General features: G+C 65.7%; 92 protein-coding genes (1 of these 92 running past the window's edge). 53 read left to right on the top strand and 39 right to left on the bottom strand.

Translation table 11 applies throughout. The features are described 5' to 3' along the window. Window positions 1-165: 165 nt before the first annotated feature. Complete coding sequence (locus tag ACQR1L_RS12710) at window positions 166-378, bottom strand: hypothetical protein (protein ID WP_434858306.1); 213 nt, start codon at window positions 376-378, stop codon at window positions 166-168. Window positions 379-399: 21 nt separating this feature from the next. Then, on the bottom strand, window positions 400-1,062 hold the full coding sequence (gene otnC / locus ACQR1L_RS12715; protein WP_434858307.1) for a 3-oxo-tetronate 4-phosphate decarboxylase: 663 nt from the start codon (window positions 1,060-1,062) through the stop codon (window positions 400-402). A 121-nt stretch (window positions 1,063-1,183) separates the two neighbouring features. Between otnC and ltnD the strand changes: the two genes are divergently transcribed. From ltnD to ACQR1L_RS12785, 14 genes are all read left to right on the top strand, one after another. Next, a complete protein-coding gene (gene ltnD / locus ACQR1L_RS12720) occupies window positions 1,184-2,098 on the top strand; it encodes an L-threonate dehydrogenase (protein ID WP_434858308.1) in 915 nt (304 codons plus the stop codon). A gap of 31 nt (window positions 2,099-2,129) precedes the next feature. Further along, window positions 2,130-2,912, top strand: a complete 783-nt coding sequence (gene otnI / locus ACQR1L_RS12725; RefSeq protein ID WP_434858309.1) for a 2-oxo-tetronate isomerase — start codon at window positions 2,130-2,132, stop codon at window positions 2,910-2,912. Next, complete coding sequence (otnK, locus tag ACQR1L_RS12730) at window positions 2,909-4,183, top strand: 3-oxo-tetronate kinase (protein WP_434858310.1); 1,275 nt, start codon at window positions 2,909-2,911, stop codon at window positions 4,181-4,183. Before otnI ends, otnK begins: the two co-directional genes overlap by 4 nt. A 250-nt stretch (window positions 4,184-4,433) precedes the next feature. Next, on the top strand, window positions 4,434-6,461 hold the full coding sequence (locus ACQR1L_RS12735; protein WP_434858311.1) for a methyl-accepting chemotaxis protein: 2,028 nt from the start codon (window positions 4,434-4,436) through the stop codon (window positions 6,459-6,461). A gap of 273 nt (window positions 6,462-6,734) precedes the next feature. Continuing rightward, window positions 6,735-8,759 carry a methyl-accepting chemotaxis protein gene (locus ACQR1L_RS12740; protein ID WP_434858312.1) on the top strand — a complete coding sequence of 675 codons (2,025 nt, stop codon included), beginning with the start codon at window positions 6,735-6,737 and terminating at the stop codon, window positions 8,757-8,759. Window positions 8,760-9,017: 258 nt separating this feature from the next. Then, window positions 9,018-11,042: a methyl-accepting chemotaxis protein gene (locus ACQR1L_RS12745; protein WP_434858770.1), complete on the top strand. Its 2,025-nt coding sequence runs from the start codon at window positions 9,018-9,020 to the stop codon at window positions 11,040-11,042. A 272-nt stretch (window positions 11,043-11,314) separates the two neighbouring features. Beyond that, window positions 11,315-13,021, top strand: a complete 1,707-nt coding sequence (locus ACQR1L_RS12750; protein ID WP_434858313.1) for a methyl-accepting chemotaxis protein — start codon at window positions 11,315-11,317, stop codon at window positions 13,019-13,021. A 287-nt stretch (window positions 13,022-13,308) separates the two neighbouring features. Continuing rightward, window positions 13,309-15,015 (top strand): methyl-accepting chemotaxis protein, encoded by a 1,707-nt coding sequence (locus tag ACQR1L_RS12755; RefSeq protein ID WP_434858314.1) that lies wholly within the window; start codon window positions 13,309-13,311, stop codon window positions 15,013-15,015. A 237-nt stretch (window positions 15,016-15,252) separates the two neighbouring features. Next, complete coding sequence (locus tag ACQR1L_RS12760; protein ID WP_434858771.1) at window positions 15,253-16,929, top strand: methyl-accepting chemotaxis protein; 1,677 nt, start codon at window positions 15,253-15,255, stop codon at window positions 16,927-16,929. A gap of 229 nt (window positions 16,930-17,158) precedes the next feature. Continuing rightward, the gene (locus ACQR1L_RS12765) at window positions 17,159-18,835 is read left to right on the top strand and encodes a methyl-accepting chemotaxis protein (RefSeq protein WP_434858315.1); all 1,677 of its coding nucleotides are present in this window, start codon (window positions 17,159-17,161) and stop codon (window positions 18,833-18,835) included. A gap of 272 nt (window positions 18,836-19,107) precedes the next feature. After that, window positions 19,108-20,799: a methyl-accepting chemotaxis protein gene (locus ACQR1L_RS12770; protein ID WP_434858316.1), complete on the top strand. Its 1,692-nt coding sequence runs from the start codon at window positions 19,108-19,110 to the stop codon at window positions 20,797-20,799. 301 nt (window positions 20,800-21,100) lie between these two features. Next, a complete protein-coding gene (locus ACQR1L_RS12775; RefSeq protein WP_434858317.1) occupies window positions 21,101-22,066 on the top strand; it encodes an MBL fold metallo-hydrolase in 966 nt (321 codons plus the stop codon). Window positions 22,067-22,105: 39 nt separating this feature from the next. Beyond that, window positions 22,106-23,221 carry a tetratricopeptide repeat protein gene (locus ACQR1L_RS12780; protein ID WP_434858318.1) on the top strand — a complete coding sequence of 372 codons (1,116 nt, stop codon included), beginning with the start codon at window positions 22,106-22,108 and terminating at the stop codon, window positions 23,219-23,221. A gap of 106 nt (window positions 23,222-23,327) precedes the next feature. Then, window positions 23,328-23,666: a hypothetical protein gene (locus ACQR1L_RS12785; RefSeq protein WP_434858319.1), complete on the top strand. Its 339-nt coding sequence runs from the start codon at window positions 23,328-23,330 to the stop codon at window positions 23,664-23,666. A gap of 181 nt (window positions 23,667-23,847) precedes the next feature. Here ACQR1L_RS12785 and ACQR1L_RS12790 read toward each other — a convergent pair whose 3' ends face one another. Further along, window positions 23,848-25,359, bottom strand: a complete 1,512-nt coding sequence (locus tag ACQR1L_RS12790) for an acetyl-CoA acetyltransferase (RefSeq protein WP_434858320.1) — start codon at window positions 25,357-25,359, stop codon at window positions 23,848-23,850. Window positions 25,360-25,541: 182 nt separating this feature from the next. Here ACQR1L_RS12790 and yghU point away from each other — a divergent pair, with 182 nt between their 5' ends. The 3 genes from yghU (at window position 25,542) to ACQR1L_RS12805 (ending at window position 28,310) form a co-directional block, all read left to right on the top strand. After that, the gene (gene yghU / locus ACQR1L_RS12795; RefSeq protein ID WP_434858321.1) at window positions 25,542-26,417 is read left to right on the top strand and encodes a glutathione-dependent disulfide-bond oxidoreductase; all 876 of its coding nucleotides are present in this window, start codon (window positions 25,542-25,544) and stop codon (window positions 26,415-26,417) included. Between the two features lie 361 nt (window positions 26,418-26,778). Continuing rightward, the gene (locus ACQR1L_RS12800) at window positions 26,779-27,978 is read left to right on the top strand and encodes a molybdopterin-dependent oxidoreductase (protein WP_434858322.1); all 1,200 of its coding nucleotides are present in this window, start codon (window positions 26,779-26,781) and stop codon (window positions 27,976-27,978) included. Between the two features lie 11 nt (window positions 27,979-27,989). Continuing rightward, window positions 27,990-28,310, top strand: a complete 321-nt coding sequence (locus tag ACQR1L_RS12805) for a cytochrome c (protein ID WP_434858323.1) — start codon at window positions 27,990-27,992, stop codon at window positions 28,308-28,310. Window positions 28,311-28,334: 24 nt separating this feature from the next. Here ACQR1L_RS12805 and ACQR1L_RS12810 read toward each other — a convergent pair whose 3' ends face one another. Further along, a complete protein-coding gene (locus ACQR1L_RS12810; protein ID WP_434858324.1) occupies window positions 28,335-28,946 on the bottom strand; it encodes a flavin reductase family protein in 612 nt (203 codons plus the stop codon). Between the two features lie 185 nt (window positions 28,947-29,131). On the opposite strand from ACQR1L_RS12810, the gene ACQR1L_RS12815 reads away from it, so the two are divergent. Beyond that, entirely contained in the window at window positions 29,132-29,422 is a 291-nt protein-coding gene (locus tag ACQR1L_RS12815) for a hypothetical protein (RefSeq protein WP_434858325.1), read from the top strand. Window positions 29,423-29,509: 87 nt separating this feature from the next. Here the strand turns inward: ACQR1L_RS12815 and ACQR1L_RS12820 are convergent, their stop codons facing one another. Continuing rightward, on the bottom strand, window positions 29,510-30,343 hold the full coding sequence (locus ACQR1L_RS12820) for an alpha/beta hydrolase (protein ID WP_434858326.1): 834 nt from the start codon (window positions 30,341-30,343) through the stop codon (window positions 29,510-29,512). Between the two features lie 169 nt (window positions 30,344-30,512). Then, complete coding sequence (locus tag ACQR1L_RS12825; protein WP_434858327.1) at window positions 30,513-31,292, bottom strand: SDR family NAD(P)-dependent oxidoreductase; 780 nt, start codon at window positions 31,290-31,292, stop codon at window positions 30,513-30,515. A 167-nt stretch (window positions 31,293-31,459) separates the two neighbouring features. Between ACQR1L_RS12825 and ACQR1L_RS12830 the strand changes: the two genes are divergently transcribed. The 3 genes from ACQR1L_RS12830 to ACQR1L_RS12840 are packed head-to-tail and all read left to right on the top strand — an operon-like array spanning window position 31,460 to window position 33,626. Beyond that, the gene (locus ACQR1L_RS12830; protein ID WP_434858328.1) at window positions 31,460-32,254 is read left to right on the top strand and encodes an enoyl-CoA hydratase/isomerase; all 795 of its coding nucleotides are present in this window, start codon (window positions 31,460-31,462) and stop codon (window positions 32,252-32,254) included. Continuing rightward, window positions 32,251-33,240: a phosphotransferase family protein gene (locus ACQR1L_RS12835; protein WP_434858329.1), complete on the top strand. Its 990-nt coding sequence runs from the start codon at window positions 32,251-32,253 to the stop codon at window positions 33,238-33,240. The genes ACQR1L_RS12830 and ACQR1L_RS12835 overlap by 4 nt, the downstream gene beginning before the upstream one ends. Beyond that, window positions 33,240-33,626 (top strand): DUF6285 domain-containing protein, encoded by a 387-nt coding sequence (locus ACQR1L_RS12840; protein ID WP_434858330.1) that lies wholly within the window; start codon window positions 33,240-33,242, stop codon window positions 33,624-33,626. The genes ACQR1L_RS12835 and ACQR1L_RS12840 overlap by 1 nt, the downstream gene beginning before the upstream one ends. A 127-nt stretch (window positions 33,627-33,753) precedes the next feature. Here the strand turns inward: ACQR1L_RS12840 and ACQR1L_RS12845 are convergent, their stop codons facing one another. Beyond that, window positions 33,754-34,533: an enoyl-CoA hydratase-related protein gene (locus ACQR1L_RS12845; RefSeq protein WP_315782572.1), complete on the bottom strand. Its 780-nt coding sequence runs from the start codon at window positions 34,531-34,533 to the stop codon at window positions 33,754-33,756. A 166-nt stretch (window positions 34,534-34,699) separates the two neighbouring features. Between ACQR1L_RS12845 and ACQR1L_RS12850 the strand changes: the two genes are divergently transcribed. After that, window positions 34,700-35,974, top strand: a complete 1,275-nt coding sequence (locus ACQR1L_RS12850; protein WP_434858331.1) for an acyl-CoA dehydrogenase family protein — start codon at window positions 34,700-34,702, stop codon at window positions 35,972-35,974. A 321-nt stretch (window positions 35,975-36,295) separates the two neighbouring features. Here the strand turns inward: ACQR1L_RS12850 and ACQR1L_RS12855 are convergent, their stop codons facing one another. Together ACQR1L_RS12855 and ACQR1L_RS12860 are read right to left on the bottom strand one after the other, a co-directional pair. Then, on the bottom strand, window positions 36,296-37,876 hold the full coding sequence (locus ACQR1L_RS12855) for a fatty acid--CoA ligase (RefSeq protein ID WP_434858332.1): 1,581 nt from the start codon (window positions 37,874-37,876) through the stop codon (window positions 36,296-36,298). Between the two features lie 115 nt (window positions 37,877-37,991). Further along, window positions 37,992-38,867, bottom strand: a complete 876-nt coding sequence (locus tag ACQR1L_RS12860) for an SDR family oxidoreductase (RefSeq protein WP_434858333.1) — start codon at window positions 38,865-38,867, stop codon at window positions 37,992-37,994. A 103-nt stretch (window positions 38,868-38,970) separates the two neighbouring features. Here ACQR1L_RS12860 and ACQR1L_RS12865 point away from each other — a divergent pair, with 103 nt between their 5' ends. The 3 genes from ACQR1L_RS12865 (at window position 38,971) to ppc (ending at window position 44,397) form a co-directional block, all read left to right on the top strand. Next, window positions 38,971-39,780: a crotonase/enoyl-CoA hydratase family protein gene (locus ACQR1L_RS12865; protein ID WP_434858334.1), complete on the top strand. Its 810-nt coding sequence runs from the start codon at window positions 38,971-38,973 to the stop codon at window positions 39,778-39,780. A 156-nt stretch (window positions 39,781-39,936) separates the two neighbouring features. Further along, a complete protein-coding gene (locus ACQR1L_RS12870; protein ID WP_434858335.1) occupies window positions 39,937-41,481 on the top strand; it encodes an acyl-CoA synthetase in 1,545 nt (514 codons plus the stop codon). A 129-nt stretch (window positions 41,482-41,610) separates the two neighbouring features. Next, window positions 41,611-44,397, top strand: a complete 2,787-nt coding sequence (ppc, locus tag ACQR1L_RS12875) for a phosphoenolpyruvate carboxylase (protein ID WP_434858336.1) — start codon at window positions 41,611-41,613, stop codon at window positions 44,395-44,397. A 1,109-nt stretch (window positions 44,398-45,506) separates the two neighbouring features. Here the strand turns inward: ppc and ACQR1L_RS12880 are convergent. From ACQR1L_RS12880 to ACQR1L_RS12895, 4 genes are all read right to left on the bottom strand, one after another. After that, the gene (locus ACQR1L_RS12880) at window positions 45,507-46,622 is read right to left on the bottom strand and encodes an SMP-30/gluconolactonase/LRE family protein (protein WP_434858337.1); all 1,116 of its coding nucleotides are present in this window, start codon (window positions 46,620-46,622) and stop codon (window positions 45,507-45,509) included. Window positions 46,623-46,750: 128 nt separating this feature from the next. Further along, window positions 46,751-47,665 carry an SDR family oxidoreductase gene (locus tag ACQR1L_RS12885; protein WP_434858338.1) on the bottom strand — a complete coding sequence of 305 codons (915 nt, stop codon included), beginning with the start codon at window positions 47,663-47,665 and terminating at the stop codon, window positions 46,751-46,753. 276 nt (window positions 47,666-47,941) lie between these two features. Further along, complete coding sequence (locus ACQR1L_RS12890) at window positions 47,942-49,084, bottom strand: thiolase C-terminal domain-containing protein (RefSeq protein WP_434858339.1); 1,143 nt, start codon at window positions 49,082-49,084, stop codon at window positions 47,942-47,944. 4 nt (window positions 49,085-49,088) lie between these two features. Next, the gene (locus ACQR1L_RS12895; RefSeq protein ID WP_434858340.1) at window positions 49,089-49,502 is read right to left on the bottom strand and encodes a Zn-ribbon domain-containing OB-fold protein; all 414 of its coding nucleotides are present in this window, start codon (window positions 49,500-49,502) and stop codon (window positions 49,089-49,091) included. 192 nt (window positions 49,503-49,694) lie between these two features. Here ACQR1L_RS12895 and ACQR1L_RS12900 point away from each other — a divergent pair, with 192 nt between their 5' ends. Then, on the top strand, window positions 49,695-50,030 hold the full coding sequence (locus tag ACQR1L_RS12900; RefSeq protein WP_434858341.1) for an AtuA-related protein: 336 nt from the start codon (window positions 49,695-49,697) through the stop codon (window positions 50,028-50,030). Window positions 50,031-50,036: 6 nt separating this feature from the next. After that, a complete protein-coding gene (locus tag ACQR1L_RS12905) occupies window positions 50,037-51,389 on the top strand; it encodes an amidase (RefSeq protein WP_434858342.1) in 1,353 nt (450 codons plus the stop codon). A gap of 15 nt (window positions 51,390-51,404) precedes the next feature. Here ACQR1L_RS12905 and ACQR1L_RS12910 read toward each other — a convergent pair whose 3' ends face one another. After that, on the bottom strand, window positions 51,405-52,106 hold the full coding sequence (locus tag ACQR1L_RS12910; protein WP_434858343.1) for a transglycosylase domain-containing protein: 702 nt from the start codon (window positions 52,104-52,106) through the stop codon (window positions 51,405-51,407). Window positions 52,107-52,393: 287 nt separating this feature from the next. On the opposite strand from ACQR1L_RS12910, the gene ACQR1L_RS12915 reads away from it, so the two are divergent. The 3 genes from ACQR1L_RS12915 to ACQR1L_RS12925 all read left to right on the top strand — a co-directional run bounded on the left by ACQR1L_RS12915 (window position 52,394) and on the right by ACQR1L_RS12925 (window position 55,097). Further along, window positions 52,394-53,137 (top strand): 2OG-Fe(II) oxygenase, encoded by a 744-nt coding sequence (locus ACQR1L_RS12915; RefSeq protein ID WP_434858344.1) that lies wholly within the window; start codon window positions 52,394-52,396, stop codon window positions 53,135-53,137. A gap of 5 nt (window positions 53,138-53,142) precedes the next feature. Beyond that, window positions 53,143-53,796, top strand: coding sequence for a DNA oxidative demethylase AlkB (gene alkB, locus ACQR1L_RS12920; RefSeq protein ID WP_434858345.1), 654 nt, complete (start codon window positions 53,143-53,145; stop codon window positions 53,794-53,796). 74 nt (window positions 53,797-53,870) lie between these two features. Beyond that, entirely contained in the window at window positions 53,871-55,097 is a 1,227-nt protein-coding gene (locus ACQR1L_RS12925; protein WP_434858346.1) for an MFS transporter, read from the top strand. Window positions 55,098-55,112: 15 nt separating this feature from the next. Here ACQR1L_RS12925 and ACQR1L_RS12930 read toward each other — a convergent pair whose 3' ends face one another. From ACQR1L_RS12930 to hpaH, 5 genes are read right to left on the bottom strand one after another with little or no spacing between them, the layout of a single operon-like run. Further along, entirely contained in the window at window positions 55,113-56,738 is a 1,626-nt protein-coding gene (locus ACQR1L_RS12930; protein ID WP_434858347.1) for a thiamine pyrophosphate-dependent enzyme, read from the bottom strand. A gap of 18 nt (window positions 56,739-56,756) precedes the next feature. Further along, window positions 56,757-57,626, bottom strand: a complete 870-nt coding sequence (locus tag ACQR1L_RS12935; protein ID WP_434858348.1) for a fumarylacetoacetate hydrolase family protein — start codon at window positions 57,624-57,626, stop codon at window positions 56,757-56,759. 12 nt (window positions 57,627-57,638) lie between these two features. Then, entirely contained in the window at window positions 57,639-59,177 is a 1,539-nt protein-coding gene (gene hpaE, locus ACQR1L_RS12940; protein ID WP_434858349.1) for a 5-carboxymethyl-2-hydroxymuconate semialdehyde dehydrogenase, read from the bottom strand. Between the two features lie 15 nt (window positions 59,178-59,192). Then, window positions 59,193-59,585, bottom strand: coding sequence for a 5-carboxymethyl-2-hydroxymuconate Delta-isomerase (locus ACQR1L_RS12945; protein WP_434858350.1), 393 nt, complete (start codon window positions 59,583-59,585; stop codon window positions 59,193-59,195). A gap of 21 nt (window positions 59,586-59,606) precedes the next feature. Next, complete coding sequence (hpaH, locus tag ACQR1L_RS12950) at window positions 59,607-60,413, bottom strand: 2-oxo-hept-4-ene-1,7-dioate hydratase (RefSeq protein ID WP_434858351.1); 807 nt, start codon at window positions 60,411-60,413, stop codon at window positions 59,607-59,609. 130 nt (window positions 60,414-60,543) lie between these two features. Here hpaH and hpaR point away from each other — a divergent pair, with 130 nt between their 5' ends. From hpaR to ACQR1L_RS12970, 4 genes are all read left to right on the top strand, one after another. Continuing rightward, the gene (gene hpaR, locus ACQR1L_RS12955) at window positions 60,544-61,059 is read left to right on the top strand and encodes a homoprotocatechuate degradation operon regulator HpaR (RefSeq protein ID WP_434858352.1); all 516 of its coding nucleotides are present in this window, start codon (window positions 60,544-60,546) and stop codon (window positions 61,057-61,059) included. A 168-nt stretch (window positions 61,060-61,227) separates the two neighbouring features. After that, window positions 61,228-62,313 (top strand): malate/lactate/ureidoglycolate dehydrogenase, encoded by a 1,086-nt coding sequence (locus ACQR1L_RS12960; protein ID WP_434858353.1) that lies wholly within the window; start codon window positions 61,228-61,230, stop codon window positions 62,311-62,313. A gap of 130 nt (window positions 62,314-62,443) precedes the next feature. Next, window positions 62,444-63,223, top strand: coding sequence for an HpcH/HpaI aldolase family protein (locus ACQR1L_RS12965; RefSeq protein ID WP_434858354.1), 780 nt, complete (start codon window positions 62,444-62,446; stop codon window positions 63,221-63,223). Between the two features lie 103 nt (window positions 63,224-63,326). Then, window positions 63,327-64,850, top strand: coding sequence for a UxaA family hydrolase (locus tag ACQR1L_RS12970; protein ID WP_434858355.1), 1,524 nt, complete (start codon window positions 63,327-63,329; stop codon window positions 64,848-64,850). Between the two features lie 217 nt (window positions 64,851-65,067). Here the strand turns inward: ACQR1L_RS12970 and ACQR1L_RS12975 are convergent, their stop codons facing one another. Beyond that, entirely contained in the window at window positions 65,068-65,265 is a 198-nt protein-coding gene (locus ACQR1L_RS12975; RefSeq protein ID WP_006613836.1) for a hypothetical protein, read from the bottom strand. 435 nt (window positions 65,266-65,700) lie between these two features. Between ACQR1L_RS12975 and ACQR1L_RS12980 the strand changes: the two genes are divergently transcribed. The 5 genes from ACQR1L_RS12980 (at window position 65,701) to ACQR1L_RS13000 (ending at window position 74,481) form a co-directional block, all read left to right on the top strand. Next, window positions 65,701-69,015 (top strand): DUF2126 domain-containing protein, encoded by a 3,315-nt coding sequence (locus ACQR1L_RS12980; protein WP_434858356.1) that lies wholly within the window; start codon window positions 65,701-65,703, stop codon window positions 69,013-69,015. Window positions 69,016-69,046: 31 nt separating this feature from the next. Beyond that, entirely contained in the window at window positions 69,047-71,584 is a 2,538-nt protein-coding gene (locus ACQR1L_RS12985) for a circularly permuted type 2 ATP-grasp protein (RefSeq protein WP_434858357.1), read from the top strand. Continuing rightward, window positions 71,581-72,459, top strand: coding sequence for a transglutaminase family protein (locus ACQR1L_RS12990; protein ID WP_434858358.1), 879 nt, complete (start codon window positions 71,581-71,583; stop codon window positions 72,457-72,459). Before ACQR1L_RS12985 ends, ACQR1L_RS12990 begins: the two co-directional genes overlap by 4 nt. Before the next feature lie 102 nt (window positions 72,460-72,561). Further along, the gene (locus ACQR1L_RS12995) at window positions 72,562-72,942 is read left to right on the top strand and encodes a hypothetical protein (RefSeq protein WP_434858359.1); all 381 of its coding nucleotides are present in this window, start codon (window positions 72,562-72,564) and stop codon (window positions 72,940-72,942) included. Between the two features lie 996 nt (window positions 72,943-73,938). Beyond that, on the top strand, window positions 73,939-74,481 hold the full coding sequence (locus ACQR1L_RS13000) for a DUF2867 domain-containing protein (protein ID WP_434858360.1): 543 nt from the start codon (window positions 73,939-73,941) through the stop codon (window positions 74,479-74,481). 45 nt (window positions 74,482-74,526) lie between these two features. Here the strand turns inward: ACQR1L_RS13000 and ACQR1L_RS13005 are convergent, their stop codons facing one another. From ACQR1L_RS13005 to ACQR1L_RS13050, 10 genes are all read right to left on the bottom strand, one after another. Further along, a complete protein-coding gene (locus tag ACQR1L_RS13005; protein ID WP_434858772.1) occupies window positions 74,527-75,420 on the bottom strand; it encodes an SMP-30/gluconolactonase/LRE family protein in 894 nt (297 codons plus the stop codon). Window positions 75,421-75,718: 298 nt separating this feature from the next. Then, window positions 75,719-77,758, bottom strand: coding sequence for a PQQ-dependent sugar dehydrogenase (locus tag ACQR1L_RS13010; RefSeq protein WP_434858361.1), 2,040 nt, complete (start codon window positions 77,756-77,758; stop codon window positions 75,719-75,721). Between the two features lie 14 nt (window positions 77,759-77,772). Further along, window positions 77,773-79,056 (bottom strand): sodium:proton antiporter NhaD, encoded by a 1,284-nt coding sequence (nhaD, locus tag ACQR1L_RS13015; RefSeq protein WP_434858362.1) that lies wholly within the window; start codon window positions 79,054-79,056, stop codon window positions 77,773-77,775. A 108-nt stretch (window positions 79,057-79,164) separates the two neighbouring features. Continuing rightward, window positions 79,165-80,688 (bottom strand): cryptochrome/photolyase family protein, encoded by a 1,524-nt coding sequence (locus ACQR1L_RS13020; protein WP_434858363.1) that lies wholly within the window; start codon window positions 80,686-80,688, stop codon window positions 79,165-79,167. A 10-nt stretch (window positions 80,689-80,698) separates the two neighbouring features. Continuing rightward, window positions 80,699-81,289, bottom strand: a complete 591-nt coding sequence (locus ACQR1L_RS13025; RefSeq protein ID WP_434858364.1) for an RNA polymerase sigma factor — start codon at window positions 81,287-81,289, stop codon at window positions 80,699-80,701. Between the two features lie 175 nt (window positions 81,290-81,464). After that, entirely contained in the window at window positions 81,465-82,115 is a 651-nt protein-coding gene (locus tag ACQR1L_RS13030; protein WP_434858365.1) for a ChrR family anti-sigma-E factor, read from the bottom strand. After that, the gene (locus ACQR1L_RS13035; protein ID WP_434858366.1) at window positions 82,112-82,657 is read right to left on the bottom strand and encodes a sigma-70 family RNA polymerase sigma factor; all 546 of its coding nucleotides are present in this window, start codon (window positions 82,655-82,657) and stop codon (window positions 82,112-82,114) included. The genes ACQR1L_RS13030 and ACQR1L_RS13035 overlap by 4 nt, the downstream gene beginning before the upstream one ends. Before the next feature lie 217 nt (window positions 82,658-82,874). Further along, window positions 82,875-83,495, bottom strand: a complete 621-nt coding sequence (folE, locus tag ACQR1L_RS13040; protein ID WP_434858367.1) for a GTP cyclohydrolase I FolE — start codon at window positions 83,493-83,495, stop codon at window positions 82,875-82,877. 83 nt (window positions 83,496-83,578) lie between these two features. Continuing rightward, the gene (locus ACQR1L_RS13045) at window positions 83,579-84,919 is read right to left on the bottom strand and encodes an aspartate aminotransferase family protein (protein ID WP_434858368.1); all 1,341 of its coding nucleotides are present in this window, start codon (window positions 84,917-84,919) and stop codon (window positions 83,579-83,581) included. Between the two features lie 38 nt (window positions 84,920-84,957). Beyond that, the gene (locus ACQR1L_RS13050) at window positions 84,958-85,884 is read right to left on the bottom strand and encodes an FCD domain-containing protein (RefSeq protein WP_434858369.1); all 927 of its coding nucleotides are present in this window, start codon (window positions 85,882-85,884) and stop codon (window positions 84,958-84,960) included. A 70-nt stretch (window positions 85,885-85,954) separates the two neighbouring features. Between ACQR1L_RS13050 and ACQR1L_RS13055 the strand changes: the two genes are divergently transcribed. The 5 genes from ACQR1L_RS13055 to ACQR1L_RS13075 are packed head-to-tail and all read left to right on the top strand — an operon-like array spanning window position 85,955 to window position 92,039. Next, the gene (locus ACQR1L_RS13055; RefSeq protein WP_434858773.1) at window positions 85,955-87,103 is read left to right on the top strand and encodes a C45 family autoproteolytic acyltransferase/hydolase; all 1,149 of its coding nucleotides are present in this window, start codon (window positions 85,955-85,957) and stop codon (window positions 87,101-87,103) included. Beyond that, the gene (locus tag ACQR1L_RS13060; RefSeq protein ID WP_434858370.1) at window positions 87,100-88,668 is read left to right on the top strand and encodes an ABC transporter substrate-binding protein; all 1,569 of its coding nucleotides are present in this window, start codon (window positions 87,100-87,102) and stop codon (window positions 88,666-88,668) included. The genes ACQR1L_RS13055 and ACQR1L_RS13060 overlap by 4 nt, the downstream gene beginning before the upstream one ends. A gap of 19 nt (window positions 88,669-88,687) precedes the next feature. Beyond that, the gene (locus ACQR1L_RS13065) at window positions 88,688-89,632 is read left to right on the top strand and encodes an ABC transporter permease (RefSeq protein ID WP_434858371.1); all 945 of its coding nucleotides are present in this window, start codon (window positions 88,688-88,690) and stop codon (window positions 89,630-89,632) included. After that, entirely contained in the window at window positions 89,629-90,441 is an 813-nt protein-coding gene (locus ACQR1L_RS13070) for an ABC transporter permease (protein ID WP_434858372.1), read from the top strand. Before ACQR1L_RS13065 ends, ACQR1L_RS13070 begins: the two co-directional genes overlap by 4 nt. Beyond that, the gene (locus ACQR1L_RS13075) at window positions 90,438-92,039 is read left to right on the top strand and encodes an ABC transporter ATP-binding protein (RefSeq protein ID WP_434858373.1); all 1,602 of its coding nucleotides are present in this window, start codon (window positions 90,438-90,440) and stop codon (window positions 92,037-92,039) included. The genes ACQR1L_RS13070 and ACQR1L_RS13075 overlap by 4 nt, the downstream gene beginning before the upstream one ends. Before the next feature lie 27 nt (window positions 92,040-92,066). On the opposite strand, the gene ACQR1L_RS13080 is transcribed toward ACQR1L_RS13075, so the two are convergent. Beyond that, window positions 92,067-93,803, bottom strand: a complete 1,737-nt coding sequence (locus ACQR1L_RS13080; protein ID WP_434858374.1) for a methyl-accepting chemotaxis protein — start codon at window positions 93,801-93,803, stop codon at window positions 92,067-92,069. A gap of 505 nt (window positions 93,804-94,308) precedes the next feature. On the opposite strand from ACQR1L_RS13080, the gene ACQR1L_RS13085 reads away from it, so the two are divergent. Together ACQR1L_RS13085 and ACQR1L_RS13090 are read left to right on the top strand one after the other, a co-directional pair. Beyond that, entirely contained in the window at window positions 94,309-95,895 is a 1,587-nt protein-coding gene (locus ACQR1L_RS13085) for a B12-binding domain-containing radical SAM protein (protein WP_434858375.1), read from the top strand. Between the two features lie 367 nt (window positions 95,896-96,262). Then, window positions 96,263-98,620 (top strand): efflux RND transporter permease subunit, encoded by a 2,358-nt coding sequence (locus ACQR1L_RS13090; RefSeq protein ID WP_434858376.1) that lies wholly within the window; start codon window positions 96,263-96,265, stop codon window positions 98,618-98,620. Between the two features lie 277 nt (window positions 98,621-98,897). On the opposite strand, the gene ACQR1L_RS13095 is transcribed toward ACQR1L_RS13090, so the two are convergent. Then, window positions 98,898-99,392 (bottom strand): hypothetical protein, encoded by a 495-nt coding sequence (locus ACQR1L_RS13095; protein WP_434858377.1) that lies wholly within the window; start codon window positions 99,390-99,392, stop codon window positions 98,898-98,900. 473 nt (window positions 99,393-99,865) lie between these two features. Between ACQR1L_RS13095 and ACQR1L_RS13100 the strand changes: the two genes are divergently transcribed. The 5 genes from ACQR1L_RS13100 (at window position 99,866) to ACQR1L_RS13120 (ending at window position 104,638) form a co-directional block, all read left to right on the top strand. Continuing rightward, entirely contained in the window at window positions 99,866-100,099 is a 234-nt protein-coding gene (locus tag ACQR1L_RS13100; protein WP_434858378.1) for a hypothetical protein, read from the top strand. A 221-nt stretch (window positions 100,100-100,320) separates the two neighbouring features. Beyond that, complete coding sequence (hpnC, locus tag ACQR1L_RS13105) at window positions 100,321-101,196, top strand: squalene synthase HpnC (RefSeq protein WP_434858379.1); 876 nt, start codon at window positions 100,321-100,323, stop codon at window positions 101,194-101,196. After that, complete coding sequence (gene hpnD, locus ACQR1L_RS13110) at window positions 101,193-102,032, top strand: presqualene diphosphate synthase HpnD (RefSeq protein WP_434858380.1); 840 nt, start codon at window positions 101,193-101,195, stop codon at window positions 102,030-102,032. Before hpnC ends, hpnD begins: the two co-directional genes overlap by 4 nt. Next, the gene (gene hpnE, locus ACQR1L_RS13115) at window positions 102,032-103,273 is read left to right on the top strand and encodes a hydroxysqualene dehydroxylase HpnE (protein ID WP_434858381.1); all 1,242 of its coding nucleotides are present in this window, start codon (window positions 102,032-102,034) and stop codon (window positions 103,271-103,273) included. The genes hpnD and hpnE overlap by 1 nt, the downstream gene beginning before the upstream one ends. A gap of 600 nt (window positions 103,274-103,873) precedes the next feature. Next, window positions 103,874-104,638 carry a phosphorylase gene (locus tag ACQR1L_RS13120; protein WP_434858382.1) on the top strand — a complete coding sequence of 255 codons (765 nt, stop codon included), beginning with the start codon at window positions 103,874-103,876 and terminating at the stop codon, window positions 104,636-104,638. Window positions 104,639-104,904: 266 nt separating this feature from the next. Here the strand turns inward: ACQR1L_RS13120 and hpnH are convergent, their stop codons facing one another. Together hpnH and ispH are read right to left on the bottom strand one after the other, a co-directional pair. Then, on the bottom strand, window positions 104,905-106,053 hold the full coding sequence (gene hpnH / locus ACQR1L_RS13125; RefSeq protein ID WP_434858383.1) for an adenosyl-hopene transferase HpnH: 1,149 nt from the start codon (window positions 106,051-106,053) through the stop codon (window positions 104,905-104,907). 34 nt (window positions 106,054-106,087) lie between these two features. Further along, window positions 106,088-107,014 (bottom strand): 4-hydroxy-3-methylbut-2-enyl diphosphate reductase, encoded by a 927-nt coding sequence (gene ispH, locus ACQR1L_RS13130; protein ID WP_434858384.1) that lies wholly within the window; start codon window positions 107,012-107,014, stop codon window positions 106,088-106,090. A gap of 492 nt (window positions 107,015-107,506) precedes the next feature. Between ispH and ACQR1L_RS13135 the strand changes: the two genes are divergently transcribed. Further along, on the top strand, window positions 107,507-110,095 hold the full coding sequence (locus ACQR1L_RS13135; RefSeq protein ID WP_434858385.1) for an MMPL family transporter: 2,589 nt from the start codon (window positions 107,507-107,509) through the stop codon (window positions 110,093-110,095). 82 nt (window positions 110,096-110,177) lie between these two features. Here ACQR1L_RS13135 and ACQR1L_RS13140 read toward each other — a convergent pair whose 3' ends face one another. After that, a complete protein-coding gene (locus ACQR1L_RS13140; protein WP_434858386.1) occupies window positions 110,178-110,798 on the bottom strand; it encodes a DUF2147 domain-containing protein in 621 nt (206 codons plus the stop codon). Between the two features lie 101 nt (window positions 110,799-110,899). Here ACQR1L_RS13140 and hpnO point away from each other — a divergent pair, with 101 nt between their 5' ends. Next, entirely contained in the window at window positions 110,900-112,291 is a 1,392-nt protein-coding gene (gene hpnO / locus ACQR1L_RS13145) for an aminobacteriohopanetriol synthase HpnO (protein ID WP_434858387.1), read from the top strand. A 367-nt stretch (window positions 112,292-112,658) separates the two neighbouring features. Here the strand turns inward: hpnO and ACQR1L_RS13150 are convergent, their stop codons facing one another. The 4 genes from ACQR1L_RS13150 to ACQR1L_RS13165 form a co-directional block, all read right to left on the bottom strand. Further along, entirely contained in the window at window positions 112,659-113,441 is a 783-nt protein-coding gene (locus ACQR1L_RS13150) for an anti-sigma factor (protein ID WP_434858388.1), read from the bottom strand. Beyond that, entirely contained in the window at window positions 113,438-113,992 is a 555-nt protein-coding gene (locus ACQR1L_RS13155) for a sigma-70 family RNA polymerase sigma factor (RefSeq protein WP_434858389.1), read from the bottom strand. The genes ACQR1L_RS13150 and ACQR1L_RS13155 overlap by 4 nt, the downstream gene beginning before the upstream one ends. A gap of 97 nt (window positions 113,993-114,089) precedes the next feature. Then, window positions 114,090-114,416: a cupredoxin domain-containing protein gene (locus ACQR1L_RS13160; RefSeq protein ID WP_434858390.1), complete on the bottom strand. Its 327-nt coding sequence runs from the start codon at window positions 114,414-114,416 to the stop codon at window positions 114,090-114,092. Between the two features lie 10 nt (window positions 114,417-114,426). Beyond that, window positions 114,427-115,343 carry the 3' portion of a metallophosphoesterase family protein gene (locus tag ACQR1L_RS13165; RefSeq protein WP_434858391.1) on the bottom strand. The gene runs 28 nt beyond the window's last position, so the window shows 917 of its 945 coding nt (coding positions 29-945); the start codon falls outside the window, past its right edge; the stop codon is at window positions 114,427-114,429.

A 115,343-nucleotide genomic window follows, 5' to 3' on the forward strand; every position in this document is an offset into this window, starting at 1 on the left:
GCCTCCTTCCGCAAGAGACTGACAGGGAATCAGACGTTCTTCCCGTATTCAACATCGATGTGTGAATACGGTAGCCCTCCAGGGGAGGGTGACAGCGGGGCTGGCCTCCGCGCTGCCGCCGCAGAAGCGCAAACGCGCGACAGGCTGCTTGATGTGACGTTCCAGCTAGCGCAACCTTGTCCCCAGCTTGGCGTGCGCCGCCGCCATCAGCATGCGCTCGGCGATGCCGCGCAACTCGGCGATCCCGATGCGATCGGTTTCGGCAAAGACCTCGTAGGAATCGGTCACGATGGGAAACCAGCGATAGAAGCGCGCCTCCTCGAACAGCACGCGGGCGGCGGCTTCGATCTCGGCGGGCGAAGGTGCAGGGTACTGCATGCGCGTCGGCCGCCGGTTCGATCAGTGATGATCGGTGTGATCGGGCAGAGTGAGGCCGAACACCTTGATGAGGTCGTCGACCTGCTGCGGCGACAGGTGGCGGGGATTGAGCCCGCGCAGCAGCAGATAGAGCTTGGCCGTCTCCTCCAGCTCCTCCATCGCGAACACCGCGGCCTCGAGCGAGTCGCCGGAGACGACGGGGCCGTGATTGGCGAGCAGCACGGAGGCGTATTTTCCGGCGAGACCCTTGATCGCGTCGGCCACCGCAGGATCTCCCGGACGATGATAGGGCACCAAAGCGGTCTGGCCGCAGCGCATCAAATAATATGGTGTCAGCGGCGGGAGGGCGGCGCGCGGGTCGATCTCCGGCAGCATCGAGAGCGCGACCGAATGTGTGGAGTGCAGATGCACCACGGCGCGCGCGGCCTCGCGGGTCTGGTACAGCGCCGTGTGCAGCGGCACCTCCTTGGTCGGCGCATCGCCGGAGACTAGCCTGCCGTCAGCATCGAGCCGCGACAGCCTGGCCGGATCGAGAAAGCCGAGCGAGGCGTTGGTCGGCGTCACCAGCCAGCCGCCATCGTCGAGCCGCACGCTGATGTTGCCGGACGAGCCGGGCGTCAGCCCGCGCTCGAACAGCGAGCGGCCGAACCGGCAGATGGCCTCGCGAATCGCAGTGTCCGCCACGGAGTCTTCCTCGTTCCCTCGATGCCTTGTCTCACGCTTTGGCAGCGTGGCCAAGCCGTGATACCCAGGGACGAACCGGGCCAACCGGACCTGTCCAGGAAACGCTTCGAGGATCTGCCGCATGTCGTCGCCATCGCAATTGAACGTCGCCGTGATCGGGCTCGGCTCCATGGGCTATGGCATGGCGACCTCGCTCAAGCGCGCCGGCTTCGCGGTGACCGGATGCGATGTCTCGGCGGAGGCGGTGGCCCGCTTCGTGGCCGAGGGCGGCAAGGGCGCGAAGAGCCCGGCTGAGGCAGCCGCGGGCGCCGACATCGTCGTGAGCGTCGTCGTCAATGCGGCGCAGACCGAAGCCATCCTGTTCGGCCCCGGCGGCGCCGCAGAGACGATGCCGAAGGACGCCGTGTTCGTGTCCTCCGCGACCATGGACCCGGACGTCGCGCGCCGCCTCGCCAGGCAGCTCGAGGCGACCGGCCGGCATTATCTCGATGCGCCGATCTCCGGCGGCGCGCAGCGCGCCGCGCAGGGCGAACTGACCATCCTGGCCTCGGGCAGCGCGGCGGCGTTTGCCAAGGCGCGTCCGGCGCTGGATGCGATGGCGGCCAAGCTTTATGAGCTCGGCGATGAAGCGGGCCAGGGCGCCGCGTTCAAGATGATCAACCAGCTGCTTGCCGGCGTGCACATCGCCGCCGCCAGCGAGGCGATCGCGTTCGCCGCCAAGCAGGGGCTCGATATCAGGAAGGTCTATGAGGTCATCACCGCCTCGGCCGGCAATTCCTGGATGTTCGAGAACCGCATGCCGCATGTGCTCGACGGCGACTACACGCCGCGCAGCGCGGTCGAGATCTTCGTCAAGGACCTCGGCATTATCCAGGACATGGCGCGCACTCACCGCTTCCCGGTGCCGGTCTCGGCAGCGGCGCTGCAGATGTTCCTGATGACGGCGGCCGCCGGCATGGGCCGCGACGACGATGCCTCGGTGGCGCGGATGTACGCCCAGGTCACCGGCACCACGCTGCCGGGCTCTTCCAAGTAACTTTGCAAGTAACAGCACGAGTTGTCACGCCATGCCGCGCTTTGCCGCCAATCTCTCGATGATGTTCACCGAGCATCCGTTCCTCGACCGCTTCGCCGCCGCAGCCAAGGCCGGCTTCACCGCGGTCGAGTTCCTGTTTCCCTATGATCATCCCGTCGAGGAGGTCGGCAAGCGCCTGCATGGCAACGGCCTGACGCAGGCGCTGTTCAACCTGCCGCCCGGCAGTTGGGACGCCGGCGAGAAGGGCTTTGCGGCGCTGCCTCAGCGCTTCGACGATCTGAAAGCAAGCCTGGAGACGGCGCTGCCCTATGCCAAGGCGACCGGCGTGAAGCGGCTGCACATGATGGCCGGAATCGCCGACCGCCACGATGCGAAGGCGGTGGAGGCTTACTACAAATCGGTGGCCTGGGCGGCGGAGTTCTTTGCGCCGCATGGCCTCGACGTCGTGATCGAGCCGATCAATCCGCGCAACGTGCCGGGCTATTTTCTCAATGACTTCGGCTTTGCCCGCGATCTGATCCGCGAGCTGAAGATCCCCAATCTCAAGCTGCAGTTCGACATCTATCACTGCCAGATCATCCATGGCGACGTCACGATGCGGCTGCGCGAGATGATAGACATCACGGGCCATATCCAGATCGCGAGCATCCCCTCGCGCAACGAGCCCGATGGCGAGGAGCTGAACTATCCGTTCCTGTTCGGAGAACTCGACCGGCTCGGCTATGCCGGCTTCGTCGGCTGCGAATACAATCCGCGCGGCCGCACCGAGGACGGGCTCGGCTGGTTCGAAGCCTACAAGGGAGTGAAGCCGTGACCTTGAAGCTCGGCTGCATCGCCGACGACTACACCGGCGCCTCCGACCTCGCCAACACGCTGACTCGCGCCGGCCTGCGTACCGTGCAGACCATCGGCGTGCCCGCCGCCGACCTCGCCTTGCCCGAGGTCGATGCGGTCGTGGTCTCGTTGAAGAGCCGCTCGATCGAGGCGTCGCTCGCGGTGGCCCGCTCGCGCGAGGCCGACGCCTGGCTGCGCGCGCGTGGCGCTGACCATGTCTTGTTCAAGATCTGCTCGACCTTCGACTCCACCGACGCCGGCAATATCGGTCCGGTCATGGACGCGCTGGCGGGTGATGCCGGTGACGGCATCGTGCTCGTGACCCCTGCGTTCCCCGAGACCAAGCGTACCGTCTATCAGGGCAATCTGTTCGTCGCCGGCGTGCCGTTGAATGAGAGCCCGCTGAAGGATCATCCGCTCAACCCGATGCATGACGCCAATCTGGTGCGCGTGCTCGCAAGGCAGAGCCGCCGCAAGATCGGCCTGGTCGATCTCGCCGCGGTGGTGCACGGACCCGAAGCGATCAGCCACCGACTCGCCGAACTGGCGGGGCAGGGCATCGGCGCAGCCATCGTCGACGCCGTGTTCGACGCCGATCTGACCGCGATCGGCGCGGCGGCCTTGCAGCACAAGGTTTCGGTCGGTGCCTCCGGCATCGGGCTCGGGCTGGCGCGGGCGCTGGTCGAGGCCGGGCACGGGCCTGCGCATGGCCTCGGCCATCACCACGACGCGCCGGTCGGCGGCCTCGCGGCGTGCCTGGCCGGCAGCTGCTCGCAAGCCACTCTGCAGCAGATCGCGCAGGCCGAGACGATCATGCCGGTCTTGCATCTCGACGCCGCGGGCCTGGTCGCCGGCCCCGACGAGGCGCGGCGCGCGCTCGCCTGGGCGCGCGAGCGTATCGGCAAGGGCCCGGTGCTGATTGCCTCCAGCGCGACGCCGGATCAGGTCAGCGCACTGCAGGCGAGGCACGGCCGCGAGGCCGCGGGGCACGCTATCGAGCAGGCGATGGCCGATCTCGCGGAGGGACTGATCGAGGCCGGCGTGCGGCGGCTGATCGTCGCCGGCGGCGAGACGTCCGGCGCGGTCGTTGACCGGCTCAGGATTCCCGGATTCCTCGTCGGGCCGGAGATCGCCGCGGGCGTCCCCGTGCTGCGCGCGATCCGCGCTCAGGGTGAGATGCTGCTGGCGCTGAAGTCCGGCAATTTCGGCGGACCAACATTCTTTGCCGACGCGCTGGGGTTGATGCGCTAGCGGCCGCATCGATGCGTTCCGGATTTCGGAACGCCGCGCGGGATCGCAAGGCCATCTGCATCATCCGTGAGCCCTCGAACGGTGCGGTCACATGCCGTGCCTCGATAAGCATCGGAGCGCACACAGAAAATGCAGAAGAATCTCGCGTGTGGAGCGCAAAGACACCCGTAAATTAACGGAGTAGAGGGACCTCACCTCTATACCACCCCTATGGGACCGCGGCGTGATGGGTCCTTCTGTGGGTAGGGCAATGAAACTGAATCGGATCGGCTACAAACTCGGACTTGCCGGCGCCATCGGCGCCACTCTCGCGGTCGGCATGATCGCCAACCAGATGATGGCCGAGAGGGCGGTCAGCCAGGCCAACCAGCAGGCCGAGCGTGCGCGGCTCGTGGTCGAAAGCGTGTTGTCGGCCAGCATCAACATGCAGCAGACCCAGCTCGGCGGCCGTTCGGCGCGGCTGGCGCGGGCGCCGGCCGATGCCGAGAAGGCAGCCGCTGACATTCAGCAATTCTCGACTGCGATGGTCGCCGACATTGACGCGTCCCTCACCAACGTCTCCACCGCCGAGGAGCGAGCCCGGCTGATCCGGCTCAAGGAGCTGATGACGAACTATGCCGCCGGAGCGGTCGATCTCGCCGAGGCGCAGAAGAAGCTGCTAACGCAGATCGAGAAGCGCAGCGCGGTGTCCAACGACTGGAACACCAGCCTGAAGGCGCTGCTCGCCTCGCCGGCGCTGCCGAACCTCGCCTTTCGCGAGCGGGTCGAGCGTCAGCTTCACGCCGCCGACGCCAAACTGAACTACATGCGTTCGCAGGCGTGGCGCTTCGGCATGACCGGCGACGCCGCGACCATCGCGACCGTGAAGCAGACCGTGCCCGGGCTGAAGAGCTCGCTGACCGATGCGCGCATGCTGGCCGACGATCGCGAGGTCCAGGCCACGATCGTCAAGCTCAACGGACTCGCGTCCGACTTCGTCGCGGCGAATGACGAGGTGGTGAAGACCGAGGGGATCAAGGAAGCCGTGCTGCGCGACCGCACGCTGGTCTATCTCGGCGAGGCCGGCCAGCTGATGAATGCGGCGATCCAGGACGCCCGCGCGCGCAATGCCAAGGCCAGATCCGACGCCGACCAGGTCGCCGCGCAGGCCAGCCGTATCACGCTGATCGTCGGTCTCGCCGTTCTCTTGTCGGTGATCGCGTCGGTCGTGTTCTCGTTCCTCGGCATCGCGCGGCCGCTGACGCGGCTCAATGCGGCGCTGGGCGAAATGGCCCGCGGCCGTCTCGACATCGTCATTCCCGGCGCGACGCGCGGCGACGAGATCGGCGATCTCGCCAAGACCGTGACGGTGATCCAGAGCAATGCCGAGGAGAAGGCGCGCGCCGAGGCTGAGGAGAAGAACGCGCAGGACGCGATCGCCGCGCGCCAGCGCAAGGCCGACATGCAGCGGCTGGCCGAGCAGTTCGAGGCGGCGGTCGGCGAGATCGTGAACACGGTATCGTCGGCGTCGAGCCAGCTCGAACAGTCCGCGACGACCTTGACCCAGGCGGCGACGCGGTCGCAGGGCCTGACCACGGCTGTCGCCTCGGCGTCCGAGGAAGCCACCACCAACGTGCAGTCGGTGGCGTCCGCGACCGAGCAGATGGCCTCGTCGGTCACCGAGATCAGCCGTCAGGTGCAGGAATCCGCACGCATCGCCAATGATGCCGTCGGCCAGGCCCGCACCACCACCGGCCGTGTCAGCGAGCTGTCGAAAGCCGCGACGCGCATCGGCGACGTCGTCGAGCTCATCAACACCATCGCGGGCCAGACCAACCTGCTGGCGCTCAACGCCACCATCGAGGCGGCGCGCGCCGGTGATGCCGGCCGCGGCTTCGCGGTCGTCGCCTCCGAGGTCAAGGCGCTCGCCGAGCAGACCGCGAAGGCGACCGGCGAGATCGGCCAGCAGATCTCCAGCATCCAGGCGGCGACGCAGGAATCGGTGTCCGCGATCAAGGAGATCTCCTCGACCATCGAGAAGCTCTCCGAAATCTCGTCGACCATCGCGGCTGCGGTCGAAGAGCAGGGCGCGGCGACGCAGGAAATCTCGCGCAACGTGCAGCAGGCCGCGCACGGCACACAGCAGGTGTCGTCCAACATCGCCGATGTCGAACGCGGCGCGGCCGAGACCGGTTCGGCTTCGGCGCAGGTGCTCGCGGCGGCGCAGGCGCTGTCAGGCGACAGCAGCCGTCTCAAGCGGGAGGTCGCGAGCTTCCTCGGCTCGGTTCGGGCCGCGTAGTCCGGCGCACCGAAGCATTAAACCGAATGACAAAGGCCGGGGCACCACCCCGGCCTTTGCTTTGTCTGACGTGGCCCCGACGCCCGTAATTGTCCGAGCTTCGCGTCAATCTGCCGCAGCAGCCCGCGCGCTTTCCCGTAGATGTCCGGCCGGCGGCGTTAAGCATTTCCCTACAGGCGAGTTCCAATTTGCCTATGTTAAAATTTTGCACATTGGCGCGGCGTCCTCGCTTTCGACCAGGTTTCGGCAGCGCCTCAGCAGAAAAAGCGAACAATGAAGTTCAATCGCATCGGATACAAGCTGGGGCTCGCCGGTCTGGCCGGCATGTTGCTGGCCATCGCCGCCCTGGTCAATCAGCAGATGTCGCAGAGCGTGGTCGATGAGGCCACCCGAAATTCGGACCGTCAGCTCGCGATCCGCAAGCTCGCTTTGACCGCGGATGCCGACCTGCGCAGCCTGCAGCTCGCCAATCGTGGCGTGCGGCTGGCGCGCAGCACGGCCGAGGTCGATAAGCTCCTGGATGACGAACACAAGATCGAGACGCGTTTGAGGACGGGTCTCGAAACGGCGCAGACCACTGCGGTCCGCCCGGTCAGCAAGGAGCGCTTCGGCAAGGTCCTCGCGCTCACGGCCGACTACCAGAAGGGCGCCGAGGAGATTGTCCGTATGCAGAAGGAGCTCATCGCGACCAACGCGCTGCGCGACACGCAGGCGGCCGACTGGATCAAGCAGTTCGATCTGCTGATCAAGCTGCCCGCGCTGAAGGAAGCCGCCGACGCGATGGCGCTCGAGCGCGACCTGCATGAGCTCAACACCGCAGGCACCGCGATCCGCACCAATGCCTGGCGCTATCTGGCCACGGGCGACGTGAAGTCCAAGGACGGCATGATCGCCCGTGCCAAGGAGCTCGATCAGAGCTTCGTTCAGATCATCGCGAGGGTGCCGCCGGCGGTGAAGCCGGAAATCGAGAAGCTGCGCGTCGATCTCAAGGCCTACATTGAGTCGTCGACCAAGGCAGCCTCGCTCGAAGAAGCCAAGACGAAGCTGCTGACTGAGAAGATGTTCCCGGTTGCCGACGAGGCCGGCAAGCTGATGACCGAGGCCGTTCAGGCCGCCGACAAGTTCTCGAAGGAAGCGAAGGAGCAGGCGCAGGCGGCGGAGGAGAGCGCGTCGCGCATCAACCTCGCGCTCTCGGTGGTCCTCGTGCTCGTGCTCGTCGGCTCCGTGACGTTCGGCTTCCTCGGCATTTCCCGTCCGATCGTCGCGCTCAACGGCGCGCTCGGCCGCATGGCGTCCGGCGATCTCGACATCCAGATCCCCGGTGCCAGCCGTGGCGACGAGGTCGGCGACATGGCCAAGAACGTCGTGATCATCCGCGAGAATGCCGAGGCCAAGGCGCGGGCTGAGGCCGAGCAGAAGGCCCAGGCGGATGCGATCGCCGCGGAGCAGCGCAAGCGCGACATGCACAATCTGGCTGACTCGTTCGAACGTTCGGTCGGCCAGATCATCGAGACCGTCTCCTCGGCCTCGACCGAGCTGGAGGCCTCCGCGGGCTCGCTGACCCATACCGCCGAACGCTCGCAGCAGATGGCCGTGACCGTCGCGGCGGCCTCGGAGCAGGCGTCCACCAACGTCCAGTCCGTCGCCTCGGCGACCGAGGAGCTGTCGTCCTCGGTCAACGAGATCAGCCGCCAGGTGCAGGAATCAGCCCGCATGGCCACCGAGGCCGTCAGCCAGGCGCGTCAGACCAATGATCAGGTCAGCGAGCTGTCGAAGGCCGCTGCGCGGATCGGTGACGTCGTCGAGCTGATCAACACCATTGCCGGACAGACCAACCTGCTCGCGCTGAACGCGACCATCGAGGCGGCGCGGGCGGGCGAGGCCGGCAAGGGCTTCGCCGTCGTCGCCACCGAGGTGAAGGCGCTGGCCGAGCAGACCTCGAAGGCGACCGGCGAGATCGGCCAGCAGATCGCCAGCATCCAGGCCGCGACGCAGGAGTCGGTGAACGCGATCCGGACCATCTCGGGCACCATCGAGCGGCTGTCAGAGATCTCGTCGACGATCGCGGCCGCGGTCGAAGAGCAGGGCGCGGCGACGCAGGAGATCTCTCGCAACGTCCAGCAGGCCGCGCAGGGCACCCAGCAGGTCTCGTCCAACATCACCGAAGTGCAGCGTGGCGCCAGCGAGACCGGCACCGCCTCCTCGCAGGTGCTGTCGGCGGCGCAGACGCTGTCGACCGACAGCAACCGTCTGAAGCTCGAAGTCGGCCGCTTCCTGCAGACGGTGCGGGCCGCGTAAGCCAGCCGGCTTCGTCACGGCACTCGAGATCCAAGCGGCCGCAGGCGAAAGCCTGCGGCCGCCGTCGTTTGGCGGCGAGCGAGCTAGGGTCCTGGATGCCTTGCGCGCCGGTCGCTCGGGCTGTCCGCAATTCTACGGACCCCTTACTTAAGTCTTTCTAGAACTCTGAATTCGAAATTAGTTCCCGACGGGAACATTTTTTCTGCGGACGGAAACGGACGTTCCAGCCTCAGAGTTCAGAAGGCAGTTGACCACATGATGAAGCTCAATCGCATCGGCTATAAATTGGGGGCGGCCGGACTTGCCGGCGTTCTCCTGTCCATCGGCATGTTGTTCAATCAGCAATCGGGGCAGGGCGCGGTCGAAGCGGCGATCAAGGCGGCCGAGACGCAGAATACGATCCGCAAGAACGTGCTGATGACGGATGCGGATCTGCGCAATCTGCAGCTTGCGAACCGCGGCGTGCGCATGTCGAAGACCGCCGCCGAGGTCGACGGCTTTCTGAACGAGGAGCAGCAGGCCGTCGCCAAGATCGGCAAGAATCTCGACACAGCCATCGCGCTCGCGCAACGGCCGGAAAACAAGGAGAGGCTCGGCAAGATCAAGTCTCGTGTGCTGGACTACATGCAGGCCGCCGAGGACTTGGCCCGGTTGCAGAAGCTGATTCTCTCGATGCAGGAGACCCGCAACGTCGTCTCCGGCGATTGGCGCAAGCAGATCGATGCGCTGCTCGGATCTGCCGCGGTGAAGAACGCCGCGGAGGGGGCCGAGATCGAGAAACATGTCTATGCCGCCGACTCCGCGATGACCTCGGTGCGCGCCGCGGCGTGGCGCTTTGCAGCCACCGGCGAGCCCGCGCTCAAGGATGAGATCACCAAGCGTTTGAAGATGGCCGGCGACGAATTGGCGTCGGTGTCTCCGAAGCTGCCGGCATCGGCTCAGGCCGATATCGAAAGGCTGCGCGGTCTGCTCAAGAGCTATGGCGACTCGGTGGCGCAGACGATCGCCGCGGAGGAAAACAAGAACAAGAGCGTGCTGGAAAAGGCGCGCCCTGCTGCAGCCGAGGCCTCCAAGCTGATGGCCGAGGCCATCGCGTCGGCCGAGAAGCTCGCCGCCGAAGCCAAGTCCTCGGCCGATACGGAGCTCGAGAGCGCGGGCCGGCTGGCGCTGCTGCTGTCCGGCGTGATGCTGCTCGTGCTGGCAGGCTCGGTCGCCTTCGGCTTCCTGGGCGTGGCCCGCCCGATCACGCGCCTCGACGGCGCGCTCGGCCGGATGGCCTCGGGCGACATCAACATCAGCATTCCCGGCTCCAACCGCGGCGACGAGATCGGCGACATGGCCAAGAACGTTGTCGTGATCCGCGAGAATGCCGAAGCCAAGGCACGCGAGGAGGCCGAAGCCAAGGCCATCGCCGACCACAAGGCGGCCGAGCAGCGCAAGCGCGACATGTATCAGCTCGCCGATGCCTTCGAGGCGTCGGTCGGCCAGATCATCGGCACGGTGTCATCCGCCTCGAACGAGCTCGAAGCTTCGGCGAAGACGTTGACCTCGACAGCCGAGCGCTCGCAGCAGCTCGCCATCACCGTGGCCTCGGCGTCGGAGGAAGCGTCCACCAACGTGGCGTCGGTGGCGTCCGCGACCGAGGAGCTGTCGTCCTCCGTCACCGAGATCAGCCGCCAGGTGCAGGAATCCGCGCGCATGGCGGTCGGCGCCGTCGAGGAGGCGCGTCGCACCAACGAGCAGGTCAGCGAGCTGTCCAAGGCCGCCGCGCGCATCGGCGATGTCGTCGAGCTGATCAACACCATCGCCGGCCAGACCAACCTGCTGGCGCTGAACGCCACCATCGAGGCGGCGCGCGCGGGCGAAGCGGGCCGCGGCTTTGCGGTGGTCGCCACCGAGGTGAAGGCACTGGCGGAGCAGACCTCGAAGGCCACCGGCGAGATCGGTCAGCAGATCGCCGGCATCCAGGCCGCGACCCAGGAATCGGTCAACGCGATCCGGGCGATCTCCGGCACGATCGAGAAGCTGTCGGAAATCTCGTCGGCCATCGCGGCGGCGGTCGAGGAGCAGGGCGCGGCGACGCAGGAGATTGCGCGCAACGTGCAGCAGGCGGCAGCCGGCACCGAGCAGGTTTCGTCCAACATCACCGACGTGCAGCGCGGCGCGACCGAGACAGGATCAGCCTCCTCGCAGGTGCTGTCCGCGGCGCAGATGCTGTCCGGTGACAGCAACCGCCTCAAGACGGAAGTCGAGCGCTTCCTGGGGACGGTGCGGGCGGCTTGATCAAAGCGCGCCTGCGATGATGCGAAGGGCGTGGCCACTGGCCGCGCCCTTTTTATTTTGAGCCGAGCTCGTAGCGGACCGCTGCTCCGGCGCGACACGTGTGGCTCCTCTGGAGCTCCGTATTCTCCCGGAGGGAGTCCTACGGATCACAGTTAATACAATCGTCGTGGTGATCGAGAGACATTGGCCGGGTTCCGCCAATGATGCCGGTGAGCGCTTTTCTTGCGGCTAGACAGCCGTTGCAGCGACTCATGGCTCTGATGAGGTCTTCGATGTCGCTGTTGTCCCGCTTTCGCGTTCTCACCAAGATTCTTGCCATCGTCGTGTTGATGGCGGCCGTCGCCGGCATCATCAGCTGGTTCGCCATCAGCGCGCTGGAGAACGTTGCCGAAGGCGCTGCCGCAATGAAATCCGCGGCTAATCGCGCCCTGATGGCCGCGCGCGTCAACCAGAACGTGGTTGCATTGAATCGCGCTGAATTCCGCGCGGCGCTCGATCCCCGTTCGGAAAACCGCGAGGCGGCACTCAAGGCCGTAGAGGAGCAACGCAAGCTGTTCGTCGAGCGCCTCGATGAGGTCGCCAAGACCAATGACGATCAGGCGCGCGCGATGATCCCCGACGTCCGCGTACTGTACGACGAATACGTCAAGAGCATGGAGGAGACCTTCCGCGTCGTCACCGCAGCCAAGGACATGCAGCTCAACGAGCAGACCGAGAGAATGCGCGATGCCGCGATGAAGAGCCGCGCCAATTCCGAGAAGCTGCAGTTCAAGGTCGCCGAGGTCGCCAACCGGTTGAATGCGCGCGTCGAGAATCTCGCCAAGGCGGCCGAGGAGGAGTACGAGAAGACCGCGCGCATGCTGGTCACGGTGGCGCTCGTCGGCATCGTGCTCGGCCTGACGCTGGGCTTCGTCATCGGTCAATACGGCATTGCCAAGCCGATGCGGGCGCTGGTCGCCGTGCTGCAGCGCATGGCCAAAGGCGAAGAGGTTGCAATCTCCGGCGAGGGACGCGGCGACGAGATCGGTGAGACCGCCCAGGCTGTCAACGAGATCAAGATCATGCTGGCCGAGAAGGCGAAGCAGGAGGCCGAGGCCAAGGTCGCCATGGACAAGATGATGGCCGAGAAGCGCCGCGCCGAGATGCACCAGATGGCCAACGGCTTCGAGCAGGCCGTCGGCCAGATCGTCGACACCGTGTCGCATGCCTCGACCGAGCTCGAAGCGTCGGCGACCTCGCTGAGCTCGACGGCGTCGCGCTCGCAGACGCTGGCGACCACCGTCGCCGCCGCCTCCGAGGAAGCCTCGACCAATGTTCAGTCGGTTGCGTCCGCGACCGAGGAGATGTCATCCTCCGTCAGCGAAATCAGTCGCCAGGTGCAGGAATCCGCGCGCATCGCGAGCGATGCCGTCGATCAGGCGCGCCGCACCAATGAGCGGGTCGGCGAATTGTCGAAGGCGGCAACGCGCATCGGCGACGTCGTCGAGCTGATCAATACGATCGCCGGCCAGACCAATCTGCTGGCACTCAACGCCACCATCGAGGCGGCGCGCGCCGGCGAAGCCGGCCGCGGCTTCGCGGTTGTCGCTTCCGAAGTGAAGGCGCTCGCCGAACAGACGGCCAAGGCCACCGGCGAGATCGGCCAGCAGATCGGGAGCATCCAGGCGGCGACCCAGGAGTCTGTCGGTGCCATCAGGGAGATTTCCGGCACCATCGAGAAGCTGTCTGAAATCTCCTCGGCCATCGCCGCGGCGGTCGAGGAGCAGGGTGCTGCAACGCAGGAGATCTCGCGCAACATCCAGCAGGCCGCGATCGGCACGCAGCAGGTGTCGGCGAACATCGCCGAGGTCAGGCGCGGGGCCGGCGACACCGGCTCGGCCTCGTCGCAAGTGCTGTCGGCCGCGCAGATGCTGTCGAGCGACAGCAATCGTCTGAAGCTCGAGGTCGGCCGCTTCCTGGAGACGGTGCGCGCCGCCTGATCGCCAGGACGTCGGCATTCCTTCAACGAAGGGCGTGGCCACCGGCGACGCCCTTCGTTCTTCGAGCAGCTTGCGAGTACCGCCCAGGCGGACGCCATCGAGCGTCGTTCGCGCTCCCCGCGGTTTCCCGGACGGAATTCTACGGCGCGCAATTTTAATCAATTTACGGTGCGCGCGACATCAGACTGGCTCGGTTCCACATCCGCCGATGGTGCCGGATAGACGCGTGTTGGCACGGTTCGACCGTTCCTTGTCTGCCGCATCAGAGAGCTCCGACGAGGTCATCGATGTCGCTCCTGTCCCGCTTTCGCGTGCTCACCAAGATCCTCGCCATCGTCGTGCTGATGGCCGCCGTCGCCGGCACGATCAGCTGGTTCGCCATTGGCGCACTTGAATCGGTCGCAGAGGGCGCCCTTGCGATGAAGGCCGCGGCCAACCGTGCGCTGCTGGCCGCCCGCGCCAATCAGAACGTCATCGCACTCAACCGTGCCGAATTCCGTGCCGCGATCGACCCGCGCAATGAGAACCGCGAAGCCGCGCTGAAGGTCGTCGAGGAGCAGCGCAAGCTGTTCGCCGAGCGCCTCGACGAGGTCGCCAAGACCAAGGACGATCAGGCCCGCGCCATGATCCCCGATGTCCGCGCGCTCTACGAGGAGTACGTCAAGGGCATGGAGGAGACGTTCCGCGTCATCACCGCCGCCAAGGACATGCAGCTCAACGAGCAGACCGAAAAGATGCGCGACGCTGCGATGAAGAGCCGCGCCAATTCCGAGAAGCTGCAATTCAAGATCCGCGATGTGGCGGACCGCCTGAACGCACGCGTCGACAATCTCGCCAAGGCGGCTGACGAGCAGTATCAGCAGACCTCGCGCATGCTGATCATCGTCGCGGGTCTCGGCATCGTGATGGGCCTCGTGCTCGGCTTCGTCATCGGCCAGTACGGCATCGCCAGGCCGATGCGGGCGCTGGTCGCCGTGCTGCAGCGCATGGCCAAGGGCGAGGATGTCGCGATCTCCGGCGAGGGGCGCGGCGACGAGATCGGCGAGACCGCGCAGGCCGTGAACGCGATCAAGGTCATGTTGGCCGAGAAGGCGAAGCAGGAGGCCGAAGCCAAGATCGCGATGGACAAGATGATGGCCGAGAAGCGCCGCGCCGAGATGCACCAGATGGCCGATGGCTTCGAGCAGGCGGTCGGGCAGATCGTCGGCACCGTGTCGCATGCCTCGACTGAACTGGAAGCCTCGGCGACTTCACTGAGTTCGACCGCGGCGCGCTCGCAGACGCTGGCGACGACGGTCGCTGCCGCGTCGGAGGAAGCCTCGACCAACGTGCAATCGGTCGCGTCGGCCACGGAGGAGATGGCCTCTTCCGTCAGCGAGATCAGCCGGCAGGTACAGGAATCCGCACGCATGGCGAGCGATGCCGTCGAGCAGGCGCGCCGCACCAACGATCGCGTCGGAGAACTGTCGAAAGCGGCAAGCCGTATCGGCGACGTCGTCGAGCTGATCAACGCCATCGCCGGACAGACGAACCTCTTGGCGCTCAATGCCACCATCGAAGCGGCGCGCGCCGGCGAGGCGGGACGCGGCTTCGCGGTCGTCGCCTCGGAGGTCAAGGCGCTCGCCGAGCAGACTGCGAAAGCGACCGGCGAGATCGGCCAGCAGATCGGCAGCATCCAGTCGGCGACCCAGGAGTCCGTCGGCGCCATCCGGGAAATCTCCGGCACCATCGAAAGGCTGTCGGAGATTTCCTCGGCGATCGCCGCCGCCGTCGAAGAGCAGGGTGCCGCAACCCAGGAGATCTCGCGCAACATCCAGCAGGCGTCGATCGGCACCCAGCAGGTGTCGTCGAACATCGCCGAGGTGCAGCGCGGCGCCAGCGAGACCGGCACGGCCTCGTCACAGGTGCTCTCGGCCGCGCAGATGCTGTCCGGCGACAGCAACCGGCTGAAGGTCGAGGTCGATCGCTTCCTCGATACGGTACGCGCGGCCTGATCGCCGCGCGTCCTTGGTCCTGGCTCGGCGCGCGGCCGTGAGGTCGCGCGCGGCTCTGCACCTCCGTGGGCCTAAAGGCCGGTTAATTCGGTTCCATACCGGGCAACTACGATCCCGAATGTTAATGATCGTTTTAATGCCTTCTGGCCAATTGTTCGTAGTTCCCAGTCAACCGTCGCTGCCTGCGCACCGCAGGGGCTTCTACCGCCTCAGAGGACTCGTATGCTCTCGTTTCTGATGAACATGAAGACGTCGCGCAAGCTCGGCGCGGGCTTCCTCCTGACGATCATCGTCTCGGTTGTCGCCAGCTTCATCACCTGGCAGAACCTGAGCACGCTGGCGCAGAACAACGCCTGGACCGTTCACACCTATCAGGTCATCGACCAGACCAAGGCGCTGGTCTCCGCGATGGTCGACGCCGAAACCGGCGTGCGCGGCTTCCTGGTCGGCGGCACCGACAATTTCCTCGAGCCCTACAAGAACTCCGACGCCGCCTTCAAGAAGGCGCTGACCGAGGTAAAGCAACTGACCTCCGACAATCCGGCGCAAGGACGCCGTTTCGACGAGATCGCGAAGGCCGCCGCCGGCTGGCGCCAGGACGTGGCCGAGAAAGAAATCGCGCTGATGCGCAATCCGCAGACGGTGCAGGATGCGCGCAACCTCGAGGCCTCCGGCGCCGGCAAGAAGTACATGGACGGCCTGCGCGCCCTGGTAAAGGAGGTCATCGACGCCGAAGCCTCGCTGCTGCAGACGCGCGCCGACGCAGCCGACGCCGCTCTGGCCTCGTCGAAGACGGCGATCATGACCGGCGGCATCGTCATGGCTCTGATCGCGGTGCTCTCGCTGCTCGTGATGAATTCAGCCGTGACGCGCGGCATCACCAGCATGACCGCGGCGATGGGACGGCTGGCCAACAATGATCTCAGCGTCGAGATTCCCTATTCCGATCGCCGCGACGAAGTGGGCGAGATGGCCCGGGCCGTGCAGATCTTCAAGGACAACGCGATCCGTGTCCAGGCGCTCGAGGCCGAGCAGAAGGAGACCGAGCGTCGACAGGCCGAGAATCGCCGCCGCGACATGATGGATCTCGCCGGCCGCTTCGAGCAGACCGTCGGCGACATCGTCAATGCCGTGTCCACCGCGTCGGGCCGGCTGGAAGGCTCCGCCAACACGCTGCGCCGCTCCGCGGAGCGGTCTCAGGAGCTGGCCACCACGGTGAGCTCGGCCTCGGAGCTCGCGTCGAGCAACGTGCAGTCGGTCGCTTCCGCGACCGAGGAGCTGTCCTCGTCGGTCACTGAAATCAGCCGCCAGGTGCAGGAATCCGCACGCATGGCCAATGAAGCCGTGAGCCAGGCGCGGCGCACCAACGAGCAGGTCAGCGAACTGTCCAAGGCCGCCGCGCGGATCGGCGACGTGGTCGAGCTGATCAACACCATCGCCGGCCAGACCAACCTGCTGGCGCTCAACGCCACCATCGAGGCGGCGCGCGCCGGCGAGGCCGGCCGCGGCTTCGCGGTCGTCGCCACCGAGGTCAAGGCGCTGGCCGAGCAGACCTCCAAGGCGACCGGCGAGATCGGCCAGCAGATCTCCGGCATCCAGAGCGCCACTCAGGAGTCGGTCGGCGCCATCAAGGAAATCTCCGGCACCATCGAGCGGCTGTCGGAGATCGCCTCGACCATCGCCGCCGCGGTCGAGGAGCAGGGCGCCGCGACCCAGGAGATTTCGCGCAATGTCCAGCATGCCTCGCAGGGCACCAAGGACGTCTCGACCAACATCATCGAGGTGCAACGCGGCGCCAGCGACACCGGGTCGGCCTCGTCGGAGGTGCTGACCGCGGCGCAGGCGCTGTCGTCCGACAGCAACCGGCTGAAGTCCGAGGTGAGCCGCTTCCTCGACACCGTGCGCGCCGCCTAAGCTCAACTCCCAACTGTCGACAGCAGGGCGTGGCCGCAAGGCCGCGCCCTTTTGCTGTTTGCCGGCAGCTCGCCGGCCCCGACCCATGCGCTCATCGCAGAGGACCCGTGATTTAGCGGGCGTGCCGGGCGATCTTTAACCTACATTAATTCCAAATCGGAGAATGTTCGCACCGTTACAACTTTTTGTTCATCGATATGGAACCTATAACGTGCTCAGCAATCTTCGCATGGTTTTCAAGGTCGGTCTGATCGCTCTTTTGATGGGCGCGGCGATGATCGGCCTGGTCAGCTACATGTCCAGCCAGATGTCGGCCATCGACCTGGCCTATACTGACGTCGTGAAGCGCGTCGATGCTTCAACGGTGCTGCTGGTGCGCACCAGCCGCCGCGCCGAGACCTATCGCGCATCGGCCTTCGAGTTGCTCACGGAGACCACCCCGGCCGGCAATGCGCGCCTGCTCAAGGCGTCGCAGGAGACCGCGAAGCAGGTCGTGGATGCGCTGACGAAGCTGAAGACCGATCTGCCGGAGAAGGCGGCGGGGATCGGCAAGACGGCCGACCTGTTCAACAAGGCGTTCGCCGCATGCGGCCCGGGAATTCAGGCGGCGGCCGCCGCCGATACATTGGAGCTCAACGCCAAGGCCGCCGAGAAGCTGCGCGGCGAATGCAGCGCCGATCTGAAGATCGCCGTCGATCAGGTCCTCGAAGTCGCCCGCGAGGCGATCGAGTTCTCGGAAGCCAAGGCGCGCGAGCAGCATGACAGCGTCATCGCGGGCACGCGCACCACGCTGATCATGGCGGTCATCGCGACCATCCTGGCGATCGGCGCGGCGCTCGCAGCCGGCGTGTTCGGGATTGCCCGGCCGATGCAGGCGCTCGCCGAGGTGCTGCAGCAGATGGCGCGTGGCGAGTCGCCGGCGATGGTCGGCCTCGCGCGCAAGGATGAGATCGGCGACACCGCGCGCGCCGTCGAGGGCGTCGGCAAGATGCTCGCCGAAAAGGCCCGCCTGGAGGCCGAGGCCAAGGTCGAGCAGGATAAGAAGGCCGCGCAGCAGCGCCGGGCCGACATGCAGAGGCTGGCCGACAGCTTCGAGGCTGCCGTCGGCGAGATCATCGAGACGGTCTCGTCAGCATCGACCCAGCTTGAATCCTCCGCCACGTCGCTGTCGTCGAGCGCGGGCCGTTCCAGGCAACTGGCCACCACGGTCGCAGCCGCCTCCGAGGAAGCCTCCACCAACGTGCAGTCGGTGGCGTCGGCGACCGAGCAGCTGTCGTCGTCGGTGACCGAGATCAGCCGCCAAGTGCAACAGTCGGCGCGGATGGCGGGCGAGGCCGTCGGTCAGGCCCGCTCGACCACCGATCGCGTCGGCGAGCTGTCGAAGGCCGCGACCCGCATCGGCGATGTCGTCGAACTGATCAACACCATCGCCGGCCAGACCAACCTGCTGGCGCTCAACGCCACCATCGAAGCGGCACGCGCCGGCGAGGCCGGTCGCGGCTTTGCCGTGGTCGCTTCCGAGGTGAAGGCGCTTGCCGAGCAGACCGCCAAGGCCACCGGCGAGATCGGTCAGCAGATCGGCAGCATCCAGTCGGCCACCCAGGACTCCGTCAGCGCCATTCGCGAGATCTCCGTCACGATCGAGAAGCTGTCGGAAATCTCATCGACCATTGCGGCCGCTGTGGAAGAGCAGGGCGCGGCGACCCAGGAGATCGCCCGCAACGTGCAGCAGGCCGCGGCCGGCACCGGCGAAGTGTCTTCCAACGTCGTCGAGGTGCAGCGTGGCGCCACCGAGACCGGCAGTGCCTCGTCGCAGGTGCTCTCGGCGGCGAAGTCGCTGTCGGCCGATAGCAGCCGTCTCAAGCTCGAGGTCTCACGCTTCCTGCAAACCGTTCGCGCTGCGTGATCGCGACGCGAGTCCGCACGGATCCGTCACGTCGGGAACGGCGGCAGCACCGTGGTTGCCGCCGTTTTTCGTGGATCGCGGTTCAGGAGGGACAAGCGAACGACACAACCTGTGCATTTGGATCAAAAGCTCCGTAGTTGCCCGGTTGTGCCACTTTATCCTGAGTTAATCAAAGACAGGGACAATTGTCCCATAGCGACCCGAATTATTAGTCATGCCAGCGCCGGTGTGACCCTCTCGGCCATCATCGTCGATTGAAAGCCCCATCCGCCATGCGTAAGAACTTGCCTGTCACCAACGTCGAGTATCCGATTTCCGATGACACCCTGATCGTGTCGAAGACCGACACCAAGGGCAAGCTGACGTTCTTCAACGAGGATTTCGTCAAGGCCGCCGGTTTCACCGAGGCCGAGCTGATGGGCCAGCCGCACAACATCGTGCGTCATCCCGACATGCCGCCGGAGGCGTTCGACAATCTCTGGAGCACGCTGAAGGCTCGCCGTCCCTGGGTCGGCGCGGTCAAGAACCGGCGCAAGAACGGCGACTATTATTGGGTGCTGGCGACGGCGTCGCCGATCTGCAAGGACGGCCAGGTGGTCGGCTATACGTCGGTCCGGACCAAGCTGCCGGCCGATCAGCGCGCCGAGGCCGAGCAGGTCTATGCGGCAATCCGCGAGAAGAAGCCGCACAATTATCGGATCGATGACGGCGTCGTCCGCCGCCGCTCGATGTTCGATCACCTCGCGATGTTCACTGGCACGATCGCGTCGCGGCTGCGGACCCTGGTCGGTCTGCAGACGGTGTTCCTCGTCGTGCTCGGCGCGATTTCGTTCGGCGAGGGCGGACTCGGCGGCATGAGCGCCGCTGCGATCGCTGCGGCCGGCGTCGTGCTGTGCGGTTTAGTCGGCATACGCACGATGAACGTGATCACCGGCCCGCTCGATCATCTCAACGAGACCATGGAGAGCATCACGCAGGGCAAGCTCGACACCCGCATGCGTATCGATCGCGACGACGAGATCGGCCGTGCCCTGCGCAATCTGCAGACGGTTCAGACCATGGTTCGCTTCAACGCCCGCGAGCTGAAGGAGCAGGAACAGCGCGCCACGGTGCAGCGAAAGCAGGAGATGGCGAGCCTCGCTGAAAGCTTCGAAGGCGCCATCGGCAACATCGTCGAGACCGTCTCGTCAGCCTCGAGCGAGCTGGAAAGCTCGGCGAACTCGCTGTCGGGGACCGCGATGCGTGGACAGGAGCTGTCGACCACGGTCGCTGCGGCCTCCGAGGAAGCGTCGGCGAACGTCCAGGCGGTCGCGTCGGCGACCGAGGAGCTGACCTCGTCGGTGAAGGAGATCAGCCGTCAGGTGCAGGAGTCCGCGCGCATCGCCTCCGACGCCGTCGAGCAGGCGCGCCGCACCAATGACCGCGTCGGTGAACTGTCGAAGGCCGCGACCCGCATCGGCGACGTCGTCGAACTCATCAACACCATCGCCGGCCAGACCAATCTGCTGGCGCTCAACGCGACCATCGAGGCCGCGCGCGCCGGCGAGGCCGGCCGCGGCTTCGCCGTCGTCGCCTCCGAGGTCAAGGCGCTGGCCGAGCAGACCGCCAAGGCCACCGGCGAGATCGGCCAGCAGATCTCCGGCATTCAGGGTGCGACCCAGGAATCGGTCAGCGCCATCAGGGAGATTTCGTCCACGATCGAACGGCTATCGGAGATTGCCGCGACCGTGGCGGCCGCGGTAGAGGAGCAGGGCGCAGCCACCGCGGAGATTTCGCGCAACATTCAGCATGCCGCCACGGGCACGCAGGAGGTCTCCTCCAACATCACCCAGGTGCAGCGCGGCGCCACCGAAACCGGCGACACGTCGAACCAGGTCCTGACCGCGGCGCGCCAGCTCTCCGGCGACAGCCATAAGCTCAAGCAGGAAGTCAGTCGTTTCCTGCAGTCGGTGCGGGCCGCCTGATGTGATGGCGAGGGGCGCCATCAGGAGCACCCAAGTACGTTGATCGAACAGCCGCTGCACCGGCTCGGGGCACTCGCAGCCGTGTAGCGCCGCTGTTTGTTGCGCTGCATTGCGACCGATTCGCATGGGGCGGTCGCAACGTGGCAATTTGTCTACACTCTGTTTACCAACCAGAAAGATCCTGCTGGCGCCATAATCCCGCTAAGGTGCAAAGGTTCCTTGCAATCGACACTAGTTCAACCAGCGGTACTGAGTTGTGGTGAGTCGTGTGAAAGCGTACGGACCCTCGAGAAGGTTCGTCGTGCTGGGAGCAGTAACAGCCGCGGCAGCGTTTGGGCTCGACGCGGCTCTCGCCGTCGCCGCTGCCAAGCCGCGCCGTCGCACCGTCGACCCCGAGCGCGGCTACCGACGGATCATGGTCGGCGAGGCCGAGGTGATCGCGCTGTATGACGGCATCTGGGAGAAGCCGCATGACGCGGGCTTCTTCAGCAATGCCAGCATCGACGACGTCAAGGGCGCGCTGCGCGCTGCAGGTCTGAGCCCCGCCTTTATTCCCGTTCCCATCTCGACCTTCGTCGTCCGGCTGAAGGGCAAGACGGTGCTGTGCGATGCCGGCGGCGGCGGCCAGGTTCAGGGCTACAATTCCGACGCGGTCTTCGTCTCGGGTCAGATGCTCAGCAATCTCAGGGCGGCCGGTCTCCGACGCGAAGATATCGACACCATCCTGATCTCGCATTTCCATCCCGATCACATCTTCGGACTGATGATCGAAGACACCAACACGCCGGTGTTTCCCAACGCCGAGATCATCGTCGCCGCGGCCGAATACAGCTTCTGGACAGATCCGTCGAAGACGGCCCGTCTGCCGCCCTGGAGACAGGCGCTGGCGCGCCGCATCCAGGGCGTGATCCCGAGCTGGAAGAACGTGTTGCCGGTAGAGGGCGAGGACGAGGTGGTGCCGGGGATCCGCTTTGTCAGCGTTCCCGGTCACACGCCCGGCCACACCGCATTCCACCTCAGCTCCGGCCAGGAGCAATTGATGATGTCCGGCGACACGGCCTATGTGCCGGCGTTCAGCCTGCGCCATCCCGAATGGCATGGCGCTTATGACCAGGACGGCCCGGCGGCGGAGGTCAGCCGGCGCAAATTGCTCGATCGAGTTGTTTCAGAAAAGATGTTGATTTGTGGATCGCATTTTCCGTGGGGCGGCTTCGGCCACCTCACCCGCGATGGCGCCCATTATGCGCTCGACCTCTTGCCCGTGTGATCCCGCCGCGAGCGCGGGGGAAGGACGCGGCACCTCGCCATGAAGAGCCATTACGAGGTGCTCGGCATTTCGCCGCGCGCCAGCCTCGACACGATCAAGCGGGCTTTTCGCCAGGCCGCGAAGGAGAACCATCCCGATCTCGTCGGCGACGGCGACGCTGCGGCCGAGCAAAAGCTCAAGATGATCATCGTGGCCTACAAGGTGCTGCGCGATCCCGACCTTCGCGCCGAATACGATGCCTTTCTCGCGCATGAGCGCGAAACGGCGCGGCGCGAGCGCTGGGATGCGATCCTGCAGTTCACGGCGGCGACGGCCGTTCTCAGCGCTGTGCTGATCGGGCTGGAGATCCTGTTCGTGCCTTCGCTCGGCGACTTCCTGAGCAGGCCGCAGCCGACGCGTTCTGTCACTCTCGATCAGCCACCGCAACCCAAGGCCGAGCCGCAGCGCGAGGCGGGCAGCCCGCCGGCATCGCCGCCTGCGGTGCGGGATGAGCTCAGCGCTGCGCCGTCGGCGCAGCCTGAGGCCGTTGCAGCGGCGTCGCCGCCACCGGCAGATGTCGAGGTCGCAGAGCCGGTCGCGCCGGCAACGCCGATGAGCGCAAGCGAGTTGCTGGAGCGCGCCCTGGCCCGGAGCCGGCAGGGCGATCTTGAACTCGCCGTCGCGGATTTCGACGAGGTCGTTCGGCTCGTACCGCGCAATACCGACGTCTACCGCTATCGCGCTGAGGCTCTGGTGCGCATGGGCCGCATCGACCGGGGATTGGACGACTACGACCGGGCCATCCGGCTCGACCCGAAAAATCCTCTGCTTCTCCGTGATCGCGCGCTCGCGCTGCAGAAGCGCGGCGATCTCGACGAAGCCCTGGTCGATCTCGATCGTGCGGTGCGCATGAGCTTCAGTGACGCCGAGCTTTACAGCGATCGCGGCGCCGTGTGGCTCGCCAAGGGACGCTATGACCGGGCACTCGCCGACTTCAATCAGGCGCTGAAGCTCAATCCCGATCTCCCGCTCGCGGCCATGCGCCGCAAGGAAGCCATAGCGCGCAAGCGGGAGCATCGGCACGCCGACGACGATCGCCCATCACCCGCCGCGGCGGAAGCCGAGACCACGGGGACTCTGCCACCCGACTCCGCGTCCAAGGCGGCCCCCCGCTGAGCCGCGCCATCACGAACCCGCGGCGCGCAGATCCAATGCGCGCCACAGTTCGTTTGCCGCATGCGGTCCTCGGTCATCCGGGCTCGCAGGACCGCGGAAACATGCCATGAGTGTCTATGTCTCGATGACCGGCTTTCGCCCGAAAAGTGGAGCGAGCCGTCTTGCCCGATTCTGGTGGCATACGCTGTGGTCGCTACGGCAGGCACGCGCCGCGGCCGGCAACCTCAGCGTCGAGGTCCGGCCCGTGGCCGGTCTCTATCATACGCTGACGGTCTGGTCCGACGAGACCAGCATGCGGACTTATGTCCGCAGCGGCGCGCATCGCCGCGCGATGATGAACGTTCGTGACCTCGGCAGCGGCAAGACGCTCGGCTTCGCGGCGGACACCGCGCCTGACTGGGACACGGCCTATGCACGATGGCAGCGCGAGGCGCGGGAGGTGTAGTTGAGGGCTGATCGCTTCCCAAGAACGTCATTCCGGGGCAATCGTCATGCGCTCAAAGCGCATGGCGATTGAACCCGGAATCTCGAGCTTGTTGAGGACAGGCGCAAAACAATATCGAGATTCCGGGTTCAAGGCCTTCGGCCTTGCCCCGGAATGACGGTGCTGCGTTGATAACAGCGTCCTAACTCACCCGCCATTCCGGCACGCCGTCGGCGGCCATCGTGATCGAACCGAGCGCGCCGACCGGTGTCCTGTCCAGGTCCATCAGCCGCGTCAGCGTCGTCTGGTCCTGCGGCGGCACGCGCGCCAGCGTGCGCGTGTCCTGCTCGGTGCGCAGCATCACCACGCCGTGCTCGATATCGCCATTGCGATCATACAGCGCGGTGAAGCTCTCGACCTTGCCGTTGCCAGCCGCCTCGCCGACGAAGTCCGGCGCTGCTGAGCGATGACGATCGGCCTCCGCCTGCACGCTGACATCCTGTGACAGCGACGAGGGCTGCTCGCGCGAGATCACCAGCGCATGATGCTTGGTGACGAAGCCGCCCTGGCCGTACAAAAGACCGCGCCTGGCGCCGCCGCGCAGCCGCCGGACCATCGCGCAGGCGGCGTGTGTCATGTAGGTGTTGAGCGGCGCGCCGAAGAAGGTCAGCCCTCCGGTGACGGTCGGCTCGACATCCGGGCCGAGGCCGAGCGTCCGCCGCGCCATCTTCGGCACGCAGGGGAAGCAGCTATAGAGCTCGATGACGTCGAATGCCGTGCCCGTGCCGCCGACGAGGTTCATCGCCGCCTGCAGCACCGCATTCTGCGGATGGCTCTCGGCGAACTGATCGCGCGTCAGATAATCGCGTGGATCTTCCGCCGAGGCGCCGCCCAGCGGATAGATCATCCGGTTTTCGGCGACGCCCGCGGCGCGCGCTTTCGCCAGGCTGGTCAGGATCAGCGCCGCGCCCATGTTGACCATGGGATTGGCGACCATCAGCTTGGTGTAGGGCCAGGCGATCGGACGGTTGTCGGCGGACGGCGTGGTGATCTCGTCCGGCGCGAAGTGCCGCTTCAGCCAGGCGTTTGGATTGTAGGCGGCGACCGCCGAGAAGCGCGACCACAGCTCGCCGGATTCGGCGAGTGCCCGCCGCGGCGTCTGGCCCCATTTGGCGGCGCTTGCGACCTCGTAGAACGGATAGACCGAGACGGGGCGGAACACGCCGAGCTTCACCGCGAGCGGCTTCTGGAACGCGGCGCCGCGCTTCGGCTCCTCGACGTCATGGGCGAACGGCGTCCACGGCAAGGTCACGCCGGCGCGCTCGGCCTTGGTGGCGGTCGATTGCGCCTCGGCGCCGCAGACCACGGCGACCTCGCATTCACCGCGGGCGATGCGCAGGGCCGCCTCGTGCAAATAGCGGATCGGGCTTTCGCCGCCGACCGGCCCGTAATAACAGTGCGCAGGGTTCACACCGAGCCGCTGCGCCAGCAATTGCTCGGGATCGCGATAACGCCAGCTCAGGAAGTTGACGACGTCGAGCGAGCCGGTGTGCTGGATCAGCCTGGCGCCGGCGTCATTTTCCGCGCGGCGGATCGCCTGTTCGAGCAGCGCGAGCGGCTCCAGCCCCTCCGCGATGTCCTTGGGCCTGTCGACGATCTCGCCGACGCCGACGATCACGGGAATGCGGTCCGGGGGCAGGGCAGCTGCAGTCATGGGCGTTTCCGAAAAGCGGTCCGTTGCGAACCGTCATTGTGGTCTTGTCTTCGTTCTGTCATCGCAGGTTCGACCGCGCAATGCAGAAAATGCCGATGGCGCCCGCGCGTGCGACGGCTTCCGCTCGGCGGCATATGCGCCTAAAACCATCGCTCCTTTTGCCGCTCACGCCGGAGTCATTCGTGTCCGAACAGAACAGCTATGTGCCGCCCAAGGTCTGGACCTGGAACAAGGCCAGCGGCGGCCGCTTCGCCAACATCAACCGCCCGATCGCGGGCCCGACCCACGACAAGGAATTGCCTGTCGGCCGTCATCCCTTGCAGCTTTATTCTCTCGGCACGCCGAACGGCGTGAAGGTCACCGTGATGCTCGAGGAACTGCTGGCCCTCGGGCACAGCGGCGCCGAATATGATGCTTGGCTGATCCGAATCGGCGAAGGCGACCAGTTCGGCTCCGGCTTCGTCTCGATCAATCCGAACTCGAAGATCCCGGCGCTCCTGGATCGCAGCGGGCCCGAGCCGGTCCGCGTGTTCGAATCCGGCGCCATCCTGGTCTATCTCGCCGAGAAGTTCGGCGCCTTGCTGCCCACCGAGCCGGCCAAGCGCGCCGAATGCCTGTCCTGGCTGTTCTGGCAGATGGGCGCCGCGCCCTATCTCGGCGGCGGATTCGGCCACTTCTACGCCTATGCGCCCACCAAGATCGAATACGCCATCGACCGCTTCGCCATGGAAGTGAAGCGCCAGCTCGACGTGCTCGATCGCCGCCTTTCCGAGAGCGAATATCTCGCCGGGCCGGACTACACCATCGCCGATATCGCGGTGTGGCCGTGGTACGGCGCGCTGTCGAAGGGCCTGCTGTACGAAGGCGGCGAGTTCCTCTCGGTGCAGGACTATAAGAACGTGCAGCGCTGGACCGACCAGATCGCGCAGCGCGCCCCGGTGAAGCGCGGTCGCATGGTCAACCGCGTCTCCGGCGACCCTGCCAGCCAGCTGCACGAACGCCACGACGCCAGCGATTTCGACACCAAGACGCAGGACAAGATTGGCCAGAGCAAGTAGTTGTCTACCTTGCCGCGGTAGGGTGGGCAAAGGCGCGCCTCGATCGTTGTAGACGTGTACAGCTGTTCGAGCGCGCCGTGCCCACCATCGTCCCTCGCGTCCACCGCCGGTGGGCACGCGCCGCCTGACGGCGCCGCTTTGCCCACCTTACACATTCACCACGACCCAAGCTCTCACGCCATTCTCGCCGCAGTGCAGCGGATCGCTGTGGCTTGACCTCCGATCTTCACATCGTTTCTCCGCTTCAGAGAATCGTGCAACTATCATCTCCTGCAGAAATCTGGCTGCGCGCCGGACGAACTGAATGGATCGTCCCGAGGTGATGACCTCGGGCGAGAACGACCACTCCGGAGGGAGTTGCATGATCGACAGGCGTGATCTGCTCAAGGGAGCGGGGCTGGCCGCCTTGCTGGGTGGCCTTGGCGCGAGCCGTGCGCTGGCCGAGGACAGCGTGACCTTGCCGTTCGCCAATGGCGAGCGCCCGCTGGTGAAATATCCGCAGAAGCGATTGATGATCGGCCTGACGAGCCGGCCGCCGCAACTCGAGACGCCGTTTTCGGTGTTCAATGACGGCGTGATCACGCCGAACAACGCCTTCTTCGTCCGCTATCATCTGGCGGGGCTTCCCTACGATCTCGATCCGGACAAGTTCACGCTGGAGGTGAAGGGCAAGGTCGACAAGCCGCTCAAGCTGTCGCTCAAGGACATCCGCAAGCTGAAGGCGACCGAGATCGTCGCCGTCAACCAGTGCTCCGGCAACAGCCGCGGCTTCTTCGAGCCGCGCGTCGCCGGCGGCCAGCTCGGCAACGGCGCGATGGGCAGTGCCCGCTGGCGCGGCGTGCCGCTCAAGACCGTGCTCGAGATGGCCGGTGTCCAGGCCGGCGCGAAGCAGGTCACCTTCAACGGCATGGATGGACCGATCGTCGACAAGACTCCGGACTTCGTCAAGGCGCTGGACGTCGATCACGCCATGAACAGCGAGGTGATGCTGGCCTACGGCATGAACGGCGAGGATCTGCCGTTCCTCAACGGTTTTCCGCTGCGTCTGATCGTGCCCGGCTATTACGGCACGTACTGGGTCAAGCACCTCAACGAGATCACCGTCGTCGACAGCGTGTTCGAGGGCTTCTGGATGAAATCGGCCTATCGCATTCCGGATACGCCGAACAACGCGGTCGAGCCCGGCACCGCGCCGAAGGCGACGATCCCGATCAATCGCTTCACGGTCCGTTCCTTCATCACCAGCGTCAGCGATGGCGCGAAGCTCAGGGCGGGGACGGCTGTCCTGCGCGGCATCGCCTTCGATGGCGGCAGCGGGATCAAGCAGGTCGCCGTCTCGACCGATGGCGGCCAGACCTGGACTGATGCGAAGCTTGGCAAGGACCTCGGGAAGTATTCGTTCCGGGAGTGGAAGCTGCCGGTGAAGCTGACCGCCGGAGCCCACGCGCTCAAGGTGCGGGCGACCAGCAATGCCGGCGAGACGCAGCCGGAGACGCCGCGCTGGAATCCGGCCGGTTATCTGCGCAATGTCGTCGAAACCGTCCGCGTCACCGCCGCTTGAGGAGCACGACCATGCAACGGATATCTTTCCTCGCTGCGCTGGCCGTCGCGCTCGGGTGTCTTGCCGCCGGGCCGGCCGCTCTCACCGCGGCGCCCGTCAACTACAAGGTTCCTCCGGAGACGGCGGCCTTCAAGCCGGGGCCGGACCTTGCCGCCGTGCAGGGCAATTGCACGGCCTGCCACTCTTCCGATTACATCAGCACGCAGCCGCCGATGAAGAACAAGAAGGAGTTCTGGCAGGCCGAGGTCACCAAGATGATCAAGGTCTATGGCGCGCCGATCGACGACGCCGATGTCGGCAAGATCGTCGACTATCTCGCCGCGACCTACTGACCATCCGGTCCGGCCGGGCAAGGCTCAGCTGGCGCCCTTGGCCGGCGGGAAATCCATCCGGTCGTTCGTGCGGCAATAGCGGTCGGCGAACATGCGCCCGACCGGGTGGAACAGCTCCATCTCGACCCGCATCTTTTCGCTGTCCCACAGCTCGTCGCGGATGTGGAACGCAAGGCCCTCGCCGAGCACCAGCACGCGGTCGCCGTTGACGTCGATCAGTTGCCAGGTCTTGCACTCCATCGCGAACGGCGCGTCCGCGAGCCGCGGCACGGAGATCATGCGCGAGGGCGCGAGCTTCAGCCCGAGATGATCGGGCTCGCCGACCTCAGGCGGAAAGTCGCCGCCGGTCTCGTGCATCGCCTGCGCCAGCGGCTCGTCGGTGATGTGCACCACGAACTCACCGGCGCGGCGGATGTTGACCAGCGTATCCTTGACCCGGCCGTCGGGGCGCAGGTTGATCGCGAACACGCAGAGCGGCGGATCCTCGCCCATCACGTTGAAGAACGAGAACGGCGCGGCGTTCACGACGCCCGTCTCGCCCTTGGTCGTGACCCAGGCGATCGGCCGCGGCAGCACGAAGGAGGTCAGGATCTTGTAGCGCTCGCGCGGGCTCAGATCGGTGGAGAGGTATTCCATGTGGTGCGGCCTCGGATGTGTCGGTCGGCGGACCGTAGTCGGCCAGGGTGCGTTGCGGAAGCCGATAAAGCGGGCAGCGGCTGCGTGCATCCACGGCGATTGCTCCGTGAAATTCAGTGTTCCCTGGAACGGCACCGGACGGGCCACGTTCGAACAGCACAGCAACTCAAAATGGAGGTCACGCCATGAAACCAACGATCAGTTTGATCGCGTGTGCGCTCGTCGTCTCGGCCACCTCGGCCCTGGCGCAGGGCGGTCAGCAGCCGACCGCGCCGCCTAGCGCGAACAACTCGGGAGCAGGCATTCAAGGTGCGCCCGGCAACAAGAACGGACCGGCGGCCACTGATTCCGGCACCGTCGGCTCGTCCTCGATCATCAACCAGCAGAATCCGAACGTCAGTGCTCAGGACCCGTCGAACATCAAGGGCATGCCTGGCAACAAGAACGGGCCGCCCGCCAAGAAGCCCCAGAATTGAATATGCGCTGGCGAGGCGGTTGCTGACGCAGCCGCCTCGCTCCGTTCTGGTGTTGTTGTTGAGCGGGTTCGCAGAGTCCTTGCCGTATCACGGCAGAGCCGCCGCGCCGTTCGTGACGATGAGATTGTCAGTATCGGCCGGCGCCAGCTCGCTCGTCGAATCGCCGCCGAGATATTTGTCCAGCGTCGCCTGGATCCGCTCACGCGCCGTATAAGGACCGCGATCGCTCATCCAGGTGTGCTGGAACTCGGTCTTGATGATGTCGATGCCGCTCTTCTTGCCGAGCTGCTTGGGCAGCACGTCCGGATCGGTCTTGAACTCCGGATCATCGGAGCGGAACGACAGGATCTTGAGCTTGTCCCTAACGACGAAAGGAACGCGCAGATTGTCAAGCGTCACCACCTGCGAGACGATGTTGGGATGCTCCTTGGCGAAATACATCGCGGTGTCGCCGCCGTTGGAATGGCCAACCAGCGTGAGATGATCGTAGTCTGCATTGGGATGCCGCTTCTTCATCTCGTTCAGCACGCAGAGAATGTTGGCCTCGCCCTTCTTGTAGACGTCGAGCCGGCCGACATAGGGCAGCCCGATCTTGGTGACGAGCGGCGGGTCCGTCGGCAGATCCTGCTGCACGCTGGCGACGAGATAACCGCGCGCGGCGAACACGTTCGCCAGGAACGAATACTCGGTGTTCTTCACCGTATTGCCGTTGGAGATGATCGCGACCGGCAGCCGCCAGAGCCCGGCGTTCGCCTTCATCTCGTAATCCTTGCGGACCGCGATGTCGACGTTGATCGGCCGCTGCCGCGCGACGTCATAGAATTCGCGGCTCTCGTGCTGAATGCCCCATTTGGCCATCGCAAAGTAACCGGCCACAGCCAGGGCGGACACACAGGCCAAAACCGTCACACCGCGCTTCATGGCATCCTTCCCCTTGGAATTCTCCTCGTCATGTGATGAGGGACAACGCCGAGGTCACGGGGGCGTGGCAGGGCAAGGCGGATTAAATTTCTGAAATCTTGGAATAAGGGGCGGGAACAAATCCGGCCTTGGCGGACCGGCGCACCGGTCCACCGTAGGTCCTGGCCGGTCAGAACGCGGTATAGCCGCCGTCGATCACGAAGCAATCGGCCGTATGGTACGACGACGCCTTGCTCATGAGGTAGACAGCGATGCCGCCGAAATCCGACGGCTCGCCGAAGCGGCGGACCGGGATGCGTGGCATCACGTTGGCCACGAACTTCTCGTTGCCCATGATGCCGGCCGTCATGTCGCTCTTGATCCAGCCCGGCAGGATCGCGTTCGCGGTCACGCCGTAGCGCGCCAGCTCGACCGCCAGCGCCCGGCACAGCGCATTGAGCGCGGCCTTGGTGCCCGCGTAGTGCTCGTTGCGCGCGGTGCCGAACAGCGAGGCGAGACTTGATGTCGCAACCAGCCGGCCGAACGGATCGCCGGCTTCTGCCCGCGCCGTCATGTGCCGGGCGGCGGCCTGGAACGCGTGGAAGACGCCGTCGAGATTGGTCGCGAACATCGTGCGCCATTCCTCCTCGCTGCGCTCAATGAAGGGCTTGCGGCCACCGCCGCCGATGCCGGCATTGGCGAAGCAGCCGTCGACGCGGCCGAAGGTGTCGAGCGTGGCCTTCATGGCTTCGGCGACAGAGGCGGGGCTCGTCACGTCGCAGATGCGCGTGTCGACTTTGCCGGGCCCTGCGGCCATCGATGCGGCAGCAGCCTTGTTCTTCTCGGCGTTGCGTCCCCAGATCGAGACGTTGCAGCCACTGGACGCAAGTGCCTGGGCAATGCCGAGGCCTATGCCTCCATTGCCGCCGGTGACGACCGCCACGCGGCCGGTGAGATCGAACAGGGTCATGAGCGTTTCCGTGATGATGTGAGGACGCTGTGCGTCGCTTCGGTTATTTGGATGACGCAACCATGGACAAGCGAAGCGCAAAAATCAAATATGCTGCACGAAGCCGGCAATGCCGCGAATTTCCGCCGCGAAGAATGCAGCGCTCGAAAAGCTCTTGAGAGGAAACCATGCAGTTCAAGCACGTCACGCTCGATTTCGACGGGCCCGTCGCCATCCTCACGCTCGATCATCAGGAGGTGATGAACGCGGTCTCCATCGACATGCTCGGCGGCCTCGCCGAGGCGCTCGACGAGATCGAGGAGAGGAAGGCCGACGTTCGCTGCCTGGTCGTCACCGGCGCCGGCCGCGCCTTCTGCACCGGCGCCAATCTGCAAGGCCGCAACGCCCAGGCCAAGCCCGGCCGCAGCAATGCCGGCGCGGCGCTCGAGACCGCTTTCCATCCGTTCCTGCGCCGCCTGCGCAATCTGCATTGCCCGATCGTCACCTCGGTGAACGGCCCGGCCGCCGGCGCCGGCATGAGCTTCGCGCTGATGGGCGACATGATCCTGTGCGCCAAGTCTGCCTATTTCCTGCAGGCGTTCCGCCGCATCGGCCTGGTGCCGGATTGCGGCTCCACCTGGCTGCTGCCGCGTCTCGTCGGCAAGGCGCGCGCGATCGAGCTGTCGCTGCTCGGCGAGAAGCTGCCGGCCGAGACGGCGCTGCAGTGGGGCCTCGTCAACCGCGTCTACGACGACGCGGCGCTGAAGGAGGAGACGATGAAGCTCGCGCACGAGCTCGCCAATGGGCCGACGGTCGCGCTGGCGCAGATCCGCCGGCTGTATTGGGAGAGCCCGGAGAATTCGTTCGAGGAGCAGCTCAACGAGGAATTCCAGTCGCAGCGCATCGCCGGCGCGACCGCCGACTTCAAGGAAGGCGTCACGGCGTTCCTCGAAAAGCGTCCGGCCAAGTTCAAGGGCCAATGATCGAGACCGAACTGTCCCGCTGTGTCGTCGCGTTCATGCCGGGCGCGACCGGCGTGCGTGGCGCCGCCAAGCTTTCCGGGGGCGCCAGCCAGGAGACATGGCGCTTCGACATCGTCCATCCTGATGGCGATGTCGGCGCTATTCTGCGCCGCTCGCCGAAGGGCTACGGCGCCGCGCCCGGTCGCGCCGCCGGGCTGGACAATGAAGCCGCCCTCATGCGGCTGGCGCACGCCGCCGGCGTGCCGTCGCCCGAGGTGTTGCATGTGCTGGCGCCCGGTGATGATCTCGGCACCGGCTTCATCATGCGCCGCGTCGAAGGCGAGACCATCGCGCGCAAGATCTTGCGCGATGCTGAGTTCGCCGAGGCGCGGCCGCGCCTCGCACGCCAGCTCGGCGGCATCGCCGCCGGCATCCATGGCATCGCGCGCGCGAAGTTGCCGGCGCTGCGCGAAATGAACGCGACCAGGGAGATCGCCGAGCTCGCCCGCGAATATCACAGCTTCGACTGGCCGCGCCCGGTGTTCGATCTGGCGCTGCGCTGGCTGTCGCAGAATGATCCCGGCCCCTCGGCGGAGGTGACGCTGGTGCACGGCGACTTCCGCAACGGCAATCTGATCATCGGGCCCGACGGCGTGCGCGCCGTGCTCGACTGGGAGCTCGCCCATCTCGGCGATCCCATGGAGGACCTCGGCTGGATCTGCGTCAACTCCTGGCGCTTCGGCGAGATCGACAAGCCCGTCGGCGGTTTCGGCTCGCGCGCGGAGCTGTTCGCCGGCTACGAGGCCGCCGGCCGCAAGGTGGATGCTGACCGGGTGAAGTTCTGGGAAGTCATGGGCACGTTGCGCTGGGGCGTGATGTGCTGCGGCATGATGCAGCGGTTTCGCATTGGCCCCGACCATTCGATGGAGCGTGCCATGATCGGCCGCCGTGCGTCTGAGACCGAGATCGATCTGCTGCGGCTTCTGGCGCCGCGAGGAGAGGGCTGATGCAGGACGAACCGACGCCGACCGAGCTGGTGCAAGCGGTGGCCGATTTCCTGCGCAACGACATCGCCCCGCTCATCTCCGGCCACCAGGCGTTCAAGCTGCGCGTCGGCATCAACGCGCTGGATCTCGTGGTTCGCCAGCTGACGCAGGCTGCGCCGGCGGACGCTGCCGAGCATGCGCGCTTGAAAGAGTTGCTCGCGCGGGATGCTACCTTGCTCGACCTCAATCGCGCACTGGCCGAGCAGATCGCGAGCGGTGCCCTCGACCTCGCGACGCCGGGACTGAAGGAGCATCTCTGGCAGACCACGCTCGACAAGCTCGCTGTCGATCAGCCCAACTACGCATCCTACAAGCGCGAGGCGGGGAGGGGCACCAATGGCCCCTAACTCTCTGTCGTCATGCCCGGGCTTGACCCGGGCATCCATCCTCTCACAAGGCTGTCGCGAGGCTTGGATGGCCGGGTCAAGCCCGGCCATGACGGAGTGGAGGCAAGATCGCGCAGTCATCCAGGCACTACCGCCCCAACCACTTCGGCGGCCGCTTCTCCGAGAACGCCTTCGGACCCTCGATGTAGTCCTGCGAATGGATCATCGCCTGCACCGCCGGATAGTCGCGCTGCTCGGTGATGGCCTGCTCCAGCGAGACCGCGAGGCCCTTCTCGATCGCCTGCTTGGAGGCGCGGATCGACATCGGCGAGTTCTTGGCGATGGTCTCGGCCCAGCGCTCGGCCGCCGCCAGCGCCTCGCCCTGCGGCACGACCTCGTTGACGAAGCCGAGTTCGTGGCCCTCGCGGGCGCCGACATGGCGCCCCGTGAGGATCATGCCCATCGCGCGCTTCATCCCGATCTGGCGCGGCAGCCGCTGCAGGCCGCCGGCGAGCGCGGCGAGGCCGACGCGCGGCTCGGGCAGGGCGAAGGTCGCATTCTCGGACGCGATGATCAGGTCGCAGGCCAGCGCGATCTCGAAACCGCCGCCCATCGCGACGCCGTTGACGGCGGCGATCAGCGGCTTGTCACAGTCGAAGCGCGAGGTCAGGCCGCCGAACCCGCTTCGGCCCCAGCCGCGCTTGCCGCCGGCCGCCTGCCATTTCAAATCGTTGCCGGCGCAGAACGCCTTGTCGCCCTCGCCGGTGACGATCGCGACCCATTGCTCGGGATCGGCGGCGAAGCCGTCGAACACCGCCTCGAGCTCGTAATGTGCGTCGGTATGCAGCGCGTTGTAGACCTCGGGGCGGGCGAGGGTCACGATCGTGATCGGCCCTTTGCGCGTGATCTTCGAGAACTTCAGCTCCATCGGCCGTTCCTCCTGCTTTCTGATTGGCAACGTCACGCGAGCTTAGCGCCTGCGCTGCATCTGCAGTCATCCAAATACGCAACCGCGCTGCGCGCCACAAGCACGCGGCGGAGAGCCGGCCCGACCACAATCAAGAACAACAACGACATGCACAGGGAGACACGCCATGGATTTTTCCTTGCCCAAGGAGCTCACAGCCTATCTCGACGAGCTCGACCGCTTCATCGCCGCCGAGATCAAGCCGCTTGAAGAGGCCGACGACAACATCAGATTCTTCGATCATCGCCGCGAATGGGCGCGGACCGATTTCGAGAATGGCGGCCTGCCGCGGCATGACTGGGAGCAGCTGCTGCGCAAGGCCAAGGATCGCGCCGATGCGGCCGGCCACCTGCGCTTCGCGATCCCCAAGCGCTATGGCGGCAAGGACGGCTCCAATCTCTGGATGGCCGTGATCCGCGAGCATTTTGCCTCGAAGGGCCTCGGCCTGCACAATGATCTGCAGAACGAGCATTCCATCGTCGGCAATCTGCCGATCGTCACCATGCTCGACCGCTACGGCCGCGACGACCAGAAGGCGATGATCGACGGCTCGATCACCGGCAAGTACCGCATCACCTTCGGTCTGACCGAGCCGCATCACGGCTCGGACGCGACCCACATGGAGACCAAGGCCGTTCCCGCGACGCGCGACAACGTCAAGGGCTGGCTGATCAATGGCGAGAAGATGTGGACGACGGGCATGCACGTCGCCACCCATTGCGCGCTGTTCGCGCGCACCTCGGGCAATGACGGCGATGCCCGCGGCATCACCTGCTTCCTGGTGCCGGCGAAGAGCGAGGGCGTGAAGGTCGAGGAATATCTCTGGACCTTCAACATGCCGACCGACCACCCCCGCGTCAGCTTCACCGACGTGTTCGTGCCGGAGGATGCTCTGTTCGGCGAGGTCGGGCGCGGGCTTTCGCTGGCGCAATGCTTCGTCCACGAGAACCGCATCCGACAGGCGGCGAGTTCGCTCGGCGCCGCGGTGTTCTGCATCAATGAGAGCGTCAACTACGCGCGGGAGCGGAAGCCGTTCGGCAAGGCGCTGGCCGAGAACCAGGCGATCCAGTGGCCGCTGGTGGAGCTCGCGACGCAGGCGGAGATGCTGCGGCTCCTCATCCGCAAGACCGCGTGGGAGATGGATCAGCTCACCCAGGCGCAGGTCGAGCACACGCTGTCCGACAAGGTGTCGATGTGCAACTACTGGGCTAACCGGCTGTGCTGCGAGGCGGCCGACCGCGCCATCCAGGTGCATGGCGGCATGGGCTATTCGCGCCACAAGCCGTTCGAGCATATCTACCGTCACCACCGCCGCTACCGCATCACCGAAGGCAGCGAGGAAATCCAGATGCGGAAGGTGGCGGGATTCCTGTTTGGGTACATGGGGGCGAACAAGCGATGAGGCGGTGGTCGTCCAAAGACAGAAATCGCGAGCGCCAGCGCAGCAATCCAGACCTGCCACGTGGCCCCTGGATTGCTTCGGCGCAAGGGCGCCTCGCAATGACGGCGTGGAGGAAGCGCGCACACTCTCTCCTCCGTCATTCCAGGGCGTGCGCAGCACGAGCCCGGAATCCATAACCACGACCGCCCGCGTGACGAAGACCTGCGCCACAACCAGATCGCGCCGAACCCGGTTTCGTGAGTATGGATTCCGGGTTCGCCCCGCTGCGCGGCGCGCCCCGGAATGACTCGTGGAGCGGGCATACTCCCCGTCCGCCAATTATCAATTCACCTGCCTGTCCTTGCCCGCCCAATACGGATCGCGCAGATTTCGCCGTAGGATCTTGCCGGACGGATTGCGCGGCAGGGCGTCGAGGAAATCCACGGTCTTCGGCGTCTTGAAGCCGGCGATGCGGGTGCGGGTGAAATTGATGATGTCGGTTGCGGTCGCCTGCTTGCCCGGCTTCATCACCACGATTGCCTTGACGGCCTCGCCCCATTTCTCGTCGGGAATGCCGATCACGGCGGCCTCGGCCACGTCAGGGTGATCGCAGATCGCGCTCTCGACCTCGGCCGGATAGATGTTCTCGCCGCCGGAGATGATCATGTCCTTGATGCGGTCGTGGATATAGACGTAGCCGTCCTCGTCCATGTAGCCGGCGTCACCGGTGCGCAGCCAGCCGTCCTTGCCGAGCGTGCGCGCGGTCGCCTCCGGCAGATTCCAGTAGCCCGCCATGTTGGAGCCAGAGCGGGTCGCGATCTCACCGACCTCGCGCGGCGGCAGCGGATTTCCCAGGGGGTCGATGATCGCGACCTCGACGCCGGGCAGCGGCTTGCCGGCCGAGCGCATTCGCTCCAGCCCCTCGACGTGATCCTCCGGCGGCAGCGCGATGATGGTGCCGGTAGTCTCCGTCATCCCGTACATCTGCACGAAGCCGCATTTGAAGACGTCGATGCATTCCTTCAGCAGCGCCGCAGGAATCGGCGAGGCGCCGTAGAGCATGTATTTCAGCCGCGAGAAATCGACCTGCCGCGCGCGCGGCTGCCGCACCACGAACTGCATCGCAGCGGGGACCATGAACAGCTTGGTGATTCCGGATTGCTCGAAGAAGTCGAGGATCCTGGTCGGATCGAACTCGCGGGCGATGACGCCGCGGGCGCCGTGATACAGGCTCATCAGGCCCCAGCCGGAGCCGCCGATATGGAAGATCGGCATCGCGATCAGCGACACGTCGTCGGTCGACCATTTGTTCCAGTCCGGCTTGTCGTCCGGATTTCCGGTGTTGACGAGGTTGAGGAAGTTGGCGTGCGACAGCATCGCGCCCTTCGGCTTGCCCGTGGTGCCGGAGGTGTAGAGCTGCAGCGCGATGTCTTTCGGCGTGATATCAACGCCCGGATCGTCGGCGCTTTGCGCGTCGCGCCACGCCGTATAGTCCTGCCATTCCGGTGCGCCGCCTTCGGTGGTGATGATGTGCCGCACGCTCGGAAGCTGGTCGCGGATCTGCCGGATCATGGTGATGAACTCCGGCCCGACGAACAGGGCAGGGGCCCTGCAGTCCTCGACGATGAAGGCGACTTCGGGACCGGCGAGCCGCCAGTTCACCGGCGCCATCACGACATTGGCCTTCATGGCGCCGACCAGCAGCTCGAAATAGCTGTCGCTGTTCTTGCCGAAATAGGCGATCCGCTCATGCGGCTTCAGGCCAAGGGCCTTCAGCGCGTTGGCCACCTGGTTGGTCTTGCGGTCGAACTCGGCGAAGCTGGTGCTGCGGCCCTCGAACTCATAGGCGGTCGCGGAGCCGAGTGCCTGCGCCTGGCTGCGCACGACGTCGACGAGCGTCGACGCTGCCGTCGTGACGGACATGTTTCCCCTCCGATTGTGCCGTGTTCTTCGTCTTGTTTTTGTTCTCGCCCCGGATCGCTCCGGAGCGAGCATCTTGCAATCAATCTGTCGAGCACGCCACCAATTAACAGCGCCGTCAGCTCGTGCGTGTCGCGCGGTCCTTTTCGTTCTGCGCCTTGATCGACTCCTTGGCCTTGGTCCAGTCGTCGTCGCTCCAGTCGCGCAGCTGATAGAAATTGCCGCCCATCGCCAGCGCCTGGGCGCCGTCCATCGCGATGGTCTCGCCGCTGATCCAGTTGCAGCCGCCGGAGATCAGGAAGACCGCGAGGTTCTGCAGCTCCTCCATGGTGCCGACGCGCCCCATCGGGTTCATTGCCTTCGTCCGCGCGCCGGCTTCGTCGCCCGGCTTGATGCGCTTGCTCATACCCTCGGTCGGGATTTCGCCGGGCGCGATGGTGTTGAGGCGGATGCCGTAGCGGCCCCATTCGGTGGCGAGTGACATCGTCATCGCATGGATCGCCGACTTGCTCATCGCGGACGGCACCACGTAAGGCGAGCCGTTGCGGACCCAGGTGACCGTGATCGACACCACATTGCCCGGCTGCTTCGCCGCGATCCAGCGCTTGCCGACCGCATGCGTCACGTAGAACGTGCCGTGCATGACGATGTTGGCGACCGCGTCAAAACCGCGCGGGCTCAATTCCTCGGTGCGGGAAATGAAGTTGCCGGCGGCATTGTTGATCAGATCGGTCAGGCCGCCTTCCTGGAAGATCGCCTCGATCATTTCCTCGACTGCCATCGCGTTGCGGATGTCGACGCCGTGGCTGGTGACGCGGCCGCCATAGAGATCCATCAGCTCGGTGGCGGTCTCGTCGCAGACGATTTTCCGCCGGCCGCAAATATGTACTTCCGCGCCGAGCTGGAGGAAGCGGGCGGCCATCGCCTTGCCGAGGCCGGTGCCGCCGCCGGTCACCAGAATGCGTCGACCCTCGAGGAGATTATCCTTGAACATGGAAGTTTCCCGCCTGACATGTTGTGAGTTAATTGGTCGATTGACTAAACTGCTCCGACAGCCTTCTGTAAAGTCACAAAGACAATCGTGAGGAGACCGCCCGATGGACAACCGCATCGCGATCGAGATCAAGGACGGCGTCGCCGATGTCCGCCTGGTCCGCGCCGACAAGATGAATGCGCTCGATCAGGAGATGTTCGCGGCGCTGGTGGCGGCCACCGAACGGCTGTCGAACGAGAAGGGGCTGCGCGCGGTGGTGCTGTCCGGCGAGGGCCGCGCGTTCTGCGCCGGGCTCGACATGGGCCGCTTCGCGGCGATGAAGGAGTCCGGCGGCAACGGTATCGCTGGCGGCGAGAAGCGTGATCTCACCATTCGCACCCACGGCAAGGCGAACTTCGCCCAGCAGGCGGTATGGGGCTGGCGGCAGCTGCCGGTGCCGGTGATTGCTGCGGTGCATGGTGTGGCCTATGGCGGCGGCTTCCAGCTCGCGCTCGGCGCCGACATGCGCTATGTCGCGCCTGACACCAAGATGTCGATCATGGAGATCAAATGGGGTCTGGTGCCCGACATGGCCGGCACGCCTGTTCTCGCGACCCTGATGCGCGACGACATCCTGCGTGAGCTGACCTATACCGGCCGGGTGTTTTCGCCGGAGGAGGGACAGGCGTACGGTCTCGTCACCCGCATCTGCGCCGATCCGCGCGCGGCGGCGCTGGAGACGGCGCGGGAGATCGCGGGCAAGAATCCGGATGCGATCCGCGCCGCCAAGCGCATGCTGAACAACCTCTCGGTCGATCCGGGCCCGGCGCTGCTGGCTGAATCCGTCGAGCAGCAGAAGCTGATCGGCAGTCCCAACCAACTCGAATCTGTGCGGGCGAACATCGAGAAGCGTGCGCCAAAGTTCGCGGACTAGCATGGTCATTCCGGGATGCTCCGAAGGAGCAGACCCGGAATCTCGAGATTCCGGGTTCGATGCTTCGCGCAAAACGGCTCCGCCGTTTGGTCGCTGCGCATCGCCCCGGAATGACGGCGGAAACTCGAACCGACGACAGATCGGATAAACAAGAAAATGGAAACGTCCTCCCTGTTTTCCGGCATCATCTCCGGCGATCGCCGGCGCAGCCATCCCGACATTGCCGACCGCGCCGCGCGGATCGCCAGCGGGCTTGCGCAGCTCGGTGTGCGCCAGGGCGATTGCGTCTGCATGCTGATGCGCAACGACATCGCCTTCATCGAGGCGGCCTATGGCGCGATGCGCCTCGGCGCCTATGGCGTGCCGGTGAACTGGCATTTCAAGCCGGAGGAGATCGACTACATCCTGAGGGATTCCGCGACGCGTGTGCTGATCGGTCACGCCGACCTGCTGCACCAGCTTCGCGGCCTGATTCCGGCTGGCGTCACCGTGCTCAGCGTGCCGACTCCGCCGGAGATCCTGTCGAACTACAAGATCTCTGCAGATCTGCTTCAGGCACCTGAATTCGCGACCGATCTGGAGAGCTGGCTCGTTCAGCACAGCCCTTACGAGGGGCCGCAGGTGCCGCAGCCGCAGAACATGATCTACACCTCGGGCACGACCGGCCACCCGAAGGGCGTCCGCCGCAACGCGCCGACGATCGAGCAGGCGGCCTCCGCCGAACGCATGCGCGCGCTGATCTACGGCCTCAAGCCGGGCTCGCGGGCGCTGCTGCCGGGACCGCTGTATCACTCGGCGCCGAACGCGTTCGGTCTGCGCGCCGGCCGGCTCGGCGGGGCGCTGGTGCTGATGCCGCGCTTCGAGCCGGAAGAGTTTCTCGCCATCATTCAATCCGAGCGCATCGACACCATCTTCATGGTGCCGACGATGTTCATCCGGCTGATGAAGCTGCCGGAGGCGGTGCGCCGCCGCTATGACATGTCGTCGCTGCGCCACATCATCCATGCCGCCGCACCGTGCCCCGCCGACGTCAAGCGCGCGATGATCGAATGGTGGGGGCCAGTGATCTACGAGTTCTACGGTTCGACCGAATCGGGCGCGGTGACCTTCGCCACCTCCGAGGACGCGCTGAAAAAGCCGGGTACGGTCGGCAAGGTCTCGCCCGGAGCGGAGCTTCGGTTCCTCGGCGAGGACGGCCGCGTTCTTCCGCAGGGCGAGGTCGGCGAGATCTATTCCCGCATCGCCGGCAATCCGGACTTCACCTACCACAACAAACCGGAGAAGCGGACCGAGATCGACCGCGACGGCTTCATCACCTCCGGTGACGTCGGCTACATGGACGAAGAGGGCTACGTCTTCCTCTGCGATCGCAAGCGCGACATGGTGATCTCCGGCGGCGTCAACATCTATCCGGCCGAGATCGAGGCCGTGCTGCACGCCGTTCCCGGCGTGCATGATTGCGCCGTGTTCGGTATCCCCGACGCCGAGTTCGGCGAGGCGCTGATGGCGGTGGTCGAGCCGCAGCCCGGCGTGACGCTGGACACCGGCGAGGTCAAGGCGCGGTTGAAGGCGTCGCTCGCTGACTACAAGGTGCCCCGGCATATCGAAATCCACGGCCAATTGCCGCGCGAGGATTCCGGCAAGATCTTCAAGCGCAGGCTGCGCGATCCGTATTGGGAGCGGGCGGGACGGCAGATCTGAGGCGGCCGGCCGCGAGAGCAGGCGAGCGCCGCATCCAATAAGGCAGGTGACGCCTCTTTCTTGATCTTGCGCTGCGGTACGGATACGGCAGACTGACCCGTAAATGGGCAGCTGCTGGAGAGCGCATCCATGTCGCCGCAAACCATGCCATCCGAGGAAATCCGTCCCAACCGCGCCGCCGAGGCGCAGGCCATGGAGGAGGACGCGCGGCTCCGCGACGATATCCGCCTGCTCGGCCGCATCCTCGGCGACACCGTCCGCGACCAGGAGGGCGCCGATGTGTTCGACCTCGTCGAACTGATACGCCAGACCTCGGTGCGCTTCCATCGCGACGAGGACCGCCAGGCGCGGCGCGAACTGGAGCAGATCCTCGACGGCATGACCACGGCGGAGACCGTCCGCATCGTCCGCGCCTTCAGCTATTTCTCCCACCTCGCCAACATTGCCGAGGACCAGAACAACATCCGCCGCATGCGCGCCAAGAGTGATGGCAATGGCGGCGCCGGGATGCTGGCCGCGACGCTGGCGCATGCCAAGTCGGCCGGGTTCGAGGCCGCCGAGCTGCGCAAGTTCTTCTCGACCGCGCTCGTCAGCCCCGTGCTCACCGCGCACCCGACCGAGGTGCGGCGCAAGAGCACGATGGACCGCGAGATGGAGGTGGCGATGCTGCTCGACCGCCGCGAGCGGATGCAGCTGACCCCGGACGAGCGCGAGGCTAATGACGAGGCGCTGCGCCGCGCGGTGCTGACCCTGTGGCAGACCAACCTCTTGCGCCGGACCAAGCTGACCGTGCTCGACGAGGTCACCAACGGGCTGTCGTTCTACGACTACACCTTCCTGCGCGAGGTGCCGCGGCTGCTGTGCACCTTGGAGGATCGGCTGAACGACGGCGCCGAGGTCGCCGGCGACCTCGCGTCCTTCCTGCGCATGGGCAGCTGGATCGGCGGCGACCGCGACGGCAATCCGTTCGTCACCGCCGAGGTGATGCGCGGCACGCTCAAGCTGCAATCCAGCCTGGCGCTGCACTATTATCTCGAAGAGCTGCATCTGCTCGGCAGCGAGCTGTCGATGGCGGCCCATCTCGCCGATGTCTCCGAGGAGCTGCGTGTGCTCGCCGAGCGCTCGCCCGATACCTCGCCGCATCGCAGTGGCGAGCCGTATCGGCTGGCCGTGTCCGGCATCTACGCGCGGCTGGCGGCCACCGCGAAGAAGCTCGGCATCCAGATCAGCCGCCTGCCGGTGGCGGCGGTGGCGCCCTATGACAGCGTCAAGCAGTTGCAGGACGATCTCGACGTGCTGCATCGCTCGCTGATCGCCAACAATGCCGAGGTGATCGCGCGCGGCCGGCTGCGGATGCTGCGGCGGGCGGTCGACTGTTTCGGCTTCCATCTGGCGCGGCTCGACATCCGCCAGAACTCGGCGGTGCACGAGCGCACGGTGGCCGAGCTGATCGATACCGCGATGCCCGGCATGTCGTATTTGGCGCTGAGCGAGGATGCGCGTGTCAGCCTGCTGGTCAGCGAGCTGCGTAACGCGCGCCCGCTGGTGTCGCAATTCGTCAAGTACAGCGACGAGACCATCGGCGAGCTCGATCTGTTCCGCGCCGCGGCCGAGGCGCATGCCACGTTCGGCGCCGACGTCATCTCCCAGTGCATCATCTCGATGTGCAAGGGCATGTCGGACATGCTCGAGGTCGCGCTGCTGTTGAAGGAGGTCGGCCTGATCGACCCTTCCGGCCGCTGCGGCGTCAACATCGTGCCGCTGTTCGAGACCATCGAGGATCTGCAGGCGTCCAGCGGCATCATGGACCGCATGCTGGCGCTGCACGATTACCGCCGGCTGGTCGACAGCCGCGGCGCCGTGCAGGAGGTGATGCTCGGCTATTCCGACAGCAACAAGGACGGCGGTTTCGTCACCTCGGGCTGGGAGCTCTACAAGGCCGAGATCGGCCTGGTCGAGATCTTCGAGCGCCACGGCATCCGGCTCCGGCTGTTCCATGGTCGCGGCGGCTCGGTCGGCCGCGGCGGCGGCCCGAGCTATGACGCGATCATCGCGCAGCCCGGCGGCGCGGTGAACGGCCAGATCCGGATCACGGAGCAGGGCGAGATCATCTCCAGCAAGTACTCCAATGCCGAGGTCGGGCGATACAATCTGGAGATCCTTGCCGCGGCGACGTTGGAAGCCAGCCTGCTGCATCCGCGGCAGCCGGCGCCGAAGCCCGAATATCTCACCGCGATGGACCGGCTCTCCGAACTCGCCTTCAAGGCCTATCGCGGCCTGGTCTACGAGACCGACGGCTTCGTCGACTATTTCTGGGCCTCGACCGTGATCAACGAGATCGCGACGCTCAACATCGGCAGCCGTCCGGCGTCGCGCAAGAAGACCCGCGCGATCGAGGATCTGCGCGCCATCCCCTGGGTGTTCTCCTGGGCGCAGTGCCGTCTGATGCTGCCGGGCTGGTACGGCTTCGGCAGCGCGGTCGAGACCTGGATCGCGGAGAATCCGGAGCAGGGCATGCCGTTCCTGCGCGAGCTCAATCGCGAATGGCCGTTCTTCCGCATGCTGTTGTCGAACATGGACATGGTGCTCGCCAAGAGCTCGATCGCGATCGCCTCGCGCTATGCCGAGCTGGTGCCCGACGAGGGCTTGCGCGAAAAGATCTTCGGCCGCATCCGCCGCGAATGGAATCTGGTGATCGAGACGCTGCTCGACATCACCGGTCAGGAGCGCCTCTTGCAGGGCAACCCGCTGCTGGAGCGCTCGGTGCGCAACCGGTTTCCGTATCTCGATCCGCTCAACCATGTTCAGGTCGAGTTGTTGAAGGCACACCGCGCGCAGAATCCCGACGAGCAGGTGTTGCGCGGGATCCAGCTGACCATCAACGGCATCTCGGCGGGGTTGAGGAATACGGGGTAGGCCCCGATCGCAGCCGCGGCCTCGCTGTCGTCCCGGCCTAGTGCGCAATTGCGCACGCGGCGCCGGGACCCATACCCCCAGGGAGGAGTTCGGGGCAGGCGTGTGGTTGGCATCTCGCACATCACGTCTGCTGCGGCGTATGGGTCCCGGGTCGGCGCCACGATGCGCTTCGCGCATCGCGGCTTGCCCGGGACGACGACGGTGGGGCTGGCGAATTCACGGCTCAAATAGCAAATAAGACATACGATCTCGTTCCCGCTGCGCGTCGCGCACGAGCTGTTGCGATCAGGTCGCCCCTCGCAAACATGCAAGGGCGCGGGGAATGCCGGGTGAAGGCCTCACCCATGGCCCGCCTGCAGAAAAATAAGCAGGCGGCAGTCACCACAGGTTCAGCCGAGCATCCGGCATTCCCCGCGCGATGTCTTCACGCTTATACGCGATCTCCTCGGTGTGCCGGCTCGTAGACACCGTCGCCCGTGCGATGCTGGGCATCGACACGAACTTGACGCCTGCTTCGGGGCGCCAGGACCACGCGATTTCACGTCCGCAACAGCGCCGTTCGTCCGCGCATCCGTGAAGACACGCTGCGGCTCCATGCGGCCATCGCATCCCCGCCTCGCGTGTCGTGACGATCGCGCGCTACGCCCCTTGCTTGAGGCAGGATGGGGGGAGAAAAGCATGAATTCCGAAAAAAAGCAAGATGATTATTTTTAGTAGAAGTTGGTGCGGGGCCCATGAAGCTGTTGCCAAGACCAGAGCTCGGTCGCCATGAAGCGCGTCCCACGTTACAGCACACTTTCACCCCTCACCCTGAGGAGCGCGCCACTTGGCGCGCGTCTCGAAGGGCGAGGCCCGGTCTGGGCCTCATGGTTCGAGACGCGCCGCCATGCAGACCGTCTCTGATGGCACGATCGGGGCACGGCGCTCCTCACCATGAGGATCTGGTATCCAAGGGGTCCTGCATACCGACCAATGAACACGCCGAGAGGCGTGTTCATTGAACCAACTTCGAAGCCGGCGTGCTCGTGGAGAGAGGCGGCAGATGATCATGTCGGGCGCGCGCTGACGTGAGGCGTACGAGCAGCGCGCGCCGGGGGCAGCAGCCCGACCTAACAGATATGCGCGCCCTGCGTCTCCACATACACCGCATACAGCGACTGGCTCGCCGTCATGAACAGGCGGTTGCGCTTCTTGCCGCCGAAGCAGACGTTGGCGCAGATCTCGGGCAGCTTGATCTGGCCGATGCGCTGGCCATCGGGCGCGAAGATGTGGACGCCGTCATAGCCTTCGCCGACCCAGCCGGCGCCGACCCAGAGGTTGCCGTCGATGTCGACGCGCAGGCCGTCCGGGAAGCCGGACTTGCCGTCGAGCGTCATGTCGATGAATGCCTTGGGGTTGGACAGCTTGTCGCCGTTGATGTCGTATTGCCAGACCACGTTCTTGGCATTCGGATAGTGCGTGATGCCGGTATCGCAGACATAGAGCTTCTTGTAGTCGTGGCTGAAGGCGATGCCGTTCGGCTTGAACGGTTCGTCGGCCACTTTCGTCACCGCGCCGGACTGCGCGTCGACGCGATAGACTGCCTCCTTCTGGAACGGCTGGTTGGAGCCGTTGCGGACGTTCTGGCCTTCGTAGAGGTTGATCGCGCCGTAGCCGGGATCGGTGAACCAGATCGACTTGTCGGCGGGATTGACGACCATGTCGTTCGGGCCGTTAAGCGGCTTGTCGTTGGCCTTCTCGGCGAGCACCGTCACCGTGCCATTGTGCTCGAAGCGGACGAGGCGGGTGCGCTCCGCGGTGATCTGCCGTCCCTCGTAGTCGAATGTGTTGCCGTTCGACTCGTTGGAGGGCTTGCGGAACTGCTGCGAGATGTGGCCGTCATCGTCGAGATAGCGGAGCTGCCGATTGTTGGGGATGTCGCTCCAGACGAGATACTGGCCCTGCGTGTTCCACGCCGGTCCTTCCGCCCACAGGCAGCCGGTGAACAGGCGCTTGATGACGGTGTTGCCGACCTTGGCCTTGAAGCGCTTCTCGTCGATCACGACGATGTCGGGATCGGGATAGCGCTGCGGCTGCGCGCCCGGTCCGTAGTCACGCGCCACGGCGGGCGAGACGGCCGCAGCGGCGGCGGCAAAGCCGGCGACACCCTTGAGGAGCGTGCGCCGGTCGAAGCGATCAGCTTCGGCCGGCACGTCCTTGATGAGATCGTGTCGTGAATTCGTCATGGTTTCCTCCAAACGTTTTTTGTTGGGAGGCGACCATACGACGGAATCGTGGCTTTCCGCGGGTTGTTCGGATAAAAAACAACTTGAGAGTGTTTGCGCTGCGAAGACTATTTTGCGCGCTGCAAATCTCAGATCGGATCCCAGCCGAAGATATCCGCCGAACGATCGAGCTTGTAGAACGACGGCTTCAGCGCGGGCATGCCGTGCTCGGCGATGGTCTGCGGCGTCCAGCCTTCGCCGCGATGCACCGAGCGCAGCGGACGCGACTGACCCATCAGGAAGATCTCGTTCATGCGCACGGCAAAGATCTGGCCGGTGACGTCCTTCGAGGCATCGCCCAGCAGATAGGCGACGACCGGCGCGATCTTCTCCGGCCCCATCCGCTTCATCCGTTCGACGCGCTCCTTCTCGGCCTCGGTCTCCGCCGGAATGGTGCCGATCATGCGGCTCCAGGCGAACGGAGAGACGCAGTTGGAGCGGACGTTGAAGCGGCCCATGTCGAGTGCGATCGACTTCGACAGGCCGACGATGCCGAGCTTGGCGGCGGCGTAGTTGGCCTGACCATAATTGCCGATCAGGCCTGAGGTCGAGGTGAAGTGCACGAAGGAGCCGCTCTCCTGCTCGCGGAACAGCCGCGCCGCGGAGTGCGACACGTAGAACGAGCCCATCAGATGCACCTTGATGACCGCCTCGAAGGCCTCGATGCTCATCTTGTGGAAGATCATGTCGCGCAGGATGCCGGCATTGTTGACGACACCGTCGAGCCTGCCGAAGTGATCGGTGGCGGCCTTCACGATCTTGCTGGCGGGGATCGCCTCGGACACGCTCTCGAAATTCGCGACCGCCGTGCCGCCGGCCTTGCGGATTTCCTCGACCACTTCCTCCGCGGGCGCGGCGCTCGTGCCCGAGCCGTCCGAGGCCACGCCGGGATCGTTGACCACGACCTTGGCGCCTTCGGCTGCGCACAGCAGCGCGATCTCGCGCCCGATGCCGCGGCCGGCGCCGGTGACGATGACGACTTTATCCTGGAGTGATCTGGTCATGGTGGGCTCCTTGGCTTGATGTGAGAATCTGGTTCGTCCGTTGGCCGCGGGTGACCGCATATGAGGATCTGAGTGGTTCGCGACGCTGTCTCTACGTCGTCATGCCCGGGCTTGTCCCGGGCATCCACGTCCGTCCGAGTACGCCGATCGACGTGGATGGCCGGGACAAGCCCGGCCATGACGGCGTGGAGAAAGCCCGCCTCAAATCTGCACCATCACATGCGATCGCCATGGAGGAGGGACGGCAAGAGGGAGAGTGCTTCGGAATGACGGCTGTCACGACCTCTCGTTGGTGAAGATGATCGTGCCGGATGCGGCGAACATGCCGCCGACGCCGTGGCACACGGAAATCTTGGCATTCGGCACCTGCGCCGGCGCGATGCCGCGCATCTGGCGGACGCTCTCCTGCAGCGCGTACATGCCGTACATGCCCGAATGCATGTAGGACAGGCCGCCGCCATTGGTGTTGAGCGGCAGCTTGCCGCCGGGCCGCGTGTGGCCGGCGGCGATGAACGGGCCGGTCTCCTCGTGCGGCATGAAGCCGAGATCGCCAAGGCCGAACAGCGGCAGATGCGCGAACGCGTCGTAGATCATGAGGTGATCGACATCGGCATGATCGATGCCGGCTTCCTTGAAGGCGAGGGGGCCCGCGACCTTAAAGGCGCGCGACGAGGTAAAGGTCTCCATCTGGCTGACCATCGGCGTCTCCACGCTCTCGCCGGTGCCGAGAATGTACACGGGCTTGCGGGGAAAATCGCGGGCGCGATCGGCCGAGGTCAGGATCAGCGCGCCGCCGCCGTCGGTGACGAGGCAGCATTGCAAGAGGCGGAACGGATAGGCGATCATGCGAGAGTTCAGCACGTCCTCGACCGTGATCGGGTCCTTCATCATGGCGCGCGGATTCTTCGCCGCCCACTCGCGCTGCACGACGGCCACCATCGCGAGCTGCTCATGGGTGATGCCGTAGGTCTTCATGTAGCGCAGCACGGGGATCGGAAACATGCTGGGCGGACCGTAGACGCCGAACGGCGCCTCGAACTGGCCTTGCAAACTGTCGGCGGGAATCGAGCGCGGCAGCTTGCCGATCATCGACTTGCCGCTTTCGGCATGGGTGATCAGCACGGTCTTGCACAGCCCGGCCTCGATCGCCGCCGCGGCGTGACGGACGTGCAGCATGAAGGAGCAGCCGCCGACCGAGGTGCCGTCGACCCAGGTCGGGGTGATGCCGAGATAGTGGCACATCTGCTGCGGCGTCTCGACGGCGGTGGCGAAGCCGTCGATGTCCGACAGCTTCAGTCCGGCATCGGCGATCGCGTTCAGCGCCGCATCCGCATGCAGCTGGATCTGCGACATGTTCGGGATGACGCCGAGCTCGGTGGTCTCGGCCGCACCGACAACAGCAACCTGGTTACGACGCATGGCGTTATCCTTTCGCCGGTCGGAACAGGGGTAAAGTGATCTGGTCGTCGAGCGGCTCGAAGGTGACTTCGAGCGGCATGTCGAGCTCCAGCGCCTCCGGCGTCTGCGGGCAGCCGGTGATGTTGCTCATCATCCGCGGACCTTCCTCCAGCGCGACGACGGCGATCGCGTAGGGCGGCGTGAAGCCGGGCGCGGCCGGGCGATGGTTGATGACGTAGCTGTAGAGCGTGCCTTTGCCAGAGGCCTTGAAGATACTGACCTTGCGGCTGGCGCAGGACGGGCAGAACGGCCGCGGCGGAAAGTAGACGTGATCGCAGGCGTCGCAGCGTTGCAGCCGCAATTCGCCGGCGCGTGTGCCGTCCCAGAAATGCTGGGTCTCCGGCGTCGGCTTGGGGCGTGCGCGCATCGGCTCGGCCATCCCGGTGATCCTCCCGTGAGGCGGGCTCCGTCGCCCGCTGCTTTGCTGGTTTGATGCGCCATTTGGCGAGGGGGCGTCAACGGTCCATCGCGCCGCGCATGCGGCTCTCCCGCAGGCGCAGAGGTGTTTTTCGGAGGCAATTGCCGCCCGATGAAAATTGGTCTTTGATGCTGTCACATGATCGGAGGCGAGATGAAGCTGCGTGATATCGCCCATTCCAGGACCGGCGACAAAGGGGACATGTCGAACATCTCGGTCATCGCCTATGATTCGAAGCACTATCCGCTGCTGCTCGCAGAGGTGACGGCGGAGCGGGTCAGGGCGCACTTTGCCGGCATTGTCCAGGGCGATGTGGTCCGCTATGAGCTGCCCAACATCGCGGCGCTGAACTTCGTGATGAGCCGGGCGCTCGGCGGCGGGGTGACGCGCTCGCTGGCGCTGGATGCGCACGGCAAGTCGCTGAGTTCCGCGCTGCTCGATCTCGATATTTCGGCTGATGCCGCTGACCCAAATCTAGACCCAAGTTAGGATGCCATGACCGCTGCCAATCCGACCCTCGCCGCGCTCGCCGATGATCTTGCTGCGGGACGCACCACCTCGCGCAAGCTGGTCGAGGCCTGTCTCGCCCGCATCGCCGATCCGGCCGGAGAAGGGCAGCGCACCTTCATCCATGTCGACAAGGACGCCGCGCTCGCGGCCGCCGACGGCATGGATGCGCTGCGCAAGGCCAATGCGGCGCCGTCGCCTTACGCGGGCATTCCCGTCTCGATCAAGGACCTGTTCGACATCAAGGGCCAGGTGACCCGCGCCGGCTCGCGCGCGCTGGAGGATTCCGCGCCGGCCGATGCCGATGCACCCGCGGTGGCGCGGCTGCGCAAGGCCGGCTTCGTCGTGATCGGCCGCACCAACATGACCGAGTTCGCCTATTCCGGCATCGGCATCAACCCGCATTACGGCACGCCGAAGAGCGCGTGGAAGCGCGAGGTCGGCCACGTGCCCGGCGGCTCGTCGTCGGGCGCCGCGGTCTCCGTCGCCGATCGCATGGCCTATGGCGCGCTCGGCACCGACACCGGCGGCTCCTGCCGCATCCCCGCGGCGTTCAACGGCATCACCGGCTACAAGCCGACGCAGTCGCGCGTGCCGCTCGACGGCGGCGTGCCGCTCTCGACCACGCTCGACAGCTTTGGCCCGCTCGCCAACACGGTGGCGTGTTGCGCGGTGCTCGATTCCGTCTTGGCCGACGAGCCGATCCGTCCGCTGGTTGCGCGTCCGGTGAAGGGGCTGCGGCTCGCGGTGCCGACGACCATCGTGCTCGATGAGCTCGATGCCGAAGTGGCCGCAACGTTCGAGCGCGCGCTGGAAACGCTGTCGCGTCAGGGCGCGCTGATCGAGCGCATCGAATTCCCGGAGTTTCTCGATGTCGGCGTCATCGGCATGAAGGGCGGCTTCGCCGCCGCCGAGAGCTATGCCTGGCACCGCTTCCTGCTGACGGCCAAGGGTGACGTCTATGATCCCCGCGTGTCCGTGCGCATCATGCGCGGCGAGGCGATCACGGTGCCGGACTACATCGAGATGCTCAACGCCCGCCGCTCCCTGGTGACGCGCGCCGCCGCGCGCATCGCGCCCTATGATGCGCTGGTGATGCCGACCACGGCCAACGCGCCGCCCAAGATCGCCGACCTCGCCGACGACGCCGCCTTCGCCCGTGAGAACATCCGCGCCTTGCGCAACTGCACCTTCATCAACATGATCGACGGCTGCGCGATCTCGCTGCCGGCCCATCGCCACGGCGAGGTCCCGGTCGGCCTGATGCTGGCGCAGTCCGGCGGCCACGACCGCAAGCTGCTGGAGATCGCGGCGGGGATCGAGGGCGTGGTGAGGGGGTGAGGCGGCAGCAAGCGATCAGGGATTGCGGGGCGGGGCAGCGATCAAGGACAGTGGTGCCGCCTTGGCGGCGGTCGCCTGTGCCTCGTCGATGAGGCCGGCTGACAGCATTCTGTCGAGGATGTAACTGCGTCGCTCGCTGTCGCGTTCGGAGGGCCTTGGCGTCTGGAAACGCGCGATGAGCAGGGCGACCTCGCCGATATCGAGGTCTGCCAGAGGCTTGCCGAAATGTGCGGCTGCCGCGGCTGCGACACCATAGGCGTTGCGGCCGAGATAGCTGTCGTTCAGGTACGCGTCCAGGATACGCTCGCGCGACAAGGTTCGTTCCAGACGGCCCATGAAGACCGTGCTTCCGATGTGCCAATCCAGGCCGCGGCAACAGTCTGGAGCCAAGGCATGCAGGCAATGGCGGGTGACCGCAAACGTGATCCTCGTATCGGGCCGTCCGTCACCTTTGACAATGGCTGCCGCCATCGCCGGCAGAACGAGATTGGGCCGCGTCTGAAAGTCGGCGCCAGCCGACGCGATGACGGCCTGGCGCAGCAGCAGGGGCATGTCGGCCAGCGCGACGTAGGGCGATCCCGCTTCGAGCGGACAAAGATGGCCGGTGGCAGGAAGCGCTGCGATCTCGGCCTCAGTGGGGACGCCAAGATGATATTTGGCGTACCATATTGCGTAGCCTTCGGCGTAGAGCAGCAGCACGACCGCGAGCGAGAGCACGGCCAGGATCGACTTTCCGAGCAGGATGAGGAAGCGCTGGTTGCGTGGACGGTGCATCGTCAGAGGTTTGGTTCCGCCCGAAGCGTTTCGGTTCATCCGGACGTTCCGGCGCGATGACCCAAAGCGTCCAGGAAACGGGTGGCTGACGCTGGCCCTTCTGTCGCATCCTCGTCATTCCGGGATGCGCGCCCTTGCGCGCAGGCCCGGAATCCATAACCACCATCGTGAGTATGGATTCCGGGCTCGTCGCTGCGCGCCGCCCCGGAATGACAGCTGGGATCAAGTTTATGGCCAGACTCGAGCAGGCAGTGCCCGACCTCAATCCGGCCGTCGCGACCGGGATCGATGCGATCGACTGGACGGTGGCTGAACGCGACCTCGACGCCAGCGGCTGCGCCGTGTTGCCGCAACTGCTCTCGGCCGACGCGTGCCGCACGCTGGCATCGTGGTATCCGGACGACAGCCGTTTCCGCAACCGCGTGATCATGGCGCGGCACGGCTTCGGGCGCGGCGAGTACAAATATTTCAGCTATCCGTTGCCGGAGCCGATCGCGCGGCTGCGGCCGCTTCTCTATGCGCAACTGGTCGGCATCGCCAACCGCTGGAACGCGACGATGGGCATCGCCGTTCGTTACCCCGACGCGCATGCCGATTTTCTCGCCCGCTGCCATGCCGCCGGCCAGACCAGGCCGACGCCGCTGCTGCTTCAATATGACGAAGGCGACTACAATTGCCTGCATCAGGATCTGTATGGCGAGCACGTGTTTCCGCTGCAGGTCGCGATCCTCCTGTCCGAGCCTGGGCGCGATTTCGAGGGCGGCGAGTTCGTGCTGACGGAGCAGCGGCCGCGCATGCAGTCGCGCGCCGAGGTGGTGCCGCTTCGGCAGGGCGATGCCGTGGTGTTTGCGGTCCACAATCGCCCCGTGCAGGGCACGCGCGGCAGCTACCGGGTCAATATGCGCCACGGCGTCAGCCGGCTGCGCGCCGGCCGGCGGCATACGCTGGGGGTGATCTTTCATGATGCGAAGTGAGGCGCATGACGGCTGATCTGTTCGATGGGCTCGATACGCCGGCTTCGGCGCGCGAGCCGCTCGCGCCCGGCGCGATGCTGCTGCGCGGCTTCGCGCGGCCTGATGAGGTCGAGCTGCTTGCCGCGATCGAGGCGATCACAGCGCAGGCGCCGTTCCGCCGCATGATCACGCCGGGCGGCCATCAGATGTCGGTGGCGATGACCAATTGCGGCCCGTTCGGCTGGGTGACGGACCGCAGCGGCTATCGCTATGATGCCGTCGACCCGGAGAGCGGGCAGCCCTGGCCGGCGATGTCGCCGCTGTTGCGTGAGCTTGCCGAGAATGCCGCGAGAGAGGCTGGCTTTCCAGGCTTCGCACCAGATGCCTGCCTCATCAACCGCTATGAGCCCGGCGCAAAAATGTCGCTGCACCAGGATCGCGACGAGCGCGACGTCGGCGCGCCGATCGTGTCGGTGTCGCTCGGCCTGCCCGCCACGTTCCTGTTCGGCGGCCTGAAGCGCACCGACAAGGCGCAGCGTCATCGGCTGGTTCATGGCGACGTCGTCGTGTGGGGCGGGCCGGCGCGGCTCGCCTTTCACGGCGTCGCGCCGCTTGCCGACGGCGAGCACGCCTTGCTCGGCAGCCGGCGCATCAACCTGACGTTTCGCCGCGCGCGGTAATCCCGGCCGCTCTGTGACCTCGCGCATTTTGCAATGCGCGCCCCTCGCTCTATGCTGCGCGCGGGAGAGGGGCCATGACGACTGTCGACCTTGCGGACGAGCGCGCGCCGGCTGCGACGCGGCTCGGAGTTCACCTCGCGCTGCTGCAGCTGGTGTTCAGCCTGCTGTGGACCACCTATGTGATCTATCTGCCGAAGCTCGCGGCGCAGGCCGGCATCGCGCCATCAGCCGTGATCCTGATCCTGATGCTGGACCAGGCGGTGTTCACGCTGTCGGATACGGCGATGGGCATCGCCGCTGATCGCATCGGGCCGCTCGCCAGCCGCTTCGGCGTCTTCATCGGTCTCGTCACGGCGGTATCCAGCGCCGCTTTCGTCGCGCTGCCGTTCGTGGCGGCGACCGCCGGTCCGGCCGTGTTCATCGGACTGATCGTGGTGTGGGCGCTGACGTCGTCGGTGCTGCGGGCGCCGCCTCTCACTCTGCTCGGGCGCTACGCCGCGCGCCCGGCCGTGCCGTTCCTGACGGCGCTGGTGATGCTCGGCTATGGCGTGGCCGGCGCGGTGTCACCTTATCTCGGCGTGATCATGCGCGACTATGACGCCCGGCTGCCGTTCATCATTTCCTCCGTCGTGCTGCTGCTGACCGCGCTCGGCCTCTCACGCGTCGCGAAGGCCGGCGGTCCGGCCGCGGCGCCGGCAGCGGCCAAGGCCGAGCCGAAGCCGCTGCGGGGACTGCCGCTCCTGTTCATCGGCGCGATGGTGATCCTGGCGCTCGCCTATCAGCTGCATTTCAGCATCAACAGCTCGGCGTTCTATCTGCGCTTCGCCAAGCCGGAGGATCTGCCCTGGCTGATGCCGGTGTTCTGGATCGGCTTCAATCTCGTGCTGTTCCCGGCGAGCGTGGTGGTCAAACATCGCGGCGGCCTGATCGTCATGGGCATCGCGGGCCTGCTCGGCGCGATCGCCATCGTGATCGCCGAACTCGCGGGCGCGCTGACGGTGCTGCTCGTGGCGCAGTTCATCGCTGGCGCCGCCTGGGGCTGCATAATGATGAGCGCGATCTCGGCGGCGCTGGCGATCGGGACGACCGGCGCCGAGGGCAAGGTCACGGGGCTGGTGTTCTCGGCGCTGGCGCTGGCCACGTTTGCGCGGATCGCGGTCGTTGCGGGCGGCCTGCAAAAGCTGCCGGACTATGCGCCGCTGGTGCAATGGGCGCCGGTCGCCTGCTGGTTCGTGGCCGGCGCCGGCCTGCTGGTGATGGCCGCCGCCGGATGGCAGGGACGCCACGCGTCCCTGCGGTGAGATCCTCACGCGCCCTCAGAGCTTCGGCGGATGGATGAAGGCCCAGGGTGAGACCTCGCTGTCGCGGGGCACCTCGACGTCGATCAGATACGGCCCGCCATGAGCGAGCGCCTTCTCCAGCGCCGCCTTGAACTGCCCCGGCGCGGTGACGCGGCTCGCGGCAACACCGAACGACTCCGCAAGCTTGACGAAATCCGGATTGACGAGATCGGAGGCGACGACGCGGCCGTCGAAGCGCTCGCGCTGGTCGCGCCGGACATTGCCGTAGGAGTTGTTGTTGAACACCAGGGTGACGACGCCGATGTTGTACTGCACGGCGGTCGCCAGCTCCTGCACGGCGAACATGAAGCCGCCATCGCCGGTGATTGCCACCACCGGCTTATCGGGATGCGCGACCTTGGCGCCGAGCGCGGTCGGGAAGCCGGCACCGAGCGTGCCCTGATAGCCCGAGGTGATGAAGGTGCGTGGCTGGTAGACCGGGAAGCCGTACCAGGAGGCGAAGCCGACCTGCGACAATTCGTCGGTGACGATGGCGTCATGCGGCAACATCTCGCGCAGCACGTTCAGATAGGCCATCTGCGGCTGCACCTTTTGGATCTCCTGTAAGGTGGCCGCGGTCGCTTCGCGAATGGCCGCGCGGCGGCCGGAGGTCTTGCGATAGCCGGCCTTGCTCACAGCAGCCGCCAGCGCCGCCGTCCCGGCCTTGGCATCGGCGACGATGCCGGCATCCACGATCAGGCGCCGCATCTCGGCGGGATCGATGTCGATGCGGATCGACTTCAAGCCGTCCGGCTTGAACGGCCAGCGGAAGGTCGTCGGTAGCTCCATGCGCGTGCCGATGCCGATCATCAGGTCGGTGGTCGGCCACAGCTTGTAGGCCGCGGCCATGGTGAGCCCGAGCTCATGCGCGTTGGAGACGATGCCGCGTCCCGAGCGGAACGCGACGACCGGGGCGTCGATCATCTCGGCCAGTTCGAGGATCTCCTCGCGCGCCTCGATCGCGCCGGAGCCGACGAAGATCATCGGCGCCTTGGCGCCTGCGATCAGCGCGGCCGCCTTGGCGATGCGGTCGGGATCGGGCTGCGGCGGCGTGAACGGCGCGAGCGGCTTCGCGGCGGACGTCTCGGCCTTCTGCGTGAAGACGTCCCACGGCATTTCCAGCGCGGCCGGGCCGCGCCGGCCCGACAGCATCTCCTGGAAGCCGCGCGACACGAGCGTCGGCGCGCTGTCGGGATATTCGATGCGCTCGGCCCATTTCACGAAGGTGCGCAAGGTGGCGAGCTGGTCGGGCATCTCGTGCAGATGGCCACGGCCGCGGCCGAGATAGTCGGTCGGCACCTGGCCGGTCAGGCACAGCACCGGCTCGTTGCAGCCGAAGGCAGTCAGCAGCGCCGCACCGGCATTGAGCACGCCGGGGCCGGGGACGACGCTGAACACGCCGGGCTTGCCGCTGGCGCGGGCATAGCCGAACGCCATGTAGCCGCAGGCCTGCTCGTGGCGCGCGCCGACGACCTTGAGCTGCGCTTGATGAAAGGCGTCGAACAGGCCGTAGACCTGCGCGCCGGGCAGGCCGAACACGGTGTCGACGCCGTGGGCGACGAGCCCGCTGACGATGGCTTCGCCGCCGGTCATGGTGGTCATGCTGAACTTCCGTCTTGATCAGTTTTCGTCGACGACGCCGTTGCGCAAAGCGCCGACGCCTTCGACTTCGATTTCGATGACATCGCCAGGCTTGAGATAGCGCGGCGGATCGAACCGCGCACCGGCGCCGGTCGGCGTCCCCGTCACGATCACGTCACCGGGCTGAAGCGTCGTGAAGGTCGAGATGTAGTTGATGAGGTAGCGGAAGCCGAAGATCAGCCGCGACGTGCGATCGTCCTGCCGCAGTTCGCTGTTGACGCGGGTGGTCAGCCGGACATCGGCGATCTGGCTCTCGCTGGTGTAGGGCACGATCCAGGGCCCGAGGCTGCCGGTGGAGTCGAAATTCTTGCCCTGCGTGACGTTGAACTTGGCGTGTCGCACCCAGTCGCGGATCGTGCCTTCGTTACACAGCGTCAGCGCGGCAATGTGATCCAGCGCCTGGGCCTCCGGGATGTGCCGGCCAGCCTTGCCGATGACCAGCACCAGCTCGCCTTCGTAGTCGAGCTGCGGCGAGGCGCGCGGGCGCACCAATGGCGTCTCATGGCCGACGAAGGAACGCGGCGTCCGCATGAACATCGACGGATACTTCGGCGCGTCCTGGCCGTCCTTGTACTCGGCGTTGCGGTCGGGATAGTTGACGCCGATGCAGATGATCTTCTCCGGCGAGGGGATCGGCGGCAGCCAGGTGATCGCATCGAGGCCGTGATCCGGCGACAGGCCGGCGGCGGTCTCGATCAGCCGGGGCACGGCGCCCGCGGCAATGACTTCGCGCAAGGTCGGATAGTCCTTCGTAAAGCGCGCGGAGAGATCGACGAGACCTTTGTCAGTGACGAGCCCGTAGCGGACCGAACAATTGGCAGAGTAGGTCGCGAGGCGAGGGGAGGTCATGGGCATCTCTCCTTACACGCCGAGCCGCTGGATCTTGTGGGTGCCGCGCGCCAAGGAGACGTGCTTGGTCTCCATGTAGAAGTCGAACGAATAGTCGCCGCCGTCGCGCCCGATGCCGGACGCCTTCATGCCGCCGAAGGGGGTCGGCAGATGCCGGACATTCTCGGAGTTTAGCCAGATCATGCCGGCCTCCAGCGCGTCGGCGACGCGCAGCGCGCGGCCCATGTCACCCGTCCAGACATAGCCGGTGAGGCCATACTGCACGTCATTGGCGATCGCGACCGCGTCGGCCTCGTCGCGGAACGGGATCACGGTGAGGAACGGCCCGAATACTTCCTCTTGCGCCACGCGCATGGTCTGGCTCGCGCCGGTCACCAGCGTCGGCTCGACATAATGGCCGCCGCCTGGACCATCGAACCGCTTGCCGCCGACGGCGATGATCGCGCCGTCCTGCCGCGCGACGTCGGCATAGGAGCAGACCTTGGCGAGATGCCGCTCATGGATCAGCGGCCCGATCTCGGTCGCGGGATCGAGTGGGTGGCCGACCTTCAGCGCGCGCACGCGCGCGGCGAGCCTGGCCGTGAAGGTCTCGGCAACGCTCTGCTGCACCAGCAGCCGGCTCGACGACGTGCAGCGCTCGCCGTTCAGCGAGTAGATCATGAACACGACGGCATCGAGTGCGCGGTCGAGATCGGCGTCGTCGAACACGATCACCGGGTTCTTGCCGCCGAGCTCGAAATGCACGCGCTTCAGGGTCGGCGCGCCCTGCGCCATGATCGCAGATCCCGTCGAGCTCTCGCCGACGAAGCCGATCGCCTTGATGGCGGGATGCTCGGTCAATGCCTTGCCGGCCTCCTCGCCGAAGCCATGGACCGTGTTGAGCACGCCGTCGGGAATGCCGGCCTCCTTGGCGAGCTTCGCCAGCCACTGCGCGGTGATCGGCGACCACTCCGCCGGCTTGTGCACAACCGTGCAGCCGGCCGCGAGCGCAGGCGCGATCTTCCAGGTCGACAGCATGAAGGGCGTGTTCCACGGCGTGATCACGCCGACCGGGCCGATCGGCACCCGGGTCGAGATGTTCCAATGCTCCTCGCTCGGCGTGCTCAGGCCGTCGCGTGCCTCGGTACATTTGTCGGCGAAGAAGCGGAAATTCTCGGCGGCGCGGATCGCGGCCTTGGCCATGAAACGATAGGCCTGCCCGGTATCGACGCATTCGAGCACAGCGATGTCGTCGGCGTTGTCCTCAATGGCGTCGGCGACCCGGTGCAGCAGCTTGCGCCGCATCGCCGGCGCCATGTCGCGCCAGGACTTGAAGGCGAGCGCCGCCGCCGTCGCGGCGCGGTCGATATCCTCGGCATTGCCGCGCGCGACAGTGGCGAGCACGGCATTATCGATCGGCGATTTCGTCTCGAACGTCGCGCCGGAGATCGCCGGCACCACCTTGCCGTCGATGAAATGGCCGATGCCTTCGTCCTTCAGCTTCGCGAGCAGGGGCGCGGCGCGGTCGAGATTGGCCTTGTAGATGTCGGCTTTGGGGCTGGCCTTATCCATGGGATGCCTCCGCTTTCAGGGCGTTTTGGCTTTCAGGGCGTCGTGGATGTTGTTGCGCTTCCAGCTGGTCGCGGCGTCGTTGATTTGCATGTCGAAGGACAGCGCGAATTTGCTGTTGGCAAACACCGGATCGAGATGCGCCGATAGCGCCTTGAAGACATGTTCGCCTGCCTTCTGCCGCGCCGGAAGGTCGCGGCCTTCGCCGAGTCGCAACAGCATGGCGAGAAAACCGTAGTCGAGCTTGCCATCGGCAATCGCGTAGTGTTCGCAGCGGATGGCGCGGACGCGGATGCCGCCGATCGGGAAGATCCCGGTCTCGCTCGCGGCCTTGCGGACCACTTCGCAGACCGCGGCCATGTCGACACGCGCGTCGAGATTGGCGGAATATTCGATGCTGAAATGCGGCATGGTGCGGTCGCTCCAAGAACCTCAGGCGAAATAACAGCTCACCGTCCCATAGGGACCATAGTCGGCCTGGATGGTATCGCCCTTGCGCGCCTCGATCGGCCTGATGAACGAGCCTGCGAGAACGACCTGCCCGGGCTCGAGGGCCAGCCCTTGCGCCGCGATCTTGTTGGCGAGCCAGGCCACGGCCGTTGCCGGATTGTTCAGGACGCCCGCAGCGAGGCCGGTCTCTTCGAGCTGGCCGTTCTTGGTGCAGAGCGCGCCAACCCAGCGCAGATCGGTGTCGAGGGGGCGCAGCGGACGGCCACCGAGCACGATGCCCGCATTGGCTGCGTTGTCGGCAATCGTGTCGAAGATCTTGCGCGTGGCCTTGGTCTCGGGATCGACGCGTTCGATCCGGGTGTCCAAGATCTCCAGCGCGGGCACGACGAAGTCGGTCGCGTTGAGCACGTCGAACAGCGTGCAGTCCGGTCCCGCCAGGCGCTTCTTCATGATGAAGGCGAGCTCGGCTTCGATCCGCGTCGCGATGAACCGGTCGGACGGCACGAGACCGCCATCGGCAAAGAACATGTCGTCGAGCAGCACGCCCGAATCCGGCTCGTCGATGTTGAGCGCGCTCTGCATCGCCTTCGACGTCAGCCCGATCTTGTGGCCCTTGATGACACGCCCGGCAGACACTTTGATGGCGACCCATGCCTGCTGGATCGCATAGGCGTCCGCGATGCTGATATCGGGGAATTCCTGGGACAGCTGGCGGATCTGGCGGCGGCTTTGCTCGGCCTCGTTCAGGCGCAGGGCGCAGCTTTGAATCTGGTCAGGCGTCAGCGGCATGAGAGCGATCTCTCGGAAAACAGGTGGCGGCAGATGATTAACATGTTAAGTTTTCGGCGGCAAACCGAATTGGCATATGTTGCACTGCAAATATCGAGGCGACGATTCGTCGCCTCGCTGGGGTGATGAGATGAGCGAGACCAGGGCCAAGGTTGCGAGGTCTGCGACGAAGCGCGCGCGCAAGGTCCCGATGCGCGATTTCTCCCAGTCGCTGCCGATGGCGTTGTTGCGCGCACGCGAGGCCGTGATGCGGCAGTTCAGGCCAAGCTTGCGCCAGCATGGACTGACGGAGCAGCAATGGCGCATTCTGCGCGCGCTGGCAGCGGTCGACGCCATCGAGGTGACCGAGCTGGCGCGTGTCGCTTTCCTGCTTGGGCCGAGCCTGTCACGCATTCTGCGCGATCTCGAGGCTCGCGGCCTGGTCGCGCGCGAGGTTGACTCCCGCGACATGCGCAGGGGAGTTCTGTCGATCTCCGCGAAGGGCTTGAAGTTGATCGCCCAGGTGGCGCCGACATCTGAGGCGATCTATGCAACGATCGCTGAGCGCTACGGCGCGCGCAAGCTTGCCGCATTGCACAAAATGCTGGGCGAGCTTGAGCAGAGCATGGGTGACGAATTCGCGGCGGATGAGCACGCTGAGGACTGATATGAGCCGGATAAAGCGGGAAACGTCGACGCTCTTGTCAGGCTGGTACTTGGCAGGCTCTGAGCCGGTTTGATAAGAAGCGATGCAGTCGAGCGGAGATGGCGTGCGTCGCAGGCATGGCAATCCATGCTAACTCTGTCTGCGTGCTGATCGAACCCGCGAGTTGACATGGTCACAATCAAGGTTGCTCATCTCATCGACTTCGTCGCCGACATCTTCGAGCGCGCCGACTCGTCGGCGGAAGAGGCGCGACGGATCGCCACCTACCTGACCACCGCGAACCTGACCGGGCATGACAGCCATGGTGTCATTCGGGTCCCCGTCTACATCCGCTGGAAGAAGATGGGATCGATCGTGCCGAACCAGACGGCTGAGATCGTGGTCGACACGCCGTCCCTGGTGGTGGTGGATGGCAAATTCGGCTACGGTCAGACGGTGACGCCGCAGGCGGTGAGGATCGGTATCGAGCGCTGCAAGACAAGCGGCCTGGCCGCGCTGGCGCTGCGCAATTCCGGCCATCTCGGCCGCGTCGGCGACTGGGCCGAAATGGCCGCCGCCGAAGGGCTGGTCTCGATCCATTTCGTCACTGCCGCAGGCTCGCTGCTGGTCGCCCCCTTCGGTGGCGTGGAGAAGCGATTCTCGACCGCCCCTTACTGCGTCGGCATTCCGCGTGACGGGCAGGATCCGATCGTGCTCGATTTTGCGACCTCGGTCGTCGCCGAAGGCAAGGTGCTGGTGGCGAGCCGCGGCGGCAAGAAGCTGCCGAAGGGCGCGCTGATCGATTCCGACGGGACCCTCAGTGAGGATCCGGCCGTGCTGTATGGTCCCTATGAGGCGGAGGGGACGCGCGATCATACCAAGGGAACAGGCGCGATCCGCGCGTTCGGCGAGCACAAGGGCTCGGGCCTTGCGTTCATCTGCGAACTGCTCGGCGGCGCCCTGACCGGTACCGGCGCGACCTCGGCCAATCGGCGCTTCGCCAACGGCATGCTCGCGATCTACATCGATCCGAAGGTGGTCGATCCCGCCAATTTCTTCGACAGCGAGGTCACCCGCTACACCGATTTCATCCGCGCGACCAAGCCCGTCGCAGGTGTCGATCAGGTTCTGGTGCCCGGTGACACCGAGCGCAAGACGCGGGCTGAACGCACCGCCAACGGCGTGCCCTTGCCCGATGACACCTGGGCGGCGATAGTGAATACGGCACGCGAGGTGGGCGTCAGCGAGGCGAGCATCCAGCGCGCCACATCGTGACGCGGTGGCGTCCAGCGAAATCAAGCCATCCGAAGCCGCACGGGCTTCACTGACCGCAGCGTGCTGCGGGCGCAACCGAAACGTCGAACAAGTCAAATCGATTTGAACAACCAGGGAAGGAAATCCGGTCGTGGCGAACAACAAGGTCAAGCAGCTCTGGGCCGAAGGCAAAGCGGTGGTGAATGCCTGGCTCGCGATCCCCTCGGGGTTTTCCGCGGAGGTCGTGGCGCAGTGCGGCTTCGACAGCGTCACCGTGGACATGCAGCACGGTGTGCAGGACTATCTGTCGATGGTGCAATGTTTCCAGGCGATGCATGCTCATCCGGTCACGCCGATGGTGCGCGTGCCGTGGAATGAGCCCGGCATCATCGGCAAGGTGCTCGATGGCGGCGCGTATGGCGTCATCTGCCCGATGGTCAACACACCTCAGGAAGCCCGCAATCTCGTCTCCTACTCGAAGTACCCGCCGAAGGGCGTGCGCTCGAACGGCCCGATCCGCTCCGGCATGTACGGTGGCGCCGGCGAGTACCAGAAGACGGCCAATGACGAAATCGTGCTGCTGCCGATGATGGAGACGAAGACGGCGGTCGAGAACATGGAGGCCATCCTCGACGTCGAGGGCATCGACGGCGTGTATATCGGACCGTCCGATCTCGGCTTCTCCTACGGTCTCGTGCCGAAGCTCGACCGCGACGAGCCGGAGATCCTCAAGATCTACGAGAAGATCGTGAAGGAGTGCGGCAAGCGCGGGCTGAACCCGGGCATCCATTGCAGCGGCGCCGAGGGCGCGGCGCGCGCGATCAACATGGGCTTCAAGCTGGTCACGCTGTCGAACGAGGTCGGCCTGATGCAGGTCTATGCCCGTCAGCAGGTCTTGCAGACGCGCAAGGACTCCGGCGGCAAGGCGTAAGAGTCGCGAATGGCGAATAGGGAGTAGCGAGTAGAGGCCCCCTCCATTCGCTACTCGCCATTCGCTATTCGCCCCTTCCAAAGTTCCAACGAGAGAGACTGCCATGGCTCCCGCTCCCGTCATCCGTCTTCATCCCGAGGACAGCGTCCTGATCGCGCGCGCGAGCCTGCCGCCCGGGCTGGCCGTGGCCGATGGCGTCGTGACGGTCGATCGTATCCCGGCGGGACACAAGGTCGCGGTGCGTCCCATCGCGCAGGGCGAGCCGATCCGCCGTTACGGCCAGATCATCGGCTTCGCCACTTCGCCGATCGCGCCGGGGCAGCACGTTCATACACAGAACTGCGGCATGGGCGATTTCGCCAAGGACTACGCCTATGGCGTCGACGTCAAGCCGACGCCGAATTTCGATCTGCCGGCAACGTTCGAGGGCATCCGCCGCCCCGACGGGCGCGTCGCGACCCGCAACTATATCGGCATCCTGACGTCGGTGAATTGCAGCGCCCATGTCGCGGGCCTGGTCGCCGACGTCTTCAAGAGAAATCCGTTCACGGGCGATGATCCGCTCGCCGACTATCCCCATGTCGATGGTGTGGTGGCGCTGACGCACAAGACGGGCTGCGGCATGACGATGGATGAGCCGCTGAAACTGTTGCGGCGAACGCTCGGCGGCTACGCGCGGCACGCGAACTTCTCCGCGGTGATCGTGCTCGGCTTGGGATGCGAGGCCAATCAGATCGGCGGGCTGATGGAAGAGCAGAAGCTCGCCGGCCGGTTGCGCGCGATGGACATCCAGGAGGTCGGCGGCACCCGCAAGACCGTGGAGGCCGGCATTGCCTTCGTGAAGGAGGCGCTGACCGACGCCAACAAGGTGAAGCGCGAGACGGTTCCCGCGAGCGAATTGACGGTCGCACTCCAGTGCGGCGGCTCCGACGGCTACTCCGGAATCTCCGCCAACCCCGCGCTTGGTGCCGCCAGCGATCTGCTGGTGCGACATGGTGGCACGGTCATCCTGTCGGAGACGCCGGAGACCTACGGCGCCGAGCATCTGCTGACGCGGCGCGCCGTGAGCCGCGACGTCGGCGAGAAACTGGTGTCGCTGATGCGCTGGTGGGAAGAGTATACAGCGCGCGAAGGCGCGGAAATGAATGCCAACCCGAGTCCCGGCAACAAGGCCGGTGGCCTGACCACCATCCTGGAGAAGTCGCTCGGCGCGATGGCCAAGGCCGGCAGCACCAATCTGGTGGATGTGCTGCATTATGCCGAAGCCGTGACCAAGAAGGGCTTCGTGTTCATGGACACGCCCGGCTACGACCCCGTCGCGGCGACGGGGCAGGTGGCCGGCGGAGCCAATCTCGTCTGCTTCACCACCGGACGTGGCAGTGTGTTCGGCTGCAAGCCGGCACCGTCGATCAAGCTGGCGACGAATACGCCGATGTACAAGCGGATGGAAGACGACATGGACGTCAACTGCGGCACCATCCTCGACGGCGAGGAGACGGTGCAGGAGTGCGGCCAGCGGATCTTCGAATTGATGCTGAAAACCGCGTCCGGGCAGCCGACCAAGAGCGAAAGCTTCGATTTCGGCGGCGCTGAGTTCGCGCCCTGGGTGCTCGGTGCGACGATGTAGCTCGGGCTTTCGAGCTCTTCGCTGGCTTCTTGGCCGGTTTCTCGGCTGCCTCGCGAGCGGATTGCTGGATGTTTCCGTGCCGGCATCTGATCGCAGCTGGGATCACGTCGTAGCTGAGACTGGATCGCAACTGAGATCAGATGACAGGCTGGTAGCGCCGCCTCGGTACACCGACTTGGGCTGGCCGCGCTGACGCGCGACAGCGGCGCCGAACAAATTACCGCTGGTGGCCGAGGCCAATGCCCAGCGCCAGGGCCTTCTGGCGCAGCGAGCCTTCAGTCCGCTTCATCGCCTTGGCGATCTTGGCAACCGGGGTCTTGGACTTCGAGTGCTGCTTCAGCAGCTTGATGTCGGCGGCGGTATACGGCTTGCGCGCCAACTTCTTGGTAGCTGCCTTCTTAGCTGTCTTGGCCAACGTGATTCTCCTTTTGGCAATGGGGGTCCTAAATAGCACGTGTAGTCGAGCTATCAAGTGATTGCGGCGAATGCAACGCTATTAGTTCTTGTTAGTTCAACTTTCGGGGTTAATCCCTGCTATTGCAGAGTGGTCAATCTTCCGTGACCGTATCGGCCTCTCCCTGTGGACAACTCCGAGGGAACACGGTGAAACGGGTTGTTTGTTCTTCTCCCGTTCTTGTTAGGACGCCTGAGTTGGTCACGGTCCCGCCGCAAAAGCCACCGGTGCGTGCAGTCCGAACACCTGATCGGGGCGCGATGAGACCGAAGGACGGCCGAATTGTCATCTTTAGGGCCCAGGACGGTTCATTAGGCAGCTCTGCCCGTTGTTAGTGCTTGATCCCTGAGCACGGCAATGTTCTGCTCAAAAAAGTTGCTGGAGCGCTGAACCCACGTGTCAATCTACGTCGCATTACATCACGTCACCCATTATAAGTATGATCGTCCCGTCGGATTGGGCCCGCAGACCATCCGTCTGCGTCCGGCTCCCCATACCAGGACGCCGGTGCTGAGCTATTCGCTCAAGGTCACGCCATCGAACCATTTCGTGAACTGGCAGCAGGACCCGCAGGGCAACTGGCTCGCGCGCTATGTTTTTCCGGAGAAGGTGAACGAACTGAAAATCGAGGTCGATTTCACGGCGCAGATGACCGTGATCAACCCGTTCGATTTCTTCGTAGAGCCCTATGCCGACAGCTTTCCGTTCGCCTATCCCGACGGATTGAAAGCGGAACTCGCGCCCTACCTGGAGACGATCGAGCCCGGACCAAAGTTCGCGGAATACTTGAAGTCGCTGCCGCGCGAAGCCGACAACACGGTCAACTATCTCGTTGATCTCAATGCGCAGTTGCAGAAAAAGATTCGTTATATCATCCGGATGGAGCCCGGCGTTCAAACGCCGGAGGAGACGCTGGCCTCGGCGGCGGGCTCCTGTCGCGACTCCGCATGGCTGCTGATTCAGACGATGCGGCATCTCGGTCTCGCCGCACGCTTCGTCTCGGGCTATTTGATCCAGCTTCGTCCTGATATCGATCCGATCGAAGGGCCGGTCGAGGTCGAGAATGACTTCACCGATCTGCATGCCTGGGCGGAGGTCTATCTGCCCGGTGCCGGGTGGATCGGATTCGATGTGACCTCGGGCATGCTTGCGGGCGAGGGACATATTCCCGTCGCCGCGACCCCGCATTATCGCTCGGCCGCGCCGATCTCGGGCAGTGCCGGAATTGCCGAGGTCGACTTCGCCTTCGAGATGAATGTGAAGCGTATCCGCGAAGCGCCGCGGATCACGCGGCCTTTCTCCGATGAGTCCTGGCAGAAGCTCGATCAGCTCGGCGAGGCCGTCGACGCCGATCTCGCCGCTCACGACGTGCGGCTGACGATGGGCGGCGAACCGACCTTCGTGTCGATCGACGACATGGAGTCCGCGGAGTGGAATACGGCCGCGGTCGGTCCGGCCAAGCGCGGGCTTGCCGACAGCCTGATCCGGCGCCTGCGGTCGCGGTTCGCGCCCGGTGGCCTGCTGCATTACGGCCAGGGCAAATGGTACCCCGGCGAAAGCCTGCCGCGCTGGGCGTTCGGACTGTATTGGCGCAAGGACGGCGAGCCGATCTGGCGCAATCCCGATCTGATCGCGAGCATCGACGCCCCGCGCATGGCCACGATCGCGGATGCGGAGCGCTTCCTCGATACGACGGCGGAGACGCTCGGCCTCGAGCCGGATTATGTGCTGCCGGCGTATGAGGACCCCGCGCATTGGTTGCAGAAGGAAGCGGCGCTGCCCGAGAATGTCGATGCGCTCGACTCCAAGCTGGACGATCCGGAAGAGCGCGCCCGCATGGCGCGCGTGTTCGACGAAGGGCTGCACATTCCGCGCGGCTTCGTGCTGCCGATCCAGCGCTGGAATGCGCAGCCGAAGCGCTGGCGCAGCGAGCGCTGGGGACTGCGGCGCAAGCGGCTGTTTCTGATTCCAGGCGACTCGCCGCTCGGCCTGAGGCTGCCGATCAACTCGCTGCTGTACATTCCGCCAGAAGACTTCCCGTATATTCACGAGCAGGATCCGATGGAGGCGCGCGGGCCATTGCCGGTCTACGCGCAGGGACGTCCTGTGATCGTGCCGCAGGTGCCGCCGCTGAAGGCGCTCGACCGGCCGCCACAACAACAGCAGGACGTTCAGTACCAGTATTGGGGCGGTCTCGGCGTGCGCACCGCGATGTCGGTCGAGATCCGCGACGGCATTCTCTGCGTCTTCATGCCGCCGGTGGAGACCATCGAGGATTATCTGGAGCTGATCGCGACCGTCGAGGCGACGGCCGAGGCGATGCAGATCAAGGTTCATGTCGAGGGCTATGCGCCGCCGTTCGATCCGCGCATCGACGTCATCAAGGTGACGCCCGATCCCGGCGTCATCGAGGTCAACATCCAGCCGGCGCAGAGCTGGCGCGAGGCGGTGGACATCACCTTCGGGCTCTATGAGGACGCCGCCAAGACGCGGCTCGGCGCCAACCGCTTCCTGATCGACGGCCGCCACACCGGCACCGGTGGCGGCAATCACGTCGTGGTCGGCGGCTCGTCGCCGCCGGATTCGCCGTTCTTGCGCCGTCCCGATCTGTTGAAGAGCCTCGTGCTGTATTGGCAACGGCATCCAGCACTGTCTTATTTGTTCTCCGGCATGTTCATCGGCCCGACCAGCCAGGCCCCGCGTATCGACGAGGCGCGGCATGACAGTCTCTATGAGCTGGAGGTCGCTCTCGCCAATGTGCCGCCGGCCGGGCAGGGCGTGCCGTTGTGGCTGGTCGATCGGCTGTTCAGGCATCTCCTCGTCGACATCACCGGCAATACCCATCGCTCGGAGATCTGCATCGACAAGCTGTACTCGCCGGAAGGCCCGACGGGCCGCCTCGGTCTCGTCGAATTCCGCGCGCTCGAAATGCCGCCGGATCCGCGCATGTCGCTGGCGCAGCAACTGCTCATCCGTGCCCTGATCGCCAAGCTGTGGCGCGAGCCGCAGGAAGGCAATTTCGTGCGCTGGGGCACGGCGCTGCACGACCGCTTCATGCTGCCTCACTTCATCTGGGAGGATTTTCTTGATGTGCTGGATGAGCTGCGGTCGTCCGGCTACGACTTCTCGCCGGAATGGTATCAAGCGCAGCTCGAGTTCCGTTTTCCGACCTTCGGCCGCGTGCAGCATGGCGGCGTGACCCTGGAGCTGCGGCAGGCGCTGGAGCCGTGGCACGTGCTGGGCGAGGAGGGTGCCGCGGGCGGCACCGTGCGCTACGTGGATTCCTCGGTCGAACGGCTTCAAGTGAAAGCTGAAGGCTTCATCGAGGGCCGGCACCTCGTCACCTGCAATGGTAGGAGAATGCCGATGACATCGACCGGCCGCTCGGCGGAGGCCGTCGCCGCCGTCCGCTTCAAGGCGTGGCAGCCGGCCTCCGGCCTGCATCCGACCATTCCGGTGCATTCGCCGCTGACCTTCGACCTGATCGACACCTGGAATGGCCGCTCGCTCGGCGGCTGCGTCTATCACGTGGCCCATCCCGGCGGCCGCAACTACGACACCAAGCCGATCAACTCCTACGAAGCGGAGGCGCGGCGGCTCGCCCGATTCCAGGATCACGGCCACACTCCCGGACGAATCGCGCTGCCGCCGGAAGAACGCACAAATGAATTCCCGATGACCCTCGACTTGCGCAGGCCGCTCCGGCATTGATTGAGCCCTAGTTTGTGCGGAGGAGCAGGGCATGGACGGCCCGAGCGGCCAGGACCAGGGAGCGACCCCCGCCGCCGGCCGGCCGGCGGCGCGTCCTCCGCTGCGCCGCGCGACGCAATGGTCTCGCGACTATGCCCGGCTGCCCGGCATTCCCGATGAGTTTATCGGTGCCGACGGCCAGCCGCGCCCGGTGTGGACGCGTTTTGCGGATACGTTCGCCGCGCTCGCACCGACCGACATCGACCGCCGCTTCGCCTCGGCTGACCGGCATCTGCGCGAGGCCGGCGTCACCTATCGCTCGCCCGGCGACAATGCCGAGCGCTCCTGGCCGCTGAGCCATCTACCGCTGCTGATCGACGAGGCCGAGTGGGCGCAATTGTCCCAGGGTATCGTGCAGCGCGCAGAACTGTTCGAGCGCGTGCTGCGGGATATCTATGGCGAGGGACGTCTGATCGCGAGCGGCGCGCTGCCGGCGGCGGCCGTCGCCGGCTCCAGCGAATATCTGCGGCCCGTCTGTGGCATCAAGCCGCCGGGCGGCCGCTTCCTCAGCATCTACGCCGCCGACATCGGCCGTGGTCCTGACGGGCGCTGGTGGGTGCTGAACGATCGCACCCAGGCGCCGTCGGGCATGGGCTATGCGCTGGAAAACCGTCTGGTGCTGTCGCGCGCGTTCTCCTCGATCTACAAGTCTATGAATGCCGAGCGGCTCGCACCGTTCTTCGAGACCTTTCGCGACGCGCTGCGCGCCGGCGCCGATCGCGACGAGCCGCGCATCGGCGTGCTGACGCCGGGCACCTTCAGCGAAACCTATTTCGAGCACGCGACGCTGGCGCGTTATCTCGGCTTCCTGCTGGTGGAGGGCGACGACCTCGCCGTCAGCGGCGATCGCGTCCACATCCGCACCGTCGCCGGGCTCAAGCGCGTCGACGTGCTGCTGCGCCGGCTCGATTCCAACTCGCTCGATCCGCTCGAGCTCGATGCCGCCTCGCGCCTCGGCGTCGCCGGGCTGATGGACGTCGTTCGCAAGGGCGGCGTCGTGCTCGCCAACATGCCGGGATCGGGCGTGCTCGAAGCGCGCGCGCTGCTCGGCTTCCTGCCGAGCCTGTCGCGGCGCGTGCTCGGTGAGGACCTCAAGATCCCGCATATCGCGACATGGTGGTGCGGGCAGAAATCGGCGCGCGACGAGGTGTTGGATCGGCTCGAGGACTTCGCGATCGAGGGCGCCTATGGCCGCGCCGTGCCGGGCTTCGCGAGCAGCGGCCCGGTGCTGCCGAGCGAGCTCTCGGCGGCCGAGCGCGATCGCTTGCGCGCGGCGATCAAGCAGCGCGGCATCGACTATGTCGGCCAGGAGGTGGTGCGGCTGTCGACGACGCCGGTGTGGGAAGGCGGGCGGATCGCGCCGCGGCCGTTCGTGCTGCGCGTGTTCGCGGCCGTGACGCCGGACGGCGGCTGGACCGTGATGCCCGGCGGCTTCTGCCGCATTGCCGACAAGCTCGATGCGCGCGCGATCTCGATGGGCGACGGCGCGCGCGCCGCCGACGTCTGGGTGGTCGGCGACAAGGCGGTCGCAGCCCGCACCCTGCTGCCGGGGTCGGACAATGTCCGCATCCGCCGCATCGCCGGCGTGCTGCCGAGCCGCGCGGCGGACAATCTGTTCTGGCTCGGCCGCTATCTCGAACGCGCGGAGGCGACGTTGCGGCTGATCCGCGTGCTCGGCGCGCAGCACCGCGATCCCGGCAGGGACGCGCCGGCGCAGCTCAACACGGCCGAGCGCATCCAGCGCCTGCTGCTCGCCTGGGGCGCGATCTCGCAGACGTCGCGGACCAGGGGATCGCAGGTCGCGGCCGAAGCGCTGCAGGCGGAGGCCCAGTTCGGCTCGGCCTTGTCGCTGCTCAGATCGGCTCAACGCACCGCGACATCGCTGCGCGAGCGGCTGTCGCCCGACGCCTGGCAGGTGATCACCGAAATGCCGAGCCGTCTGGCGCAGGACGCGGAGGACGAGGACGCCGTCGTCAGCACGGCCGAGCTCATTCTGGAGAAGCTTGCGAGCTTTGCCGGCCTTGCCCAGGAGAACATGAATCGCGCCGCCGGCTGGCGCTTCCTCGATATCGGGCGCCGCGCCGAGCGCGCCATCAACACCGCGCGGTTTGCGCGGCAGTTCGGCTATGACGAGGCGACGCCGGAGGATCTCGACGTCCTGCTGACCCTGGTCGATTGCCAGATCACCTACCGGTCGCGCTACCTGATCGGTCCGTCGCTGGCGCCGATCCGCGATCTCGTGGTGCTCGACCTCTATAATCCGCGCTCGGTCGCCTTCCAGATCGAGACCTTGAACGAGCACATCGCGGGCCTGCCGGTGCTCAAGGAAAATGGCCTGATCGAGCGGCCGCAGCGGCTTGCGGTCTCGCTGGTCGCGCGGCTCACGGCGGCGGAGGCGGCGCATCTCGACGGCCGCACGCTGTTCGCGCTGGAGCAGGACCTGCTCAGTCTGGCGGAGGCGATCGGACAGCATTACTTCCCGCACGGCCCCAATGCGACGCGGCCGGAAAAGCTCACGGGCCTCGCGTGATCTACGACATCCGTCATGTCACGACCTACGAATATGAGAGCGCGGTGAGCTTTGCGCGCTGCTCGCTGCGGCTGGAGCCCGCGAGCGGCGATGGCCAGGAACTGATCTCGCACAGCGTCGACATCCGGCCGCGTCCCTCGGAGCGCACCGCGCGGCGTGACTTCTTCGGCACGCTGACCGAAAGCATCGTGATCGATACCCAGCACCGCCATCTGAGGATCGATTCGCGCTCGCGGGTGAGACTGGCGCGCAACGCCCCGCAGCGGGATGCGCCGAGTGCAGCCTGGGAGCACGTGCGCGACGATGCCTTCGAGGCGACCAGCCTCGGGCCGGCGTCGCCGATCGGCTACGTCTTCGCCAGCGCATTGGTGCCGGTGCTTGCGCCGGTGACCGACTATGCGGCGGCGAGCTTTCCGACCGGCACCGGCATCGTGGCGGGCGCCGCCGACCTGATGCGGCGCATCCGCAAGGAGTTCAAATACGACCCGAAGGCGACGGTGATCTCGACGCCGCTGCGCGAGGTGTTCGACAATCGTCACGGTGTCTGCCAGGACTTCGCGCATGTCATGATCGCGGGCCTGCGCGGCCTCGGCCTGCCGGCCGCCTATGTCAGCGGCTATCTCCGGACGATTCCGCCCGAGGGCCAGCCGCGGCTGCAGGGCGCGGATGCGACGCATGCCTGGGTATCGCTGTGGTGTGGCGAGGCGCTCGGCTGGATCGGCTTCGATCCGACCAACGATCTCGTCGTCGGCAACGATCACATCATCCTCGGCATGGGCCGCGACTTCTCGGATGTCTCTCCGATCGACGGCATCATTGTCGGCTCGCCGAAACAGAAGCTCGGCGTTGCGGTCGACGTCGTGCTGGTCGAGTAAGGCGGTTCCCGGCCGGGGAACCCGCGGAACATTTTTCCTGCATCGCACTTGATCCGCCCGAGGGGCCCGAATGGGGGCTGGCTGACCCTTTCGAGCGATGGAGTGATCGATATGAAGCGTGTTGCAATCCTCATTGGCCTCGTCGGCGCCTGCGTCGCCGGCTCCGCCTCCGCCCAGCCGAGCGCGAATCTCACCGGCACCTACCGATGCATCCAGATGTGCCGCGACGGCATGATCGGGGCGCCTGCCTTCGTGACCCAGAATGGCGATGCCGTGAACATGACCACCGAGACCGGCGAATCGCTGCAGGCCTGGCCGGACTGGAATGCGCCGAACAGCCGGCTGTGGATCGATGCGCGCGACGAAAGCGCGGTGTATTCGCCGGACGGCATGCGCATCCAGTTCGACGACGGCCGCGTCTGGCAGCGCGATTTGCCTCCGCCGGTTTTCGTCGGCCGTGCGCCGGTGGTGTACGGGCGGTAAGTACTTCGCGACGACTCCCACGCCGTCGTCATCGTCTGCACGCATAAGCGGATGACGTCGTGCACGTGAGGGTCGAGCAGTTTGCGCCATCATCGGTGTTGTCCCGGCGAACGCCGGGACCCATAACCACCGTCGTCTGTTGTGGGGTGTGCTGGCAACTCCGAATGTGCCTCGCACCGCGGCCTGTGGGTATGGGTCCCGGATCGGCGCCGCACCAACGCAGTCGCGTTGGCGCAGCTCGTCCGGGACGACAGCGAATTTGTTGAGCTGCCTTTCAATGACAACATTAGCTGCACAAGCCGCGGCGCGCAGAATGCTCGCCTGTGCGGGCATGACAGTTGAATATGAGGCAGCGTTCTCGCGACATGATCTGTCCGAGTCATGATGATCAGTTCGACCCTCCAATAACGAGAGGGCGCAGGGAATGCCGGGCGATGGCCTCACCCATGGCCCGCCTGCGTAGAAAAAGGCAGGCGGCAGGTACCACAGGTGCAGCCGGATCGACCCGGCATTCCCTGCGCGATGGCTTTACGGCTTATACGTGGTCTCCCTGGTGCGCCGGGCTTTTGGGCCACCATCCCCGGCGCGATCGCATTGCGCCAGGTTGACACCAGCATCGGGGTGTCAGGACATCACGACTTCACCGTGCGCATCATGCCGTTCGTCCGCGCGACTGATCACGCTGCAGCATCACACGCCCACCGCTCCCCAGGCTCCACGTTCGTGACGATCGCGATCCGCCCCTCTCACGAGCCCGGGATGGCCGGAAGCATCGGCCTGATTTGCCCGACGACACAAGGGATACGGCGTGCGGCAAACTGGCACGACGGGCAGTTTGAACATTGCGCCGCTGCATGATGGGCAGAGCTGGGCGGCGCAACTCGTCGGGAATTCCCGGATGAGAGGCGTCAAATCGCCGTAGGCGATACGATGGGCTTGTGCATGAAGCACGGGATTGCTTGGATCGAGACACCGGCCGCCGACGAAGGACGCCAGATGAGATCCGGACAATTTTCTGCCGCGATGCGCGAGACGTCGCTTCCTGCGACATCGCTCATCGATCGCGCGCTGCTGTTGCGCAGTGACTACCGTGAGTCGATCGCGATCGAACTCAGCCGCGCCGACCTGTCGACCATCGACGCATTCTTCGCCATCTTCGGCCACCGGCCCGGCTGGATGAAGTCCATTCTCATCCTGCGCAACGCGCTCGCAGCGCCATTCGGTCTGGAGGTCTCGCGTCATCGCGACATCCTGTCGGTGGAGCGGAAGCCCGCTTATGCGGTCGGCGACAGCCTGCTCGGCTGGACCATCTTCGTTCACACGCCCGCCGAACTCATCGTGGGGCGCGACAACGCGCATCTCGATTTCCGCGTGTCCATTCTGCGCGAGGACGCCAGGGAACAGCCGCGCGCCGTGATTTCGACGATTTGCGATGCCCACAACATGTTCGGCGTCGCCTATTTGAAAGCGGTCCTGCCGTTTCACAAACGCGGCTTTCGGTGGCTGATCGCGCGGGCAAGGTCCTCCGGGCGGCTCTGACGGCTGGCAATGACAGCCTCTGTCAGTCCTTGCCGGACGCAGATCTCAACACGCTCGTCGCTGCAGACAATGCTCGCGGCCTTCGACATCGGTCCGAAATGACTCGATGAAGCCGCCCTGGCGCTGCGTTACATACACCGTCTTGCCGTCGCTGCCGCCGAAGGCGAGGTTGGTCGGCTCTTTGGCTTTCAGAGCGACCTCGCGGACGATCCGGCCGTCGGGCGTGAGCACGGCGATGCTGCCCTTCAGGATGTGCGCGACGAACAGTCGCCCGCTGGCATCGGTGCGCAGGCCGTCGATCGTGTTCGGCTCGAACTTCGCGATCAGCTTCGGACGAGTGAGCGCGTCACCTTCGATCGCATAGGACCAGATCTCGCCGCTGTTGGACTCGCCGACGTAGAGTGTGCGGCCGTCGGGGCTGAGGTCGATGCCGTTCGTCGTGCCCATCGCGCGCGGCGCGATCAGCGCAGCGCCTTGCATCGTTCCGTCTGGGCTCCTTGCGATCCGCCAGATCCGGCCGCTGCGCGCCTTGAAGGCCGGGTCGCTCGCATAGATGGTGCCGTCGCGGGCCAGCGTGATGTCGTTGGGCTGGCTCATCTCGTCGGCGTGGAAGACGATCTGCGGCTCGGTCGTGCCGGGGGCGATGGCGAAGATGTTGTGGCGCTTGTAGTCGGCGATGAACATCGTGCCGGCGGCATCGATGCGGATCGCATTGCCGATGCTGCCGTCGGGCAACGCAGTGAACGGTTCTGACGTGGTCGCTTCCGGCGCGAGCCTGCCGATGGTGCCGGGCTTGCCGAGATTGACGACGTAGAGATTGCCCTGGGGATCGACGGCGGGGCCTTCGATGCCGAAGGTGTATTCGCCTGAGGGTGTGAGCTGGGTGCTTTCGAATAGTTTTGGCGCTGCGAGGGCGGGGGCGGTTGTCAGCAAGAGCAAAGCAGTAGCTACACGCGAGATGTGTAGGGTGGGCAAAGGCGCGAGGCGATCCTGCTGGCGTCCAGGCGCGGTCTCGTGCGCGCCGTGCCCACCATAACTTGCGCCGGTGTCTGCGGCCGGTGGGCACGCATTGCCTGCGGCGATTGCTTTGCCCACCCTACGCGCTGTTGCTCGTGCGTCGCGCTCGTCACTGATGGCGGAGCCCGGGTCCACCCCCACCCCCGACCCCTCCCCGCAAGGGGGAGGGGAGCGCAGCGTGGGCTTGGGTAAGACCGGTTTCAACTCGTTGAGGGCTGCGTCAGAGCGGCACAAGGAATTGCTGTTGGATGTAATAGCCATTGTCGTCCGTGCAGGTGCCGTTGAGATAGGGATCGGCGGGCCGGAAGAAACGGCTGAAGCCGGGCTTATTGACGGCAGACTTTTCCGTCACCACGACGACCTTGCCGAACGGGATGTCGCCGCATTCGCGGCCGTCCCGGGCGAAGAACTTGCGATGCGGCGGGCCGCCGGCCTTCACGCGCATCCGGGTCCCTGGAACCATGCGCGCGACGAGGTCGTCGGCCACATCAAGCAGTTTGGCGTAGCCTGGTTCCGTCTTGATGAGGTTGGCGCCCGGCGGCATCTGCCGTTCGGCGCCAAGCCCGCGCAGGCGCTGGCGGAAGCGGCCGGCGTCAGGATCGCCCGGAGTGATCCAGCCGTCCTGGGCCAGCATGAAGCGCAGCACGGCGCTGTCCTTGTCGCGCTCGGATTGGCTGGGTTTCAGGCCGAACTCCGCATGGCAGGCGCTGCAATGCTTCTCGATCAGAGTCTTGCGCACGGTCGTCAGGCGCTGTCGGCTGGCGGGATCATCCATGACGAAGGCGGTGAGCCGCTCGATCAGTTGACTGCTCCTGGTGTCGCAGGGCAGCGGCTCCGGCGCTGCCTCACCGGTGCGGTCGATGCGGATCACGCTCTGGTTCTTGTCCTCGACCAGCCAGATCGCGCCATCATCGGCGACGGTCATGCCGACCGGCGCGCCCTGCGGGCGAATGCCGTTGACGCGATGCCAGCCGGAGATGATCTCGTCGAAGGACGCGGCGGGCGCGGGACCCGCCGCGGTCTGGAACGCGCGGCTCGGCTCGGCGGCGCAACTGACGTGATAGCGCACCGGCGGCGGACTGACCTTGGGAAAGCCGCGTTCGTCGACCTCATAGGCGAGCAGGCGGCTGCCGGTGGGACGATAGCCGTGCAGTCCGACCAGCAGCTTGCCCTTGAGGTCGTCGAAGCGCTCGCCGGTGTAGTAGAGCATGCCGAGCGGTGCGCCATGCGGCGGCAGCAGCGACCAGGGCTGCTTGTAGAGCGCGGTCGTCTTGCAGAAGTCCTTCAGGGCGCCCGACTGCAGCGCCTGCTTGAACTCCGGGCTGGGCGTGGCGAGATCGTAGCAATAGGGCCAGCCATAGTGGCGGCCTTGCTCGATGGCATTGATTTCCTCATTGGGCGCGAACACGTCCTGCAGATCGCGCGCGTTCTCGCCCTGCAGGAAGGCGGTGCCGGGATCGGGAAAGCGTGGATGCAGCGCGAGCGCCATCGAGTTGCGCAGACCGCGCGCGAACACCTCGTGAGCGGGATCGGAGGCGCCTGATTTCAGGGCTGGAAAGACGCCGCCCGTGGGCGGCGTGAACAGCCAGATCGCAGCGAGCGGCGAAGCGCCTTCGGCGGCCGCGCAACGGCCAGGCGCCGATGAGAGGCAGTTGTCGCTGTGCGAGCCGACGTTGACGAACAGGCGGCCGGTGCGGTCGAAGGCAAAGGCCTTCAGCGGATGCGCGCTTTCGCTGATGCGCGTGCCGTCCGGCAAGGTGAGCTTGCGGCCGGGAAGATTGCGGACGATCGTTTCGATGCTGGCCTTCGGATCGGCGGCGAGCGCGTCGAAGCGGAAGATCGACGTGTCGGTCGACGCGTAGATCTTGCCCTCGGGACCAACAACGAGGCCGAACGGATAGGACAGCCGCGTGATTGCCTCGCGGAGACGCTGGCCGGCGGGCGCTGTGGGATCGAGGATCAGCAGGCGGCCGTCCTCATGGCCCCAGCCGCCCATGTCGGCGATTACGAACAACGGCTTGCCCGGGATCTGCACGATGCTGCGGGGAAATCGCAGGCCATCGTCGCGGCTGGCGACGAGGCCGGCGCAGAAGCCGGCCTTCGTGTCGATCTGCAGACGCGGGAAGGCGAGGGGAGCATCGCCGCAGCTTGCGGCGCCAAGCGCATAGCCGCTCCGGATCGTCGCGTCGTCGGCGTGGCCGGGAGCTGCGCCCATCAGCAGGGCCGTGACAACTGCAAGAAGGTGCCGCGACCGTCGCATGGGCGCTGATCCGCTCAATGCATCAGATTGTGTTGCACGATGTAGGCGACAGCGCCGGCAAAATAGCCGAGCAGCGCAAGCAGGCTGATGCGGCGCACGTACCAGAAGAAATGGATGTTCTCGAGCCCCATCGCGGCGACGCCCGCGGCCGAGCCGATGATCAGGATCGAGCCGCCGGTGCCGGCGCAATAGGCGACGAACTCCCACAGGAAGCTGTCCGGCGGATATTGGCTCAGGCTGTACATGCCCATGGAGGCCGCCACCAGCGGCACGTTGTCGATCACGGCGCTGGCGAGCCCGAGCACGATCACGATCAGGTCGAGCCGGCCGACGGTGCGGTCGAGCCATTGCGCAAGTGCCTGCAGGATGTGGGTGTGCTCGAGCGCGGCGACCGCCAAGAGGATGCCGATGAAGAACACGATCGAGGGCATGTCGATCCGGGTCAGCGCATGCACCAGCGTCAGGCGCTGCTTCTGCTCGGACGCCTTCTGGCGGTGAATGATCTCGCCGACCGTCCAGAGCAGGCCGAGGCCGAACAGGATGCCCATGAACGGCGGCAGGTGGGTCACGGCCTTGAACAAGGGGACGGCGACGAGGATGCCGAGGCCCATGAAGAACATGAGGTTGCGCTCGAACGGCAGGATCGGGCTGATCGAGGCAAGGCCGGCGCTCGCCGGCGGCACCAGCTGCTTGCCGCGCAGGGTGAAGCTGACGGCGGCGAGCGGGACCACCAGGTTCAGCAGCGAGGCGATGAACACCGATTTCATGATGGCGAGCGGCGTGATCTGGCCGCCGATCCACAGCATCGTCGTGGTGACGTCGCCGATCGCCGACCACGCGCCGCCGGCATTGGCGGCGATCACGATGATGGCGGCAAAGACGAGCCGGTCCTCGTCGCGGCCGGACAGCTTCTTCATCAGCGACACCATCACGATCGCGGTCGTGAGATTGTCGAGCATGGCGCTGAGGAAGAAGGTGACGAAGCCGACCAGCCAGACCAGCGTGACCTGGTTGCGGGTGCCGATCAGCGAGGTCACGACCTCGAAGCCGTTATGGGCGTCGATCACCTCGACGATGGTCATGGCGCCGATCAGGAAGAAGATGATCTGGGCCGTCGAGGCCACGGACTCGTTGAGCTCGCCGGCCACCGCGGCCGGCGTCGCGCCCATCACCGCGTAGATCGTCCACATCAGCCCAGCGCCGACCAGCGCGGTCGCGGCCTTGTTGATCCGGAACGGATGCTCCAGCGCCACCACGGCATAAGCGAGCGCGAACACGGCAACGATGGCGGCGGTCATGGGCGGGGCATTCCGGGCTTAAGATCGGCGGGCGGGAAGGAACTGCCCAAGATATGACCGATCGGCCGGCTGCCAGCAAGCCGTGAGCGTCGTTCAGGTGGGGAGGGATCAGACCATCTCGGCGGTGATCGCGTCGGCCTGGCTGCGGATGGCGCGGATCTCGGCGGCGCTGCGGCGCTCGAGATTGACGTACTGGTTGCGCATCCGGCCGTTATTGGCGAAGCGGCGGCGGTGCTTGGCGAGGAAGCTCCAATACAGCGTCGTGAACGGGCAGGCCTTGTCGCCGGTCGCCTGCTTCGGGTCGTAGCGGCAGTGGCGGCAATGGTCGCTCATGCGGTCGATGTAGTGGCCCGAGGCCGCATAGGGCTTGGTGCCGACCACCCCGCCATCGCCATGCTGGCTCATGCCGAGCGTGTTGGGCAGCGACACCCAGTCGATCGCGTCGTGGAACATCGACATGTGCCAGAGATGCACGTCGTAGGGCTTCACCCCGAGCAGCATCGCGAACAGGCCGAGCACCATCAGCCGCTCGATGTGATGCGCATAGGCGTGGTCGATGGTGTGCCCGATCGCCTGCGACAGGCAGCGCATCTCGGTCTCGCCGGTCCAGTAGAACCGCGGCATCGGCAGGTTGGCGTCGAGCGCGTTCTCGTCGGCATAGTCAGGCATGCGCTGCCAGTAGATGCCGCGCACGAATTCGCGCCAGCCGATGATCTGGCGCACGAAGCCTTCGAGCGCGTTCAGCGGCGCGTTGCGGTTGGCGAGCGCGGCGTCGACCACCTCGCGCGGATTGAGCATGTGCAGGTTCAGCGCGCCCGACAGCCGCGAGTGATACAGGAACGGCTCGTCGGTGAGCATCGCATCCTGATAGGTGCCGAACAGCGACAGCCGCCAGGCGACGAAATCCGACAGCTCGGTCAGCGCGTCGACGCGCGACACCGGCAGGTCGAAGCGCTCGAGCTTGCCGGGACTGTTGGAGAAGCGTTTTGCAACCAGCTTGATGGCGTCCTGCGTGATCGCATCGGGCGTATAGGAGCGGGGCACCGGGATCGGAGGCCGCGACTTGCCAAAGCCCTTGCGGTTCTCGGCGTCGAAATTCCAGCTGCCGCCGACCGGCCGGCCGCTGTCGTCGATCAGGATCCCGGTCTTGCGCCGCATCGCGCGGTAGAACGTCTCCATGATCGGCCGCGGGTGGCGCTCGGTGAAGGCGTCGAACTCGTCGGCCGTGCACAGGAAGTGGCGGTCGCGGCGGATGTCGACCTGCGGCAGCTTGCGCAACTTCTCTCGCACGCGAAAATCGCCGGGCTCGAGCACGATCGTGGCCTCCGGCCGCAGCGCCGCCTGGTAGCGGACGATCTCGCTGTCGAGTGCGCCGGTGTTGGCGGGGTCGTCGAGCCGGACATAGTGGCCGCGGCGGCCGCGGCCGGCGAGATCGGCATGGAAGTGGCGCATCGCCGCGAAGAAGTAGGCGATCCGCATCTTGTGTTGCGGCACGTAGATCGCCTTGTCGGCGACCTCCATCTGCAGCACCACGTCCTGCTCAGGATCGAAGCCGTCGAACGCGGCCGAATCCGCATCGAGCTGGTCCCCCAGCACGACGACGAGATGTCTGACGGCCTGTGTCTTGGTCATCGGATCCAGATCATGCAGCCATGGCGTGGGCGTGTCCGAGGCAGTCCTTGCGCACGGCAGCCAGGCTGCGATGCAGCCAGGTCTTGATGGTGCCGACGGGTACGCCGAACCGCTCCGACAGCCGCGTGCGGCTTTCGCCCTCGAGATAGGCCAGCGCGAGCAGTTGCCGGCGGTCCTCCGGCAGCCGCTCAAGCGCTTCGCGAGCGATCGGTTCCGCCTGCGCATAGTCGAACTCATCGGCGGCGGCCCCGTCGGCGGGATCAGGGATCGTCAGCGCCTCGTCGAGCTCCGAGGTCGGCAAGCCGGTGGTGCGCAACGCATCGATCGCCGTGTTGCGCATGATGGTGCACATCCAGGTGATGGGCGACGCGCGCGACGGATCGAAGCTCGCGGCGTGGCGCCAGATCTTCAGGTAGCCGTCCTGCAGGATGTCGTCGAGGTCGGCCGAGGAGGGCAGCAGGGCACGCACGGTCTTGCGCATCTTCACGATCGTGGCAGCGTGGAGCTCGGCGAAGGCCTGCTGGTCGTGACGGCCGGCGCGGGCCAGCAGGTGGCTGAGATGCGCGACGTAACTGTTCGGCTTCGCGCTCGTTGACCGCATCATTCTCCTCCATGCGCTTCCTGTTCGGAAACGGCGCAGGATCAGGCGCGGATCACTGCAAGCTTGCGGTCGTCTTCGTCGCGAGGCAAGTGGCGATTCGTCCAGACGATCGAGATCGTCCGGACGCGCCGTTGCGCTCGCACTGTCAGTTCAGATGAGAGGCCGGCCGAGAGGATCAGAGCCTGACGAAGGGGCTGATCAGGCGGCCGAGCAAGCCATGCATGCGCAGGTCGCCGGTCATCGCCACGAGGCAGATGCAGGGACCCTCGTCGCCGACCACCGGGCGATGATCGACCTCGTCATCGCCGTAGTCGAAATCACCGGGTCCGTAATAGCCGCCGAGATGGCTGAAGCTGCCCTTCAGCACGCAGGTGAGCTCGTTGCCGGAATGGGTATGTTCGAGCATCCGCGCGCCGGGCTCGGAGCGCAGCAGGAAGGCGCGTGACTTGGCCGAACTGGACAAATGGATCGGGCGCATGCTGATTCCCGGCGCAACGCGGCGGCGCTTACCGATCTTGCAGCGTTTGACCATCTCCGGCAGGTCGGCGAGCTCCGGATCGATCTCGGCGATCTCGCTGACCTGCGGACGGGACTGGGGGCGGCGATCGATCCTCGCCATCACCGCGTCGAAGGCGTCAGCCGCCATGGCGACCGGCTCGGCCTGATCGAGCGCGGCGCCAGCGAGCTGCTCGACGGCGCGCACGAAGCGCCGGCACCGGCCGCATTCGGCGACGTGAACACCGACGACAAGCCGTTCGGCCTCGTCGAGCGCACCCGTGGCGAAGTCCGCCAGCAGGTCTTCCGGCGGGTGATGGCTGATCGTCATGTCGCGTCGTCCAACAGGTCTCTCAGGCGATTCATCGCCAGTCTGATGCGTGATTTTACCGTTCCGAGCGGCAGTCCGAGAACTGCCGCGATCTCCGAATGGGGGCGTTCCTCGATGAACGACAAGCGGATCACGGTGGATTGCTCCACCGACAATCTTTCGATCGCTGCTGCGACGCGTGTGGCGTCTTCGACACGCGACATGATCTGATCGGCGGCGAGGGTCGGATCGGCTTCCTCATCGAGGACGATCTCCTTGCTGAGCCGACCGTCGCGGATCGCCTTGCGGGCCGCGTCGATGCGTTGGTTGCGCGCGATGGTAAAAATCCAGGCGGCGGCGCCGGCCGTCGACGGGTCGAACTGAGCCGCCTTGGTCCAGACTGCCACCATCGTGGATTGCGCGATTTCCTCAGCTTCGTCGGCATTGCAGCCGGTCTTGATGAGGAAGCCTTTGATGCGCGGCGCAAAATGCTCGAACAGGGCCTTGAATGCCTCACGGTCGCCGCGCGCGGCAACACGTCCGATCAACTCCGCCCAGTCCACAGTTGCCTTCGGCCCTCTGCCCGTCATTGCCACGGCACGAGCACCCGATCCCCGCACCATTCGATGCCGGGACGATGCCACGTTCCATGGCGTTAATCTAGCCGCTCTCAGTCGCGTGGTCATGTTCCCCGACACGCATGGTCCATGGGGTTGAACGCTGGGGGAGAGCGGCTGGATCACAGCAGGGCGAAGAATCTTGGATCGAAGGGGCCGAAGGTCAGTCCTTGAGGTCCGAATTGACCATCGCCAGGAACTCCTGCCGGCTCATCGGATCGGTGCGGAAGCAGCCGAGCATGCGGCTGGTGGTGAGGTCGACGCCGTGCTTCTTGACCCCGCGCGAGCTGATGCAGTGATGCGCGGCCTTGATCACCACCGCAACGCCTTGCGGCTGCAGCACCTCGTCGATGATGTTGGCAATCTCGGCCGTCATACGCTCCTGGATCTGGAGCCGCGCCGCATAGGCCTCGACCACGCGCGCGAGCTTGGAAATGCCCACCACGCGGCTGCGCGGCACATAGCCGACCCAGGCGCGGCCGATGATCGGCGCCATATGGTGCTCGCAATGGCTCTGGAACGGGATGTTCCGCAGCAGCACCATCTCGTCGTAGCCGGCGGTCTCCTCGAAGGTCTTGCGGAGATAGTCTTCCGGGTTCTGGTCGTAACCGGCGAAGTAGCTCTTATAGGCGCGGGCGACACGGGCGGGCGTCTCGGACAGGCCCTCGCGCGAAGGATCCTCACCGATCCAGGTGAGGATGGTGCGGATGGCGTCCTCGACGTCGTCCTGGGTGACGGTCACGGGATCGCAGACGAACGGGAGTTTCTTGGCTGTGTTGCGCACGGGGGCTCTCCGAAAGCAGGGAAACGGAACCCCTGCCGCACTGGATCACCGGCCCGCGAAATTCACACGCCTCGCGATGTCCCTCACTCCAGCGCGTCGAGCGCCTGCCGGATCGTCCGGAAGACCGCCTCGATCTGCTCCTCCGAGATGATCAGGGGCGGGGAGAGCACCAGCGTGTCGCTGGAGCCGCGGATCAGTACGCCATCCTCGAAGCAGCGGTTGGCGCATTCGCTGCCACGGGCCCCCGGTGCGCCGTCGCGGGGCTTGAGGTCGATGGCCGCGAGCAGGCCGATATTCCTGATATCGATCACATGCGGCGCCTGTCTCAGCGCGTGGACGGCCTTTTCCCACAGCGGCGCGATCCGCTGGGCGCGTCCGAACAGGTCCTGCTCCGCATAGACGTCGAGCGCGGCGAGCGCCGCGGCGCAGGCGAGCGGGTGGGCCGAATAGGTGTAGCCGTGAAACAGCTCGATTCCCGGAGCGCCGTTCATCATCGCGCCATGGATGTTGCGGTGGACGATGACGCCGCCCATCGGCACCGCGCCATTGGTCATGCCCTTGGCGCAGGTGATGATGTCCGGCGTCACGCCGAAAGCGTTCGCGGCGAATGCACCCCCGACCCGGCCGAAGCCGGTGATGACCTCGTCGAAGATCAGCAGGATGCCATGGTGATCGCAGATCTCGCGCAGCCGCTCGAGATAGCCGACCGGCGGCGGCAGCACGCCGCCCGAGCCGGTGACGGGCTCGACGATGACGGCGGCCACGGTCGCGGGGTCGTGCAGGGCCAGGAGCTTCTCTAACTCATCGGCGAAGTGGACGCCCCATTGCGGCTGGCCCCGCGAGAACGCCGCGCGCTCGGGATCGTGGGTGTGCGGCAAATGATCGATCTCGGGCAGCAGCGGGCCGAAGTCGCGGCGATGTCGCGAGAGGCCGCTGACCGACAGCCCGCCCCAGCCCATGCCATGATAGGCCCGGGCGCGGCTGATGAAGCGGATGCGCTCGCCCTGGCCTCGGGCCCGATGATAGGCGCGCGCGATCTTCAACGCCGTGTCGACGGATTCCGATCCGGAGTTGGTGAAGAACACATGATCGAGCCCCTCCGGCGCGATCGCGGCAATGCGCGCGGCGAGCTCGAACGCGGCCGGATGGCTCATCTGGAATGACGAGACGAAGTCGAGCCTGGCCGCCTGCGCCTGGATCGCTTCGACGATGTGGCGCTGGCCGTGCCCGGCGTTGACGCACCACAATCCGGCCATCGCGTCGAGCACGCGGGCGCCGTCGGGCTTGATGTAGTGCATGCCTTCGGCGGCGACGAACAGGCGTGGATTGGTCTTGAACTGCCGGTTCGGCGTGAACGGCATCCAGAACGACTCGAGCTGCGCATCGCTGAGGGCGGCATCGATCGGCGCGGGGGCGGTGGTCATGACAATACTCCGGAAACGAGCGGATCGTGGTTTGATGATCAGGTGGATTTGCGGTCCTGGCCGGGCGGCCGCCTGAGCGCGGCAGCGCTCTCCAGGTGCCGGCGCAGCAGCTCGGCGGCGCGTTGCCGGTCGCCGCCCTCGATCTGGTCGAGGATCGCCAGATGCTCGCGGCAGTTCACGACCACGCGCTCATGCCCGAAGGCCCAGTCGTAGTTGGCGAAGCGGCGCAGCCGGTTCTGCTGCTGCACCGACACCCGCAGAAAGCGGTTGCCTGACGCAGCCGCCAGACCTTCGTGAAACTCGGCGTTCATCTCGAACAGGGCGATGCTCGCGGTCTCGTTCCAGGGCGCATCGAGCATCGCCTGGTGCTGCCGCCGCATCTCGGCGGCCCAGGCCGGATCGAGCCGGAAGCTCGGTTCGAGCAGGCCGGCCGGTTCGACCACCAGCCTGAAACGATAGCTCTCGGCGCGTGCCTCGGCATCGGCGAGGCTGGGCTCGAAGCGCCAGCCGTGACCCGGCTTGCGCTGGACCGCCGCGACCTCCGCGAGGCGGGTGAGCACCCGTTGCACCAGCGGTCGCGTCGCCTTGTAGCGCTGCATCAGGTCGCGCTCGGAAACGTCGAGCGGCAACCGTCCGGTGCGGCGATCCCGGGCGATGGCGAGGAACAATCGTTCGGTCTGTTCAGGCTCCGGCTTTGCCTGCGTCTTGGCGGGCGCAGGCGGCTCGTCGGCGACGAAATAGCCGCGCAGCGCGCCGCGGCGGATCAGGCGCTTGGATGCGAGCAGTTTCAGCGCCGCGCGCACCGGCGTGCGCGACACCTGCAGCCGCTCGGCCAGCGCCACCTCGGCGAGGCGCGTTCCCGCCGGCAAGCCATCGCTGCGGATCAACTCGAGAATATCCGTCGACAATTGCTGCTGCAGCCGGCTGGGCGCGATCCGGGAGGGGCGTGAAGATTTTTGTTTCATGTCATCACAAAATACATTACGGTTTTGAGGAAGGCAAAGGGAAGTTGCGTAAAGGAAGCTTGCGACAGTGATGATCGAACCGTTTCCCCTGATCGAAATCTCCGGCGCGCCGTACCAGCGGGGTGTTCAATATGGCCAGCAGGCCGTGGCCCGCATCCGAAAGGGTACGACGCACTATCTGGCGCAGCTCAGGGATCTCTCGCTGGACGCGGCAGGCGTTGCCGCGCTGGTACGCGACTATCTGCCGGTCATCGAGCAGTTCGAGCCTGATTATGTCGAGGAAATGCGCGGCATCGCGGCGGGCGCGGACGTGCCGTTCGAGGACGTGGTGCTGCTCAACGCGCGGACCGAGATTCTCAAGCTGGCGCGGCCCGAGGTGCGGGCGCGATTGAAGACGCCCGATGAGCCCGATGGCTGCACCGGTGTCGTCGCGCTGCCTGTGGCGACCGCGCATCGCCGTCTCATTCACGCGCAGAACTGGGACTGGAAGCGCGAATGCGTCGAGACCGCGGTGGTGCTGCGGGTGCGCCGTGACAACGGGCCTGACCTGCTGACATTCACCGAGGCGGGCGCGCTGGGACGCTCCGGGTTCAACGCGATCGGCGTGGCCATCACCGCGAACTACCTCGAATCCGACCGCGACTATCGCGAGGTCGGCGTGCCCTTGGCGCTGATCCGCCGCAAGGTGCTGGAGAGCGAGCATGTCGCGCTCGCCATGCGCACCGTCTATTGCACCAAGAAATCGGCCGCCAACAACATGATCGTCAGCCATTGCGAGGGTGTGGCGATCGACTTCGAATGCGCGCCGGACGAGAGCTTCCAGGTCCACCCGGAGCGGGGGCTTTTGGTGCATGCCAATCACTTCGTCAGCCCGGTGGCGCTGTCGAAGCTCAAGGACACAGGCATCGCCAACACGCCCTGCAGCCTCTATCGCGACATTCGCGTCCGCGACCTCTTGCAGCCGCAGATCGGCGCCATCACCAAGGACGCGGTGAAAGCGGCGCTGTTCGACAATTTCGCCGATCCCTGGTCGGTGTGCCGTCCGCCGCGGCGCAATCTCGGCAACAATCTCAGTGCCACCGTCGCGATGATCGTGATGGAGCCGGCTGACGGTCTCATGGAGGTCGCGCCGCTCCCGGCGTTGAACAAGCAGTTCACCAGCTACCGGCTTGAGATGGCGGTTGGCGCGGACCGCGCCCCAGCCGCCCTGGCGTCATGATGCGGTCCGTCCGGCGCTTTCCCTTGCTGCTCACCGGCGCATTGATTGCGCTGCTGGCAGGCTCGCCCGGTGCCGGCGCGGAGACGCTGCTGCGCACGAGGCTCAATGCCGACATCCGGTCGACCGATCCCGGCACCAACCGCGACGCCAACACCGATGGCGTGATGGCGCATGTCGTCGAAGGTCTTGTCGCCTTCCGCGACGATACGTCGGTTGGGCCCATGCTCGCGGAGAGCTGGACGATATCGGACGACGGCAAGAGCTACACATTCAAGCTGCGTCCGGGTGTCAAATTCCACAACGGCGCGACGATGTCGGCAGACGACGTGGTCTGGTCGCTGAAGCGCTGGCTCGATCCCGCCACGCAATGGCGCTGCCTGTCGGAGTTCGGTCCGAACGGGATTGCCCGGATCGAGAAGATCGACGCCATCGATGCGCAGACCGTCACGGTGACGCTCGACCAGCCGACGGCCTTGTTCCTGCCGACCTTGGCCCGTCCGGATTGCGGACAGACGGCCATCCTTCATCGCGACTCCGTCGGCGCCGACGGCAAGTGGATCGCGCCGATCGGGACGGGGCCGTTCAAGCTCGGCGAGTGGAAGCGCGGGCAATATGTCGATGTGATCAAGTTCGACGGTTACGCCGCGCGAAACGAGCCGCGCACCGGCTTGACCGGCGCCAAGGCGGCGGCCGTCGACCGCGTGCGCTTCAACGTCATCCCGGACAGCGCGGCCGCCAAGGCCGGCCTGCTCAGCGGCGACCTCGACGTCATCATGAGCCTGTCGATCCCGGATATGGGCGACCTGAAGACGCGGCCCGAGGTGCAGCTCAGCATCACGCCCTCGCTCAGCATGACCGGGATCCTGTTCCAGACCCGCGATCCGCTGCTCAAGGACGTTCGGATTCGTCGTGCCCTGGCGCTTGCGCTCGACATGCCGCAGATCGTCGATGTCGTGATGGAAGGCACCGCGCGGGCGAACAATTCGGCGCTGCCGATCGGCAGCCCGTTCCACGGCGGCGTGCAGGCGCAGGGCTACAAGCAGGACCTGGCTGAGGCCAAGAAGCTGCTCGCAGCCGCCGGCTATCGCGGCCAGCCGATCAAACTGATCACCAACAAGCGCTACAGTTTCGTGTTCGATGCCGCCGTGCTGGCGCAGGAGATGGCGCGCGCGGTCGGCGTCAACATCGAACTGGAGGTGCTGGACTGGGCGGCGCAGCTCGATCGCTACAATCGGGGCGACTACCAGGCGATGGCGTTCATCTATTCGGCCCGGCTCGATCCGTCGCTGAGCTTCGAGATGGTGATGGGGCCGAAGGCGTCACAGCCGCGCAAGGTCTGGGACAATGCCGAGGCCCAGGAGATGCTGCGCCAATCGATGCTGACATCCGATCCGGCCAAGCGACAGGCCCTGTTCGACGAGATGCACCGGCGCTTCATCGCCGATGTCCCGATGATCGTGCTGTTCAACGGCTCGGAGCTCACTGCGCTGCGCAAGTCGGTGAAAGGCTATGCCGGCTGGCTCTATCCGCAGGCGCGGTTCTGGGGCGTGAGCCTGCAGCCCTGACCGCCGGAGTTCGAGGACGATGCTCGGTTATCTGCTGCGCCGCCTGGTGACGACGATCCCGACGCTGCTCATCGTGGCGGTCACGGTGTTCCTGCTGGTGCGCCTCATTCCCGGCGATCCCGTCCAGGTCATGCTGGGTGATGCTGCCGACGCGGCGCAGACCGCGGCGCTCAGGCAGCAGCTCGGTCTGGATCGCGCGATCCCGGTGCAATTCCTGTACTGGCTCGAGCGGCTCGCGGTAGGCGATCTCGGTCATTCCATCACCAACGGCCTGCCGGTTCTGCCGCTGATCCTGGAGCGTTTCCAGGTCAGCGCCGCGATCGTGCTGGTCGCGGTCGCGATCGCGGCCTGTATCGCCGTGCCGGCCGGCCTGATCGCTGCCTGGCGGCAGAACTCCGCGATCGATCTCGTCATCGTCGGCAGCGCCACGCTGCTGCTGTCGATCCCGAGTTTCTGGCTCGGCCTGCTGCTGCTTCTGCTGTTCGGCCTCAAGCTGAAATGGCTTCCCGTCGTCGGCTATGTGCCGTTCTCGGAGAGCTTCGTCGGCGCCGCGCTGTTCATGGTGCTGCCGGTGGTCACGCTGGCGATGATCGAGGTCGGCGTGTTGACGCGGATGGCGCGCGCGGCCTCGATCGAGGTGCTGCGGCTCGACTATGTCACCCATGCGCGCGCCAAGGGCGTGCCGGAATGGCGCGTGCTGGCGCGTCACGTGCTGCCCAACGCCTTTGCGCCGACCTGGACCCTGATCGGACTGGTGCTCGGCCATCTGCTCGGCGGCATCGCCGTGATCGAGACGGTGTTCACCTTGCCGGGTCTCGGGCGCCTGCTGGTCGACTCGATCTTCGCGCGGGACTATCCGGTGGTGCAGGGCTGCCTGCTGTTCACGGCGCTGATCTATGTCGTCGTCAATCTGATCGTCGATCTCTGCTATCCGCTGTTCGATCCCCGGGTGGCGGTGGCATGAGGGTCCGGGCGAATACGGCGATCGGAGGCGTCCTGATCGCGCTGCTCGTCGGCGCGGCACTGGGCGCGGAGCTCTGGACGCCGTTCGATCCGCTACGTGTCAATCTGCGGGCGCGCCTGCAGCCGCCATCGTCGCAGCACTGGTTCGGCACCGACGAATTCGGTCGCGATGTGCTGAGCCGGATCATGGCCGGTGCGTCGACCAGCGTGATCGTTGCGCTTGCGACCGTCGTGCTTGCGGTCGCCGCCGGCGTCCTGATCGGCAGCATCAGCGGCTATTGGCGCGGCTGGACCGATCGCCTGATCATGGCTGTGAACGACGCGCTGCTGGCGTTCCCCGGCATCCTGCTGGCCCTTGCGGTGATGATCGTGATCGGGGCCAACACGTTCGGCCTCGTGCTCGCACTGGCGCTGGCCTACATGCCCTCGGTCGCGCGCGTGGTCCGCGGCACCGTGCTGTCGATCCGCGAGAAGGAGTATATCGAGGCCTCACGCGTGCTCGGCAATTCCGAGCTCTATTCGCTGCTGCGCCACGTGCTTCCCAATGCGGTCGCGCCGGTGGCTGTGCTCGCCACCAGCATGTTCGGCTGGGTGCTGCTGGCGGAGAGCGCGTTGAGCTTCCTCGGCTTGGGCGTGCCGCCGCCGGCGCCGACCTGGGGCAACATGCTGGCCGGCAGCCGGCCCTATATGGAGAGCGCGGCGTGGCTGAGCATCGCCCCCGGCTTGTGCATTGCGCTGACCTTGCTCGGCATCAACCTGCTCGGCGACTCCTTGCGCGATCGCCTCGACCCGCGGATGGCGCAGCGATGACGGCGCCGCTGCTCCGGATCGAGGGTCTTGGCATCACGACTGCCACCGGCGCGCCGATCGTCCATGACATCTCGTTCGAGATCGGCCGCGGCGAGTTCGTCGCCGTGGTCGGTGAGTCCGGCAGCGGCAAGACGGCGGCCGCGCGCGCCGTGCTCGGCCTGCTGCCGGCCGGGCTGGTGCGCAGCCGTGGACGCATCATGCTCGACGGCGAGGATCTGACCGCGCTGCCGCCGCGCCGGCTGCGCGCGCTGCGGGGGCCGGTCATGGGCATGGTGTTCCAGGAGCCGATGGTCTCGCTCAATCCGGCGCTCACGATCGGCGCGCAGATGATGGAAGGGCTGCTGCTGCACGAGCGCCTGGGGCGCGACGAGGCGCGCCGCCGCTGTCTGGACATGCTGGCGCGCGTGCAGATCCGCGATCCGCTCAGGACCTTCGACGCCTATCCGCACGAATTCTCCGGCGGCATGCGCCAGCGCATCATGCTGGCCTCCGTCATGCTGCTGCGGCCGAAGCTCCTGATCGCGGACGAGCCGACGACGGCGCTGGACACGCTGACTCAACGAGAGGTGCTGGACCTGATGGTCGCGCTGGCGCGCGATCACGGCACCGCGGTCATGCTGATCACCCACAATCTCGGCCTGGTCGCGCGCTACGCGCAGCGCGCCGTGGTGCTGTGCCGCGGGCGGCTCGTGGAGACCGGCACGGCGCAGCGGATTCTGACCGAGCCGCGCGAGGCCTATACCCGCGAACTGGTCGAGGCTCTGCCGCGCCGGACCGCCGCGCGCAGCGTCCCTGAAGCGGCCGAGGTCGTGATGGCCGTCCGCGGCTTGAAGGTGGCATTTCCCGGCCGCCAGCGGCTGTTTCGCCGCGACGCGGGCCTGATGGCCGTCGACGGCGTCGATCTCTCCATTCGTGCCGGCGAGACCGTCGCGGTGGTCGGCGGCAGCGGCTCGGGCAAGACCACGCTCGGCCGCGCGATGCTGCAGCTGCTGCCGCTTGCGGCGGGTGAGGTGCGTTTCCTGGGCCGCGACGTGACGTCGGCGATCGACCAGGACTTCCGCCTCGCCGCGCAGCTGGTCTTCCAGGACCCGTATTCCTCGCTCGATCCGCGGATGCGCGTCGGCGACATCGTCGCCGAGCCGTTGCGCCACACCGGGCTCACGGCGGCGGAGCGAGCGGGCCGCGTCACGGCGACGCTGGAAGAGGTCGGGCTGTCAGGCCTCGCGCAGCGCTGGCCGCATGAATTGTCGGGCGGGCAGCGGCAGCGGGTGGCGATCGCCCGGGCGATCATCCGCCGGCCGGCCTTCGTCGTGGCCGACGAGCCGGTGTCGGCGCTGGACATGACCATCCAGGCGCAGGTGCTCAGCCTGTTCGCGCGACTGCAGGCGCAATATGGCTTCGGTTGCCTGTTCATCAGCCACGATCTGGCGGCCGTCGAGCAGGTCGCGGACCGCGTGGTGGTGATGCAGGGCGGGCGGATCGTGGAGCAGGGCAGCCGCGACGACGTGTTCGACCGGCCGCAGCATGCCTATACCAAGGCGCTGCTCTCGGCCGCGCCGATCATCGCGTTTCCGGAGCGGGACGCGGTGCACGCCTGAGGCGGAACGCGGCCTCGTGCGTGCCGGTCAGCTCGCCTTGCGCTGCCTTGTGTCGGATGACGGGCCGGAGCGCAGGTTCTGGAAGAACCGTTCGACCTCATGGGCGAGCGTCTGCGCGGTCGCATTGAGATCGCCGGAGGCCGAGAGTACCGAAGCGGCCGCCGTCGAGGTCTCGCCGATGGCGTCGCGCAGCGAGCCGATGTTGGAGACCAGGGTCTGATTGCCCTGCGCGGTGGACTGCGCATTCACCGAGATCTCGCGCGTCGCCTGGTCCTGCTGCTGGATGGCGTTGGAGATGTTGGTGGTGATTTCGTTGATGCCGCGGACGGCATCGCCGATCTCGCGGACGGCATCGACCGCGGTCTTGGTCGAGGCCTGGATCAGCCCGATGTTCTGGCTGATCTCTTCGGTGGCCTTCGCGGTCTGTCCGGCCAGGGCCTTGACCTCGTGGGCGACGACCGCAAAGCCGCGGCCGGCCTCGCCGGCGCGGGCGGCCTCGATGGTGGCGTTCAAGGCGAGCAGGTTGGTCTGTTCGGCAATCGTCTGGATCAGGGTCAGCACGCCGTCGATGCGCTGGGTGGCGGCGGCGAGGCCCTCGATCTCGGTGATCGATTTTTCGGTGCGGTGGCCGGTCTGGGCGACGGCGCCGGCGGATTGCTGGATCTGGCGGCCGATCTCCTCGACCGAGGTCGACAGCTCCTCGGCGGCGCTGGCGACTGCGGAGACGTTGGTCGAGGCCTGGGTGGTGGCGCTGGCGGCGGTGCCGGCCCGTTCATTGGCGTCCGCGGTGAGGCGCGTGATCGTCTCGGCGGTGCTGCGCATCGCCGCGGCGTTCTCGGTCACCGTGCGCATCACGCCGCCGATCGCGGTGCGGAACTGCTCGACGGCCGACTCGATATGGCGGGCGCGGGCCTCGCGGATTTCGGAATCCTGCGACACCTGGACATTGAGGTCGCGGTTATGCGCCATCGCCTGCTGGAACACGCCGATGGCGCGGGCGAGTTCGCCGATCTCGTCGGCACGGCCGGCATGCGGCACCTCGACGTTCTCGGCGCCGGTCGCGACCTGACGGATGGTCTCGGTGATCTGCGACAGCGGGCGGGCGACCGAGCGGGCGATGATCACCACGCCGGCGACGACGAGCAGCAGCATCACGCCGCCGAGGCCGGTCAGCACCAGCGACAGCATCCGGTTGGTCTCGGTGGCCTCGCCGATCTTGCGGCCGCGCTCGAGATAGACTTTCGACAGTTCGTCGAGATCCTTGTTCAGGGCCGAGCGGACCGAGCGGTTGGCATCGTTGTCACCCCATTCGCGTCCCGCGGCCGGGCTGATCTCATTGGCACGCCGCACCAGCTCCTTGCGGAAGTCCACGAACTGCTCGATGCGCTTCTTGAAGGTCGCGAATTGCTGCGCATCGTCGACCTGCACGATCGACTGCCATTTGTCGACGACCTTGAGGATCTCGGCGTTGAACTTGAGCAGGCCATCGCCGTAGCGCTTCACGACCGCCGGATCGGTCGACATGTACACGCCGCGCGATTCCATCACGACCGCGTAGACCAGACCGTTGACCAGCTGCACGTTGAGCGCGGCGAGATTGGCGGTCTCGATCGCCTTGGTGAGCTCGGCGGCACGCCGTGAGTTGTAGTCCGACAACCAGGTGATCGCGGCCGTGAGCAGCGCAAAGAGTCCGAAGATCGCGTAGAGCTTGACCGCGATGGAGTGGCGCGAGGCCGTCGTCGCCGACGTCTGACGTGAAGTCATGAGCTGGAATACCGCAGTTGGGTGACACGGACACGGTGCTTATTTGTTAATAGTTATGCAAAAGCTTCATGGAGAAACCGTTAAGTGCCATCGCAACTACCATACAACCCGCGCGTACTTTTCTTTGAATTTCAATTTGTTAGGACGCGAGTCGCCGCACTTTGCCACCACCGGTATCCGCTTAACTACGGATGACGGGTGCCCGGTTCATCGCCGCAGCCGTTGCCGACGTCCCGGCACGAGCAGGCGCCCGTCGGTCTGTTGCGATACGCTGGCGACCGGCTGCGATGATCGCTGTCCGGCGCGCCGCGGTGCCCGACGCCAGAGGTGAAGCTGAGAGGTCCGGTGGAATTCGCGCAGCCAGGTTCCGCTGAGTCATGCAGGCATTCCAACAACCCAGGTGACTCGGCGGCGAGCCGCGGGCTCAACTTTTCCGGAAGGGGGTAGCGAAGCGTTAAGTCCCACCGTAAGGTAACCGGATATCTGGTCGTTGCGAGGATGGTCGATGAGATTCGAACGCACCGAAACGATACGCCGTATTCTTTGTGTGTTTCCGCGCTATACTTCGTCGTTCGGAACCTTCGAGCATGCCTATCCGCTCACCGACGGCGTGCAGGCCTTCATGCCGCCCCAGGGACTGCTGCTGATCGCGGCCTATCTGCCGAAATCCTGGGAAGTCCGCTTCATCGACGAGAACATCCGGCCTGCGCGCGAGGAGGATTTCACCTGGGCGGAAGCCGTGTTCGTCAGCGGTATGCACATCCAGCGCCAGCAGATGAACGACATCTGCCGCCGCGCGCATGAGTTCGACCTGGCTGTGGCGCTCGGCGGCCCCTCTGTCAGCGCCTGCCCGGACTATTATCCGAGCTTCGACTATCTCCATGTCGGCGAGCTCGGCGATGCCACCGACGAACTGATCGAGCGCTTGGCGCGGGATCCGTCGCGGCCCGCGCAGCAGGTGGTGCTGCGGACCAACGAGCGCGTCGCGATGACGGAGTTCCCGGTGCCGGCCTATGAGCTGGCGGAGGTGACGAAATACTTCCTCGGTAGTATACAGTATTCCAGCGGCTGCCCGTATCAGTGCGAGTTCTGCGACATCCCCGGCCTGTACGGGCGCAACCCGCGCATCAAGAGCCCGCAGCAGATCATTGCCGAGCTCGACAAGCTCCGGGAATGCGGCGTCACCGGCTCGGTCTACTTCGTCGACGACAATTTCATCGGCAACCGCAAGGCGGCGATGGATCTGCTGCCGCATCTGATCGAATGGCAGAAGCGTACCGGCTATGTGATGCGGCTCGCTTGCGAGGCCACGCTGAACATCGCGAAGCGGCCCGAGATCCTGGAGAAGATGCGGGAGGCCTACTTCATCACGATCTTCTGCGGCATCGAGACACCCGATCCTGACGCGCTCACGGCGATGCAGAAGGACCACAACATGATGGTGCCGATCCTGGAGGGGATCAGGACCATCAACAGCTACGGCATGGAGGTCGTCTCCGGCATCATCATGGGGCTCGATACCGACACGCCGCAGACCGCGGACGCGCTGCTGCAATTCGTCGAGGAGAGCCGGATCCCGCTGCTGACGATCAATCTGCTGCAGGCGCTGCCGAAGACCCCGCTGTGGGACCGGCTCGAGCGCGAGGGCAGGCTGGTGCATGACGACAGCCGCGATTCCAACGTCAAGTTCCTCATGCCCTATGACGACGTGGTGACAGGCTGGCGCCGCTGCATGGAAGTCGCCTACGAGCCGGAGCGGCTGTTCGCGCGCTTCAAGCATCAGTGCGACAACACCTATTCCAACCGCATCAAGATGCCGGTCAGCGACGAGATGAAGACCTGGCCGAACATCAAGCGCGGCCTTGTCATGATGGGGAAGATCTTCTGGAAGGTCGGCGTGCTCGGCGACTACAAGCGGCCGTTCTGGCGGTTTGCCTGGAGTCAGCTCAAGCGCGGCGAGATCGAGAACTTCATCGCGGTGGCGATGATCGCGCATCATTTGATCATGTTCGCCCGCGCCGCCTCCCGCGGCCATCAGAACGCGTCGAACTATTCGCTCCGGCTGCGCGAGGCCGCCGTTCCGGCCGGCTGAACTCCGTCGGTAGGGCCGGGCAGCCCCGCCTCGCCCTCGAGGGGCAAGGCCGGATCCGGTAGGCTGTTGGGGACTGGATGCTTGAGCGTGGCGCCGGGTGCGCCGCCGCCATGCCCTTTTCAAGCATGACAGAATCGTGGCGTGATCCCATTCTCCTTGCGGACTCGCCGTCTTGTGTGGCGCCCCCGGTTGCGGTGCGGGAGTGAACCCTGCTAGACCCTGGCTCGACAAATTTTCACGTTTTTTCAAGGATTAGCTTGGGCTGCGGGCCATAATCCGGTCATCTCTGCTTCGCCGAGCGGCCTTATTTCTGCCCTATGCGCTCAGGCCTTCCGAACTGGGCCGCGCCCCAACCACTGGACACCGCATGCTGGAAGTCAGGCACGACAACGAAGTCCATGTCGAGAAGGTCGAGCAGCGACCGGCCGACAGCATCGCCTTCGGCATCGAGCGCATCGGCCTGTTCGCCGTCAAGGCGCCGATCATCTCCTGCCTGGTTCTGCTCGTGCTGATCGTCGGGGCCGTGTTCGGCATCAAGCGCATCCAGATCGACGATTCGCTGAGCCAGCTGTTTCGCTCCGACAGCAAGGAATTCCATCAGTACGAGGAAGTCACCAAGAAGTTCCCGGCCGAGGAATTCGATGTCCTCGTCGTCGTCGAGGGCAAGACGCTGCTGGCCCGGCAGAACCTGGAAAAGCTGCGCGACTTCGTGACCGATTTGCAGCTCGTCGAGGGCACCCGCGGCCTGGTGTCGCTGTTCTCGGCCCGCCAGGCACCGGCGCCGGGCAAGCTGCCCGCGGCCCTGTTCCCGTCGGAGCTTCCGGAGGGCGAGGCCTATGACAAGTTCATCGAGACCGTGAAATCCAACGAGATCATCCGCGGCAAGCTGTTGTCGGAAGACGGCACGCTGGCGCTGATCGTGCTCTCGCTCGAGCCGAAGGTGGTCGCGTCGAACGATCTCGGCAAGGTCGTCGGCGAAATCCGCAAGCTGATGACCGATGACCTCGCCGAGACCGGCCTGAACGTACAGCTCTCCGGCGTGCCGGTGATGCAGCTCGAAATCCGCAACGCGGTCGAGCGCGACGGGCTGACCTACAACGTGCTCGGCATCCTCGCGGGCTGCATCATCGCGATCATCTTCTTCCGCAAGGTCTCGTTCATGGTCGCGGCGGCGTTCCCGCCGCTGATCGCGATCCTGCTCGCGCTTGGCGCGCTCGGCTGGGCCAACTTCAATCTCAACATGTTCCTGAACGTGATGACGCCGCTCATCATGGTCATCAGCTTCTCCGATTCGATGCAGCTGACATTCGCAGCCCGCGACCGGCTGATCGCGGGACAGGACAAGGTGACGGCATTCAAGAACGCGGTGCTCGTCGTCGGTCCCGCCTGCGTGCTCACCCACGCCACCGCCGGCATTTCCTTCATCGCTTTGCAGTTCTCCGACAGCGACCTGATCCGCAAATTCGGCGAGGCGGGCCTTGCCGCGACCGTCATCGCGCTGGTGGCGGTGCTGTCGCTGGTGCCGGTGTTCGGTGTGCTGCTGGTGCGCAACGAGAAGGTGTTCGCGGTCAAGTTCCAGGGCGCCGATGCCGGTGTCCAGGCGCTGCGCAATTTCTGCTACTGGATCGCGGTCCGCATGGTCGGCCGTCCCGGCCTGTTCAGCCTGATCGCGGTGATCTTCGTCGGCGGTCTCGCGGTGATCTATGCGAGCCTGGAGCCGCGCTACCGTCTCGCCGACCAGGTGCCGGACAAGCAGCAGGCGGTGGCGGCCAGCGACCGCCTCGATGCCAAGCTGACCGGCGCCAACCCGGTCAACGTGCTCATCCAGTTCCCCAAGGGCGCCTCGCTCTACGCGCCGGAGACGCTGCAGACCATCGCCGACGTCCACGCCACCGTCGAAAAGACGGCCGGTGTCGGCAACGTCTGGTCGGTGGAGACGCTGCGGCGCTGGCTGGCCGAGAAGGCGCAATCGTCGGATACCGCGACGCTGCAGGAATACGTCAATCTGATCCCCGAGCATCTGGTGCGCCGCTTCATCGACAAGGAGCAGGACGCGGTGGTGGTCGCGGGCCGCGTGCCCGACCTCGATTCGAGCCAGTTGCTGCCGGTCGTCGACAAGCTCGATCACGAGCTCGACGCGGTCAGGAAGAAGCATCCTGGCTATGAGGTCGCGGTGACCGGCCTGGCTGCGATTGCCGCGCGCAACTCGGCCAGCATGATCCAGAAGCTCAACCACGGCCTGACCATCGAGTTTGCGCTGGTGGCGATGTTCATTGGCCTCGCGTTCCGGTCCTGGGTCGTCATGCTGGCCTGCATCCTGCCAGGCATCTTCCCGGTTGTGATGTCCGGCACCTTGCTGTGGGCGATGGGGGAGGGGCTGCAATTCGCCAGCGTGGTCGCGCTGACCGTCTCCTTTGGGCTCGGCCTGTCCGCGACTATCCACTTCCTCAACCGGCTGCGAATGGAAAGCGCGCCCGGCGTCAGTGCGGCCGTGGCCGTCGAGCGCGCCACCGTGCTGGTCGGTCCTGCGCTGATCCTCACCACGGTGGTGCTGGCCTGCGGCCTCGTCGTCACGGTGTTCTCGGACCTGCCGTCGCTGCGGCTGTTCGGCTGGCTCAGCGCGTTCTCGATGGTCGCGGCGCTGTTCGCGGACCTCTTCATCCTCCGCCCGACCGCGATGTTCCTGATCAACCTGTCGCAAAAGCTGAAGCGGAAGCCGGTGTAGGGGCTTGGTCTAAGCCCTCACACAACTAGGATCGCCGTGAAGCGAGCGGTGGAGCCTTCACACACAACTGTCATCGCCCGGCTCGACCGGGCGATCCAGTACGCCGCAGCTTATCGGCCCTATCACAACCGCCTCTGGAATACTGGATCGCCCGGTCAAGCCGGGCGACGACGGCGGTGGTTTGAAGCGCGTCCGAATGCTGCGACGGTACAACCAAAACAAAACGGCCCTGACATCGTCAGGGCCGTTTGTATGTTCCAGGGTCTGATGGACCCGATCAGGTCTTCGACATCGTGATGTTGACGCCGCGGATCTCGCCCTTCGAGGAGATCTGCACGACCTGCTTGTTGCCGCTGGTCTTCAAGGTGATGCTGGCGGCGAAGCCGGCGGCCTGGACGAACACGTCGATCTGGCCGTTGCCCGCGGTGCCCTGCAGCTCGCCGTTCACGTTGCGGCTGGACTCGCTCCAGTTGCCCGAAATGCGGTCACCCTGGCTGGTGACGTCGCTCGACAGATCGAACTTGTAGCTGTCGCTGGCGCATTGCAGGCTCTGCTTGAGGTTCGCGCCGGCCACGCGGTAGCTGGCCTTGCAGCGGATGCGCTCGGTGGTGCCGTCGGACAGCGCGACCGTGCCGTTGCCGGACCACGAGCCGTCGAAGCCGGCGAACGGGCCCGACTGCGCGTGAACTGCGGTCGCCGCCACGAACAGGGCTGCTCCGAGACCGGCGGCCTTGACGACGCGCCCAGAGAAAGGTGAGCCGAACAGTTTCATATCGAGTTTCCCATCCAGAATGACACGGTGTGCCGGCTTAAGCAGCCGCTTCGAACACTTGGTGTTCTCGCCGAAGGTTAGGTTCAAATGACGGCCGGTCGGGCGCTGCGACCGGTCGCCATGATGCCCGTCGGCACCGTGCGACCGGCCGGCGCCGAATATCGTTGCTCGCGAACTGCTGCAAATCCACAGCTTCCGCGGCGGCGCATCTAACGGTCCGCGCGGCATGCTTGCAACAGCCAAATACGAAAAACGTGTTCCGAAAATAATGCCCTAGTATCAAAGCCTTGTTTATGCCAAAGCTGTGATGCCGAAGCCGGGCTGCTTCGGATCATAGGGCGTAAATTTGGCCGCATTTGGCAGCGTACCTCCGGCGCTGGGGGGCTTGCGGTCCTTGCCAAACCAAACAGGTGTTTCCCGGGCAGCAACGGCGATCCGGGAGGTCTCCTCTGCTGTCAAAATGAAGGAACACGATGCGTAAGATTGTCCTGGCACTTTCCCTGCTGTCGCTCACCGTTTCCACCGCCGCCGTCGCGCAGGGCGGACGTGGCACCGCCGAAGAGCAGGCGGCCTGCACCCGTGACGTTCAGAAACATTGCCGCGCGGTGATCGATCAGGGCGACTTCACGATCCTGGCGTGCCTGAAGGAGAACCGCTCCAAGATCACCCCCGAATGCGACAAGGTGCTGAAGAGCCACAACCAGTAAGCGGGTGCCGTCCGGAAGCATGCTTCCGGACCATCTTGGTTAACGGCCGTCGGCCCGCCCGTCAGGGGCGGGCGGCGGCCGGACTGCATGGGCGGTCCGGCATCGATTGCATTGGTTTTGGCCGGATCTTGCCCTATATGGGGGCCAGCAATCCGTTCGCATGAGCGAAGCGGCGGGCCTTGTTTTCCGTAAGCCCCTTCAACCTGATAGCTGTTTCGTCGATGACCACCGCGAGCGATTTGCGATCCGGCAAGACACACCGGGACGAGAACTTTCCGGTTGCCTCCTGGATCATCCGTCCGGAGCATCGGGCGCTGATCCTCGCCTTCTACAATTTCGTGCGCACCGCCGACGACATTGCCGATCATCCGAGCCTGCCAGGCGACGAGAAGCTGCGGCTGCTCGATCTGCTCGAGTCCGAGCTGACCGGAACCGGCGAGACCCAGGACGTCGCCGTCAGCCTGCGCCGGGCGCTTGCGACGCGCGGCATGTCCCCGCGCCACGCGCTCGATCTGCTGGTCGCGTTCCGCATGGACGTGACCAAGCTGCGCTACGAGAACTGGGACGAGGTCATCCACTACTGCCGCTATTCGGCGATGCCGGTCGGCCGCTTCATGCTCGACGTGCACGGCGAGGATGTGTCGACCTGGGCTGCGTCGGACGCGATCTGCGCCGGGCTGCAGATCAACAACCACCTGCAGGACTGCGGCAAGGACTACAAGGCGCTGAACCGCGTCTATCTCCCGCGCGATGCGCTCGCCGAGGCTGGCGCGACCGTCGAGATGCTGGGGCAGTCCAAGTCGTCGCCGCAACTGCTCGGCTGCCTGCAGAAGCTCGCGGTGCGCAACGCCGCGCTGCTGGAGGAGGGCAGGGACCTCAACAGCGGCGTCAAGGATTTCCGGTTCGGGCTCGAGATCGCGGTGATCCAGGCCTTCGCCGACCGCATCGTGGCGCTGCTCCAGGTGCGCGATCCCCTGAGCGAACGCGTGCATTTGACGCCGGCCGGCATGCTCGGCCTCACCTTCACCTCTGTGATGGGCGAGATCGGCCGCCGCGTCGCTGGCCGCCATCCCCAGACCAAATCGGCGGGCGCATGACCCTCGAAGCAACCGCAGAGACTATCGACCACGGCACGGCTGCCTCCGGCAGCTCGTTCTATGCCGCCATGCGCATCCTGCCGCGCGCCCAGCGCGACGCGATGTTCCAGGTCTACAGCTTCTGCCGCGAGGTCGACGACATCGCCGATTCCGACGGGCCGCGAGCCGAACGGCTGGCGGCGCTGCAGCAATGGCGCGACGACATCGACGCGCTGTACCAGGGCCACCCGCCGCCGCGGCTGCGCGACTACGTGACTTCGGTGAAGACCTTCGGGCTGAAGCGCGAGGATTTCCTCGCCATCATCGATGGCATGGAGATGGACGTGCCGGCCGAGATCCGCGCGCCGGATCTCGCCACGCTCGACCTGTATTGCGACCGCGTCGCCAGCGCGGTCGGCCGGCTCTCGGTGCGTATCTTCGGCATGCCCGAGGAGGACGGCATCCTGCTCGCCCATCATCTCGGCCGCGCGCTGCAGCTCACCAACATCCTGCGTGACATCGACGAGGACGCCGCCATCGGCCGGCTTTATCTGCCGCGCGAGGCGCTGCTGTTCGCCGGCATCACCGGCGATGATCCCGCCAAGGTGACGCAGGAGCGCGCGCTGCCGAAGGTCTGCAACTCCGTGGCGGTCAGGGCCAAGACGCATTTCGAGAAGGCCGACGAGATCATGCGGCGCAATCGCCGCCGCGCGGTGCGCGCGCCGCGGATCATGTCGAAATACTACCGCGCCGTGTTCGACCTGCTGCTCGAACGCGGCTTCGCGCTGCCGCGCGAGCCCGTCCGCGTGAGCAAGCTCACGAAGATCGGCATCATCCTCCGTTACGCAATCATCTGATGCAGAAGACCGCTCACATCATCGGCGCCGGCGTGTCCGGCCTTTCCGCCGGCGTGCGGCTCGCCAATGCGGGCTACGTCGTCCATGTTCACGAGGCGACGCAGCAGCTCGGCGGCCGCTGCCGCTCCTATTACGACGCCGCGACCGATCTGGTGATCGACAACGGCAATCACCTGCTGCTGTCGGCCAATCATCACGTGCTCGATTACGCCCGCACGATCGGCTCCGAGGCGGGACTGGTCGGCCCGAAGGAGGCGCAGTTCGCCTTCGCCGACATCAAGACCGGGCAGCGCTGGCTGCTCGATCTCGGCAGCGGCCGGCTGCCGCTGTGGGTGTTCGACGAGAGCCGCCGCGTGCCGGATACGAAGCTCGGCGACTATCTGGCGCTGTCGCCGCTGATCTGGGCCGGCACCTCCAAGACCATCGGCACTACGATCCCCTGCAAGGGCACGCTGTACGACCGTCTGGTGCAGCCGCTGTTGCTGGCCGCGCTGAACTGCGATCCGCCGGAGGGCTCGGCTGGGCTCGCCGGCGCCATCGTCCGCGAGACCTTGCTGGCGGGCGGGCAGGCGTGCCGTCCTCTGATCGCGCGCGACGGGCTGTCAGGCGTGCTGATCGACCCGGCTGTGAAATTCCTGGAAGGGAAGGGCGGCAGCGTGCGAATCGGGCGCGAATTGCGTGGGCTGGAGAGCGCGGGCGGCCGCGTCACCGGTCTGAAATTCGGTGAGGAGACCGTTGCGCTCGGGCCGTCCGATGTCGTCGTGCTGGCGGTGCCGCCGCGGCCGGCGATGGGCCTCCTGCCGGGGCTGACCGGGCCGACGAAGTATCGCGCCATCGTCAATGCTCATTTCCGCATCACGCCGCCAAAGGATGCGCCGCCGCTGCTCGGCGTCGTCGGCGGCCTGATCGAGTGGTTGTTCGCGTTTCCGCAGCGGCTGTCGGTGACGATCAGCAATGGCGACCGCCTGGTCGACATGCCCCGCGAAGAGCTTGCAGCAGCGATCTGGGCCGATGTCTGCAAGGCCGCCGGCATCTCCGCCGAGCTGCCGCCGTGGCAGATCGTCCGCGAGCGCCGTGCGACCTTCGAAGCGACTCCGGAGCAGAACGCGCTGCGGCCGGGTGCGAAGACGGCGTTCGGCAATCTCGCGCTGGCGGGCGATTGGACGGACACCGGCTTGCCGGCGACGATCGAGGGCTCAGTGCGATCTGGTGATCGGGCAGCCGATCTGCTGCTGGGATAACGGCCGCCACGGCGCGGCTGCGCATCGTCGATGCAGCGCCAACCTTCGGATCTGCCGAGCAGGGCGCCACACCCTCGGTGTCGTCCCGGCCTCCGAGCCGGGACCCATACGCCGCGGCGGTTGTGGTGAAAACGCGCTGCCGGTCGAGCGGGCCCAACCAAGAGGTGTCACGGAGTATGGGTCCCGGATCGGCGCCCGCCAACGCTGCGCGTTGCCGGGCTTGTCCGGGACGACACCAGTTGTTTTGGCGAGGCTCGGGCGATCCATTTGCTCACATCCGCCCCCCTCGATCCCGCCTCCTGGCGTGAGTCTCACATTTTCGTGGCTCGTTTCTTGCTTAAAGTTCCATGGCCGGTGAAGCTTTGGCGATCCTGTTCCCGACTGGAACAAGCGCCAGCGGGACCAAATGGCAACACCGGGCAAAAAACGCTTCGCCTACGGGTGCAGTGCGGCGCAAACGGGGTTTCCTCGCGGAATTTTTCTGCGTAATCCTCGGTTTGTTAAGGTCTTTCCGCTCTGGCGCTGCTGCGGCTTAAGGCTTTGGAACAAGAGACGGAGACGTCGGATCGCGACGTCCGAGAAGGTGTCAGGGGTCGGATTGTGAAGTTGGGGATGGGGGACGATTCGTCCGCGGATCGCCCGATTGATCCGCGGCCGGTCTTGGTCGTGACGGGACTTGTGCAGGAGGCTCGCATCGCGGCCGGCCCTGGCATGATGGTCATCTGCAGCTCGAGCGATCCCAAGCAATTGCGCTCGCTGCTGACCGTGTTCGACCCGACCTCGATCCGTGGCGTCATCAGCTTCGGCGTGGCCGGCGGCCTCGATCCCAGCCTGAAGGCCGGCGATATCGTCGTCGCCACCGAAGTGACCGCGGGCGATGCCCGCTGGCTGTCAGGCCTTTCCCTTCGTGAGGAGCACATCGCCCGCGCCGCGCTGAAGAAGCGCCGTGTGGTGCGCGGCGTGCTCGCCGGCGCCGAGGAAGTGGTGGTGGCGCAGGCCCGCAAGGCTGCGCTACGCATGAAGACCGGCGCGGCCGCTGTCGACATGGAAAGCCACATTGCGGCGGCCTATGCCGCAGAATTCGGGCTGCCGTTCGCGGCGCTGCGCGTGATCTCCGATCCGGCCCATCGCACGCTGCCGTCGCTCGCCAAGGACGCGATCAAGCCGAATGGCGACATCGACCTGCCGATGATCCTGCGCGGCGTGGCCCGCAATCCGACCGTGCTGCGCGGCCTGGTGTCGACCGGCATCGAGTTCAACCGCGCTTTGCGCTCGCTGCGCGGCGCCCGCGACCTGCTGCTGAGCGGCCTGCTGGCAGCGGAGCATTTCCTCGAGACCGAGACGCTGGCGGCCGCAGAGGCGTGAGGCAGCGCCTCACGAGCGCTCGCCTAATGAGTTAGAGCCGAGGTTCTCCGCTTATTCAGCTTGCTCCGTCATTGCGAGCGCAGCGAAGCAATCGAGGGTGGTGTGTGGGACTCTGGATTGCTTCGCTGCGCTCGAAATGACGCGTGGAGAGAGCTTCGCACACTCGCGAAGCCTGCGCCTGACTTCAGCCCTACCTATTCCAACTAACTGCAACAAAAAAGGCCGCCGATTGCTCGGCGGCCTTTTTGCTGTTTGGCGATAGCGGATCAGGCCGCCGTCGACGCCTTCTGCTGCGCTTCGATGGCCTCGTCCTTGCGGATCTCGGAGAGGCGTTTCTGCACCTCGGAGGAGAAAACGTACTGCGCCGGGCGCTGCTTGGAGAGGTCGATCTCCGGCGCCATCGGGCCCTCGGTGCGGATGCCGCGCAGCGACACGGCCATCGCCTTGATGGGGTTGCTCAGCGCCGCGTTGGCCGCGGTGGCCTCGTAGCCGCAATGCGCCATGCAGTCAGCGCACTTCTCGTACTTGCCGGTGCCGTAGGAATCCCAGTCGGTGGTCTCCATCAGTTCCTTGAAAGTCTTGGTGTAGCCTTCGCCGAGCAGATAGCAGGGCTTCTGCCAGCCGAAGATATTGCGCGCGGGCATGCCCCAGGGCGTGCACTCGAACTCCTGGTTGCCGGCGAGGAAGTCGAGGAACAGGCCGGAATGCATGAAGTTCCACTTCTTGCCCTTGCCGAGCTTGAAGACGTCGCGGAAGAGCTGCTTGGTCTTGGTGCGGTTCAGGAAGTGCTCCTGGTCCGGCGCGCGCTCATAGGCATAGCCGGGCGACATGGTGACGCCGACGCCGAGTTCGGTGGTGAAGTCGAGGAACTTCGCGATCTCTTCCGCCGGGTGACCGTCGAACACGGTGGCGTTGACGTTCACCGTGAAGCCGCGGGCCTTGGCGGCCTTGATCGCCGAGACGGCGCGATCGAACACGCCCTTCTGCGAAACCGCCTTGTCGTGATGCTCGCGCAGGCCGTCGAGATGCACCGAGAAGAACAGATAGGGCGACGGCTCGAACAGATCTAGCTTCTTCTCCAGGAGCAGCGCGTTGGTGCAGAGCGAGACGAACTTCTTGCGCTCGACCAGGCCGCGCACGATCTCGCCGATCTCCTTGTGGATCAGCGGCTCGCCGCCGGGGATCGCCACCATCGGCGCGCCGCACTCGTCGGCGGCGTCCCAGCACTCCTGCGCGCTCATTCGGCGGTTGAGGATCGCGTCGGGATAATCGATCTTGCCGCAGCCGGCGCAGGCCAGGTTGCAGCGGAACAGCGGCTCCAGCATCAGAACGAGGGGATAGCGTTTGCGGCCGAGAAGCTTCTGCTTCATCAGATAGGCCCCGATACGCAGTTCCTTATGGAAGGGGATTGCCATTACGTCTCTTCTTTCTGGACCAAACGAGGACCGATCAGCCCGCGACCAATTCGGCCGGCAGGCGGAATTCGATGTTTTCTTCCCGCCCCGGGACCACCGCGACCTCGACCGGTCCGATGCGCCGCAGGGCCGCGATTACGTCGTCGACAAGCACTTCGGGAGCCGAGGCGCCGGCAGTGATGCCGACGGCCTTGGCTCCTGTCAGCCAATCCGGATTGAGCTCGCTGCCATCAGCGATCAGATAGCTGTCGACGCCGGCCTCGGTGCCGATCTCGCGCAGTCTGTTCGAGTTGGAGCTGTTGGCGGCGCCCACCACCAGGATTACGTCCACCAGCTTGCTTAAGTCCCTTACCGCAGATTGCCGGTTTTGTGTCGCATAGCAGATATCCCGGATATCGGGACCTTGAAGGTCTGTAAAGCGGGCCTGGAGGGCCGAAATGATGTCCCTGGTGTCGTCCACGCTCAAGGTGGTCTGGGTAATATAGGCCATCGGGGTGTCCACGGGCAGGGGCAGGGCAGCAACCTCCGAAACGTTCTGGACGAGGTAAACGGGGCCTGGAACCTGGCCCATGGTTCCCTCGACCTCCGGGTGGCCGGCATGGCCGATCAGCACCAGGGTACGCCCCCTGGACGTGTAGCGCTTGCCCTGGTTGTGGACCTTGGTGACGAGCGGGCAGGTGGCATTGAGCACCGGCAGGCCGCGGGAGGCGGCTTCCTCCTCGACCGAGCGGGCCACGCCGTGGGCACTGAAGACGGTCACGGCGCGCGGGGGGACCTCCGACAGATCCTCGACGAACACAGCGCCCTTGGCCTTCAGGCTCTCCACGACGTGCTTGTTGTGCACGATCTCATGGCGCACATAGACCGGAGGGCCGTACTTCTCCAGCGCGCGCTCGACGATCTCGATCGCACGCACGACGCCAGCACAAAAACCGCGCGGTTGCGCGAGATACACCTGCATTGGACGACCGTCAGCCACACTGCCTCACTTTCGACCCGCCACTTCCGTGCCTGCGATGAGGTTGCAACATCCGGACCAAGCGGATGCCTCATTTGCTCGCCGAGAGGCACTGGAAGCGCAGGGCTTTGTGTCAAAAATCGAGCAGATAGGAAAGCCGGTCTGCAAGTCGCTCGCATGTGATCGCCGGCACACAGCGCCGCAGGGCAGTGGGGTAATTCAGTAATGATAAATTAATTCAGTCAAATGAGTGACTTATACTCTCACTCGTTCGTCACTTTACCGCCGAGAACAGGCGCTATATCAGCCGCCCCGACGGTTCCGTGCATCGTGTCGACCTGATCCGCCGTCCAGGGACCATCCTCGTCTTCCAAGGTTGGGCCAAGCCGGGTCGGGGCTCGCTTCCGGACATGCTCCGAGGCTGGCTCCGATCTGGGAACTCCGCCATGCAGCGGACGTTTCCGCCCAGCGCTTTAAACATTAGAAAGTCACGAAGTGCTGACCAAGATTGTCGTGTCCATCGTCAAGGCCTGCACCCGGTTTGCGTGGCCGACGTTGATTGCGGGCCTCCTCTTGTCGGTGGGCGCGGGCGTCTACACTGCTCGCCATTTTTCCATCAACACCGACATCAACAAGCTGATTTCTCCCGATCTCGACTGGCGCAAGCGCGACCAGCAATATGAGCAGGCGTTCGATCGCGACCGCATGATCCTGGGCGTGGTCGAGGCGGCGACGCCGGAGCTCACGGGCGTGGCGGCCGACGCGCTGGCGAAGAAGCTCAAGAGTGATACCCAGAACTTCTCCTCGGTGGAGTTGCTGGGCGGCGGCGAGTTCTTCGCCAAGAACGGCCTGTTGTTCCTGCCGACCGAAGAGGTCCAGCAGCTCACCGGGCAGTTCGCCGCGGCTGCGCCGCTGGTGGAGATCATGGCGGGCGATCCTTCGATCCGCGGCCTGACCGGCGCGCTGGAGACCGGCCTTGCCGGCGTCAAGCGCGGCCAGGTCCAGCTCGACAACACCGCGCGCCCGTTCGACTACATCTCGCAGACCGTCGAGACGGTGCTCGACAAGGGCGATGCGACCTTCTCCTGGCGGCAGCTCATCTCGGACAAGCCGCTCACCGACAGCGACAAGCGCGCCTTCATCCAGTTCAAGCCGATCCTCGACTATCAGGCGCTGGAGCCCGGCAAGGCGGCGACCGATGCGATCCGCCAGGCGGCCGCCGAGCTGGATTTCCCGAACCGATTCCACGCCCGGGTCCGGCTGACCGGCCCGGTGCCGATCGCGAACGAGGAATACGCCACCGTGCAGGAGGGGGCCGTCGTCAACGGCATCGGCACCGTCGTCGTGGTGCTGGTTATCCTGTGGCTGGCGCTGCATTCGGCCAAGATCATCTCGGCCGTGTTCATCAATCTCTTTATCGGCCTTGCCATCACCACGGCGGTTGGCCTGATGATGGTCGGATCGCTCAACCTGCTGTCGGTCGCCTTCGCCGTGCTGTTCATCGGCCTCGGCGTCGACTTCGGCATTCAGTTCAGCGTGCGTTACCGCTCCGAGCGCTTCAAGAACGACAACCTGGCGGAGGCCCTGGCCGAGGCCGCGCACCGCTCGGCGGTGCCGTTGTCGCTTGCGGCGATGGCAACGGCTGCCGGTTTCCTGTGCTTTCTGCCGACCGACTACAAGGGCATCTCCGAGCTCGGCGCCATCGCCGGCGCCGGCATGATGATCGCGTTCCTGTCCTCGATCACGGTGCTGCCGGCGCTGCTCAAGATCCTCAACCCGCCGGGCGAAAAGGAGCCCGTCGGCTACGCCTTCCTGGCGCCGGTCGATCACTTCCTGGAAACGCATCGCAAGCCGATCATCATCGGCACGCTGGGCCTGGTCATCGCCGGCCTGCCGCTGCTCTACTACATGAAGTTCGACTTCAACCCGATGAACCTGCGCAATCCGCATGCGGAGTCGATCGCGACCTATCTCGATCTGCGCAAGGACCCGAATACCGGGGCCAACGCCATCGACGTGCTGACCCGTTCGGAGACGGAGGCCAAGGCGATCGAGGCCAAGCTCGAGAAGCTGCCGGAAGTCGCGCGCGTGATGTCGCTCGACAGCTTCGTGCCGGAGGACCAGCCGGCCAAGCTGAAATTCATCGCGCAGGGCGCGAAGGTGCTGGGACCCGCCCTCAATCCGGACCAGATCGACGCCGCGCCGACCGACAAGGAGAACGTCGACGCGCTCAACTCGACGGTCGACAACCTCCGGCGCACCGCCGGCGACGGCAAGGGCCCGGGCGCCGTCGCCTCGCGCCGTCTCGCCGATGCGCTGGCCAAGCTCGCCGGGGCCAGCGAAGCGGTTCGCAACAAGGCGCAGGCCGTGTTCGTCGATCCCTGGAAGATCACGCTGGAGCAGCTCGGAGCCGCGCTGCAGGCGCAGCCGGTCACGCTTGCCAACCTGCCGCCGGAGCTGGTCTCGCAGTGGAAGAGCAAGGATGGCCTGATTCGGGTCGAGGCGCAGCCGAAGGGCGATCCCAACGACAACGACAATCTCCGGCGGTTCGCCAATGCCGTGCTCACGGCCGAGCCGAACGCGATCGGCGGTCCGGTGTCGATCCTCAAGTCGGGTGACACGATCGTGAAGGCGTTCATCCACGCCGGCATCTACTCGCTGGTGGTCATCAGCCTGCTGCTGTGGGTGACGCTGCGCCGCTTCTCCGACGTGCTGATGACGCTGGTGCCTCTCCTGGTTGCGGGCGCCGTCACGCTCGAAATCTGCGTGCTGATCAAGCTGCCGCTGAACTTCGCCAACATCGTCGCGCTGCCATTGCTGCTCGGCATCGGTGTGGCGTTCAAGATCTACTACGTGGTGGCATGGCGCGGCGGCCGCACCAATCTGCTGCAGACCAGCCTTACCCGGGCGATCTTCTTCAGTGCGCTGACCACGGCGACCGCGTTCGGCAGCCTGTGGCTGTCGAGCCACCCGGGCACGTCCAGCATGGGCAAGCTGCTGGCACTGTCGCTGGTGACGACTCTCGCCGCGGTGCTGCTGTTCCAGCCGGCGCTGATGGGCAAGCCCCGCGAGGTCCACGAATAGGTCCAAGGTTCGAACCAAGAGATGGACAACGAAAAAGCGGCCGATCGCTCGGCCGCTTTTTTTATTTCAGGGTTGAGATTCGTCAGCGCGGTCGCGCCACCTCCGGAAGCAGGCAGATGTCGCCCACCTGGTCGGCGGGCTTCGCGCCCGGCTTGGCCGATGCGGTGGCAGCGTTGGCGGCCCCGGTCGTCGTCTTGGGCGCCGGCGCAGGGGTGATTGGTTTCTGTGTACCTTTCGCCATGCTGTTCACGGGGCTCGACGGGATCGGCGGCCCGACGCGCGTCCAGGTCTCGCCGCCGCACAGGAACCCGAGCACGCAGCCCTGAATCTCCAGGTGATCCGAATCGGTCGGCGTGATCGTCGAGGCGTACAGCTTGCCGTCCTTGGCGTTGTAGACTTGGCCTTCCCAGGCCTCCGCGCCGGGCTTCTTCTTCATGTCGATCAGGATCGGCATGCCCAATGTCGGCCGGCTTTGCCGGGCCGGGTCGGGGTTGTTCACGTCACGGCCGCCCGGGGTCTTCTCCCAGGCCACCACGCCCCACATGCTGCCATTACATTGTGCGACTCGGATGTTCGCGACCCCGTCGGCGACCTTCCAGTCACCGGTCGGATCGGCAGCGCTTGCAGAAGAAATTCCTGCTGCGAGCAACACTGCAGAGTATGCTATCCTCGTCGACATGAGATATCTAAGGCGATGCAACATTGGCAGAAACCCGTGCTTGCTTTGATGGTGCGAATGAGGGCAAAACGCCGCATTGCGCGTTTTCAGTTGACGTCACGTCCATCAACCGAAGTATGTAGCCGATGCTAAAACCCAATCTAGACGTTTCCGAGATGTTTGTGGAGCGCCAAGCGCAGCGCAGCACGATGCACTCTCGGCATCTGAACGAGCAATTGGTCCGCGTTCTCAAGACGATTGGATATGATGTCGGGTTCCAAAAGGGACAAGGGCAATATCTCTACGATCGTGATGATGCGAAGTATCTTGATCTGCTCAGCGGTTTTGGCGTCTTTGCAATCGGCCGCAACCATCCGACGCTGCGCGATGCGCTGAAGAGTGTCCTCGACAGCGACCTGCCGAACCTGGTTCAGCTCGACGTCTCCACATTGGCGGGCGTTCTGGCCGAGCGGCTCTTGGAATATGTCCCTTATCTGGACAAGGTGTTCTTCGCAAATTCCGGCGCCGAGACCGTCGAGGCCGCGATCAAATTCGCGCGGGGCGCGACGGGGCGGCCGGGCATCGTCTATTGCGGGCACTCCTATCACGGCTTGACCTACGGCGCGCTGTCGCTGACCGAGGATTCGAATTTCCGGACCGGCTTCGAGCCGCTGCTGCCGGGCTGCACGGCCGTGCCGTTCAACGATCTCGCTGCGCTCGAACAGGCACTGTCTTCACGAGAAATTGCAGCCTTCATCGTCGAGCCGATCCAGGGCAAGGGCGTGAACATGCCCTCTGACGAGTTCCTCCCGGGCGCCGCTGCACTCTGCAAGAAATACGGCACCATCTTCATCGCCGACGAAATCCAGACCGGCATGGGCCGCACCGGGCGGTTCCTCGCCGTGGAACACTGGAACGTCGAGCCCGATATGGTGCTGCTCTCGAAGGCGCTGTCGGGCGGTCATGTGCCGGTCGGCGCGCTGCTCACGCGCAAGGCCATCTTCGACAAGATCTTCAACCGCATGGACCGCGCCGTGGTGCACGGCTCGACCTTCGCCAAGAACGACCTCGCGATGGCCGCGGGCATCGCGACGCTCGAGGTCCTCAAGGCGGAGAAGCTGATCGAAGCGGCCGCCAAGCGCGGCGCCGAGTTGCGACTGGCTCTCACGCGGATGGTGCCGGGATACGAGCTGCTCAAGGAAGTGCGCGGCAAGGGCCTGATGATCGGCGTCGAGTTCGGTCCGCCGAAATCGCTTCGGTTGAAGGCGTCCTGGACCATGCTGGAGAGCGCCAACAAGGGCCTGTTCTGTCAGCTGATCACGGTGCCGCTGTTCAAGGATCACAAGATCCTGACCCAGGTCGCCGGTCACGGCCTGCACACCATCAAGCTGCTGCCGCCGCTGACCATCACCGAAGACGACTGCGCCTGGATCGAGCGCGCCTTCGACGACGTGATCGCCCAGAGCCACAAGGTCCCCGGCGCGATCTGGTCGCTCGGCAAGACCCTGGTCGACAACGCGATCCGCAAATCGGCGTAGAGCCGACGAGCCGCATAGTAGCGACCGGACAACGTCTCGTAGCGACACGCCGAACTGTCATCGCCCGGCTTGATGACCGGGCGATCCAGTACGCCGAGGCGGTTTTGATCAGCTCGATGGGCCGCGGCGTACTGGATGCCCGCCTGCGCGGGCATGACAGCGGTGATGCGGCTGCGAAGGAGAGGCAAAGGCGGGGAGCCCCGTGCCCACCATCTGATTTCTCGTTCGTTCGCGGCGGGCACCCTTCGCTTTGCCCACCCTACGGTTTCAGATAAAATCTCCGTCATTGCGAGCGCAGCGAAGCAATCCAGGGCTGCGCAAGGACTCTGGATTGCTTCGCTGCGCTCGCAATGACGAAGCGAGAGAGTCAGCTTCTCCCACCCATCGCCCGCTCGAACCTTTCGCCGAACTCGTTGAGCTCCTCGACATTGATGTCGCTCACCGCCCAGTAGCTCAGGCCGCGGTCGCGCCAGCTGCGGATGTTGAAGCCTTGCAGCGTATCCAGCTTTGCCGCGCGACGCTCGGTCGAGGACGTCTGCGCGACGAACAGATTGATCACGTGCTGGCGGCGGCGATAGACGACCGCGCCGATCGCGCGTGCATCGACGTAGTCGAGACGGCCGCCGACCAGCGTGAAGCCTTCCGCCGTCAGGTCGATCACCGGCGGGGCGACGTCGAGCTTGCCGTTGAACCACGGCTTCACCGTGTGCTGGTCGGTCGAGATCACATCGGTCAGGTGTCCGGCCTGCAGCGAGCGCAGATGCGCCGAGACGATCTCGGCCTCGATGCGCTGCTGGTCGTCGTTGCGCAGCACGATCGCGACGAGGCCGGTCGCGGCAAGCGCCGACACGGCCGACCCCATGGCGAAGCCCTTCAGCAAAGAGCGACGGCTTGGCGCGGCGACGAGAGGCGTCACGATCGGCGGCTGTACCGGTGGCAGCGCAGCTTCGATTCGCTCTCGCAGGGCGGCCGGTGCCTTGAAGCTCAGCTCGGTGCTGGCGAGCGCCTGCTTCATCTGCCTGATCGCAGCGAGTTCGGCGGTGCAACGCGGACAGCTCGCCAGATGGGTTTCGACCTCGCGCGCGTGGCCGGCATCGAGCTCGTTGTCGGCCAGTGCGTGGATCAGGATTTCGGCTTCATCGCAGGTCATGGCTTGGTTTCCTCCTGCGCGAGCCAGGCGGCGCGCAGCAACGCGCGGGCGCGGGCGAGGCGGGACATCACGGTGCCGACCGGCACGCCGGCGGTCTCGGCGATCTCGCGATAGGACAGATTGTTGATCTCGCGCAGCACGAAGGTCTCGCGAAACGGCTCGGCCAGCGTGGCGATCATCTGCTGAATTGCAGATGCGTCGTGCTCGCGCAGCAGCGCGCCTTCCGGTGTTTCTGCGCTCTCCTGCCAGATCGGCGCCTGCTCGGCCGCCTCGGGCGCGCCGTCGAGCGTCTTGACCGGCGCGACGGAGCGCCTGGCAAACTCGGCGTGGCAGACATTGCGCAGGATCGCGAACAGCCACGGCTTCATCGCCGGACCGCGATATCCATCGAAATGCTTCAACGCCCGCAGGTAACATTCCTGCACAGCGTCCTCGGCGTCCGCCGGATTGCGCAAGAGATAGCGCGCCAGCGTGTAGACGTCGTCGAGATAGGGCAGCGCCGCCTCGCGGAAGCGCCGGGCCCGCTCGGGATCGTCGGGCGATGGGGGCACCGGCATCCTTTCCGGTTCGGGGCGCGGCATCATGGCCGGAGCGTCGGCTTGCTGCCGGCCCGGCCATGACGCTGTTCTCATGCCCTGGTTCGTGACACTACTCAACCTTGACCATCCCCGTCATGTGCGGATGCAGCGAGCAGAAGTACTTGTAGTCACCACTCGATGCGAAGGTGAACGAGAAGCTGTCGTCGGTATCGAGCGTCTTCGACCGGTATTTGCCGGCCGACACCACCGTGTGCGGGATATCGTCATGATTGGTCCAGGTCACGGTGTCGCCGACCTTCACCTTCACCTCTGCCGGCGTGAAGGTGAAGTTGTCGATCGTGACCTTGATGGTTTCGGCGTGCAGCGGCGCGAGGCCGAGCACGGTGGCGGTGAGAGCGAGGCGAATGCTTCGCCCCAGCGATGCTGATACGGTCATGTCGTCGCCCTCAGCCTGCCAGCGGCGTGTCGATGATCGCAAGCCGCTCGTCACCAACCTTGAAGCCGATGCTGGCGATGCCGAGCAGGCCGCGCAGCCTGGCATCCTCGACCTTCATCGGCCCGGGCGAGGGCGCGGTGCCCGGCGCCGGCTGCGGGAAGGCGGTCGAGCGCGCGGTGTGGAAGGTGACGTTGCCCTCGACCTTCTGCATCACCTGGTGGATGTGGCCATTCAGCACCGTCACCGAGCCGAAGCCCTTGAGCATGTCGAGCGCCCGGCCGCCATCCTCGGTGCCCCAGCCCCATTGCGGATACACCGTCCACAACGGGATATGCGCGAACACCACGATCGGCGCCGACTTGGAGCGACCCTTGAGATCCTGCTCCAGCCAGGCGAGCTGCTCGGCGCCGAGATTGCCGAGCCCGCCGGCCTTGAGATCGACGACGTTGACGAGCCCGATGAAGTGCACGCCACCAGCGTCGAACGAATACCAGCCGGCGCCGCGCGTGCCCTTGCCGTAGCGTTCCTTGTAGAGCTTGACGTCCTCGTCGAGGAAATCATGCTCGCCGGGGACGTAGTGCACGTCGAGCCGGGTCTGCGAGATGATGCGGTCGGCATCATCGAACTCGGTCGCCTTCGACAGATGCGAGATGTCGCCGGTATGGATCATGAAGGCCGGCTTGTTCGGCATGGCCTTGATCCGGTTGACGGCTTCCTCCAGCGTCCCGATCGCGTTGGGATTGGCCGGCTTGTCGAAGCCGACATGGCTGTCGCTGATCTGCAGGAAGGTGAGGCCCTGCGCCCGCTGTTCGGCCGCATGCGCCGCATCGATCAGGCCCAGCGACCGTGGCACGCCGCCTGCAATCGTCCACAGCACGCCGGTCCCGGCCCAGGTCATGCATTCCAGGACCTTGCGGCGGCTGGCGC

Source organism: Bradyrhizobium sp. HKCCYLR20261 (genome assembly GCF_051168435.1).
Taxonomy (GTDB): Bacteria; Pseudomonadota; Alphaproteobacteria; order Rhizobiales; family Xanthobacteraceae; genus Bradyrhizobium.

Excerpts from the sequence above, each read along its gene's own strand:
- ACQR1L_RS12710 (WP_434858306.1), bottom strand. The coding sequence starts at position 378 with ATGCAGTACCCTGCACCTTCGCCCGCCGAGATCGAAGCCGCCGCCCGC.
- ltnD (WP_434858308.1), top strand. The coding sequence starts at position 1,184 with ATGTCGTCGCCATCGCAATTGAACGTCGCCGTGATCGGGCTCGGCTCC.
- otnI (WP_434858309.1), top strand. The coding sequence starts at position 2,130 with ATGCCGCGCTTTGCCGCCAATCTCTCGATGATGTTCACCGAGCATCCG.
- ACQR1L_RS12735 (WP_434858311.1), top strand. The coding sequence starts at position 4,434 with ATGAAACTGAATCGGATCGGCTACAAACTCGGACTTGCCGGCGCCATC.
- ACQR1L_RS12740 (WP_434858312.1), top strand. The coding sequence starts at position 6,735 with ATGAAGTTCAATCGCATCGGATACAAGCTGGGGCTCGCCGGTCTGGCC.
- ACQR1L_RS12745 (WP_434858770.1), top strand. The coding sequence starts at position 9,018 with ATGAAGCTCAATCGCATCGGCTATAAATTGGGGGCGGCCGGACTTGCC.
- ACQR1L_RS12750 (WP_434858313.1), top strand. The coding sequence starts at position 11,315 with ATGTCGCTGTTGTCCCGCTTTCGCGTTCTCACCAAGATTCTTGCCATC.
- ACQR1L_RS12755 (WP_434858314.1), top strand. The coding sequence starts at position 13,309 with ATGTCGCTCCTGTCCCGCTTTCGCGTGCTCACCAAGATCCTCGCCATC.
- ACQR1L_RS12760 (WP_434858771.1), top strand. The coding sequence starts at position 15,253 with ATGAACATGAAGACGTCGCGCAAGCTCGGCGCGGGCTTCCTCCTGACG.
- ACQR1L_RS12765 (WP_434858315.1), top strand. The coding sequence starts at position 17,159 with ATGGTTTTCAAGGTCGGTCTGATCGCTCTTTTGATGGGCGCGGCGATG.
- ACQR1L_RS12770 (WP_434858316.1), top strand. The coding sequence starts at position 19,108 with ATGCGTAAGAACTTGCCTGTCACCAACGTCGAGTATCCGATTTCCGAT.
- ACQR1L_RS12780 (WP_434858318.1), top strand. The coding sequence starts at position 22,106 with ATGAAGAGCCATTACGAGGTGCTCGGCATTTCGCCGCGCGCCAGCCTC.
- ACQR1L_RS12785 (WP_434858319.1), top strand. The coding sequence starts at position 23,328 with ATGAGTGTCTATGTCTCGATGACCGGCTTTCGCCCGAAAAGTGGAGCG.
- ACQR1L_RS12790 (WP_434858320.1), bottom strand. The coding sequence starts at position 25,359 with ATGACTGCAGCTGCCCTGCCCCCGGACCGCATTCCCGTGATCGTCGGC.
- ACQR1L_RS12800 (WP_434858322.1), top strand. The coding sequence starts at position 26,779 with ATGATCGACAGGCGTGATCTGCTCAAGGGAGCGGGGCTGGCCGCCTTG.
- ACQR1L_RS12805 (WP_434858323.1), top strand. The coding sequence starts at position 27,990 with ATGCAACGGATATCTTTCCTCGCTGCGCTGGCCGTCGCGCTCGGGTGT.
- ACQR1L_RS12810 (WP_434858324.1), bottom strand. The coding sequence starts at position 28,946 with ATGGAATACCTCTCCACCGATCTGAGCCCGCGCGAGCGCTACAAGATC.
- ACQR1L_RS12815 (WP_434858325.1), top strand. The coding sequence starts at position 29,132 with ATGAAACCAACGATCAGTTTGATCGCGTGTGCGCTCGTCGTCTCGGCC.
- ACQR1L_RS12820 (WP_434858326.1), bottom strand. The coding sequence starts at position 30,343 with ATGAAGCGCGGTGTGACGGTTTTGGCCTGTGTGTCCGCCCTGGCTGTG.
- ACQR1L_RS12825 (WP_434858327.1), bottom strand. The coding sequence starts at position 31,292 with ATGACCCTGTTCGATCTCACCGGCCGCGTGGCGGTCGTCACCGGCGGC.
- ACQR1L_RS12830 (WP_434858328.1), top strand. The coding sequence starts at position 31,460 with ATGCAGTTCAAGCACGTCACGCTCGATTTCGACGGGCCCGTCGCCATC.
- ACQR1L_RS12835 (WP_434858329.1), top strand. The coding sequence starts at position 32,251 with ATGATCGAGACCGAACTGTCCCGCTGTGTCGTCGCGTTCATGCCGGGC.
- ACQR1L_RS12840 (WP_434858330.1), top strand. The coding sequence starts at position 33,240 with ATGCAGGACGAACCGACGCCGACCGAGCTGGTGCAAGCGGTGGCCGAT.
- ACQR1L_RS12845 (WP_315782572.1), bottom strand. The coding sequence starts at position 34,533 with ATGGAGCTGAAGTTCTCGAAGATCACGCGCAAAGGGCCGATCACGATC.
- ACQR1L_RS12850 (WP_434858331.1), top strand. The coding sequence starts at position 34,700 with ATGGATTTTTCCTTGCCCAAGGAGCTCACAGCCTATCTCGACGAGCTC.
- ACQR1L_RS12855 (WP_434858332.1), bottom strand. The coding sequence starts at position 37,876 with ATGTCCGTCACGACGGCAGCGTCGACGCTCGTCGACGTCGTGCGCAGC.
- ACQR1L_RS12860 (WP_434858333.1), bottom strand. The coding sequence starts at position 38,867 with ATGTTCAAGGATAATCTCCTCGAGGGTCGACGCATTCTGGTGACCGGC.
- ACQR1L_RS12865 (WP_434858334.1), top strand. The coding sequence starts at position 38,971 with ATGGACAACCGCATCGCGATCGAGATCAAGGACGGCGTCGCCGATGTC.
- ACQR1L_RS12870 (WP_434858335.1), top strand. The coding sequence starts at position 39,937 with ATGGAAACGTCCTCCCTGTTTTCCGGCATCATCTCCGGCGATCGCCGG.
- ppc (WP_434858336.1), top strand. The coding sequence starts at position 41,611 with ATGTCGCCGCAAACCATGCCATCCGAGGAAATCCGTCCCAACCGCGCC.
- ACQR1L_RS12880 (WP_434858337.1), bottom strand. The coding sequence starts at position 46,622 with ATGACGAATTCACGACACGATCTCATCAAGGACGTGCCGGCCGAAGCT.
- ACQR1L_RS12885 (WP_434858338.1), bottom strand. The coding sequence starts at position 47,665 with ATGACCAGATCACTCCAGGATAAAGTCGTCATCGTCACCGGCGCCGGC.
- ACQR1L_RS12890 (WP_434858339.1), bottom strand. The coding sequence starts at position 49,084 with ATGCGTCGTAACCAGGTTGCTGTTGTCGGTGCGGCCGAGACCACCGAG.
- ACQR1L_RS12895 (WP_434858340.1), bottom strand. The coding sequence starts at position 49,502 with ATGGCCGAGCCGATGCGCGCACGCCCCAAGCCGACGCCGGAGACCCAG.
- ACQR1L_RS12900 (WP_434858341.1), top strand. The coding sequence starts at position 49,695 with ATGAAGCTGCGTGATATCGCCCATTCCAGGACCGGCGACAAAGGGGAC.
- ACQR1L_RS12905 (WP_434858342.1), top strand. The coding sequence starts at position 50,037 with ATGACCGCTGCCAATCCGACCCTCGCCGCGCTCGCCGATGATCTTGCT.
- ACQR1L_RS12915 (WP_434858344.1), top strand. The coding sequence starts at position 52,394 with ATGGCCAGACTCGAGCAGGCAGTGCCCGACCTCAATCCGGCCGTCGCG.
- alkB (WP_434858345.1), top strand. The coding sequence starts at position 53,143 with ATGACGGCTGATCTGTTCGATGGGCTCGATACGCCGGCTTCGGCGCGC.
- ACQR1L_RS12925 (WP_434858346.1), top strand. The coding sequence starts at position 53,871 with ATGACGACTGTCGACCTTGCGGACGAGCGCGCGCCGGCTGCGACGCGG.
- ACQR1L_RS12930 (WP_434858347.1), bottom strand. The coding sequence starts at position 56,738 with ATGACCACCATGACCGGCGGCGAAGCCATCGTCAGCGGGCTCGTCGCC.
- ACQR1L_RS12935 (WP_434858348.1), bottom strand. The coding sequence starts at position 57,626 with ATGACCTCCCCTCGCCTCGCGACCTACTCTGCCAATTGTTCGGTCCGC.
- hpaE (WP_434858349.1), bottom strand. The coding sequence starts at position 59,177 with ATGGATAAGGCCAGCCCCAAAGCCGACATCTACAAGGCCAATCTCGAC.
- ACQR1L_RS12945 (WP_434858350.1), bottom strand. The coding sequence starts at position 59,585 with ATGCCGCATTTCAGCATCGAATATTCCGCCAATCTCGACGCGCGTGTC.
- hpaH (WP_434858351.1), bottom strand. The coding sequence starts at position 60,413 with ATGCCGCTGACGCCTGACCAGATTCAAAGCTGCGCCCTGCGCCTGAAC.
- hpaR (WP_434858352.1), top strand. The coding sequence starts at position 60,544 with ATGAGCGAGACCAGGGCCAAGGTTGCGAGGTCTGCGACGAAGCGCGCG.
- ACQR1L_RS12960 (WP_434858353.1), top strand. The coding sequence starts at position 61,228 with ATGGTCACAATCAAGGTTGCTCATCTCATCGACTTCGTCGCCGACATC.
- ACQR1L_RS12970 (WP_434858355.1), top strand. The coding sequence starts at position 63,327 with ATGGCTCCCGCTCCCGTCATCCGTCTTCATCCCGAGGACAGCGTCCTG.
- ACQR1L_RS12985 (WP_434858357.1), top strand. The coding sequence starts at position 69,047 with ATGGACGGCCCGAGCGGCCAGGACCAGGGAGCGACCCCCGCCGCCGGC.
- ACQR1L_RS13000 (WP_434858360.1), top strand. The coding sequence starts at position 73,939 with ATGAGATCCGGACAATTTTCTGCCGCGATGCGCGAGACGTCGCTTCCT.
- ACQR1L_RS13010 (WP_434858361.1), bottom strand. The coding sequence starts at position 77,758 with ATGCGACGGTCGCGGCACCTTCTTGCAGTTGTCACGGCCCTGCTGATG.
- nhaD (WP_434858362.1), bottom strand. The coding sequence starts at position 79,056 with ATGACCGCCGCCATCGTTGCCGTGTTCGCGCTCGCTTATGCCGTGGTG.
- ACQR1L_RS13020 (WP_434858363.1), bottom strand. The coding sequence starts at position 80,688 with ATGACCAAGACACAGGCCGTCAGACATCTCGTCGTCGTGCTGGGGGAC.
- ACQR1L_RS13025 (WP_434858364.1), bottom strand. The coding sequence starts at position 81,289 with ATGCGGTCAACGAGCGCGAAGCCGAACAGTTACGTCGCGCATCTCAGC.
- ACQR1L_RS13030 (WP_434858365.1), bottom strand. The coding sequence starts at position 82,115 with ATGACGATCAGCCATCACCCGCCGGAAGACCTGCTGGCGGACTTCGCC.
- ACQR1L_RS13045 (WP_434858368.1), bottom strand. The coding sequence starts at position 84,919 with ATGACCACCGCCCCCGCGCCGATCGATGCCGCCCTCAGCGATGCGCAG.
- ACQR1L_RS13050 (WP_434858369.1), bottom strand. The coding sequence starts at position 85,884 with ATGAAACAAAAATCTTCACGCCCCTCCCGGATCGCGCCCAGCCGGCTG.
- ACQR1L_RS13055 (WP_434858773.1), top strand. The coding sequence starts at position 85,955 with ATGATCGAACCGTTTCCCCTGATCGAAATCTCCGGCGCGCCGTACCAG.
- ACQR1L_RS13060 (WP_434858370.1), top strand. The coding sequence starts at position 87,100 with ATGATGCGGTCCGTCCGGCGCTTTCCCTTGCTGCTCACCGGCGCATTG.
- ACQR1L_RS13065 (WP_434858371.1), top strand. The coding sequence starts at position 88,688 with ATGCTCGGTTATCTGCTGCGCCGCCTGGTGACGACGATCCCGACGCTG.
- ACQR1L_RS13070 (WP_434858372.1), top strand. The coding sequence starts at position 89,629 with ATGAGGGTCCGGGCGAATACGGCGATCGGAGGCGTCCTGATCGCGCTG.
- ACQR1L_RS13075 (WP_434858373.1), top strand. The coding sequence starts at position 90,438 with ATGACGGCGCCGCTGCTCCGGATCGAGGGTCTTGGCATCACGACTGCC.
- ACQR1L_RS13080 (WP_434858374.1), bottom strand. The coding sequence starts at position 93,803 with ATGACTTCACGTCAGACGTCGGCGACGACGGCCTCGCGCCACTCCATC.
- ACQR1L_RS13085 (WP_434858375.1), top strand. The coding sequence starts at position 94,309 with ATGAGATTCGAACGCACCGAAACGATACGCCGTATTCTTTGTGTGTTT.
- ACQR1L_RS13090 (WP_434858376.1), top strand. The coding sequence starts at position 96,263 with ATGCTGGAAGTCAGGCACGACAACGAAGTCCATGTCGAGAAGGTCGAG.
- ACQR1L_RS13095 (WP_434858377.1), bottom strand. The coding sequence starts at position 99,392 with ATGAAACTGTTCGGCTCACCTTTCTCTGGGCGCGTCGTCAAGGCCGCC.
- ACQR1L_RS13100 (WP_434858378.1), top strand. The coding sequence starts at position 99,866 with ATGCGTAAGATTGTCCTGGCACTTTCCCTGCTGTCGCTCACCGTTTCC.
- hpnC (WP_434858379.1), top strand. The coding sequence starts at position 100,321 with ATGACCACCGCGAGCGATTTGCGATCCGGCAAGACACACCGGGACGAG.
- hpnD (WP_434858380.1), top strand. The coding sequence starts at position 101,193 with ATGACCCTCGAAGCAACCGCAGAGACTATCGACCACGGCACGGCTGCC.
- hpnE (WP_434858381.1), top strand. The coding sequence starts at position 102,032 with ATGCAGAAGACCGCTCACATCATCGGCGCCGGCGTGTCCGGCCTTTCC.
- hpnH (WP_434858383.1), bottom strand. The coding sequence starts at position 106,053 with ATGGCAATCCCCTTCCATAAGGAACTGCGTATCGGGGCCTATCTGATG.
- ispH (WP_434858384.1), bottom strand. The coding sequence starts at position 107,014 with ATGCAGGTGTATCTCGCGCAACCGCGCGGTTTTTGTGCTGGCGTCGTG.
- ACQR1L_RS13140 (WP_434858386.1), bottom strand. The coding sequence starts at position 110,798 with ATGTTGCATCGCCTTAGATATCTCATGTCGACGAGGATAGCATACTCT.
- hpnO (WP_434858387.1), top strand. The coding sequence starts at position 110,900 with ATGCTAAAACCCAATCTAGACGTTTCCGAGATGTTTGTGGAGCGCCAA.
- ACQR1L_RS13150 (WP_434858388.1), bottom strand. The coding sequence starts at position 113,441 with ATGACCTGCGATGAAGCCGAAATCCTGATCCACGCACTGGCCGACAAC.
- ACQR1L_RS13160 (WP_434858390.1), bottom strand. The coding sequence starts at position 114,416 with ATGACCGTATCAGCATCGCTGGGGCGAAGCATTCGCCTCGCTCTCACC.